Raw genomic sequence first — 111633 nt, forward strand, 5'->3', positions numbered from 1 at the left:
TTCTGCTGGTCCAGCGCGGCGATGCCGTAGCGGCTGACGCCACCCGGGCCCTGCGTGTCGTTGCCGTTGGCGTTGTTCTGCCAGCGGAAGTGCCCGCCGACGTAGACGACCCCGTCGGCGACCTCGAGCGAGGTGACCGAGTCGGTGCCGGTGACGTCGACCCAGGTCGCCTGGACGTTGCTGCCCCGGTCCGCGGTCTCCCAGCGGGCGGTGGAGTCGCAGTACGCGTCACCGCGGCCACCGTCGGCGATGATGACGAAGTAGCTGCCGTCGTCGTTGAAGTCGACGTCACGGGCGTAGAACGGGAACGAGCTGCTGTAGCAGGCGGCCACGTACCGGTCGGTGTTCCAGTCCGCGACGGTGGGCGTGCTCGCGGTGTCGATCATGACGACCTGGTTGCGGGCGTTGCCGTTGACCTCGGTGAAGTTGCCGACCGCCACGACCGTGTCACCGTCGGGCGCGACCGCGAGGCCCCAGACCAGCTCGGTGCTGTTGCTGTACGGCCGGGCTCCGCTGGCGTCGACCTGGAAGGTGCTGTCGATCGCGCCGGTGGTGGCGTTGAGCCGGGCCAGCAGCCCGTGCTCGGTGCCGTTGATCCAGTGGAAGGCACCGGCGATGTAGAGCTGGTTGTCGTGCACGATGGCGCGGCGCACCACCCCGCCGTCGGCGCGGCCGACCCAGCCGGTGATCGTGTCACCGGTGGCCGGGTCCAGCTCGACGAGGTTCTTGCGGGACACGCCGTTCACGGTGCCGAAGCTGCCGCCGACGATGAGCTTGCCGTCCGGGCTGACCGCGAGGGTCTGCACCGCGCCGTCGAGCACCGGGGTGAAGCCCGTGCGCAGCGCGCCGGTGCCGGCGTCGTAGGCCACCAGGTTGCTCGCCGGCGACCAGGTGCTCGCGCCGGCGGCCTTGATGCCGCTGAAGGATCCGCCGGCGTAGACCGTGTTGCCGATCTGCGCGAACGCACGGATGCTGCCGTTCTGGGCGTGCGGCGTGTAGTCCACCGGGTTGGCCGTGACGATGGTCGCGGGGTCGTTCGGGGGGACGTACACGGCGGAGGCCGGGATGGCGGTCAGAGCGACCGTCAGACTCAGCACCGCGGCGGAGGCCAGGATTCTGGCCACCGGCCGCGACCGGAGTCGACGCTTTAGGGACACGGGCCCTCCTAATGAGAATTTAAAGATTGACGCAGCCTCGTGCGGTGAGCGTCAGTTCGCTATCGACCGTCCGGACGGAGACGTTGCCTGCTCGGTTCCGGCGGGGGCACAGAGGATGGACGAAGTCTGTGCGATCACGACGGAGCCAGCCGGAACGGCGCCACCCCGGGGCTCGCCCGGACCTGCCAGGCCGCCGCCTCCGCCAGATCTTCGAGGCCGACCTCCGGCGCCTCCCGGGCCACGACCAGCTTCCTGCCTTCCAGTTCGCGGGCCATCGCGACCTGGTGGTCGTCGACGTGCTCACCGAAGGCCTTGCGCCGCGGCACGTACAGCGCGCGCTTGCCGGCCTGCATCGCCGCCAGCGCGGAGCCCACCCCGGCGTGCGCGATGACCACGTCCGCCTCGGCGAGGGCCTGGCGCATCTCGGTGATCGGCACCTGTTTCCGGGCGCCGGCGGGCATCTTATCGACCACGGTCGAGCCCACCTGCCACAGCACGTCCCATTCCGGCGGCAACAGGGTCACGAGATGGTTGAGCAGGCGCGGGAACGTGTAGCGCTCGTGGGTGCCCAGCGTCACCACGACCTTGCTCACCGGGCGCGGCTCGGCGACCGGCTCCGCCTCGAAGGCGTCGAAGATGGACCCGGCGTACTGCCAGGTGTCGTCCGCCCAGGCCGGATACTGCGTGTAGAGCCGGGTGCGCGGCACCCGGGCGGCGAGCCGGCCGGTCAGCGAGGGGCCCTCGGTGCGGGTGGCACTCTCGATGTAGGAGCACGGCACCCCGGCGCGGGTGGCGGGCAGGAAGAACGCCAGGGCCACGCTGGCGCCGGTGCTGATCACCCGCTCGTAGCGTTCACGGCGGAACATCCGCTCGGCGACGATCAGGTCCTTGACCGCGCCGACCAGGTCCCGGCTGGTGGCCGGAGGCACGAAGACGACATCCTCGCCGTCGAGCAGGGACCGGCTCTGCGGACTGTCGAAAGTCACCCAGCGCCGCTCCCCCACGTCGAGCCGGGGCCTCAGGTCGTGCAGTTCGGCGAGATGACCCCCGGTCGAAGCGACGAGCAGTGTCGTCACGACGCGTTCGCCGTGGCGACCGGCTCGGCAGCCGGGGCGGCCATAGCCTCCGTCGCGGCGGCGGGCGTCGGCGCCGGCGTCGGGCGTGGATACCGGCCGACCAGGATGCCGACAGCCAGGGCGTAGCCCAGGAACAGCGCCGGGCCGAAGACCAGGCCGCTGATGACGTCGGTGAGCCAGTGCTTCTGGGTGTAGATGCGCGAGTAGCCCTCGTACGTCGCCATGATCAGCACGACGGTGCCCAGCAGCACGTGCCAGCGCCGGCCCATCTTCCAGGTCAGCGCGACGAACAGCGCGATCGCCCCGAAGGTCATGACCACCCGGGCGATACCGCCCGACGGGTACGAGCCCAGCCCGGTCGGCGGGTGACCGCGGTTGACCATGCCGGCCAGGATGGCCTGCACGTACTGCTCCAGCGGGAAGCTGAGCAGGATCGCCACCAGCGGGATCCAGAACCGCTTGCGCCAGAACGGGGCGAAGAGCACCGCCGCCACGACCACCACGATCTTGAGCGGGTCACGGTCGCCGAGCGTGGTGTACCACCAGTTGAAGTCCTCGAAGCCGGGGCTGCGGCGGTCGGTCACCCAGAGCAGCACCGGCCAGTCGACGACGTTCTCCAGGCGGTGGGCCAGGATGCCGACCGGCCAGAAGACCGCGATGACGGCGGCGGCCCAGAACAGCACGAAGACCAGCGCGGTCATCGGCCGTCCGAGGGTCACGACCAGCCCGGCGACGGACTCGCGGGTCTTCGCCGCCAGCCGTCCACGGGCCAGCCGCCGGCCCGGCCCGTACGCCAGCAGCGGGCCCACCACCGCGGGCACGATGACCGCGAACGCGGCGATGAAATACAGCAGTACCACCGAAGTGTCCCCATCCTGCGGCGTCCCGGCCGCATGCTTGCACCACCTGTCGAACGACGCCCCACGCGCCGCTCAGTAGGCTCCCGAGCCCCGCATGACCGCCATCGCGGTCCGCATGAGGATCACCAGGTCGACGGTGAGCGACCAGTTCTCCACATACCGCAGGTCGAGCCGGATCGAGTCCTCCCAGGACAGGTCCGACCGCCCGCTCACCTGCCACAACCCCGTCATGCCGGGCTTGACCACCAGCCGCCGGCGCATGTCCTGCGGATACTGCTCGACCTCGCTGGGCAGCGGCGGGCGCGGCCCGACCAGCGACATCTCCCCCAGCAGGACATTGATCAGCTGGGGCAGCTCGTCGAGCGAGTAGCGGCGCAGGATCCGTCCGGACCGGGTGACCCGCGGGTCCGCGCGGATCTTGAACAGCACGCCGGTGTGCTCGTTCTGCTGCCGCATCGCCTCGAAGCGCGCCTCGGCGTCGGTGTGCATCGTGCGGAACTTGTACATCCGGAACGATTCGCCGCCGCGGCCCACCCGGACCTGGCGGAAGAACACCGGGCCACCGGTGTCCAGCCGGATGACCAGCGCGACCAGCAGGAACAGCGGCGCGAGCAGCACCAGCAGCAGCGCGGCCACCGACACGTCGAACATGGACTTGATCAGGCGCCGGCCGCCGGAGAGCCGCGGGTGCTCGATGTGCATCATCGGCAGCCCGTCGACCGGGCGCACGGTGATCCGGTCACCGGCGGTGTCCACCAGCGACGACGAGACGATCAGGTCGATGTCGTCGCGCTCCAGCTCCCAGGCCAGGCGGCGCAGCATCGGGCCGTCGAGCTCCGGGCAGGACAGCACCATCACCGTGTCGGCCCCGGCGGCGGCGGCCGAATTCGCTGCCGCGCCCAGGGCGCCGAACACCGGCACGTCGACCGTGTGCGCCGCGTCGGCGAGCTGGCTCGCCGGCAGGCAGGCGCCGATGACCTGGAACCCGTGGTGCGAGCGGCGGTGCAGCTGGCGGGTCATCTGTGCGACGGCCGTGGCGTGCCCGAGCGCCAGCACCCGGTGCATGCAGGCCCCGCGCCGGCGGGAACGGTGCAGCACCTTGCGCAACACGAAGCGGCCGGTCAGCGAGAGCACGGTGGTCAGCACGAGAGCGATCAGCAGATAGCCCCGGGCGATGTCCGCGTTGGCCACATAGGAGGCGAGCGCTATGCCCATGGTGAGGCGTACGCCGGCCCGCAGCACCCGCTGATATTCCTCGCCGCCGACGAAAAGCACCCGCCGTTCGTAGGCGTGCGTCAGCGCCAGCAGACCCACCCACACCGGCGGGATCAGCGCGGACAGCACCAGATACCAGTCCGCGTACGGCGCGCCCTGGAACCGCAGCACGAAGGCGGCCAGCGTGGCCACCAGGGTCGCGCCGAAGTCGATGACCAGCAGCAGCTTGACGTAGCGGGCCTCCCAGACCCATCGGTCGGCGTGGCCCCGCTCGTCGGAGACACCGAGATCCCGTTCGGTGACGCCCGCATACGATGAAGTTGTCGGAATCGGTCCGGTCGCGGCGTTGTCCGCCGTTGTTTCCGTCGTTGTCACGACGCCCCTGCCCGCCGTGAGACCCCACGCCCACTCGGCAATTTCGTGCACCCCACTTACGACGCCCCCCACCCCTTGGCCTCACAACAACAAAGCGCAAGGACGCTCAGGCGGTGAACGCTAGACGACGGCCAGGAAAATAGAGACCCCAGGGTCGCAATCTTTACGAACGCGGGACCAAGTTTTCGGATACCGGGGCGGGCGGCAACATCGTGCATTGCCGGTGAACTCGGCTCTACATCGGACAAAATAACAGGCGTACCGAGAGTGACGTCGGTGGACGACGACTGGCCGGTCCTGGTCCGCTTTTTCCACATTGGCGCCCGTGATTTGTCCGATAGAGCCGATCATGGCATCGCACCGTAACATGCCGGACGCGGAGCGCGTGCGCGGGGTAGTTGTCACCTTCGATGTCCGGCCGACTCCAATCGATCATCCGGGTTGGACAGAAGTAGCCGAATGTGAGACACGCCCGTCGATCGGCCCCCTTGACAATGGATGATCCACTGAGTCGGTCGGCAAAAAGATCATGCCGCGACCATTTCGGACGAGGTGCGGAACGGCGAGCGCGAAGCAGTTCAGCGCCGTACGAGCCGCAGCGCCAGAGCGGGGCAGCGGTCGACGGCCCGGCGGGCGGAATCCTCGAGTCGCCGCGGCACCACGGGCTCCGCCGCACCGTCGCGGGCCACCGGGTAGCCCCAGTCGTCCTCGCTCAGCAGCTCGGGCAGCAACTCGGCGCAGAGCCCGCGGCCGTCGCAGGCCGTCCGGTCCACGTGCAGCCTGGTGGTGCTCATCGCCGTACCCCCTGGTGTCCGGATGCGACGGCCAGGCAGTGGCCGGCCAGATGCGCGGTCACATCGGCCTCGAAGGCGCGCATCGCGCTGATGATCATGCGGGCCGTGCCGTCCGGGTGCCGGCAGGCGCCGCGGCCGGTGACCAGCGCGGCCAGCCGCCGCACCTCGGCCGGCAGGCCGGGCCGGGCCCGGTGGTGGGCGAGGTCGCCCAGCGTGGCGGCCAGCCGGGGCAGGCCGTTGACGCACGGGCCGCACTGGCCGGCCACCTCGCCGGCCAGGTATCCGGCGATCCGGGCGGTCTCGGCCAGGCCGCACACGTGCGCCGGGAGCGCGAGCACGATGCCCGCGCCCGGGGACGCGCCCAACGGGGTCAGCGCCGCCCGGCTCACCTCGATCCCGGGCCGGGCCGGGACCCAGCCGCCGTGGTAACCGCCGAGCAGCACAGCCTGCAGTGGAGCCGTCGCGCCGCCGGCCGCGTCGACGAGGTCACCGAGCGGGACGCCATACCCGGCCTCGATCACGCCGGGCGCGCGCACCGCGCCGCCGACCGTCGCCAGGAAGGTGCCCGGCTCGTCGGGCGTGCCCGCGGCGCGGAACCAGCCGGGACCGTGCCGGGCGATCAGCGCCAGGTGGGCCAGCGTCTCGACGTTCTGCACGAGCGTCGGCGCCCCGCCCACCCCGGAGTCGGTGATCCGCACCAGTTTGTCGGCGGGCACGGCAGGCCGTCCCGAGACGGCGGCGACCACCGCGGACTCCTCCCCCGCCACGAAGGACTGCGGCGCGACGGTCACGGTGACCGGGACCGGGTCCAGGCCGGCCCCGCGCCGCGCGGCCAGGGCCGCCCGGACCCCGTCGGCCGAGGCCGCCGCGACATAGAGACGGGCGGTACGCGCCCCGAGCGCACCGGCCACGAGCTGCAGTCCGTCCAGGACCAGATGCGGCTGGTACGCGAGCAGCGCCCGGTCCTTGCCACTGGCCGGCTCCCCCTCGGCGCCGTTCGCCACGACCACCGCCGTACCCCCGGCCCGGCGCACCGCCTCGACCTTGCGCCACGTGGGGAAGCCGGCCCCACCGCGACCGGTCAGCCCGGCGGCGCGCAGCACTTCGACGAGCTGCTCGGCGTTCAGCACCGGCGCGCGTCCGTGCCGGCCGAGATGCGTGTCGAGCCGGCCGTCGTTGTCACCGGCGAGCAGGCGCAGGCGCACTCCGCCGGGGGCGTCCACCGTGGTCATCGAACCTCCTGAGGGGTGCGGACCCGGCGCGGGGCGCGGGCGGGGAACCGGGCGAACGAGGGCGTGACCCGCCACGCGACAGCGGCGAGGACCAGCGCGGTGCTGAGCACCAGGACGGTCCGCAGCCACCAGCTCGCCGCGTCCGTGCCGGTCTGCCAGCCGTGCAGCAGGGAGATCGGCCAGCACAGGTACGCCAGCCAGTGCACGAGCCGCCAGCCCCGCACACCGAGCCGGTGCCGCAGCAGGCTGGTGGCGATCAGCGCGAGCACCAGGTCGAAGGCCAGCGTGCCCAGCCCCAGCCAGAACGGCCGGTACTCGCCGGCGAACGGCACCACCAGATCGAAGAAGCGCAGCTGCGCGTACGGGTCGAACCAGAGGCTGACCACGTGCCCGACGAGCAGCGCGACGGCCAGCAGCGCGGCGTTGCGGTGCAGCATGTTGACCGCGAAGCGGGGCAGCCCGAAGGCCGTCCGCCCGGAGCGCGCGCCGATGCCCAGCGCCACCACGATCGAGAGCAGGACGAGCGAGACGACCCCGCTGCCCCGCCCCAGGTACCACAGCGCCTCGGTCATGCCGGCCACCCGCCCAGCCGCAGCACGTCCAGCTCCGGGGTGACCAGCCGGGCGGGCCCACCGCGGAGCAGCTCCGGCGCCGCATGGCCGCGCACGACCGCAGCCGTGCTCAGTGTGTTGGCGCGCAGGCACGAGGACGCCGCGACAGAGACCGTCCGCCACACCCGGGGCGCGGGCCGGCCGGTACGCGGATCGAGGATGTGGTGCAGCAGCTCGCCGGGGCGTCCCCAGGTGCGGCCGGCCGTGCTGGAGGTGGCGAGGGCAGCGCCGGCCGGCAACCGGATCGTGCAGTGCGGGTCGCCGGGCCGGTCCTGCACCAGCACCGACCAGCCGCCGTCCGGGGCGGGCCCGGCGGTCGCGATGTCCCCGCCCAGCGCCACCAGCACGCCGACGCCGAGCCGGACGGCCACCAGCCGGGCGGCCCGGTCGGCGGCGGCGGCCTTGGCGGTCGCACCGAGGTCGAGCAGGACGCCGTCCGGCACGGTGAGCTCGCGGTCGTGCAGCTGCACCGATCGCCAGTCCGGGGTGGCGAAGACCCGGACGGCCGGGGCGACCGCGCGCCCCGTGACGGCGGCGAAGTCCCGGTCGTAGCCGAGACCGCACAGCGCGCCGCCGATCGTGGGATCGACGTCACCGTCGGTCTGCCGGGCGGCTTCGAGGGCAGCACCGACCAGGTCGGCGAGCAGCGGGCTGACCACCACCGGACGGCCACCGGCACGGCAGGCGACGGAGAGCTCGGAGTCCGGGCGGAACCGGCTGCACGCCGCGTCGACCGCGGCCAGTTCGGCCTCGACGACCGCGGTGGCCCGGGTGAGCAGGGCCGGCTCGGTGACGACGACCCGCGCCACAGTGCCCCAGACGGACCACTGGGCGGTGTCCGCCCCGATCGGCAGGGTCTCGATCAGCGGCATGTCACGACCCTCCGGAGGTGGCCTGGCCGGAGCCGTCGCTGCCGCCGGACAGCGACGGCGCCTCCGTACCGGTCGAGCCGCTGCCACTGTCGGTGGCGCTCTCGGTGGCGCTCTCGGGAGCCGTCGAGCTGTCGGTGGCCGGGGTGGTGTTCCCGGTGGAGTCGGCGGCCCGGGCGGCCAGGCCCACCCCGAGTGTCCCGGCCAGGCCGGCTGCGACCAGCACCCCGGTGAGCGCCGACGTGCGGCGTAGTGCCTTGTCCCGGTCCATCGGATCGTCCCCCTCATTTGTTGACGACTCAACCAATGTGCCGTGCCGACCTCGCCGTGGCCTGTGGCCCGGCTGGGCTCTTTCTGTGAACCGGTGACGTAACAAGGGGCCGGTAAGGTTCCCGGTGCCGGCCCGTTCTCGGAGGTGCGGTGGAGATCTTCGGACGGCAAGCCGAACAGCAGCGGCTCGCGCGCCTGCTCGACGCCCTGCCCGCGCAGGGCGGTGCCCTCGCGCTGCGCGGCGAGGCCGGCGTGGGCAAGTCGACCCTGCTGGGCTGGGCGGCCGGCGAGGCGACCCGGCGCGGCTGCCGGGTGCCGGCGGTGACGGGCGTGCAGGCCGAGTTCGACATCGCGTACGCCGGACTCGATCAGCTGGTCCGGCAGCTACCGCCGGACCCGTCGACCGGGCCGGCCCGCCGTACGGTGCTCGCGGCGGTCGACACCACCGGCCCGCCGTTGCGGCCCGCCCGGGTCGCGCTGGCCCTGCTGGAGCTGCTCACCGTCGCCGCCGCCCACGACCCCGTGCTGGTCACCGTCGACGACGCCCAATGGCTGGACGGGCCCAGCTGGACCGCGCTGTCCTTCGTCGCCCGCCGGCTCCAGACCGACGCGGTGCTGCTGCTGACGACCTTGCGCGACGGTGCCGAGGCCGACGCCCGCCTGGCCCGCGGCGGCATGGCCGAGCTCCGGCTCGACCTGCTCGGTGCGCAGCCGGCCGCCGCCCTGCTCGATCACCGCGCCCCGCACCTGCGTCCCGACCTGCGATCCCAGGTCCTCGCCGAGGCCGCGGGCAATCCGCTCGGCCTGGTCGAGCTGGCCGCCGTCGCCGTCCGCTCCGGCCCCGGCGCGTTGCTGCCCGCCTCGCTGCCGCTGACCACCCGGCTGGAGCACGCCTTCGCCCGGCTCGGGGCCGAGCTGCCCGCCGCCACCCGGGACCTGCTGCTCGTGGCCGCGCTCGACGACGGCGCCGCGGTGGACGAGATCGTGGCCGCCGCCGGCCGGCTCCAGCCGCCGGTCACCGCCGACGACCTGACGCCCGCCGTCACCGCGGATCTGATCACCATCGACGAGCCGCTCCTGGTCCGCTTCCGGCACCCGCTGATCCGTTCCGCGCTGCGCCAGCAGGCCGGCGTGGACCGGCGTCGCCGGGCGCACGCGGCGCTCGCCGAGGTGCTCGCCGGCCAGCCGGAACGCCGGATCTGGCACAGCGCCGAGGCGGCGACCGGCCCGGACGAGGGGCTCGCCCGCGAGCTCAGCACGGCCGCCGCGGCCGCCCGCCGGCGTGGCGCGGTCCGCACCGCGCTGGCCGCGCTGGAACGCGCGGCCCAGCTCAGCGAGCAGCCGCAGGAGCAGGCGAGCCGGTTGCTGGCGGCGGCCGAGGCGGCGCACGAGCTGGGCGACATCGACACGGTGCTGCGGCTGCTGCGCGGGCTGGAGAGCCGGACGCTGCTGGGCGCCGAGGAGGCCCGGTTCGCCTGGATGCGCGAGATCTTCCTGACCGCGGGCTGGTCCGGGGCCAGCCGGATGCCGGCGTTCGTGGAGATCATCGACCGGATGCGCAAGGACGGCGACACCACGGCCGCCCTGGACTCGATGGTCACGGTGAGCCTGCGCTGCTGGTGGTCCAACCCGGACCGGGCCACCCGGGACCTGATCGTCGGCGCGCTGGACCGGCTCGACGCGGCGCCGCTGGATCCCCGGCTGGTCTCGGTGCTGGCCCTGGTGGCGCCGATCGAGCAGGGCGCCCTGGCACTGCGGCGGATCGAGCAGCTCGGGACCCACCTGTCCGGCAATCCCGAGGAGCTGGAACTGCTCGCGATGGGCGCCTCGGCGGTCGGGGCGCTGCCGCTGTCGCTCGTCTTCGCCGCCGCGTCGGTGGCCGGGTTGCGCGCCCAGGGCCGGATGGGCACCCTCACCCAGGCCCTGAACGGCCAGGCCACGATGGCCGCCCAGCTCGGCGACGTACGGCTGGCCACCGCCGCGGCGACCGAGGCCCGGGCGCTGGCGCTGGAGACCGGCCAGCCCCGGTGGGCCCTGACCGCCGACCTGTCCCGCGCCCTGGCCGAGGCGTTGCGCGGCAACGGCGAGACCGCCCGCGCGCTGGCCGACGCCGGTGAGGAGGCGCTGCTGCCCATCGGCGCCCACCCGATGCTGGCGTTGGTGCAGCTCGTCCGGGGCGTCGAGGCACTGGCCGGGAGCAACTACGCCGCCGCGTACGAGCACCTGCGCCGCATCGCCGATCCCGCCGAGCTGCCGTACCACCCGGTGCTGCGCTTCTGGGCCCTCGCACACCTGGCCGAGGCCGCCGTCGGCAGCGGACGGACGGACGAGCTGCGCGCCCTGGTCGCCGAGCTCAGCCCGCTGCGGGACGTCACCTGCTCACCGGTGCTGCTGGTCGGGCTCGACTACTGCGCCGCGGTGCTGGCCGATGACGACGCCGCATTCGAGCGGGCCCTCGCCGGGCCACAGCTGGCCGGGTGGCCGTTCGAGCGGGGGCGGCTGCTGCACGCGTACGGGGCCTGGCTGCGCCGCCGGCGCCGGGTGGCCGAGTGCCGCCCGCACCTGCGCGCCGCGGTCGAGGCGTTCGAGGCGCTCGGCACCGGGCCGTGGGCCGAGCGGTCCCGGGCCGAGCTGCGCGCGGCGGGCGAACGGGTCCGGCCCCGCACCGACGCACGGGACGGGCTCACCCCGCAGGAGCTGCAGATCGCCGAGCTGGCCGCCGCCGGCCTGAGCAACCGGGAGATCGGTGAGCGGCTGTTCCTGTCGCACCGCACGATCAGCACCCATCTCTACCGCATCTTCCCGAAGCTGGGCATCACCTCCCGCACCGAGCTGAACCGCGCACTCCGGCCCGCTCTTACGTCAGGTGACGTATAGCTGCCCGCCGCCGGCCCGTCCTACGGTGAGGCCGAAGCGTGGCCCACCACGAAGGAGCAGCGCATGTCCGAGCATCCCGCGACCGTCATCCCGGCCCACACCCTCACCGACATCGCCGAGGTCAACGCGACCGGGCTGACCCCGGTCGTCTTCATCCACGGGCTGTGGCTGCTGCCGAGCAGCTGGGACCGGTGGGCCGACGTCTTCCGGGCGGCCGGCTACGCCCCGATCACACCCGGCTGGCCGGACGACCCGGAGACCGTCGCCGAGGCCAACGCGCACCCTGAGGTCTTCGCCAACAAGACGGTCGGCCAGGTCGCCGACCACTACGCCGAGGTCATCGGCAAGCTGGACAAGCAGCCGGCGGTGGTCGGCCACTCGTTCGGCGGGCTGCTCGCGCAGATCGTGGCGGGCCGGGGACTGTCGGCGGCGACCGTGGCGATCGACGCGGCCCCGTTCCGCGGGGTGCTGCCGCTGCCGATCTCGGCCCTGCGGTCGGCCGCGCCGGTGCTGACCAACCCGGCGAACAGGCACAAGGCCGTACCGCTGACCTACGACCAGTTCCGGTACGCGTTCGCCAACGCGGTCAGCGAGGAGGAGGCCCACGAGCTGTACGAGACGTACTGCGTGCCGGCGCCGGGTGCCCCGCTGTTCCAGGCGGCGACGGCCAACCTGAACCCGTGGACCGAGGTGAAGGTGGACACGGAGAACCCGTACCGCGGGCCCATGATGATCATCTCGGGCGAGAAGGACCACACCGTGCCGCGGTCGCTCTCGGACGCCGCCTACAAGCAGCAGCTGAAGAACCCGGGCATCACCGAGTTCGCCGAGATCCCCGGGCGCGGCCACGCGCTGACCATCGACAGCGGCTGGCTGGAGGTCGCCCAGACCTCCCTGGCCTTCGTGGAACGCCACACCGAACGCTGACCCGTCCCGCGGCGGCTCACAGCAGGCCGTGGCTCATCGCCCGGGTGACCGCGGCGGTCCGGTCGGCGACGTCCAGCTTCGCGAAGGCGCGCAGCAGGTGCGTCTTGACGGTGGCCTCGGTGATGAACAGCTCCCGGCCGATGTCGGCATTGGTCAGTCCCCGCGCCACCAGGCGCAGCACTTCGGTCTCCCGGGCGGAGAGCGCCGGCGGCGCGGGGCTGCGGACCTGCCGGATCAGGGTGGAGGCGACGCTGGGGGCGAGCACGGTCTCGCCGCGGGCGGCGGCCCGGACGCCCTCGGCCAGCTCCGCCGGCGAGGCGTCCTTGAGCAGATAACCCCCGGCGCCGGCCTCGATCGCCCGCAGGATGTCACGATCCGACTCGTACGTGGTCAGCACCATCACCCGCACACCGGGCACAGTGGCCACGATCTGCGCAGTCGCCTCGACACCGTCGCCACCGGGCATCCGCAGGTCCATGAGCACGATGTCCGGCCGGAGCTCGGCGGCGAGCGCCACGCCCTCGGGCCCGGACGAAGCCTCACCGACGACACTCAGGTCCGGCTCGGCCTCGAGCATGCCGCGAATGCCGTGCCGCACCACAGGATGATCGTCGACCAGAATCAACCGAATCACGCCGGCACTTCCACTTCTACGAGGGTTCCCGTGTCCGGGTCACTGTGGATGGTCAGGGTGCCGTTCACCTGCTCGGCGCGGGCGCGCATGCCGGGCAGTCCGAAGCCGGTCGTGGCCGCGGTGTCGAAGCCCCGGCCGTCGTCGCGCACCACGAGCCGGACGCTGTCCGCACCGAAGGCGAGCAGCACCGCCACCTCGTGGGCGTTCGCGTGGCGGCGGACGTTGGTCAGCGCTTCCTGTGCCGCGCGGAGCAGCACGACCTCCACGACGGTCGGCAACGCCCGGGTGTCGCCGGTGAGGCGGAAGGTCGCCGGGCTGCCGGTCTCCTCGGTGAAACGGGTCGCCTGACGGCGTACCGCATCGGGCAGTGAGCCGGTTGCCAGCGCGGCCGGCGCCAGCGCCGCGAGCAGGGCTCGCGACTCGGCCAGGTTCTCCCGGGCGGTCCGCACGGCCAGCGCGAGCCGCTCGTCGGCCAGCGCCGGATCGGCGGCCTGAAGCAGGGTGATGATGCTGGTGAAGCCCTGGGCGAGGGTGTCGTGGATCTCGCCGGCGAGCCGGGCCCGCTCGGCGGCGACGCCGGTCTCGTGCGACAGCCGGGCCACCTCGGCGCGGCTGCTCTCCAGCTCGGCGATGAGCGCGGCCCGTTCCTTGCTCTGCTCGACGACCCGGTGGATCCACACTCCGAGCCAGACCGCGGCGGCCGACGTCGTGGCGGAGATGGGGGCGACGTGGGTGAGGAAATACCAGTCGACCCCGTCGTTGGTGAGGGCGCCGACGAGCGGAAGCAGGTTGGCGCAGACGACCGCGACGACAGCCGGGCGGATTTCCAGCACCAGGAAGATCAGCGGGCAGAGCGCGAAGAGCAGGTAGCTGACGGTGGAGACCGCGACCGTGCCGACCGCGAAGACAACGAGCACGACCACGACGAACGGCAGGCCGGCCTGCCCGCGCCGCCCCCAGAGCCCGTAGAGCAGGGCGATCACCGCGATGGCCCCGACCGCGACGGCCCGGCGTCCGGTGCCGGTCTCGGACTGGCCGAGCACCGCCGCCGCCACCGCGAGGGCGACGACGGCGTAGAAGATCGCCCAGGCCCGGGAGTACCGCGCGATGGGCTCCCCCGGGCCGGCCGGCTGCACGATCATGCGTCGCGGGTGTTGGTCCAGCGGAAGGTGATCAGGCACAGCACTGATCCGATCACACACCAGGCGAGCAGCACCAAGGCGATCCGCCCGTGCTCCCAGGCGCCGCCGGCCTCGAACCCGACCGCGGAGTCCGGCAGGAAGACGGACCGGAAGCCCTGGGCCATCCACTTCACCGGGAAGATGGACGCCACCGTGATCATCCAGCCGGGCAGCTGGGTGATCGGATGGATGAACACCCCGGACAGGAACTGAAGCGCGACCACCGGCACGTTGAGCACGGCGCCGGCGGTCCGGGCCGAACGGACCAGGGCGCTCGCGGCGATCCCGAGCAGGCCGCAGGCGATGACGGAGAGCACGAAGAGCCAGCCGAAGGTGAACCAGCGCCCGGCATCAGTGGGCAGCGGCAGATCGAAGAACAGCACCCCGACACCGAGCAGCACGACCACCTCGGCGGCGGTCAGCACAGCAACCATGATCAGCTTGCCGAGGAAGTACGCGGTGGCGGTGACGGGCGTGCCCCGCAGCCGCTTGAGCGTGCCGTCCTCCCGATCGGTGGCGATCCCGACGCCCATGGTGATGAACGCGGTGGCGACGACCCCGTACGCGATCATGCTGGCGGAGAAGACCCGGGCGGCGCTGAGCCCGGGGTGGTCGTAGTCGTCGGCGAAGATCGTGCCGAAGAGCAGCAGGAGCAGGGCGGGGAAGGCAAAACTGAAGATGACGGCGGTGCGGTCGCGGAAGAACTGAAGAATCTCGACCCAGCCCCGGCTGACCCCCATCCGCGCGGTCGAGGGAAGGGTGGGGGCAGTGGTGATCATCGCTGCTCTCCGATCAGGGTCAGGTAGGTGTCCTCGAGGCTGGGGCGGGTGACGGTCAGGCTGGTCAGGTCGACGCCGGCCGCGGTGAGCCGGGTGATCAGCGCGGCGGGCTCGGTGGTCTGCTCGGACTCCCGGCCGTTCGGCCCGACCCATTCGACGGTGGCGCCGGCGCCGGCGCGGCCGCCGAGCGTGGCCGGGGTGCCCTCGGCCACCAGGGTGCCGGCGGCGATGACGGCCAGCCGGTCGGCGAGCGCCTCGGCCTCGTCGAGGTAGTGGGTGGTGAGCAGGATGGTGGTGCCCTCGGCGGCGAGCGCCCGGACCAGCTGCCAGAACTGCCGCCGCGCCTGCGGGTCGAAGCCGGTGGTGGGCTCGTCGAGGAACACGATCTCGGGCCGGCCGACGATGCCGAGCGCGACGTCGAGGCGGCGGCGCTGACCGCCGGACAGGGCCCGTACCTTGGTCTTGGCCTTGTCGGAGAGCCCGACCAGCTCGATGACCTCGGCGGCGGACCGCGGCCGGGGATAGAAGCCGGCGATGTGCCGGACGGTCTCGGCGACGGTGAGATCGGCGGCGTCGGTGGCCGACTGCAGCACGATGCCGATCCGGGCCCGCCAGGCCCGCCCGCCGGTGGCCGGATCCTGCCCGAGCACCCGCACGTCGCCGGAATCCCGCTGCCGGTGCCCCTCGAGAATCTCCACGGTGGTGGTCTTCCCGGCGCCGTTGGGGCCGAGCAGGGCGAACACCTCACCGTGCGGAACGGAAAGATCAATGCCCGCGACCGCCGGGCGGGAGCCGTAGGACTTGCGGAGGCTGGTGACCTCGATCGCTGTCATGCATAGGAGCTTGCCGAAGGAGAGGGTCCGCCCGGGACGACCGCCCGGCTGTCACCCGGTGTCCACCGATCGACGGACAGCGCACCTCACCCTGCCGGGATTGCCCCGTTACTCCCAGCGGAACTTGCGGGCGGCCGCGGTGAGCGCGACCGCGGCCCAGAGGGTGAGGCTGAGCCAGATGCTCGCCGGCACTGCGGTGCCGCTCGTGAGCGTGTCGCGCAGCGCTTCGGCGTGCGCCGCCAGCGGCAGCAGGAAGTGCCCGGCCGTGCCGAGGTCGGGCGCCGCGAACATGATCCCGCCCGCGGCCAGCATGAGCACATAGATCAGGGTGGCCGCGGCGGTGGTCGTCTCGGGCCGCAACACGCTCGCGATGAGCAGGGCCAGGCCACAGTAGGCAGCGGTGGCGAGCACGGTCACGCCGATGGCCGGCAGGACGTGGGAGAGCTCGGGCCGCCAGCCCACCACAACACCGACCAGAGCAAGGGCGAGCACCTGCAGCCCGACCAGGCAGAGGATCGCGGCGGTCTTGGAGAAGAGCAGGCCGGGGCGGGTCAGCGGGGAGGCCCCGAGGCGTTTCAGGACGCCGTAGCTGCGTTCGTAACCGGTGGTGATCGCCTGGCCGGTGAAGGCCGTCGACATCACCGTCAGGGCCAGCACGCCGGGGACGACAAAACCGAGGCGGTCGTCGCCGGGGACGTTGGTGGCGTTGGTGAGGCCGGCACCGAGCAGCACCAACAGGGGTACGCCCATGGCGAGCACCACAGCCTCACCACGGCGGGCGGTCAGCAGCAACTCCATGCGTACCTGCTGGCGGAGGATCGCCCGCATCGGCGCCCGGCCGGGAGCGGGAGTGAACGTGCCGGCTTCGGTGCTCATCGCCCAGCTCCAGGCTTCGTCGCGGTCGGGCGTCGTCGGTGGGACCCGATGGTCATCGGGTGGCTCCGGCGGTCAGGGCCAGGTAGACGTCTTCGAGGGTGCGGCGGCGGGTGTTGACCGCGGTCACCTGGGCGCCGGCCGTGGCGAACCAGCCGAGCACCGCGGCGATGGCTTCGGTGTCGAGGGCGCCGGCGATCGCGTACTCGCCCGGGTTGTCCTCGGTGACCTTGGCGTCCAGGCGGGCGGCGAGGTCGGCGACCGGGAGGGCGGGGTCCGCGCGTACCTGAAGGAGGTCGATGCCGGCCGCGGCCGTGAGCTCCGCCGGCGTGCCGGTGGCGGCGACCACGCCGTTGTCCATGATGACCACGTGGTCGGCCAGGCTCTCGGCCTCGTCGAGCAGGTGCGTGGTGAGCAGGACCGAGACACCGTCGGTGCGCAGGCTCTCGACGAGCTCCCAGGTGGTCTGGCGGGCGCCGACGTCCATGCCCGCGGTGGGCTCGTCGAGGAAGACCAGCTCGGGCCGGCCCACGAGCGCGACGGCCAGGGACAGCCGCTGCTGCTCACCGCCGGAGAGCCGGCGGAACGTGGTCTTGGCGAACTTCCGCAGCCCGAGCCGGTCGAGCAGCATGTCGGTGTCGAGCGGATGCGCGGCGAAGGAAGCGAAGAGCCGGAGGATGTCACCGGCGGTCGCCCAGGGGTAGACACCGCCCGACTGCAGCATGATGCCGAGCCGCGGCATCAGATCGTCGTGATCGGCGACCGGGTCGAGCCCCAGCACCCGGGCGGACCCAGCGTCGGGCGCGCGGAAGCCCTCACAAACCTGGAGCAAGCTGGTCTTACCGGCGCCGTTGTTGCCGAGCAGGGCCAGGATCGCGCCGCGCGGCACGGTCAGCGAAACGCCGTCGACGGCAACGACATCGCCGTACTTCACGACGACGTCCTGCACCTCGACGGCTGCCTCACGCATGCCGAAACTGTACTGGCTGGCCGGTCCGCGGCTCCCGCCTGTCCACAGCGGTGTGGTCCGGACCGCGCCGGGCCGGCCTCTTTCCGAGCAAGAACCGCAGGTCGCAGAGCGGCTGGTCAGCCGTGGAATGTGAGTGTTTCCGAACGGTTTGGCGCCGGGCGGACCATTCGCTAGGCTGGGGTTGGGAGCGCTCCCACCGCTCTCGGGCACTGCGGGGGCAGGCCGCCGGTCCGGTACCGGTTCCCCCCGGCAAGCCTGCGGCGTCACGCAGGCACCGGATCGGCGGCCTGACGCTCACTCGATGCGGTGGGAGCCTCCCGCTCTGCTGCCCTCCCGGCTTGAGCTGGTCGGTAGGGTGCTGCGCATGACTGGCTCGGCCACTGCGGTGGAGATCTACACCGACGGCGCTTGTATCCCCAATCCCGGACCCGGCGGCTGGGGTGCCGTGCTGCGCTGGGGCTCCAGCGAGAAGGACCTCTGCGGCGGCGAGGCCTCCTCCACGACCAACAACCGGATGGAGCTCATGGCCCCCATCCAGGCGTTGGAGAGCTTGACCCGGGCGCCGCTCGCCGTGCTGCTCTACACCGACAGCATCTATGTGCGGGACGGCATCACGAAGTGGATACCCCGCTGGAAGGCCAACGGCTGGCTCACCTCGGCCAAGCAGCCGGTCAAGAACGTCGACCTGTGGCAGCGCCTCGACGCAGCCGTGTCCCGGCACGACGTGCAGTGGCACTGGGTCAAGGGCCACGCCGGTCATCCCGAGAACGAGCGCGCCGACCGGCTCGCCGCGCGCGGCCTGCAGGAAGCCATCGCCGCCCGCTGAGCACTAGCTCACCTCGGGGCTCAACTGCTGGAGAACCCGCAGGAAGATCCGCTTGTCCGCCGACGTCAGCCCGCCGAGCAACTGCTCCTCGGCGGCCCGGATGCCGGCTCTCACGGACGCGTACAGCTGCCGCCCGGCCGGCGTCAGCCGCAGCAGCCGTACCCGTCGGTCCTCGGGGTCCGGCTCGCGCTCGATCAGATTGCGTTCCTGCAGCTCGTCGAGGGTCCCGATGATCCGGGTCTTGTCCGCGCCGATGGCGCGCGCGAGCGCCGCCTGGGTGCGCATCGGCTCGTCGGCCAGGGCGCTGAGCACGACGTAACCCCACATCGACACGTCGTGAGCGGCGAGCACCGGCCGCTCGGCCGCGATCAGCGCGCGGCCGAGCCGCACGACCATCGCGCCGAGATCGGGTCGGTCGCGGTCCGGGTCGGGCACGGCCGAAAACATACACCTTGACAAATCATGTACGCCCGCAGATCGTAAGCACATGCATACTATCGACCTCCTCGCCATCCATGCGCGAGCTGTCCGGGCGACCGTGCCGATCGTCGCGCAAGTCCGGCCGCCGGACTTGTCACTGCCGACACCCTGCGCCGAATGGGATCTCGGCCACCTGCTCGCCCACATGACCGCCCAGCACCGCGGTTTCGCCGCAGCAGCCGCAGGCCACGGCGACGATCTCGACATCTGGCAGCCGCGCCAGCCGGGCGACGACGTCACCCGGGAGTACGCGGGAGCAGCCGAGGCCGTCATCGCGGCATTCGCCCAGCCCGACGTTGCCGAACGCGGCTTCCTGCTGCCCGAGATCACGCCACGGCCGATTCCCGGCCGACTCGCGATCGGCTTCCACCTCGTCGACTACGTCGTGCACGGCTGGGACGTCGCGCGCACGCTCGGCCTCGCGTACGAGTTGCCGCCGGACGTACTCGCCGCGGCCCTGCCCATCGCGGAGGCCGTGCCCGCCGGTGAGGCCCGACTGGCGCCCGGAGCGGCCTTCGCGCCGCCGCTTCCGGACCCCGGTCAAGATCCGCTGGATCGCATCCTCGCCCTGCTCGGACGCGATCCGGGCAAGAATGTCGTACCGCGCCGCTAGCGTCCCGAACCATGAATCAGCGGTCGTCCGAGATGGTCACGCCCTTCGCGATCCGGGCCGGCGACGAGGCCCTCGCCGACCTGCGCGAGCGGCTTCGGCGGACGCGCTGGCCCGAGCCGGCCACCGCCGGCGGCTGGGCGCAAGGGACGCCATTGGCGGAGCTGCAGGCACTCTGCGGCTATTGGGCCGATGGTTACGACTGGCCGGCGGCCGAGGCGCGGCTCAACCGGATGCCCCAGTTCCGGACGACCGTCGACGGCCTCGGCATCCACTTCGTGCATGCGCGGTCGCCACATCCCGAGGCCGTGCCGCTGGTCCTCACACACGGCTGGCCGGGCTCGATCGCCGAGTTCACCAAGGTGATCGGCCCGCTCACCGATCCGGTCGCGCACGGCGGCGAGGCGACGGACGCCTTCCACGTGGTGTGTCCATCTTTGCCCGGGTACGGGTTCAGCGACCGTCCCGCCGAACAGGGCTGGACAGTGGAACGGACAGCCGCAGCCTGGGTGCAGCTCGTGGAGCGACTGGGCTATCCGCGTTTCGTGGCCGCGGGTCACGACTGGGGCACCAGCATCAGCACGAGCATCGCCCAGCAGCACCCCGACAGGGTCCTCGGCATCCACGTCATGCCCCCACTGGTGGCGCCCGACCCGACGACGTTCGAAACGCTCACCGAGGCGGAGGAGGCCGCCCTGCGCGACCTCGAAGCCTCGGGCGACAGCGGCGACGGCTACTCACTGGAGCAGTCGACGAGGCCGCAGACCATCGGCTACGGGCTGGTCGACTCGCCGGCCGCGCTGGCCGCGTGGATCATCGAGAAGTTCCAGGCCTGGACGGACTGCGACGGTGACCTGTCCACGGTGCTCACCCGCGACGAGCTGCTCGACAATCTGATGCTCTACTGGCTGCCCCGGACGGGTGCCTCGGCGGCGCGGCTCTACTGGGAGAGTTTCCGGGCAGTTCAGGCGCGGTTCCGCACCGGCACGACGGATGTGGTCGAGGTGCCGACGGCCTGTTCGGTGTTCCCGAAGGAGAATCCGCGACCGTCGCGCCGGTGGGCCGAGAAGCGTTTCCGGGACATCCGCTACTGGGGCGAGCCGGCTCGTGGGGGGCACTTCGCGGCCTTCGAGCAGCCGGCGCTGTTCGTCGCGGAGCTGCGGGCCGGGTGGCGGGCGATGCGGCTGTGAGGCTGAGCGCTTTGCGCAGGTCGAAGACGGCGTTCATCAGCACCCCGGAACGGCCCCGGCGGGCGGCTTCCCGGGCCTCACCGGAATCGCCGGCCCGCAGGCTGCGGCGTCCCGGGCCTCACCGAAATCCCCAGTGCGCAGGCTGCGGCGTCCCGGGCCTCACCGAAACCGCCGGTGCGCAGGCTGCGGCGTCCTGGGCCTCACCGGAATCGCCGGCGAGCAGGCGGCGGGCCATCGGGCGAACGGTCGCGGAGAGCAGCCGGAGGCTCGCTGGACACGCCGCCGCGGGCACAGGACGATGGGCGCGTGCCGCACATCAACCTGCCCGAACTGCCCGGCATGGTCGGGCTCCTGGTCCAATATCCGCACACCGCGGGCCCGCTCAACGGCCTGGCCGATGCGCTGCTGCGGGGCCCGTCACCCCTGACGCCCGGCGAGCGGGAGACGATCGCCGCGTACGTGTCGAGCCGCAACGAATGCACGTACTGCAGCGGGATCCACGGCGCGGTCGCCGCCCACCTGCTGCACCAGGAGGGCAAGACGACCGAGCACGCGCAGACCGATCAGAAGATGCGGGCACTGCTGTCGATCGCGGAGAAGGTACGGGTCGACGGCCGCAGCGTCAGCCCCGCGGACATCGACCACGCCCGCGAGCACGGTGCCGACGACAAGGCCATCCACGACACGGTGCTGATCGCGGCGGCCTTCTCGATGTACAACCGCTACGTCGACGGCCTGGCCACCCTCGCCCCGCGGGAGCCCGAGGTGTACGCCCAGCACGCCAAGAACCTCGCCGAGGGTGGCTACCTGCGTTAGGGGCGGGCGGCTCGCCACTCGGCGCGGGTCAGGGCGTATTCAACGTCACCGTGCTCGTCGCCGGGGATCCGCTCGGGCCAGTCCTGATGGAACGTGCGGATGTAGCGCAGGCCCGCCTTCTCCATGACCCGGCGCGAGCCGAGGTTCACGGCCAACGTCTCGGCGTAGACCCGTTCGACGCCGAGCTCGGTGAAGCCCTTGCGGATCAGCGCGAGGCTGCCTTCGGTCGCGTAGCCCTTGCCCCAGGACTCGCGGCGCAGGCGGTAGCCCAGCTCCACCCCGGCGTCGGCGTCACCACCGGCGGGCGGGCCGTCCGGGCGCGGGCGGAAGTGAAACCAGCCGACGAAACGCCCGGATGCCTTCTCGACGGCGGCCCAGAAGCCGAACTGCTCGCCCCGCTCGTAGTACGCCAGCCAGAAAGGAAGCACCACGTCCCGGACCTCTTCGAGCGGCGTCGCGCGGCCGCCCGTCAGGTAGCGCATCACGGCGGGATCGCTGTCCAGCTCGACGATGTGGTCGACATCGCCCGCGGTGAACTGGCGCAGCACCAGCCGCTCCGTCTCCAGGTAGACGCCCATGACCCCATCCGGACCTAACGGCTGGCCGGTGGATCGGCGTCGGGCAGGCCGGCGACGTAGGCCGCGGCCACCCGCTTCGGCACCACCATGCGCCAGGCGTCGATCACCAGCTCTTCCATCTGGCGGTGGTCGAGCTCCGCCAGCCAGGCCTGGACCCACCGGAAGCGCATGTCGGTCGCCTTCGGCAGGTGGAAGACCTTCGGCTGGGATGCCACCAGGGACTCGCGCTCCTCCTTCGGGAAGCCGAAGCCCATGACTGTCTCATCGCGGGAGAACGCCACGTAGACGATCTGTCCCACCCGGAACTTCACCCGGTCGTAGATCAGGTGCTCGGTAGTGCGGGGTAGCCTCAGGGCGACCTCGCGGACCTCCTGGACGGTGACCATGGCGCACCCTAACGCCGGGCTCTGACATTTCCCGGCGGGTCACGACTGGCGAGGGCGGGGCACCGACGGGGGCAGGCGGGTGGTGTCCTCGGAATCGTCGTCGTCGACGATCGCCTCGCGCACCTTCGCCCGGGCGACGCGGTCCGGGGTCAGGCGGTAGGTGGGGGCCCGGACGAGCTCGTCGGGGACGAGGTGGCGGCCACCGCCGGCGCTTTCGGTCTGGCCGGCGGAGGACGAGCGCCGCACGGTGGCCGACGGCGAGCCCTTGCCCGCGCTCGGCGATTCCGCCCCGGTGGGAGGCGAGCTCTCCTCCGCTCGCGGTGAACCCGTCCCTGCGGGGGATGCGCCCGCCGCCTCGCGGGGTGAACCAGGCGCTGCAGGCGAAGAGCCCGCCGCCGCGTGGGGTGAACCCGGTGTTGCGGCCGATGAGCCCGTCCCCGCGGACGATGAAGCCGGCCTTGCCGGAGACGAACCCATACCCGTGATCGACGAACCAGGTCCTACGAAAGGCGAACCAGAACCAGCAGAAGGCGAATCCAACCGTGTCCCCGACGATTCACGACCAGCGGAAGGTGAACTCGTACCCGCGACCGGCGCGCCAGGACCGGCGGAAGGCGACCTCTCCCCCAGTGCCGACGAGCCCGTCTCGACAATCGGCGGATTCTTGCCGGGGCTTGATGAGCTCTTTGTCGCAGGCGACTGGCCCTTCCCTGTGGCAAAGGGACTGTTCCCCTGGCGCGGGGAGCCGTTCCGGGTAGGACCGGAGCCGTGCGCCAGCGGCGAAACAGAAGTAGGCGCCGGGAACCCGAAAGCGGCGGCCGAATCGGTCGCCGAGGGGGAGGCAGGCCAGGGCAAGCCGGCGAGCGGACCCGACGAGGAAGCGGCCGACGACGCCGAGCGGGGCGCAGAACCAGCAGTCCCGGAAGACGAAGCGGCAGCGGAGCGGGATGAGCCGGCAGCAGCGCGGGCCGGCGCGGCCGGGGAACTGACAGCGGACGGACGAAGATCAGGAGGCGGCGGCGTCACAGACGACGAGGCGGGCAGCAGAATCACCGACTGATCAGGCCGGGACGCGACGGCCGGCGACACGACCGCCGTCCCGCGGACCGCCCGCCGGGGGCCGATCAACCGCGCCGCCAGGCTGAACACGCTGCGGGTCGCTGTGTCGTATCCGTCGCGATAGGCCTCGTCGCGGTCCAGGACTGTGCGGTACCACTGGTGCAGGCGGCCGGCGGCGTATCCCACGCAGGCCGTGAACGCGGCCAGCAGTGTGATCAGGAGTGCGTCGTTTCCGGGCGCGGTCATGAACCGATTCTTGCCAAGGTATAGACCACTAGCTATAGCCCGTTCGACGTACCCCGATCGGTCGACAATCGTCAGCGATGTGTCGCAGCCCACGTCGCGATCTGGGCCCGGCGGGACGCCGAAAGCTTGGTCAAGATGTGTTCGACGTGCGCCGACACGGTCTTGGGCGAGATCGACAGCGCCGCGGCGATCTCGCGGTTGGTCGCGCCCTCCCCGATCAGGCCCGCCACCTCCCGCTCCCGCGCGGTGAGCTCAGGCAGATTCGCGCCGGACGGCCCGGGCCCGGACAACGACGCACGTGGCGCGCCGCCGGCAGTCGCGAACGAACGGGGCCGCCCAGGGGCAGCCACGGGCAGCGGCAAAGCGGCACCAGCAGGAATTAGAACCACCGCCCCAGCCGCTGCGGCCTCCGCAGCCGCCTGGGCCGACAACCGCGCAGCATCCCCCGGCCGCCGCGACCGGTACGCACACCGCGCCTGATCAGCCACCGCCTGCGTACCCTCCCAGAAACGCCGCCGCCCCCGCCAGAACTCAGCCGCCCGCTCCAGCTCGACCCGCGCCTTCCCGGTCTGCCCCTCATGCAGATGCACCAGCCCAGCCCCATGATCAAGCGCCCCGAGCGTCCCCGGGATCTCCCGGTCCCGCAGCAGCTCCCCGGTCCGCCGCAGCCAGTCCCGCGCCCCGGTCAGGTCCTGTTTCGCCAGGTAGGCCCGCACCCCGGTCACCACGTACGGGAACACATAAGCCGCATCCCGCACCTTCGCCGAAGCCTCGTACCCGCGCTCGCACCACCCGATCGCCTCGGCCGGCTCGTCGCGCAGCAGAGCGATCGACGCCAGGCCCCACCACGCCGGTGAGATGCGCTGGAGCTCCCCCATCGCTTCCCCGAGCGCCGCCGCCTCGCGCATGCAGTCATCGGCCGTGTCGAACGATCCCCGGCCCAGGGCCACATAGCCCAGCACGTGCAGCGCCGTGATCCGGGTGGTGATGCCCTGTCCGTCGGCCAGCGCCCGGGCAGCCCCCGCCTCCGCCGCCGGCCACGCTCCCTCGGCCCAGTCCACATGGGCCAGGTGCGCCGCCATGTAGTGCCGGTCGTTGAAGCGTTCCACCGAGTCCGCGTATTCAATCCCCTCGCTCAGCCATAACCGGGCCAGGTCGTATTCGACCAGCACCGATGCCGACGAGCCGATCATCCGGTAGCCCCGGGCCGCCTCCGCTTCGAGGCCGCCGCGGCGGGCCCGGCCGATCGCGTTCGCCAGCATCTGCCAGCCTTCGTGCATGCGGCCGGCGAAGACCAGGATCGAGCCGAGCGTGCCGCCGAGGTGGCAGCGCAGCGGATGATCACAGTCCTCCACTTTGAACGCCTCGGCCAGCACCCCGACCTCGGTGGCCTCCTCGAGCCGCCGGTCCAGCATGTAGGCCGCGGACAGCGCCGCGTGCAGCCCGGCGCGGATCTCCTGGGCCGGCTCGTCGGTGCGGGACGCGATCAGGTCCAGGCCTTCGCGCAGCAGGCCGGTGCGTTGCTCCAGGCCCGCGCCGAGCAGATGACAGACCGCGACGAGCTGCGGTGCGACGGCGGCCGCGCTGAGCGCGTCCCCGGCCTCCAGACGCATCCGGTACGCCGTGAGCAGCGTCTCCGCGGCCTCACTGTTCTCGTCGACCGCCGCGAGTTCGCCGCCCAGCGCGGTCAGCAAGGCCGCCGACTCGTCCACCGGGAGGCCGGCCGGCGCTGTCCGCAAAGCTCGCCGGTACAGCTCGACGGCCTCGCGGTGCGCGGATATCCGTACTGCCGCGGCCGCCGCGGTCAGCGCGTGTCGGTGGGCCTCGGCCGGACGGTGTGCGCGTTCGTACTGGTCGCTCACGAAGGCGTCGGACAGCCCGGCCGCCAGCGCCGCCTCGGCTGCCCGGGCGTGCAGCTCGCGGCGCCGGAGCGGGGGCAGGTCCGCGTGCAGCGCGTCGCGGATCAGGGCGTGGCGGAAGTCGTACGTGAACCCGTCGGCGTGCGGCTGGATGAAGAAGCGCTCGGCCAGTTCGCGCAGACCGTCGTCGATCGGGTCCGGGCGTTCGCCGGTGATCGCGGTCAGCAGGTCCACGTCGAAGGAGCGGCCGATCACCGACGCCGTGCCGGCCAGTGACCGGGCGGCTGCGCTCAACGACGCCGCCCGGGCCAGCACCGCCTCGGCGAGCGTGTCCGGCAGGGCCGCCTCCGCGTCGACCGTGGCCAGGAACTCCTCGACGTGCAACGGGATGCCGTCGCTGCGGGCGAAGATCGCGCCGGTCACCGTCGCGGGCAGGACGCGGTCGGAGATCGCGGTGGCCAGCGCCGCGGTGTCCGCCGGGCTCAGCCGGGACAGGCGGGCCTCCTCGGCGTGCCGCTGGTTGAGCAGCCGGGTGCGCCACTCCCGCATCGGGACCCGCGGGTACAGCTCGTCGCTGCGGTACGTGCCGATGATCAGCAACGGCAGGCCGGGCAGCCGGTGGGCCAGCCTGGCCAGCGTCTGCAGGGTCACGTCGTCCGCCCAGTGCAGGTCCTCCAGCGTGATCAGCACCGGTTGCGGTCCCGCGCCGGCCTCGGCGAGCGCGTCGGCCAGGCCGGTGACCAGCAGACGACGCTGGCGGTGACTGTCGCCGTCGTGGGACTGGCGGAGGAGCTCTGCTGTGGGCGTACCGAAAGAAGAGAGTGCGTCCGTGATGAGCCCGGCGGCGACATCGGCGTCCGCCGGGAACGCGGCCGCGCCGACCACCGTGAAACCGCTCGCCACGGCCCGGCCGGCGATCTCGGTCAGCAGGCGGGTCTTGCCGATGCCGGCCTCGCCGGCCAGGAAGAGCAGCTCACCGCGGCCGCCGGCGGTCGCCGCGAGCCGGCGGTCCGCGAGCGCCAGCAGGTCGTCGCGGCCGACCAGCACGGGGCTCGGGGCACGCATGGCGTGACTCTAGGCCGAAGCCGGTGGCCTTCCTAGGTGTTATGACCGATGTCCGACGCGGGCCGTCCCCGCAGGCTGGTGCCGGTAACCGAGTGGAGGGGACGAGTTCGATGGCGAAGTTCATGGACGTGCACAGCGGGTTCCACGGGGTGACCCCGGAGCAACTGGACGCCGCGCACGAGGCCGACCTGAAGGTCGAAGGGGAGGAGGGGGTGCACTTCGAGCGGGCCTGGCTCGACGCTGAGCAGGGCAAAGCCTTCTGCCTGTCGACCGGGCCGAGCAAAGAGGCGGTCCAGCGCGTGCACGAGAAGGCCGGTCACCCGGTGACCGAGATCTACGAGCTGACCGCCGAGGCGTGAGCGGGTTCCGCCCGGGCCTTGGGGCGGCCCGGGCGGAACCGTCCGCTCAGGAGGAGGCCGGACGCGGGGCACCCGACGGCGGCGTGCCGCCCGGCGCTCCCCCGCCACCGGCGGGCGCGCCGCCGCCGCCGGTCTCCTCGCCGGACGGGTCGACCGCGATCGTGAGCTTGGCGACGTAACCGTCGGCGACGCTGCCGGTGACGGTGGCCAGTTCGGTGACCGCCGAGTCGTCACCGAACACGTTGTCGGTGTCAAGGCTGACCTGGCTCAGGTTGCTGACGCTCTTGCTGTAGCCGTCGGTGGCGTAGACGGCGTCCGCCACGTCCTGCGGGATGGCGATCTGCGAGGTCTTGACGATCGGGCCGTCCCCGCTGGTGGCGTCGGCCGGCGATGAATAGACCTCGAAGTGGATGTGCGGCCACCGGCCCGAGTAGCAGGCCGGGAAGATGCTGGTGAAAGTCGCGGTGCCGGAGGCATCGGTCTCCTGGATGCCCCGCAGATAGTTCTGGTCGGTCACCCCGGTGGAGTACAGCGAGTAGTTGCCGTCGCGGTCACAATGCCAGGCATAGACCGCGGCCCCGGTGAGGGCCTTGCCGTTGAGGTCGGTCACGACCAGCGAAAATTCCAGCGGTACGCCCTCAGCGGTCCCGCTCGAGTCCCCGAACGACGTGCGGATGTCCTTGCGCACGATGCCCGACTCGGTCCGCACGTCCGGCCCGTTCGACCCGTCCGCCGGGTACGGCCCGGCCGTCTCCGACTCGACCTCGGTGGCGGTGCCGGTGGCAGCGGCGGCGCTGGTGGCGGCGGCCGTCGTCCCCGTCTCGGCTGTGCTGCCGCAGGCCGCGGTCCCACCGACGAGGGCGAGGGCACCCACCCCGCCGAAGGCGGCCAGCAGCCGGCGCCGTGACATGGTCCGCAGGTCGAACTGCAGCCCCTTGTCGTGCACCCGGCGCACGTATGCGGCGTTGTCCTGATCCCCTTGTTCCTGCACGGTGGTGGCCTTTCCTCGCGGGTTGTCTCCCAGAAGACAACCAAGGTTCACTGTGCGTCATCTGTGTCCCGGCTGTGGCCCGGTCTTTAATGTCGGGGCATGGTGACTGTGGCGATCGTGAGTCCGGGATACATGGGCGCGGGCCTGGGCGGTGCGCTGCGGGCCGGCGGCGCGAGGGCGGTCGCGACCACGGCCGGGCGCTCGGAGCGGACCCGGCAGCTGGCCGCGGGCCTGGAACTGCTGCCCGGCATGGACGAGGTGATAGCCGCCGCGGACGTGGTGCTGTCGGTGACCCCGCCGGCGCAGGCCCTCGGGGTCGCGCACAACATCGCGGCGGCGGCCCGCCGTACCGGGGTGGCGCCGGTCGTGGCGGACCTGAACGCCGTCGCGCCGCAGACGATGGCCCGGATCGCGGAGGCCTGCGCCGGGCTGCCGGTCGTGGACGGCTCGATCTCGGGACCGCCGCCGTCCGCCCGGCCGGGCGCCCGGATCTACCTCAGCGGACCGGAGGCGGAGGTCGTGGCCGGGTTGCCGTGGGACGGTCAGGTCGAGCCGGTGGTGCTCAGCGGTGGGCTGGGCTCGGCCAGTGCACTGAAGATGTGCACGGCGGGCGTCTACAAGGGACTGACCGCCCTGGTCACGCAGGCGATGCGGACGGCTGGGCAGCACGGGGTGCTGGAGCAGGTGCTGGCGGACCTGGCGCGCAACGGCCTGGCCGACTCGGCGGGGGTGGTCAGCGCGGCCACGAAGGCGCACCGGTTCGTCGACGAGATGCGGGAGATCGCGGTCACGCAGCAGGCGGCGGGACTGACGCCGGCGCTGTTCGAGGCCCTGGCGGTGGTGTACGCGGACATCGCCGGGACCGAGCTGGCTGCCGGTACGCCGGAGTCGGCGGATCGTCAGCTCCCGCCGGAGGAGATCGTGCGGAGGCTGTCACGCTGAGCGTTGACATCCTCTCCGCCCTGAAGGACGGAGATTCCCGCCACGCCGCGCGTGGAACACGCGGCGTCCGGGTGGGTTACCGCTTCGCCGCGCGGTGCCGGGACAAGTCCCGGTCTTACCTGCGCTCCACGGTCGTTGAAGTCCGCCTGCCCGGCGGCCTTGATGTTGACGGCGGCGTTGACGTCCCGGTCGTGGTCGCTGCCGCACGGGCAGTCCCACGACCGGATCGACAGATCCATCTTGGCGTTGATCCGGCCGCAGTCCGAGCACATGCGGGTGGACGGGAAGAAGCGGTCCACCCGGGCGAAGGTGCGCCCGTACCGGGCCGCCTTGTACTCCAGCATGCCGGTGAAGCTGGCCCACGCGGCGTCGTGCATGGACTTGGCGAGCCGGGTCCGGCCGAGACCGGCCACGCACAGGTCCTCGACGTACACCGCTTGGTTGTCGCGGATCAACGTCGTGACAACTTGTGCTGCCAGTCCCGCCGGGTGTCGGCGACCCGGGCATGAGCCCGAGCGACCTTGACGACGGCCTTCTTGCGGTTGGCCGAGCCCTTGGTCTTGCGAGCAAGGGCCTGCTGCAACCGCTTGAGCCTGCGAGCCGCCCGGCGCAGAAACTTCGGTGCGGTCACCTTCTTGCCGTCGGACATGACCGCGAAGTGGGTCAGCCCCAGGTCGATCCCGACCTCGGAGTCCGTGGGCGGCAGGGTCTCGTTTTGGTCGATCGTCACGACGAACGACGCGAAGTACCGGCCGGCCGCATCCCGGATGATCGCCACGGACGACGGGTCCGAGGGCAGCTCGCGGGACCAGCGCACGTCCAGGTCGCCGATCTTCGGCAGCCGCAGCCGGCCGTTGTCCAACACCTTGAACCGGGAGTTCTTCGTGAACCGGATCGCCTGCCGGTTGTCCTTGCGGGACCGGTATCGGGGCGGGGCCACCTTGCGGCCCTTGCGCTTGCCGGTGATCGAGGCGAAGAAGTTGCGGTATGCGGTGTTCAGATCGGCTAGGGCCTGCTGCAACACGACCGACGACACCTCGCCCAGCCACGCCCGTTCCGGAGTCGTCTTGGCCTCGGTGATCAGCCGCCGGGACAGCTCGCCGTCCGAGACGTACTTCCCGCCCGCTTCCCGCGCGGACTGGCGCAGGCGCAGCCCGTCGTTGAACACCACCCGGGCACACCCGAACGACCGGGCCAACGATTCCTGCTGGCCGGGCGTCGGGTACACGCGGAAGTTGTAACGGAGCCGCATCAGGGAAAGCGTACACAAGCGTTACCATGCGTACGTGACCGACATGCCGAACGAGATCAGCGCCCGCAAGCTCCGCGAAAACCTCGCGGCCACCTTGAACGACGTGGCCGTACGGGGCCAGACCATCTGGGTGACCAATCACGGCCGCCGGATCGCCGCCATCGTTCCGGTACCGTTGGCCGAGCAGATCCAACAGCCCTCGGGTTAAGGCACTACTCAGGCCTTAGCGGCCCTCCCAGCGCGGGCCTTCACCCCCGGCCTGAGGACCGGAGCACTGGCCCGCAACCCGGTAGCGGCGCAGGGTGACCGGGCTCCCGTCGGGCGCGGTCCAGTCCGCCACGGCGCTGCCCGTGAACATCCACCCGGTGCGCTCGTAGTAGGCCGCCGCCGCGGCGTTGGCCACTTCCAGCACCAGCGGCCCGTCGTGAGCTGCGCGCGCGTGGGCGATCAACTCCCGGGCCAGGCCGGTGCCGCGCCGCTGAGGGCTGACGAAAAGCCTGCTCAGCTCTCCGTCGCCGGTCACGATCGCATGCCCGGTGATGGTCTCCCCTTCGACCGCGACCCAGGCTCCCCGAAGGCCCGGCGGCGTCAGCCAGGCCGGCGGATCGGCAGGCCAGTTCAGCGGATAGCCGTCCGCCTCGTGCACCACCCGCAGCGTGGCCATGCAGGCGGACAGGTCCCCGGCAGCTCTGGATCGGATCACCGCCCCAGCCTAATGGTAAAGAGCTGTTGCGCAACGACTCTTAACCATGCCATGGTGAGGTCATGGCTCAGATCAAGGACGCCGCCGTCCTCAAGGCGGTCGCGCATCCGGTACGACGCCGGCTCCTGGACGTGCTGCGCGTGGACGGGCCGTCCATGCCCAGCGTGCTGGCCCGTACCACCGGGCAGGCCGTGGCCAACGTGAGCCACCACCTGCGGGTGCTCGCCGAGGCCGGTCTCATCGAGGAGGCGCCGGAGCTCGCGCGCAACCGCAAGGAGCACTGGTGGCGCATGCCGGACCGCAGCATCAGCTGGAGCACGGCCGACTTCGCCGCCGACGCCGCGGACATCGCGGCGGCCGACGCGGCCATGGCGATCGGGCTGCAACGGCAGGTGGAGCTCATCTCGACCTGGCTGGGCAGCCCGGCCTCCCGGGAGGAGCCGTGGAGCGACGCGGCGTTCTCCACCGACGGTTTCCTGCGGCTGAGCCCGGCCGAGCTGGCCGAGATGGGCGCGGAGATCCAGGCGGTCATGGACCGCTACGCGGGACGCCCGGAGGCGCCGGACCGGGAGCCGGTCTTCGTGATCGGCCGGGGCTTCCCGGCCCGCCCGTGACCGCCCCGCCCCCGCCCGGCCCGGCAACGTCCATCCCGGACAAGGCCGCCGCAATCAAGGCCGACCCGGACAAGGCCGCCGCGACCGAGGCCGGCCCGGACAAGGCGAAGCGGCGCGGCGTCCTCCGTGACGCCGATTTCCGCAAGCTGTGGGCGGGCATGACCGTCAGCCGCCTGGGCAGCTCGGTCGCCGCCGTCACCACTCCCCTGATCGCCGTGCAGGTCCTGGACGCGAGCGCCTTCACCGTCAGTCTGCTGACCGCCGCCGCCTGGTTGCCCTGGCTGCTCATCGGCCTGCCCGCCGGCGCCTGGATCGACCGGGTCGCCCGCCGGCCGGTGATGCTCGTCAGCGACCTGGTCTCCGCCGTACTCGTGATCAGCGTGCCGGTCGCCGCCTGGGCCGGCGCTCTCACCATGGCCCATCTGCTCGCCGTCACCCTGCTGCTCGGCGCCGCCACGGTCTTCTTCAGCGTCGCCTGGGCGGCGTACCTGCCGGCGATGTTCGACAAGGAAGACCTGGTCGGGGCCAACTCCGCTTTGCAGAGCACCGAATCCGCCGCCCAGGTGGCCGGCCCGGCGGCGGGCGGGCTGCTCGTCGCCGCGGTCAGCGCGGTCGCCGGCCTGGTCGTGGACGCGTTCAGTTTTCTCATCTCGGCCTTCGCGCTGTGGCGCATCCGGCGCGCGGAGCGGCGGCCGGCGCCGATCGCGCGGGTGAGCATCCGCGCCGACATCGTCGTCGGCGCCCGCTGGCTGCTGCGGGACAAGTACCTGCTCAATCAGACCGTCTACGGCGCGGCTGCGAATCTGTGGCTCACCGGCATCAACGCGATCGCCGTCGTCTTCCTGGTACGTGAACTCGGGGTCAGCACCACCACCGTCGGGCTGCTGTTCGCGGCGGTGAGCCTCGGTGGGGTCGGTGCCGCTTCGCTGACCCCGCGGCTGGTCCGGCGGCTCGGTGGTGCCCGGGCGCTGGTCGCCTGCAAGACCTTCGGCGGGGTGGCTTCCGTGCTCATCCCGTTCACCCAGCCGGGCCTCGGTCTGCTCGTCTTCGTGGCCGGGATGCTCGGCGTCGCCGCCGGCGCCATCGCCGGCAACGTGATCGGGGCGAGCTTCCGGCAGGCGTACTGCCCGCCCGGCCTGTTCGGCCGGGTGCTGACCAGCATGCAGTTCGTCAACTTCGGCGCGATCCCGGTCGGGGCCGTGCTGGGCGGCACGCTGGCGGGACCGCTGGGCGTCCGCGGCGCGATCATGCTGATGGCCATCGGGTACGCCGCCAGCGGCCTGATCCTCGTGCTCGGCCCGTTGCGAGGCCGCCGCGACCTGCCGACCGCGGCGGCCCTCGCCCAGTAGTTGCTTCAGAGGGGCACGACGTCCGCGACCACGCAGGCGATGTTGTCCGGCGCGCCCGCGCGCATCGCTTCCTCGATCAGCAGCCGCACAGTCTCCTGCGGATCGTGCCCCGCCGTCAGCACCTCCGCGATCCGGCCGGCCGGCACCACCGCCCACAGGCCGTCCGAGCAGAGCAGATAGCGGTCGTCCTGGACGGCAGTGCGGACGGCGACGTCGGCCTCGGCGGCGGCACCCAGCGCCCGCACCAGCAGTGGCCGCTGCGGATGGGTGACAGCGTCCGCGGCGCTGAGCTCGCCGGCGTCGACCAGGCCCTGGACGTACGAGTGGTCGTCGGTGAAGCGGGACAGCTCACCACCGCGGACCAGGTAGGCGCGGGTGTCCCCGATGTGCGCGACGCCGATCCGGGTGCCCGACCAGAGCAGCGCGGTGAGGGTGGTGATGGGCCGCTCGTCACTGTCCGCACCGAGGGCCAGCACGGCGGCGTCAGCGTCGCGGACGGCGGCGGTCAGAGTGCCGAGCAGGTCCCCGGTGGCGGGCAGGGAGCGGAAGACGTCCACGGCTGCTGCCGCGGCCCGGTCGCCCGCCGGCCCCGAACCGTCGGCGACGGCGAGCAGGGTGCTGCCCGCGTACGCCAGGTCCTGATGGTTGTCGCGGACCTGGCCGATCTCGGAGCCGGCGGCGAAGCGCAGGCCGAGCGGGTGGGTGTCGGACATGGTGGTCCCCTTTCCGGTGAGGTGGTCGGTGAGGAAGCCGGCGAGCCGGCGCCGGGCCGCGAACTCCGCCTCGGCGTGCGCCATGTGCTCGCCGATCGCGGCGGCCAGTTCGGCGCCGGGCAGGTCGCAGACTTCCTTGATCCGCGCCAGCGGCATGTCGATGCGGCGCAGCCAGGCCACCAGCCGGGCCCGGTCGAGCTGGGCGGGCGCGTAGTAGCGGTAGCCGGAGTCCGCGTCGACGGCGGCCGGGCGCAGCAGGCCTACGTCGTCGTAGAGCCGCAGCGCCTTCGGGGACAGCCGCGCGGCCCGCGCGAACGCCCCGATGGTGAGGAACTCGTCTGCCATGTCCATCACCGTGGACCTTGCCCCACGGTCAAGGTCAAATGAGAGTGGGCCCCGCACCGGCCGGTGCGGGGCCCACTCTTTTCCAGCAGCTCAGATGGCCGCCGGCGCGGGGGCAGGCGCCGGAGCCAGGGGCTGCTGAAGTGGGCGCCGCCGCACGAACGGCGAGAAGCGTGGCGGCCGGCGGGCGGCGATGTCCTCGACCCAGCCCAGGGCGAGCACGATCACGGCCAGCGTGGTCAGTGCGATGGTGAAGTCGACGGCGCTCTCCAGGCCCTGGGTGGGGATGCGCCACAGCTTCAGCGGGTCGAAGAGGTAGACCGCGACGGTGATGGCCACGTTGTGCCACAGGTAGATCGTCACTGCCCGGTTGTTCACCATCGACACGAAGCCGTCCAGCGGCCGGGCCCGGGCGAGCCAGTCCATCTGCGGCGCCCAGCGCAGCAGGGCCAGCACAAAACCGATGGAGAAGACCGCGTACGCGACCGGCAGGCCGGTCAGGTCCATCCCGGTGTCCGCCGGATGCAGGTACGCCCAGCCGAGCCCACCGGCGACGCAGGCGGCGGCCAGTCCCAGCACCACGGCCGGCCGGAGTTTGGCCAGGTCGCCCTCTCGGTGGGCGAAGCCGAGGATCCAGCAGGACCCGAAGGCCAGCACGTTCTGCACCACCCAGCCGGCGGTCGTGCCGAAGGTGTCCGGGTAGGCAGTCAGCAGCATGAGCCCGAACAGCGGCAGCAGCACGGTCGGCAGGTTCCACCGGCGGTAGAGGCTCAGCAGCAGCGGCGACAGCAGGACCAGCCACAGGTAGGTGACCAGATACCAGAGCACTCCCGCGGCCGGGTAGCCGAACTCGCTCGCCGGCGGATCCGCGACGGGCAGGATCCAGAGCAGCAGGTGCGGCCAGGACGGCCGGTCCGGCCAGCCGCGCTGGATCATCACCGGTACGACGATGAGCGCCATCACCCACAGCGCGGGCAGCAACCGGCGCACCCGGCTGCGCACCGCCCGGGTCGCCGACCGGTCCAGGGACTTGACCATGAGCGAGCCACCGAGCGCGAACATGACGCCCATCGAGGGGAAGACGAGTTCGAGCGCGGCGAGCGGGAAGGCGTGGAACAGCACCACCCGGATGATCGCGACAGCACGCAGCGTGTCGAAGTATCGATCCCGGCCGGCGGTGATGGTGTCCGTCACAACGCCTCCAGCAGCCACTATCGGCTCCGGCCGTCGGGACCGGAGACTACAGACAGTAGTATTTCTGCCGGTCTTCGCAGCGGTCCGAACGGTTGGTCCGGGCCGCCGATCCGCTCGGTGGGGCCGGGCCGGTCGGCGTGTGCCGGGGCGGCCGCGCCGGGCGGTGTCGATGTCATAATTGCCGCCTGAGCCGTCTGCTCGCCCCGGCTTACCGTTCTCGCCGACAGTTCGGAGCACCATGCCCGCATCCCGGTCCGCCGACGGCGCCGTCGACGAATCGACCGCCCGCCGGCCGACGCTCACCCAGGTGGCCGCCCTCGCCGGCGTGAGCCTCAAGACGGCGTCGCGGGCGCTCAACAGCGAGCCGAACGTCGCCGAGGACACCGGCCGCCGGGTCCGCGACGCGGCCGACCAGCTCGGCTACCGGCTCAACGGCATCGCGCGCGAGCTGCGCCGGGGTGCCACCTCGGCGCTGGTGGCGCTGATCAGCGGCGACCTGACCAACCCGTTCTACTCGGCCGTGGCCAGCGGGATCGAGCGCGAGCTGCGCCAGCACGGGCTGCAGCTGGTGACGGCCAACAACGACGAGGACCCGACGCTGGAACGGGAGCTGATCGACACGTTCCTGGAGCGGCGGGTACGGGCGCTGCTGATCGTGCCGAGCGCGGACCGCCACGAGTATCTGGCCATCGAGGGCAGCCGCGGGGTGCCGTTCGTCTTTCTGGACCGGCCGCCGGACGGCATCGACGCCGACGTGGTGGTCATCGACAACGCCGGCGGTGCCCGGGCCGGCGCCGAGCACCTGCTCCGGGGCGGCCACCGGCGGATCGCTCTGGTGGCCGACCTGGCCCGTACGGTGCCGCAGCGCAAGCGCATCGAGGGCTTCCGGGCGGCGATGAACGCGGCCGGCAACGACGAGTGGGAGCGTTACCTGCGCACCGACGTGCACGACGTACGCCGGGCCGAGGAGACGGTGCGCGAGCTGCTGGCGCTGGACCCGGCGCCCACCGCGCTGTTCACCACGAACAACCGGCTGACCACCGGCGCGCTGCGGGCGCTCAAGGACCGGCCGGATCCGCCCGCGCTGATCGGCTTCGACGACTTCGACCTGGCCGAGGTCATCGGCACGACGGTGGTGGCGCACGACGCGGTGGCGATGGGCCGGGAGGCGGCCCGGCTGGCCCACGAACGGATCAGCGGCCACTCCGGCCCGGCCCGCTCGATCGTCATCTCGACCTCGGTCATCCCCCGCGGCAGCGGCGAACGCCCACCCCGCTGAGCGTGACGGTCACCCTGCTCACGTGTGGGGGATCGTCATCCTGCGCTGGTGATGCGGCGACCCCGGCGGCTCCCCTAGAGTGCTGCTTGTGACGTTGGAGATCGAGCGGACGCCGCTGTCGCGCGTCGACGTCGGGCTCCCGTCGGAGAGCGAGCTGCGCGCCGAGCGGCGGGCCGCCCGGGTGCGTTCCGAGGTCGCGCTCAAGGTCACCCTGGTCACCCTGATCTGGCTGGTCTCCGTGTCGCTGCTGGTCGGCTGGGGCGTCACCGGGCCCGAACGGCAGCCGGGCACCCTGCTGCTGGCCGCGCTGGCCGCTGTCGTGGGGCCGTTTGTCGGCGCTGTCATCGCCACCCGGCACGGCCAGTTCTTCCTCGGCGGCGTCTACGTGGTGCTGACCCTGGCCATGGTGCTTCCCGCGCTGAGCCTGGTCCGGGCAGGATGAGGCCATGGCGGACAAAGAGGAACGGGCCGGCGTACCCCTGACGAACCTGGACCAGGAGCTCTTCCCCGGCGCCGGGGCGACCAAGCGGGACCTGGTCGACTACCTGGACGCGGTCCGCGATCCGGTCCTGGCCGTCCTGCGCGACCGGCCGCTCTCGGTGATCCGGGTGCTGCGCGGGCAGGACAAGTTCATGCAGAAGAACCTGCCGAAATACACGCCGGAGTGGGTGCCGCGGACCGCCGTGTGGGCCGAGGCGTCGCACCGCGAGGTCCAGTACGCCCTCTGCAACGACCGCCGCACGCTGCTCTGGTTCGCCAACCAGCGCGCGGTCGAGTATCACCCCACCCTCATGACCGTGGCCGACCGCGACCACCCGACCCACCTGATCATGGATCTGGACCCGCCCGAGGGCGCCGGCTTCGACGTGGTGGTCCAGGCCGCCCACCTGGTCCGCCGGGCGCTGGCCGACGCGGGCATGGCCGGCGCGGTCAAGACCAGCGGCTCCAAGGGCGTGCACATCTTCGTGCCGCTCGACGGCAGCGCCGCGACCGTCGACGTGGCCGCCGCGACCCGAGCCGTCGCGGCACGCGCCGAGCGCCTCGATCCGGAGCTGGCGACGACAGCGTTCATCCGTGAGGACCGGCACGGCAAGGTCTTCCTCGACGCGACCCGTGCGGGCGGCGCGACTGTGGTGGCGGCGTACAGCCCGCGGGTACGGCCGGGGTTGCCGGTGTCGTTCCCGGTGGGCTGGGACGTGCTCGACGACGTGACGCCGGCGGACTTCACCGTACGGACGGCGCCGGAGCTGCTGAACGGCAGTGACCCGTGGGCGGCGCACATGCCCGCGCCGCAGCCGCTGGATCCGGGGCTGGTCGCCGAGGGACACACCATCCCCGTCGCCCGGGTGGCCGCCATGCACGAGGGCAAGCGCCGGGCCCGCGCGAAGCGGGGAGTCGAAGGCTAAGCGACGAGATCGCGCCAGAAGGCGACGGTGGGGCGGCCTGCTTCCAGAGGCTCGCCGCCGAACTCGTGGCGGATGTAGGTCGTCAGGTCAGCGCCGTAGCCGATGATGTCGGTCTGCATCACCGACAGCACCGGGTGCCCGGAGGTGCCGCGACCCGCCGGCAGATACCGGTGCGAGTAGACGGGCACGAGCCGCGGGACGGTCATCAGGAACCGGCGGGCAACCGTGACGGCGTCGGCGTTCCCGGCCGGTTGCGGACCCCAGCCCTCGTACCAGAAGCCGTTCTCGGCGACGTCGAAGAGCACGCCCTCGACCGGCATCGCCAGCTTCTCGCGGAGCTGGGCGCGGTCGCCGTCCCGCCAGTCCGGCCAGCCGCGCCCGTACGGCAGGCCGGCGGCCAGGAAGGCGCGGTGGTCGTCGGCGAACGAGAAGCCGAACTCCTGCTCCACGCCGGCCAGCTCGGACTCGGTGAGCCCGGGCCGGACCGGGAAACGGCCGTAGGCGGCGAGCACGGCGGCGGCGGTGCCTTCGTCGGTCACGCGGGTCAGCCTAGGGCGACATACGGCGATCGGTGTAGCCCCGTACTCCAAGGGAGTCGCGGCGAGAGACGGCGCCGGGACGACGCGGCCGGCCCCCCGCCGAGCCTAATTTTCCCCCATGACCGAGACCATGAGACAGCAACTGTGCCTGATCGCAGCGGGGGTGGGTGCGCTGGCCGCACTCGCCGCGCTGCACGTCGTGGCGGGACCGAGACTGGGGATCGCCGACCATGAGACGCTCATCTCGTTGACCCGGCGGCTCGCCCTGTGGATGACGGCGGCCTGCTTCAGCTACGTGGCGCTGCGGCCGCTGCGACCGACGACGGGGACGGGACGGTGATCGCCATGCCACGCTCGCTGCCCTGGGTGGCCGCCGCTCTGACGCTGGTCGGTGTCCCCGCCGGACTCGCCGTCACCGGCGGCAATCTGCAGGCCATCATGACCGCCACTGTGGCGGTGTGGCTCGCCCTGCTGATGCTGTTCGTCCGGCGCTGGCCCCTGACCGTCCTGATCGTCGCCGTCCTGACCGTCGTGGCCTGGCGTTCGTCGGACCTGATCGGCAGCGGCTGGGCCTGGCCGGCCACGGCGGCCTTCGCCGCGCTGGCCCTCGCCGGGCGGCTGCGCACGGCCGCGGTGGCCGGGGCGCTGACCCTGTCGTACGGGCTGGTCTGGGACGCCTTCGTCGAGCGGTACGACTCCGACCGGGTCCTCGGCCAGGTCGGCGGGGAGGCGCTGTGGCTGGCCGCGGTGCTCGCCGCCGCCCTCGCGTACCGCAGCACCCGCCGCTGGCAGGACGAGGTCGCCGCCCGGCTGGAGCAGTCCCTGCACGAGCAGGAGCTGGAGGCGCTGCGGCGGCGGGCCGAGGAACGCGTCGGTATCGCCCGCGACCTGCACGACGTGGTGTCACACACGCTCGCCGTGGTCGGTGTGCACCTCAACGTGGCGCTGGACGCCTTCGACGAGGAGCCGGAGGAGGCCCGCGACGCGTTGCGGCTGGCTCAGGACGTCCGGGGCCGGGCCATGAGCGACCTGAAGTCGCTCGTGGACGTGCTGCGCGAGGGCAACCGGATCGAGACCCCGGCCGCCGGGCTCGAGGGCCTGGCCGGGCTCACCGACCAGGTACGGGCGGCCGGGATCGAGGTGACCGTCACCGAGCTGGGCGAACGCGCCGAGGTGCCGGCGCCGGTCGCGACGGCGGTCTATCGCGTGGTGCAGGAGGCACTCACCAACACGGTCCGCCATGCCCGGGCCACCCGGGTCACGGTGACCCTGGACTACAGCCCGGCAAGTGTCACGGTGGAGGTCACCGACGACGGCGCCGGCGAGGCGACGAGCACGGAGGGACACGGGATCATGGGGATGCGCGAACGGGTCGCGGCGCTGGGCGGCGCCCTGACCGCGGGAGCCGGACCGGCCGGCGGCTTCACCGTCCGCGCGATGATCCCGATCGCGGCCTGACATGCCCGTCTCCGTGTTGCTCGCCGACGATCAGCACCTGGTCCGGGCCGGCTTCCGCAGCCTGCTCAAGCGCGACCGGGAGATCGTGATCGCCGGCGAGGCCGCCACCGGGGACGAGGCCGTGCGGACCGCTCGTGCGCTGCGGCCGGACGTGGTGCTGATGGACATCCGGATGCCCGGGCTGGACGGCATCGCCGCCACCCGGCGGATCATGGCGGATCCGGAGCTGCGGGACTGCCGGGTGATCATCCTGACCACGTTCGAGACCGACGAGTACGTCTTCGCCGCGCTGGAGGCGGGGGCGAGCGGTTTCCTCACCAAGGAGATCGACCCGGAGGGGCTGCGGCACGCCGTCCGGGTGGTGGCGGCCGGCGAGGCGCTGCTCTCCCCCAGCGTCACCCGGCGGGTCATCAAGCAGTTCGCGCACCGGCCGGCCCCGGCGCCGGCCGGTGGGGCGCGGCTGGCCACGCTGACGACCCGCGAGCGGGAGGTGGTCACCCTGGTCGCCTCCGGGCTGTCCAACGAGGACATCGCGCGGGAGCTGGTGATCAGCCCGCTGACCGCGAAGACCCACATCACCCGGGCGATCACCAAGCTCGGCGTCCGGGACCGGGTGCAGCTGGTGATCCTCGCGTACGAGGAAGGGCTGGTGGGCCGCTGATGCGCCGGATCGTCGTGTACGGGGTCACCGGGTCCGGCAAGTCGACGCTGGCGGCGCGGATCGGGCAGCGGCTGGGGGTGCCGTACCACTCGGTGGACGACCTGACCTGGGAGCCCGGCTGGGTCCAGGTGCCGGACGAGGTGCAGCGGGAGCGGATCGCGGCCATCTGCGCCACCGATTCCTGGGTGCTCGACTCGGCGTACGGCAAGTGGCGGGACGTGCCGCTGGCGCGGGCCGACCTGGTGGTGGGCCTGGACCTCCCGCGCTGGCGCTCGCTGGGCCGGCTGCTGCGGCGCACCGCGCGCCGGGTCGTGCTGCGGACCGAGATCTGCAACGGCAACCGGGAGCGGGTACGCAACCTGGTGCTGTCCACCGACAACATCGTGGTGTGGCACTTCCAGTCGTTCGCGCGCAAGCGGCGGCGGATGCGGGAGTGGCACGCCGACCCGGCGATGCCGCCGGTGGTCCTGTTGCGCTCGCCGGCCGAGGTGGAGAGCTGGCTGGCGGGCCTGCGCTGACATCGATGTCAATCGGGGGGCGCCGAACCCTTGCGGATCGAGAGACTTGCACGTGACGATGTGTCGCGAATGTTTCACGGCCCCGAGAAGGAGACGGCATGCACCGGCCACGATGGGGTGTCGCCCTGTTATCCGTCACATTGATCGCCGCGGCAGCGGCAGTCGCCACGGGCGGGGCGGCCGCTGCGGCCGCCGCCACCTCGTTCCGTTCGTCGTTCGAGACCGACGATCCGCAACCCACCTGGACCGACACGGTCGACGCGGTGGCCGGCAGCGGCGGCGTCGACGGCACCGTGGTCGTCGGCATGCCGGGCAGCCTGCGCGGGCACGTCACCGGCATCGCGGTCAACGCCGAGCCGAACAGCAATGAGGGCCGCAACAACCTCAACGACGGCGACTCGGCCACCAAGTGGCTGGTCGACACCCCGACGAGCTGGGCCCAGTACACGCTGGACGCCCCGGCCGAGGTCATCAAGTACGCGCTGACCTCCGCCAACGACGCTCCCGAACGCGACCCGCGGGACTGGACGCTGCAGGGCTCCACCGACGGCAGCACCTGGACCACGGTCGACACGCAGACCGGGCAGACCTTCACCGAACGCTTCCAGACCAAGACCTACACCGTCGCCGACCCGGGCACCTTCGGAATCTACCGGCTCAATATCACCGGGCACCCGTCCGGCGACCTCACCCAGCTCGCCGACCTCGAGCTGGCGGACGCCAACGTGACGCCGCCGCCGACCGGTCCGATGCAGAGCCGGGTCGGCCCGGGCCCGGCCAGTTCCCCCACCGCGAAGGCGGGCGTGGGCTTCACCGGGCTCAAGGCGTTCCAGATCGCCGGGCGGCACACCGCCGAGGGCCGCGGGCACTCCGCCAACAAGGTCTTCGACGTCGACGTGACGGTCACCGCCGACACCGAGCTGTCGTACCTGGTGCTGCCCGAGTTCAACCGCGAGGACCTGGCCAACCCGGCCACGTACACCGCGGTCGACCTGGCCTTCACCGACGGCACCTTCCTGTCCGACCTCAAGGCCGTCGACCAGAACGGGATCGTGGTGAGCGCCGCCGCGCAGGGCGCGTCGCAGACGCTCTACACCGCGCAGTGGAACAAGCGGACCGCGCGGATCGGCAAGGTCGCGGCGGGCAAGACCGTCGACCGCATCCTGGTCACATACGACAAGCCGTCCGGTCCCACGAGCTTCCGGGCCTGGTACGACGACATCGCGCTCGCCGAGGTCGCCCCGGCCAAGCCCAGGAAGCACCTCGCCGAGTACGCCGAGACGCGCCGCGGCACGATGTCCTCGGGCGACTTCTCCCGCGGCAACAACTTCCCGGCGACCGCGGTCCCGCACGGCTTCAACTTCTGGACCCCGGTCACCAACGCCGGCACCACCAGCTGGCTGTACGAGTACCACCGCCAGAACAACGCGGCGAACCGGCCGACCCTGCAGGCGTTCTCCGCCAGCCACGAGCCCAGCCCGTGGATGGGTGACCGACAGACGTTCCAGGTGATGCCGAGCGCCGCCACCGGCGTACCGGATGCCAACCGGGCCAACCGCGCGCTGGCCTTCGGTCACGAGAACGAGATCGCCAAGCCGTACCACTACGGCGTCACCTTCGACAACGGGCTCAAGACCGAGATCGCGCCGACCGACCACGCCGCGCTGATGCAGTTCACCTTCACCGGCGACAACGGCAACCTGATCCTGGACAACGTCGACAACCGGTCCGGGCTGACCATCGACGCGGCCGGCCAGGCGGTCTCGGGCTGGTCGGACGTGAACAGCGGCGGCCTCTCCGCGGGCTTCACCCGGATGTTCATGTACGCCACCGTCGACGCCCCGGTCACAGCGAGCGGCATGCTGCCCACCGGCAACCGGCCGTCCACCGGCTACCTCAAGTTCGACACCGCCGAGAACAAGACGGTGCGGATGCGCATCGCCACCTCGCTGATCAGCGTCGAGCAGGCCAAGCACAACCTGGACCTGGAGATCGCCGCCGACGCGACGCTCGCCTCGGTCCGGGACAAGGCCCGCGACCTGTGGGACGCCAAGATGCACACCGTCGAGGTCGAGGGCGCGTCCTCCGACCAGCTCGTCACGCTCTACTCGAACCTGTACCGGCTGTTCCTCTACCCCAACTCGGGCTTCGAGAACACCGGCAGCAACGACGAGCCCGTCTACCAGCACACCGTGCAGTCCGCGGTGACCAGCCCGGCCAGCTCGCCGACGCAGACCGGGGCGCCGATCAAGGACGGCAAGGTCTACGTCAACAACGGCTTCTGGGACACGTACCGCACGACGTGGCCGGCGTACTCGCTGCTCACGCCGAAGCAGGCCGGGGAGATGGTGGACGGGTTCGTCCAGCAGTTCCGCGACGGCGGCTGGATCTCGCGCTGGTCGGCGCCGGGCTACGCCAACCTGATGGTCGGCACCAGCTCGGACGTGGCTTTCGCGGACGCGTACCTCAAGGGGGTGCCCGGCATCGACGCCGAGACGGCGTACCGGGCCGCGGTGAAGAACGCGACGGTCACGCCGCCGAACGCCAACGTCGGCCGCAAGGGCCTGGCCGGCTCGATCTTCAAGGGCTACACGCCGAGCGACAGCACCGGCGAGGCGATGTCCTGGGCGATGGACGGCTACATCAACGACTACGGCATCGCCAACATGGCCGAGGCGCTGGCCAAGAAGGGCGGGCCCAAGGCGAAGGAGTACGCCGAGCAGGCCGAGTACTTCCGCAACCGCGCCCAGAACTACGTCAACATGTTCGACCCATCGGTGGACTACTTCCAGGGCAAGGACTCCGCGGGCAACTGGCGCAACTCGCCGGCCTCGTACGACCCGCGGGTCTGGGGCTACGACTACACCGAGACCGACGGCTGGAACATGGCGTTCCACGTGCCGCAGGACGGGCAGGGCCTGGCCAACCTGTACGGCGGTCGCGACGGCCTGGCCAAGAAGCTCGACAAGTTCTTCACCACACCCGAGACGGCCACCTTCTACGGCTCGTACGGCGGCCCGATCCACGAGATGTACGAGGCCCGCGACGTCCGGATGGGTCAGTGGGGCTTCAGCAACCAGCCGTCGCACCACATCCCCTACATGTACGACTACGCGGGTCAGCCGTACAAGGCGCAGAAGCTGGTCCGCGAGGCCATGTCCCGGCTGTACCTGGGCAGCGAGATCGGCCAGGGCTACCCGGGCGACGAGGACAACGGCGAGATGAGCGCCTGGCAGGTGTTCAGCGCGCTCGGCTTCTACCCGTTGCAGATGGGCAACCCCGCGTACGCGATCGGCTCGCCGCTGTTCACCAAGGCGACGGTCAACCTGGAGAACGGCAAGAAGATCGTCGTCAACGCCCCCGGCAACAGCCGCAGCAATGTCTACGTGCAGTCGCTGAAGGTCAACGGCAAGGCCTACAACTCCACTTCGCTGCCGCACGCGCTGCTGGCCGACGGCGCCCGGCTCGACTTCACCATGGGCTCGTCGCCGTCGAAGTGGGGCACCGGCAAGGACGCCGCCCCGGAGTCGCTCACCTCGGGCGACGCGGTGCCGAACCCGTTGCGCGACCTGACCGGCCCGGGCCGCGGCACGGCGTCGGACCCGGCCCTGGTCGACGACACCTCCACCACCCAGTCCACGCTCGCCGACGGCTGGCAGTACCAGTTCGCCTCCGCCGGCGAACAGGCCGCCTACTACACGCTCACCTCGGGCACCGTGGCCGAGCAGGACCCGGCCTCGTGGATGCTGAAGGGTTCCTACGACGGCACCACGTGGACCACGATCGACGAGCGCAAGGACCAGACGTTCGAGTGGCGCCGGCAGACCCGGCCCTTCAAGATCGCCAACCCGGGCCGGTACGCGTACTACCGGCTCGACGTCGCCGCGGGCACCACACTCGCCGAGGTGGAACTGCTCGGCGTCCCGGCCCCCGCCTGCACCACGACGATCGCGGACAAGGTCGTCGGCGCGGTGTCGGTCCGGTCGGGGGTCACCTGCGTCAAGGCCGGGGCCCAGATCACCGGCCTGGTCACGGTCTCCAGGGGAGCCTCGCTCTACGCCACCGGCGCGACTCTGCGCGCGGCGGTGACGGCCACCGGAGCGGGCACGGTCTCGCTGCTGAACACCACGGTCAGCGGACCGCTCACCGTCACCGGATCGGGCCCGGTCGGCCTGGAGAACTCAACCCTGAAGAGCGCGGTGACCCTGCTGAACAACAAGACGGCCACGGTCGTCGCGGGCAACACGGTCGGCGGGCCGCTCACCTGCTCCGGCAACAAGCCGGCGCCGGTGAACAACGGCCTGGCCAACAAGGTCAGCGGGGTACGGATCGGCCAGTGCGCCAAGCTCTGACCTGACCGCGCCCGCAGCCGCTCCCTCCCGCGTGGAGGGGGCGGCTGCTCTACATTCAGGGCATGTCCGATGATCTGTGGGCCGTCATCGCCGCGGCCGACCTGTGCACCCTCGCCACCATCAAGCGCGACGGCCGGCCCCAGCTGTCCGATGTGAACTACACCGCCGACGACAAGACCCGGGTGCTGCGCGTGTCGACCCGCGAGACGCTGGCCAAGGTGCACAACCTGCGGCGCGACCCGCGCGGCAGCCTGCGGGTGGCCGGACCTGGCGGAGGCGGCTACGTCGTCGCGGACGTGCACGCCACCTTCTCCGCACCGTCGGCTGAGGAGCACGACGCCACGGTCGAGGAGCTCGTCGAGGTCTACCGGTTGATCCGCCGCGAGGAGCACCCGGACTGGGACGACTACCGCCGGGCCATGGTCGCCGACGGCCGGATCGTGCTGAGCCTGCACGTCGAACGCCTCTACGGCTGGGTCATGTAGTCATGGCCCGGATCATGGACATCGTCTTCGACTGCGAGTACGCGCCCGCACTGGCCCGCTGGTGGGTGCAGGTGCTCGAGGGGTACAGCGTCGCGCCGTACGGGCCGGACGATCCGGATCCCGACGAGGACCCGACCGTGCTGGTGGTGCCCGGGCCGGAGGGTGGGCCGCGGTTGTGGTTCACCCAGGTGCCCGAGCACAAGACCGTGAAGAACCGCGTACACCTGGACCTGAACGCCGAGGACCCGGTCGCCGAACTGGCCCGGCTGATCGGCCTCGGCGCCCGGATCCAGTGGGAGACCGATGGGCTCACCGTGCTGGCAGATCCCGAGGGCAACGAGTTCTGCCTTGACAAGGATCAGGCCAGCGTCACCGCGTAGAGGTGCAGGCGGGCGTCGTTCGGCAGGGTGATCGAGCGGATCTGCTTGCCCGCCGGCACCGGCAGGCTCACCCCGAAGAGGCTGACCGGTGGCCCGTCCACGCCCTGACCCGCCTTGATCCGGTGCGGCATCGCCAACACCGCAGTCGTGCCCGCGGACGCCGTCCCACACCAGTCCGCCACGGTCACCGTGGCCGGCGCGGAAGTGCCGTCCGCGTACCCGATGGTCAGCGCGGCCGTCACCGGCCCGTTGTGCGTTGTCGCGACCAGGTGGGCCGCCGTGTGGTTGCCGGTCGGCAGGAGCAGGGACTGGCCGCGGGCCGGCACGAAGTTCTTGGCCGTCCCGGTCGGGTCCGGCGCCTGGTACGTGACGCCGCCCCAGGTCACCGGGCCGGCCTTCGGCAGCAGGTCGGCGTCGTAGCTCCAGCCGCCGCCGTCGAAGTTGCCTTCCGCCGGGTCGGCGACGGTGGCTGTGCCGTCGAGGGTGCGTTCGGCACTCAGGTCGATCAGGCAGGCGGTGTCCGCCGCACCGGCGCAGGTGAGCGGCTCCCGGACCGTGATGGTGACGGTCCGTTTCACCGTGGCGGTGCCGGGTGCGGAGACCGAGACCTCGATCGGGTACACCCCCGCGGGTGTCCCGGCCGGCGCCTGCACGGTGAGGGTGGCGGTGGTGCCGATCGGCAGGCGCCTGCTGAGCAGCACTTTGGGGTGCGGGGCGACCGTCGCCTTCCAGCCCGGCGGCGCCGTCGCCGTCACCCGGGGTGCGATCACGAGCGGGGCCTGGCCGACCACGTCGACCTGGAACGCCGCCTGCTGGGCGGTGGCTGAGCCGGCCGGCAGAGCCGCGCTGGCCGGGCGGACGCTGGCGTCGACATGGGTACGGCCGTCCGCCGGCGCCTTGTTCACCGACGGCGGCTGGGCCGCGACCGACGTGCCCCAGGACGACGGCTTCTTGCCGAGCGTGTGGGCGAGCGTGCCGCCGCGGGTCACCGCTGACCAGTCGAGCCAGGTCTTGCCGACCGATCGGCCGTTGAGCCGGACGCCTTGGATATAGCGGTTGGTGTCCGAGGCGCCGGGCGCGGTGATGGTCAGTGTCCTGCCGCCGGTGCGCACGGTCGCCTTGGGGAACTGCGGGCTGGACAGCGCCAGGAAGTTGGCGCCGCTCATGGTCGGGTAGAGGCCGAGGGACGAGAAGACGTACCAGGCGCTCATCGTGCCCAGGTCGTCGTTGCCGGTCATGCCGTCGGGGCCGGTGGTGAAGAGCGTCATCGCGGCCCGGACGACCGTCGCGGTCTTGGCCGGGTCACCCGTCCAGAGATACGTGTACGGCGCCAGCAGGTCCGGCTCGTTGTTCGGGTTGTACGTCGCCTTGGCGTAGTAGTCGTACGGCGCGGCGATCCAGTCCTCGCGCGCGGTGCCGGCCGGATCGGTGAGCAGCTTGTCGTAGACGAAGAAGTCGTCCAGCCGCTTCTCGGTCGCCGCCCGGCCGCCCATCAGCCGCACCAGCCCGGCCGGGTCCTGCGGCACCAGCCACTGGTACTGGTACGCCCCGCCCTCGTGGAACTGGTGTCCGGCGTCGACCGGGTCGTACGGCGTCAGCCACGTCCCGTCGACCGTCCGGGGCCGGAACTGCTTGATCGAGGAGTCCCACAGGTTGCGGTACCACTGCCCACGCCCGGCGAACAGCTTCGCGTCGGCGGTCTGGCCCAGCCCTTTGGCCATCAGGGCGAGCGCCGCGTCGGCGGCCGCGTACTCCAGGGTCGCCGAGGCCGGGTGGTCACAGTCGTTGTCGCCGCCCTTGTCGGCGCACTCCTTGCCCCGGCTCAGCCCGGACGGGATGTAGCCGCGGTCGGCGTAGAAGTCCTGACCCGTCCGCCCGTTGTACGGCGAGCCGGCCGGCGGCTGGGCGGTCGCGTTCTGCCGCAGGAGCGCGTACGCCTCCTGCTCGTGCCCGGCCAGCAGGCCCTTCGACCAGGCCTCGACCAGGAACGGGGTGACCGGGTCACCGGTCATGATGTTGGTCTCGCTGTTGGCCAGCGCCCAGCGCGGCAGCCAGCCACCGTCACGCCCGATCGCCACCACCGACAGCGCCACGTCCCGGGCGACCTGCGGCACGAGCAGCTCCAGCAGCTGGTTCTGCGGCCGGTAGGTGTCCCACAGCGAGAAGTTCTGGTACGGCGTGTACCCGTCGGCGGTGTGCACCTGGCGGTCGAAGCCCACGTACCGGCCGTCGACGTCGCCGGCCAGGTTCGGGTGCAGCAGGGAGTGGTAGAGCGCGGTGTAGAAGACGCTGCGCCGGTCGGCCGTCCCGCCGCCGATCGAGATCCGGTCGAGCTCCTGGGCCCAGCGGGCGCGCAGGGCGGCCCGGGTGGCGGCGAAGTCGTACGAGTCGGCGGTCTCGGCGGTCAGGTTCTGCCGGGCGCCCGCCAGCCCGGTGTAGGAGAGCCCGACCTTGACCACCACGTCGCGGTCCTGGCTCGCGTCGAAGGTGACCCAGGCGCCGTTGCTGCCGGAGCCGGCGGCGTCCCGGCCGCCGGGCGAGAGCGCCGAGCCGCGCCAGGTGCCGGTGGCGGCGAACGGGCGGTCGAAGCTGGCGGTGAAGTAGACGGTGTGGTCGTCCTGGCCGGCGCAGAAGTTGCCGGCGCGGACCCGCCCCTCGACGGTCCGGTCGCCGACGACGTGGATCTCGGAGTCGAAGACGTTCTGGTTGGCCTTGCCGGTGTTGAACAGGACGTTCGCCGCGCCGGTGGCCGGGAAGGTGTACTTCTGCCAGCCGGTGCGCGCGGTGGCGGTCAGCTCCGCGGTGGTCTGGTATTTCGTCAGCCCGACCCGGTAGTAGCCGGGCTCGGCGTCCTCGTCGTCGTGCGAGAACGGCGAACGGTACTGGTTCGGGTCCGCGGTGGTGACCGCACCGGTGGTGGGCAGCATGGGCAGCTCGCCGGCGACGCCGCAGCCGACACCGGACAGGTGGGTCTGGCTGAAGCCGTAGATGCTGTCCTGCTGGTAGTCGTAGCCGCCCTGGCCGCCGGTGTCCGGGCTGACCTGCACCATCCCGAACGGCGCGCTCGCGCCGGGGAAGGTGTTGCCGAAGTTCTGCGTGCCGACGAACGGGTGCACCAGCTCGACGGGGTCCTCGGCGGCGGCTCGGGCCTGGGCGGGGCTCGCGGTGCCGACGGAAACGACCAGCAGCAGGGCGGCCAGGAGCCGACGGGTCATCGGTAAACCTCCGGTCAACGACGTCATCGTCACGTGACAACGTTGTCACGCAGCAAAGACGCGTGTCAATGAGACGGAGTCATCGGGCACCCGAATTGCACCCGGCCATCCGGGCGAACCTCTCAGGTCCGCACCACCGTCACCCGATCACGGCAGTTACGACCCCCCTGCCCCGGGGGCCGAACGAACCGGAGATGAGTCTGATGGCAGCCAGCACAGCACCGCCGACGCCGCGTGGCGTCCACCGCTGGGCACGGCTCTGCGCCGCCGTCGCAGTCGTCGTCGCCACCTTCGGCGTTGTCCTCAGCACCGGGGTCGGCGGGCCGGACACCGCACAGATCATCTCCAACCTCGGACTTTGTGCCGCCGCCGCCTCGGCCGCCCTGGCCTGCCTGTTCCGCGCCGCGACACTGCGGGGCCGGGTGCGCGCCGGCTGGGCCCTGCTCGGCCTGGGCGTGCTGTCCTGGGGGGCCGGCCAGGGCTGCGCGGTCTGGCTGGAGACGTTCACCGGCTCGGTGCCGCTGCCGTCGCAGGCCGACATCGGCTACCTCGGCATGATCCTGCTGACCTCGGCCGGCCTGCTGGTGCTGCCGGTCGCCACCCAGACCCTGGCCAACCGGGCCCGCAGCGTGCTCGACGGCCTGATGGTCGCCGTCTCGCTGGTGCTGATCGCCTGGTTCGTGGTCATCGAGCCGCTGATCAAGGCCGGCGGCGACAGCGTCCTCGCGCTCTACCTCAGCCTCGCCTACCCGCTCGGCGACATCGTCATGGTGACGATCGTGGTCTACATGCTGGCGCTGCAGCGCCGCCGCGGCCGCGACTTCGCCCACCTCGCGCTGGTCGCGGCCGGCATCGTCGCCTTCGCGGCCTCCGACATCGGGTACGCCTACCTCAACCTCACCGGGGCGTACGCGTCCGGCAGCGGCACCGACATCGGCTGGTTCGCGGGCTTCTCGCTGATCCTGCTCGCCGCGGCCAAGCCGCTCGGGACGGCCGACCCGGCCGAGCCGGCGCCGGTGGACGGCGAGGGCGGCCAGCCGTTCGGGGTGCTGCTGCCGTACGTGGCCGTGCTCGCCGCGCTGGCCACCAGCGTCGTCTGGTTCGCCCGCACCGGGCAGGCCACCCCGTTCGTCACGTACACCCGCTCGGCGCTGATCCTGCTGATCGTCGGCCGGCAGCTGCTCACGCTGCTGGAGAACCGCGGCCTGACCCGCAACCTGGAGACCCGCGTCGCCGACCGCACCGCCGAGCTGTACGCCAGCGAGCAGCGCTTCCACGCGCTCGTGCAGCACAGCTCCGACGTCGTGACCGTGGTCGGTACCGACGCCGTGGTGCTGTACCAGAGCGAGTCCGTGCAGCGGGTCTTCGGCTACACCCCGGCCATGCTCACCGGCCGCAACCTCACCGAACGGTTCAGCCCCGAGTCGGCCGCCCGGCTGCTGGACGCGCTGCGTTCGGTGAGCGCGCGGCCGTACGCGACGACCGTGCTGGAACTGACCCTGCCGCACCTCGACCAGCGCCTGCGCCAGGCCGAGATCACCGTGACCAACCTGCTCGGCGACCCCAACGTCGGCGGCCTGGTGCTCAACACCCGCGACATCAGCGAGCGCAAGGAACTGCAGGAGCAGCTCGTGCACGAGGCGTACCACGACGCGCTGACCCAGCTGGCCAACCGCGCCCTGTTCCGTGAGCGGGTGGCCGAGGCGCTGGAGCAGCGCGGCGAGGACGACGACGTGACCGTGCTCTTCCTCGACCTGGACGGCTTCAAGGAGGTCAACGACAGCCTGGGGCACCTGGCCGGCGACCAGCTGCTGGTCCGGGTGGCCGACCGGCTGACCGCCTCGGTGCGCGACGGCGACGTGGTGGCCCGCTTCGGCGGTGACGAGTTCGCGGTGCTGATCCGCTCGGCGCTCGGCCAGGGTGAGGCCGAGATCGTGGCCCAGCGCATCGTCGACGAGCTGCACGAGCCGTTCCGCGTCGGAGATCGTGACCTGCACGTGCGGGGCAGCATCGGGCTGGCCGCGTACGCCGCCCTCGGCGAGGGTGCGGCCGGGGCCGGGCACGCCGACGACGCCGAGCAGCTGATGCGCAACGCCGACCTGGCCATGTACAAGGCCAAGGGCACGGGTGGCAGCGGCTTCGCCAGCTACGACCCGCGGATGCTGGCCGGCCTGGTCGAGCGCCTCGAGCTGGAGGCCGACCTGCGCCTGGCGCTGGAGCGCGGCGAGCTCCGGCTGCACTACCAGCCGACCATCGACATGGCCGACAGCCGGGTCATCGGCTTCGAGGCGCTGGTGCGCTGGCAGCACCCGACCCGCGGGATGATCAACCCGCTCGACTTCATCCCGATCGCCGAGGCCACCGGGCTGATCGTGCCGCTCGGCCGCTGGGTGCTGGACGAGGCCTGCCGCCAGGCGATGGAGTGGTCCGCACGCGACGGCCGCCGCCCGGTCAAGATGGCCGTCAACGTGTCGGTGCGCCAGTTCGACCGCAGCGACCTGGCCGCCGTCGTCCGCGAGGTGCTGACCGAGACCGGCATGCCGGCCGACCAGCTCTGCCTCGAGATGACCGAGAGCGTGCTGATGACCGACACCGAGGACAACCTGGCCCAGCTGGTCCGGCTCAAGGCGCTCGGCGTGACGCTGGCGATCGACGACTTCGGCACCGGCTACTCCTCGCTGGCCTACCTGCGCCGGTTCCCGGTGGACACGCTCAAGATCGACCGCTCGTTCGTGGAGCGGCTCGGCGAGCAGGCCGACGACGCCGCGCTGGCCGGCACGATCGTCCAGCTCGGCCAGAGCCTGGGCATGTCCACGGTCGCCGAAGGCATCGAGGAGTACGGCCAGCTCGCCGCGCTGCGGGAGATGGGCTGCACGTTCGCCCAGGGCTTCTACTTCTCCCGCCCGGTGCCCGCCGGTGAGGCCGGCCGCCTGCTGCTCGAAGGGGCCGGCGCCCAGCCGGCCCCGGCCTGATCCCCGTACCCCACCCCCCACCACAGTTCAGGAGTCCGCATGACCGCCGCCCTCACCGGCACCCGCGCTCAGCTCCCGGCCCAGTGGCCCGCCGCGCTGTCCCCGCACTGCCTCGAGGTCATCGACATGCCCACCCCGTACCTGGTCACCGATCTCGACACGGTCGTGGACCGGCTGTCGGCGTTCACCGCGGCACTGCCGGGCGTGCTGCCGTGTTACGCCATGAAGTGCAACCCCTCGCCGGAGATCCTCGCGACCCTGCGGGACCACGGCGCGAGCTTCGAGGTCGCCTCGCTGGGCGAGCTGCGGATGCTGGAGCGCCTCGGCGTCGACCCGGCCGGCGTGCTCTTCAGCAACCCGGTCAAGGCGCCGGGGCACATCGCGGCCGCGCACGCCGCCGGGCTGTGGCGCTTCAGCTTCGACTCGGCCAACGAGCTGCGCAAGATCGCCGAGCACGCCCCGGGCAGCGCCGTCTACCTGCGGTTGCTGGTGGACGACACCGCCAGCTCGTTCCCGTTGTCGCGCAAGTTCGGCGCCGAGCTGCCCGAGGCCCGCGACCTGCTGGTGCTCGCCCGGCGGCTGGGGCTGCGCCCGTACGGGATCACCTTCCACGTCGGCTCGCAGTGCGGCAACGCGGCCGCCTGGCGGCACGCCCTCGGCGCGACCGGGGCGATCATGGCCGACCTGCTCGACGACGGCATCCGGCTCGACATGATCGACCTCGGTGGCGGCTTCCCCGCCCGCTACCAGGCCGACGTGCCCTCGATCGGCGAGATCGGTGCCATGGTGCTGCCCGCACTGGCTGAGCTGCTGCCGTACCGGCCGGAACTGCTCGTCGCCGAGCCCGGCCGGCACCTGGTCGCCGAGGCCGCGGTCATGGCCGTCGGGGTGATCGGCCGGGAGGTCCGCGGCGGCCGCGACTGGCTGTTCGTCGACGTCGGCGCCTACAACGGCATGATGGAGACGATCCAGGTGCCGACCGGCTGGGACTACCCGATCTGGTCGTCCGTGCCCGGTCACGGCGAGGTCGCCACGCTGCCCTTCACCATCACCGGTCCCAGCTGCGACAGCTCCGACACGATGTTCCACGGCGTCGAGCTGCCGGCCGGCATCGACGTGGGCGACGTCGTCTACATCGGCTCGGCGGGTGCCTACACGCTCAGCTACGCCTCGGCTTTCAACGGTTTCGCGCCACCCACGCCGCTGTTCGTCGGCGGCGGCGCCGGCGAGCCGGACCTGCGGGAGCTGACGGATGAGCTGGTCCGGTCCGGAACCTCCGGTGGTCACTGACCGCAAGCGGCGTGAGCCCAGGAGCGGCGGGCACCGCCGCGTCGGACCGGTCGGCCTGCGCCGCGCCGGCCGGGTACGCGAGCTCGTGGTGTCCGGCGTCATCGACTCGTTCGGCATGGCGCTGGGCTGGACGGTCCTGGTGCTGCTGGCCGTCTCCCGGGGCGGTCTCGCCGAGGCCGCCCTCTACAACGCCGCGATGCTCATCGGCGTGGTGCTGTCCGCGCCGGTCACCGGCTGGCTCTCGCGGCGCTACGCCGGCCGGACGCTGCTGCGCGGGGCCGCCGGCACGGAGATCCTGCTGCGGGTCGGCGCGCTGGCCGGGCTCATCGTGGGCCTGCCGTCCTGGCTGATCGCGGTCGCCGTGACGGCGATGCACGTGGCGGCCTGGGTGGGCTTCGCCGCGATGCGGGCCGAGGTCGCGGCGGTGGACGCCCGGCCGCGGTCGATGACGCGCTACGCGCTGGCCATCGCGGCCGTCGAAGCCGCCGGCACGGGGCTGGGCGCGCTGCTGCCGGCCGGCCCGGACGGCTACCCGACCGGCTGGCCGCTGGTGCTGATCTTCATCGCGTACGCGGGCTCGCTGATCCCCACGATCATCAGCTCGCGCCGGGCCCGGATGATGCCGCACGGCGCGGCCCGCCGGATCATGCCGGCCCGGATCCTGCGGTACGCCGTCAGCACCCTGACCGGCGGCACGGGGATCACCGGGCACCGGCGCGGCCCGGCCCGCCGCCCCCGTCGCCGGCTCGCGGTCTCGCCCCGGCTGCTCGTCGCGGGCGGCGGCATCATGCTGCTGGCGTCCGGACCGACGCTGCTCGCCATCCCGCTCACCACCGAGCTGCACGGCCGGCACTGGGTGGCCGGCGCCGCCATCGCGTTCAGCCTCGGCTGCCTGCTGGCGACCGTGGCGGTCGAGGCGATCGGCACCATGAAGCTGCCGGCGGTCCTGCGCTGGACGCTGTGGGGTGTCGCCATGCTGGTCGGCTGGCTCGGCGCGCCGATGCACGCGGTCAGTGTGCTGATCGCCCAGTTCCTCGCCGGGGTGAGCCAGACGGCGTTCGAGGGCGACATGGACGCGCTGGTCGCGGACGAGGCGCCGGCCGACGGCATCACGACGGCGCTGGCCTACAGCGCGTCGGTCCGGGCTCTCGGCGGCTCGGTGGCGGTCAAGCTGCTGCCGATGATGGTCACCGCGCAGGCGATCGACAAGGCGGTCAGCGCGGCGGTGCTCGCGCTCGGCGTCGCCGCGCTGCTGATCTGGGCCGTGACCGCGCTGCCGCGGCTGCACCGGCCGCCGGTGCCGATACCGGAGTGAGGCCGGTATCCGCGGGCCGGAAACGGGTAGTGAAGGGGACATGACCAGCCACCCGACCGCGTTCGCGCCCCGGACCCCCGTCGAGCCCGGCCCCGCGCTCGACATGTCCGGTCCCCGCGAGCACGCCCGCGCGGTGGTGCTGCTGCTGCCCGGCGGCCGGGCCACCAGCGTGGCGCCGGCCCGCCGGGGTCTGGCCCATCTGCGGATGGTGCCGTTCGCCCGGGCGATCAGCTGGAGCACCCGCGGTCACGAGGTCGCGGTCTGGACGTTGCGGTACCGGGTGCGCGGCTGGAACGGCGACGCGCAGGATCCGGTGCGCGATGCCCGCTGGGCGCTGGAGGAGGCGCGCCGGTCGCATCCCGGTGCACCGGTCGTGCTGGTGGGCCATTCGATGGGCGGGCGGGTCGCGCTGCGGCTGGCCGGCGAGCCCGGGGTGGTCGGCGTGTGCGCGCTGGCGCCGTGGATCGAGGCCGGCGAGCCGGCGCCCCGGCCCGGCGCGACGATAGTGATCGCGCACGGTGACGCGGACCGGGTGACGGACCCGCGGTCGTCCGCCGCGTACGCGGCCCGGATCGGCGCCTCGTTCGTGCCGGTTCCCGGTGAGACGCACACCCTGCTGCGACGGCCGGTGTTCTGGACCCGGCTCGTCACCGCCTTTGTGACGACGGCTCTCCAGCCGGCGGCGCACGCCCGCTGACCTTCCGCCCGGTTCCGGAACCTGGCGTTGCCGGCGGGGCCACTGATCGCCCCGCGTGCCCGTTCACCTGCATCGATCCGCTTTGCGCTCTGAGAACGTGCACGAGAAAGCGCTTCCCGAGGCTCTAGCAGGCATTGACACCCGTTAACCGGCGGTTCAGAGTGACGTACCAAAGAGCGCTTTCTCATCCCCGAAGCAGTTCTGAAACCGCTCCGACACATCCTGCTGGTTTCCCCACCTCTTGATTCCCGCAAGGAGGACCGTCCATGAGTCCTGAAGTTTTCCGAAGTGGCGGGCGCCGCCTGGCGCCCGTACGGGTCGCCGCGCTCACCTTCGCCCTGCTCGGCCTGCTGGCGGCCTATCTGGTCGCCACGGTCCGCAACGCCGACGCGGCCGAGGTCGTGGTCTCCCAAGGCAAGCCGACCACCGCCTCCTCCGTCGAATGGGAGGGCACGCCCGCCTCCGCCGCCACCGACGGCAACACCGGCACCCGCTGGTCCAGCGCCTTCGCGGCGGCCCAGTGGCTGCAGGTCGACCTCGGCGCCACGACAGCGGTCAGCAGCGTGAAGCTCAACTGGGAGGCCGCGTACGCGACCGCCTTCACGGTCCAGTTCTCCACCAACGGCACGACCTTCACCAACGCCACGGGCACCCTGCGCGGCAACGCCGGCGAGCAGACGATCACGGTCGCCGGCAACACCCGCTACGTGCGGCTCAACCTGACCGAGCGGGCCCTGTCCATCTACGGCTACTCGCTGTGGGAGTTCCAGGTCTTCGCGGGTGGCAGCACGCCGACCACTCCGCCGACCGGCCCGACCACGCCGCCGCCCGCGGGCAGCGCGACGCTGCTGTCCTACAACAAGCCGGGTGCGGCGTCGAGCGAGCAGAACGACGTCAACTGCAACCCGTGCACCGTCGGCAAGGCCTTCGACCTGGACCCGGCGACCCGCTGGGCGACCAGCTCCACCACCGGCTGGGTCGACCCCGGCTGGATCTACGTCGACCTCGGGGCCACGGCCCAGATCAGCCGGGTCGAGCTGCAGTGGGACCCGGCGTACGCGACCTCGTACAAGATCCAGGTGTCGCCGAACGCGAGCAGCTGGACCGACATCTACTCGACCACCACCGGCAAGGGCTTCAAGGAGGTCCTGAACGTCAGCGGCACCGGCCGTTACGTGCGGATGTACGGCACCGCCCGGGCGACCCCGTACGGCTACTCGCTCTACGACTTCAATGTCTACGGCACCGGTGGCGCCCCCAACACGCCGCCGGCCCAGCCCGCCGACCCGGCCTTCCCGGCGAGCCGGCTGGTCTTCAACGACGAGTTCAACGACCCGTCCGGCACCAAGCCGAGCACGGCCAAGTGGACCTACGACCCGGGCGTGCCGCAGAACGGCGAGGCCCAGTACTACACCGAGAACAGCAACAACGCGCAGATGAACGGCCAGGGCCAGCTGGTGATCGAGGCCCGCAAGGAAGCCTCCAACGGCCGCGAGTACACCTCGGCCCGGATGAACACCACCGGCAAGTTCACCACCCAGTACGGCCGGGTCGAGGCCCGGATCAAGGTGCCGAAGGGCAACGGCCTGTGGCCCGCGTTCTGGATGATGGGCGCCGACTTCCTCACCGGCCGCCCGTGGCCGTACAACGGCGAGATCGACATCATGGAGGTCCTCGGGCGCAACACCAGCGAGGCGTACTCCACGCTGCACGCCCCGCAGTACAACGGCGCCGGCGGCTACGGCCAGAAGTACGCCACCGTGGACCTGTCGCAGGACTTCCACGTCTGGGCGGCGGAGTGGGACAGCAAGGGCATCAAGTTCCTGCTCGACGGCAACCAGGTGTTCTACGCCAGCAAGGCGACCGTTGAGGCGACCCGCGGGCCGTGGATCTTCGACCACCCGTTCTACCTCATCCTCAACCTGGCCGTCGGCGGCGACTTCCCCGGTCCCGTCGACGCCTCCACGCCGTTCCCGGCCCGGATGCTCGTCGACTACGTCCGCGTCTACAAGTGAGCTGACCCCCGCGCCGGGGCGGGTTTCCCCGCCCGCCCCGGCCCAGGAAGGATCCCCATGCGCAAACGACGTCTGTTCACCGCGGCCGCGGTCGCGACCGTCCTCACCGGCTTCGTGGCCGTCACCCAGGGCTCGGCCAGCGCCGCCGACGGGCTGCTGTCGGCGAACCGGCCGGCCACGGCCTCCTCCCTCGAGTCCGCGGCCTTCCCGGCCGCCAACGCCGTCGACGGCAACCCGGGCACCCGCTGGTCCAGCGCGTTCAGCGACCCCCAGTGGCTGCAGGTCGACCTCGGCGCCACCGCCTCCCTGTCCTCGGTGGTGCTGGACTGGGAGGCCGCGTACTCGCGCACCTTCAACCTGCAGACCTCCGCCAACGGAAGTTCGTGGACCACGATCAAGGCCGATGTCGCCGGCACCGGCGGCCGGCAGACCGTCGCCGTCACCGGCTCCGGACGCTACGTCCGGCTGCAGTCCACCGCCCGCGCCACCCAGTGGGGTGTCTCGCTGGCCGAGTTCGAGGTGTACGGCAGCGGCGGCGGCACCGCTCCCCCGCCGACGATCCCGCCCGGCGCCGTCCGGGTGGCCGAGTTCCTCGCGGACTGCCCGTTCAGCCACCGGCTGCCCGACGACCCGATCGTGTTCCCGAACATGCCGGGCGCCTCGCACATGCACAGCTTCTTCGGCAGCACGGTGACCAACGCGAACTCGACCGTCAACGACCTGTTCAACGCGAACAGCAACTGCAACCCGTCGATCGACAAGTCGTCGTACTGGATCCCGACCTTCTACAACGGCAACACCCCGGTCGAGCCGACCACCGGCATCTTCTACTACCTGGGTGAGGGCGTCCGGGACGACCTGATCGCCCAGACCCAGCCGCTGCCGTTCGGCCTGCGGATCGTGGCCGGCAACGCCAAGGCGACCGGCCCGGCCGACGCGTCGAACTCGCGCTGGTCGTGCCTGCACGCCGGGCAGGTGGGCTCGTCCCACAACTTCGTGGAGTGTCCGGCCGGCACGATGCTGGAGTCGTACCTCGACTTCCCGCAATGCTGGAACGGCCGCGACCTGGACTCGCCGGATCACAAGAGCCACATGGCGTACCCGGTCAACGCCGCCTGCCCGGCGAGCCACCCGGTCGTCGTGCCGAAACTGCGGCAGGTCATGCGCTACCCGGTGAGCGGCAGTCCGGCGAACTTCCGGCTGGCCTCCGGCAACGGGTACAGCATGCACGGCGACTTCTTCAACGCCTGGCCGGTCGACGAGATGGCCCGCCGGGTGAACGACTGCATCCGGATCATCGTCAAGTGCGGCACGAACGGACGGCCGTGAGATGACGTCCGCAGCCGCCGGGGCTCGTCGCCGCCCCGGCGGCTCCGGGCGTGAAAGCGCTCTCAAGCGAAAAACGCCTGGTGCTATAACAGACGCCATGACTACCCGGCCCTCCCGCGCAGGGCAGCACCCGACGATGGACCAGGTCGCCGAGGCGGCCGGGGTGTCGCGGGCCACCGTCTCCCGGGTGATCAACGGCGCCCCCAGCGTCGACGCCAAGATCCGCGAGATCGTCCAGCGCGCCATCGCCGACACCGGCTACGTGCCCAACGTGGCGGCCCGCTCGCTGGTCACCCGCAAGTCGAACTCCGTGGCCCTGGTGATCTCCGAGCCCGACCGGCCGCACAACTCCTCGTTCCTCAACCGGATCTTCACGGATCCGTACTTCGGCCGGATCACCGCCGGCGCCACCGGCGCGCTGCGCCCGCACGACGTGCACCTGGTGATCATCCCGACCGACTCGACGGACCACCACCACGTCATCCGCTACCTGCGCCAGGGCCACGTCGACGGGGTGCTGCTGATCAGCAGCCACGAGCAGGACCCGCTGCCCCGGCAGGTGCACGAGCTCGGCATCCCGGCGGTCGTCTCGGCCCGGCCCGCGTCGCCGCTGGCCGCCAGCTTCGTCGACGTCGACCAGCGGCTCGGCGCCCGGCTCGCCGCCGAGCACCTGCTCAGCCGGGGTTGCCGCCGGCTGGCCACGATCAGCGGGCCGCTGGACATCCCGGCCGGCTCCGACCGGCTCGACGGCTTCCGGTCCTTCCTGGCCAACCGCGGCCTGGGCGACGTGCCGTCGATCGAGGGTGACTTCACCCGGCACGGCGGCGAGGAATGCGCCCGCCGGCTGCTGGCCGAGCACCCCGACATCGACGGCCTGTTCGTGGCCAGCGACCTGATGAGCGAGGGCGCGCTGCGCGCGGTGCAGGATCTCGGCCGCCGGGTCCCCGACGACATCGCCGTGGTCGGCTTCGACGACAGCAGCGCCGCTCTGGACTGCCGGCCGCTGCTGACCACCATCCGCCAGCCGGTCGAGGAGATGGCCGCTGAGATGGCGGAGGTGCTGATGGCCCACATCGCCTCCCCCGGCCGGCTGCCCCGCTCGGTGACCTTCCAGCCGACGCTGGTGATCCGCGAGTCCGCGTGAAACCCGGTCGACGACATCGGCCATCATGACCGCGTGGGCGACCTTGCGATCAATCTCCTGGCGAGCGTCATCGCCGGTACGGCCGTCTGGCTCGCCGGCTTCCTGCTGCGCCGCCGCAAGCTGAGCCGCGAACGCGCCTTCTTCGGCCTCACCGAGGGCGCCAGTTGTCTGCTGGTGGTGTCCCGGCACGCCTCGTCGCCGCGCGAGTTCAGCGTGCACCGCCGCGACGTCGCCGCGCTGGTGGAGCTGGCGACCATCGCCCGCGAGTGCGGCGCGCACGCCGACCGGGTCGGGGAGAACCAGCCGACCGGTGAGATCGGCCGGCTCACCGAGTTCTGTGTCGGCGGCCCGGGCGGCGCCAGCCCGCGCAGCGCCACCCACGTGCGCACGATTCTGCGCGGCGTGACGTACGCCATCTTCGACGACGAGAAGCCCCGGCTGTCGTTCACCGTCGGCGGCACCGAGTACGTCCTCACCCCGGAGACCAGCTACGTCCTGCTCGCCCGGTTCTGGGGACCGGCCGGTGGACACCCGGTGTTCTTCATCGGCGGCCTGAGCGCGGGCAGCAACCTCGCCGGCGCCCGCTACCTGGCCACCAACCACCCCGAGCTGGCCCGCCGGTACGGCGCCGACCGCCCTTTCGCGCTGGTGCTGCGCATCGTCGAGCCGGCCGCCTACGGCACCGACTTCACCGAGCTGGCGGCCGACGTGACCGACGTCGCCTTCCAGCCGGTCCCGCAGCCGGCGGAGTAGAACAGAGTCATGGACATTCTCGTCGCCGGCGGCCACGGCAAGGTCGCCCTCCGCCTGCTGGGCCTGCTCGCCGCTCAGGGGCACACCGCCCGTGGCCTCATCCGCTCCCCTGACCAGGCCGCCGACCTCACCGCGCTCGGCGCTGTCCCGGTCATCGGCGACCTGGAGAACGACGAGACGCTGAACGCGTACGTGCAGGGTGCCGACGCCGTGGTCTTCGCGGCCGGGGCGGGGCCGGGCAGCGGGGCCGCACGCAAGCGGACGGTCGATCTGGGCGGCGCGGTCAAGCTCGCCGACGCGGCCCGCGCCACCGGGGTACGCCGCTACGTCATGGTCTCCTCGATCGGCGCCGACCGGCCGGACTCCGCGGGCGAGTCGATGCGGGCGTACCTGCAGGCCAAGGCCGAGGCCGACGACTACGTACGGGCGAGCGGGCTGGACTTCACGATCGTGCGGCCGGGGTCGCTCACCGACGACCCCGGCACCGGCCTGGTCCGGGTCTCGGCCGAGCTGGGCAACCGGGGGCCGGTGCCGCGGGACGACGTGGCGGCGGTGTTGGCCGCAGTGCTGACCACACCCGCCACCATCGGCACCACGTTTGAGCTGTTCGCCGGCGACACCCCGATCCCGGAAGCGCTCGCCGCGCTGTAGTCACGCCGTCAGCAGGTCCTGCCGCTCGCGCATCAGTCCGCTCCAGTGGGCACGGGCCGCCTCGGTGCGCCGGACGACGTCCTGGCGTACCTCCGCGACCAGCCCGGCCGACCCGTCGGTGTTGCGGATCGCCTGATTGATCTGGTCCCGCATGAGCAGGTCCGAGAAGAAGACCTGCGCGACGCCGGTCGGCGGGACCACCGGCCGCGGGGCGTGGCCCAGCGGCCGGGCCAGGCCGACGTCGGCCAGCTCGGTGTGCAGCACCACGAGGCAGCGGTCGGCGTGGGCCGCCGACCGGGCGACCCCGTCGAGCCAGTCCGGCGTACGCAGCGCCACCGCGCCGCCGAGCAGGTTGTTGCTCGTCTGGCGGCCCGAGAGCCGGTCGAGCTGCCGGCGCAGCTCGACCAGCGCACCCAGCGCGGCGTCCGCGGCCCGGCCGGCCTCATGCAGCTCACGCAGCTCCGCCTCCACCCGGCCGCGCTCGCCGGCCAGGGCCAGCAACCGGGTGACCTGCGGGCCACCGGTCCGGCGCAGGTGGCTCTCCCTGTCGTCGACCGCCCGCGCGAAGCGGGCCGGCAGGTCGGCGAACTCGGCCAGCCGCGCGTCGACGGCCGCCCGCTCGGCGCGGAGGGCGGCGAGCCGGCTCTCGCCCTCGGCGACCCGGTAGCGCGCCGCTTCGGCCTCGGCCTGCTCGCGGGACAGCTCCTCGGCATGCGCGCCGCGCAGGGACACCAGCACCCGGGACAGCGAGACGCCCTCGAGGCGCTCGACGTTGCGGACCTCCCCGGCCCACTGCGCGCGCAGCTCGGTCAGGGCGGCCGCCTGCTCGGTGAGACGCTGGTCCAGCTCGGCACGCCGGGCGCGGAGCAGCTCAGCCTCGCGGACCAGTCCGGCGAGCGCGGTCAGGCGGGTTTCGATGTCGTCGGTCACGCCCTTGATTCGAGCAGGCCGGGGCAAGCAAACGCGCGGGCGGACAGCCTGGGCGCCGATCCGCCGGTAGCCTGCGAAGGATGGGGACAACGGGGGACACACTGGCGGCCGGCAACGAGGCGATGGTCGAGGCCGCGTTCCGGACCGGGGACTACGAGGCGGCCGAGCGGACCTTCGAGGAGCTGCTGACCCAGGCCCGGGCCGACGGCGACCGGGCCCTCGAGGCCGCGGTGCTGGACCGGCAGGCGATGCTCATGCACTTCCGGGCCCTGGAGGACGAGGACCTCGGCAAGGCCGACAGCGAGGGTGAGGAAGCCCTCTTCCAGCAGGCCCTGGAGATCCGGCGGGACCTCGGCGACCCGGCCGGCACGGCTGAGTCGCTGTTCGGCGTCGGACTGGTCCACCAGGTGCTGCGCCAGGACTGGGAGGCCGCCATGCCGTACTACTGGGAGGCTCTCGACCTGGCCGACCGGTACGGCGACCTGCTGCTGCGCTCCGAGGTGCACCGCCACGTCGGCTTCTACTACGCGGCGTCCGATCTCCAGTCGGACAAGGCGCTGGAGCACCTGCGCATCTCGCACGAGCTGCGCGCCGAGCTCGGCGACCCGCGCTGGATCCCGGGCGGCACGATGGCACTGGGCATCGCCGAGCTGGCCGACGGCCTGCGCGAGCAGGGGCTGGCGCACGTCCGGGAAGCGGTCGCCCAGGGCCGGGAGGCCGGCCTGAGCCCGCACCGCATCGCCTGGATGCAGGACTTCCTCGACAAGGCGGAGGCCGAACGGTGACAACCCTGTCCGAGGCGTGGAGCCTGGCCGCGAACGAGAGCGGCCTGGCCATCGTCTCCACCCTGCGCGCCGATCAGACGATCCAGTCCTCGCTGGTGAACGCCGGCGTCGTGGCGCATCCCGGGACCGGCGAGCAGGTGCTGGCGTTCGTCACGTACGGCCGGGTCAAGCTGGCCAACCTGCGGGCCCGGCCCCAGATCACGACGGCGTTCCGCAGCGGCTGGCAGTGGGCCACGGTCGAGGGCCACGCCGAGCTGGCCGGCCCGGACGATCCCCGGCCGTGGCTGGACGCCGATCGCCTGCGCCTGCTGCTGCGCGAGATCTTCACGGCGGCGGGCGGCTCCCACGACGACTGGGCCGAGTACGACCGGGTCATGGCCGAGCAGCGGCGCACCGCGGTGCTGATCAGCCCGACCCGGGTCTACAGCAACTGACCGCTGGCAGTCGGGTCACCGGGCCGGTAGGTGCTTGGCCAGCTGCTGGGCCAGCAGGCGGTAGCCCAGCCGGTCGTAGAGCCGGCGGGCCCCGGTGTTGGCACCGTGCACGTTGAGACCCATCGTGGCGACGCCCCGCCGCGCCAGCTCGGCCTCGACCGCGGCGATGGCCGCGCGGCCGTGACCCCGGCGGCGGTAGGGCTCGTCGATCTCGATGTTGTGCAGCCAGCCCAGGGCGACCCGCGGCGGCGCCGGCAGACCGGCCCAGACCCACCCGACCGGTACGCCCCGCGCCACCACTGTGCGCAGGAGCATCCCCGGGGTCCGCGCCCCGTCGGGGAGCAGCTCGGCCAGCTTGCGGGCGGCCCGGTCCTCGGCCTCGCCGTGCCACAGGCCCCGCTCGTGCACCAGATCCTGGGCGTAGTCGGCGAACAACGCCTCGATCCGGCTCCGGTAGTCGGCCATCGGCACCAGCTCGATCCCCTCGGCCACCGGCACCTCGGCCAGCGAGCGCGAGCGCTGCTCCGCGGTCACCTCGAAGCCGAGCCGCTCGTAGAGGCGACGGGCTGTGTTGTTGTCACCGAAGACGTTCAGGCCGATCGCCGGCACGCGGCGGGCGACGAGCTCCGCCTCCGCGGCGGTGATGATCGCGCCGGCGTACCCCCGGGACCGGAACGGCGGATCGACCTCGATGTCGTTGATCCAGGCGAGGTCCGGCACGGTCGTGCCGGGCAGCGACAGCCAGATCCAGCCGACCTCGGTGCCGTCCAGCAGAGCCTTGCGCAGCAGCTGGCCTCGGGTCGCCGGACCGCGCGGCAGCCTCTCGGCGACGTCCCGCTCGGCCTCGGCCCGCGCCTGCGCGGGAGTCAGCGCCCGCGCCGTGGTGATCGCCTGCGCGTAGCTCGCGACCAGCAGCGCGCGGCGGCGCACGAAGTCGTCCGGGTTCATCTCCACGAGAGTCAGCGGCATGCGGTGACCCTTTCCGACCGGGGGAGAAGCCTGTGTCGACATTGTGCCCCGCGGCCACCGTCCGGCCCGGTAGCCCGCCCGATCGGCGGGCAGTACGGTGAACCGCATGTTGATCAGCTGCGGATGCCCGGTCTCCGGCGTGTGGGCGGATCCCCTGTCCCTGACCGGGTTTGCGATGCGCGCCGAGGAGCTGGGCTACCACGGCCTGTGGTCGTTCCAGCGGCTGCTGGCCGGTGATGAGCAGAATCTGCAGCCGGTCTACCGCAGCGTGCTCGATCCGCTGCTGGCGCTGACCTACGCGGCCGCCCGCACCACCGACATCCGGCTCGGGGTGGCCGTCATCAACCTGCCCTACCTCTCCCCCACCTACCTCGCCAAGCAGGCGAGCACCCTGGACGTGCTCTCCGGCGGCCGATTCGACCTGGGTCTGGGCACCGGCTGGTCCGAGGTGGAGTTCGTGGCGACGGGCTCGGACCCGAACCCCCGCGGCCGCCGCACGGAGGAGTATCTGCGCGTGCTGCGGGCCCTGTTCACCGGTGAGCACGTCGCCTTCGACGGAGAGTTCTACACCGTGCCGCCGAGCGTCATGGCTCCCGCGCCGGTGCAGCCCGGGGGTCCGCCGATCCTGCTGGGCGGCACGGCGGATGTCGCGTTGCGGCGCGCCGGGCGGATCGCCGCGGGCTGGGTCAGCAGCAGCCGGGCCAGCCTCGAGGACATCGCGCGGGGTGCGCAGATCGTGCGGCGCGCCGCCGAGGAGTCGGGCCGCGACCCGGACGCGCTCCGGATCGTGGTGCGCGGCGTGGTCAAGGCCGGGCTGCGCGAGAACGGCGTGCCGCTGTCGGGCACCTGGGACCAGATCCGGGGCGGCGCCCAGCTCTACGCCGAGGCCGGCGTCACCGAGCTGTTCTACGACCTCAACTGGGATCCGTTCATCGGTTCACCGGACGGCGACCCGCGGGCCGCCGGGGAACGGGCCGAGGAGATCCTGTCCGCGCTCGCCCCTAACGGCTGAAGTTCTCCCGCCTCCGTGCCATCTGCCCGTACCGGCTCTTCCGGTGCCCCGGCGCGACCCGGCAACCTGGGCGCATGAACCATCGCCGCCCGTTCGCCGCCCTCGCCGCCTGTCTCGCCCTGACGGGCTGCGGAGTGGTGGACCAAGTCTCGACGGCTTCCCCGCCGGCCGCCCCTTCGCCGACCGTCCCTGCACCGACCGCCGCCAGTGGACTGGGTGACTCGGTCAAGGACGCCGGTGACATCCCCGACCCGTGCACGCTGCTCAGCAAGAAGCAGGTCACCGAGCTGACCGGGCGGGAGATCACCCAGATCGACGAGGACGGGCTGCCGGCCGGCGACAGCAACCGCTTCTGCCAGTGGCAGCAGGCCGGCGGGCAGCTGGCCGTCTTCCTGGGCCGGACCACCGAGCAGGACTTCACCGTCAAGATCGCCGACGCGACGCCGGTGAACGACATCGGTGAGCGGGCCTTCCAGCTGGCCGGGCACCTCTACGTGCTCTACGGCACGGTCTCGATCGACGTCTACAGCCGCGGCGACAGCGACGACGAGAACCTGGCCGAGGCGACGGCGGTCGCCCAGGTGCTCATTCCGAAGATCTGAGCGACGGGTACGGCGCACCGCGGACTCCCGGTGCGCCGTACCCGCACGGTCCTACTCGAACGGCGTGAGCGTGATGCCGATCGCGGTCGGGTCGCCGCTGTGCACCAGCGACTCCTGGTTCGCCACGTCGTCGAAGGCGAACGCGTACGCCTTGCCGTCGACCATCTGCTCGTGGATCACCTTGTTGTACAGGTTGGTCGGCTCGTTGCGGTAGAACCTCGACGGGTCCGTGCTCGGCTCGACGGCCTGGGTGCCCAGGGTGGTCCGCTGCAGCGCCGCGCAGAGGCTGCGCGCGATCGGGCCGACGACGAGGTCGTTCGGGGCGCCGAGGTTGCCGTCGCAGCCCCAGACGTGCGCCGTGGTGGGCTTGGTGAACGTCGCGACCTGCGCGCCGGTGGCGTCGGTGAAAGCCATGACGTCGCCGCTGGTCCGGCCCTTGAAGATCTTGTCGGGCTGGTCGGCGAAGGGCTTCACGGTGAGGTCGGTGTTCTCGTACGCGGCCCAGGCCCGGTCGATGTAGGACGCCAGGTAGTCGGGGTCGAAGTCACCGCCGTCGGCGCCCTTGCCGGGAGCCAGCACGCGCAGCACAGTGCCGTCGGCGCGGGTCCGGACGAGACCGCTGAACGACGCGTCGGCCTTCATGGCGTCGATGACGGCGTTGCGCCCGCCGGGCTTGAGCTGACCCGTGACCGCGGTTGTGCCGTCGGAGCCGGTGGCGCTGACCGCGTGAGGCACGGCGAACATGTCGACCTGCGAGCTGTTGAGCCAGATGCCGGAGTCGTTGTAGGTGAACTCGCTCCAGTCGAACAGGATGTCGCTGTTGGGATCGCCGGCCGCCCAGGGTGCGGGCTGCACGAGACCGCCGTCCTGGCTGATCCTGAAGTCGAGCTTGTCGCCGAACGACATGTACATCCGGCCGGAGAGGCCCTTCGGCACCGGGATCGTCTTGCTGGCCCCGTCGGCCGGGCCGTTGATCGACACGTCGGGCGCCGGAGCGGGCGGGTTGGCCCCGCCGGTCCACGGGGTGAAGGTGCCGCCCTCGGTGACGTAGCCGAGCTTGCCGCCGCTGACGCCCAGCACGTACAGGTGGGTGGCTTCGCCGCGGCCGGAGTTGTTGGTGACGGTGAGCGGGAGCAGGTCGGGGCCGGTGGCGGCCTGGGCGGTGGGGATCACCGCGACGGCGGCGGGGATGGCGACCGCCGCGACGACGAGCCCGAGCAGAGATCTGCGGTTGAGACGCATGAGCACCTAACTGTCGGCCCCCGGATGACACCGGCCCGGCGAGAGGACATCCGCGCGGGAGGGATCCGGCGTCGGCCGGGCCGCTTCGGGGGCGGACAGGGAAGGGGGGTGCGTCCCGGCCATCACGCTCCGCTGTCGCTGAGAGCGCTCTCACCGAGCTTGGTACGGCCTCCCGGAGATGTCAACCGATGACGCCGGCCGATGTCCCCGCCGATAGCACAGCCTTCGCCGACCGGCACTTCGGCCCGTTACCGCAGCTCAACGTCCATGGTCGACACTTTTCGAAAAAGCCGGCCGCTGCGTTATCCTGCTGAGCCGATGACTACTCCAGCCTCCCCGCCGCCCGGCGTCTATCACTCCCGGTCGCGGGTCACCCGTAACCGGCTCGCGCTCGCCGCGGCCGGACTGGCCCTCGTCCTGCTCGGTTACCTGATCGGGCGCCTCCAGGGCGGATCGGACACCCAGGCCGCCGCCGCGGTCGCCGCCCCTCCGTCAGTGGCGTCGTCCCCCTCGGAGCCGGCCACTCCTTCGGCGGAGCCCTCACCCTCGCCGAGCACCCCGGCGCCCGGCGGCGTCGATGCCTATGCGGTGATCCAGGCCGAGACGGCCGCCGGCCAGCAGGGCACCCAGTTCCAGGAGACCGAGGACGAGGGCGGCGGGCAGAACATCGGCTGGATCAGCAACGGCGACTGGCTGCGCTTCGACGACGTGGAGTTCGGCAGCGAGCCGGCCACCAAGGTCGCCGTCCGGCTCGCCTCCGACGTGGACGGCGGCGGCGGCCGGATCGAGCTCCGCCTGGACAGCCCCGGCAACGCCCCGGTCGGCGCGGTGCCGGTCGAGGACACCGGCGGCTGGCAGGAGTGGCAGTCGCGCAGCGCGGACATCGAGCCCACCACCGGGCGGCACACCGTCTTCCTCACCTTCGCCCGCGACGACGCCGCCGAGTTCGTCAACCTGAACTACTTCGCGTTCGCCCACTGACGCACCGGGGCTGCGCACCTCGATCGGCGCACGGCCCCGGAAAAGCACCTGAACGTCAGGCGGCGGCCACCTCGAACTTGCGTGGCTTGGCCTTCTCGGTCACCGGGATGCTCAGGGTCAGCACGCCGTTGTCGTAGCGGGCGTCGAGCCGGTCGGTGTCCAGCGAGTCGGACAGGAAGACCTGCCGGCTGACCGGACCCATCGGGCGCTCGGTCACGACGTACTGCACGCCGTCGCGCTCGGCCCGCTTGCGCTGGGCGCGCACGGTGAGCACCTTGCGGTCCACGGTGATGTCGATGCCGGCCGGGTCGACGCCGGGCAGATCGATGTCGATGAAGAAGGAGTCACCCTCGCGGTAGGCGTCCAGGCGGGCGCCGGCGCTACGGGTGGCGGAGTCGAAGACGCGGGTGGTCAGGCGGTCGAAATCGGTACGCAGCACCATGGGAGGTTCCTCCGGTTGAAGGTTGAGCGTGTTGCACTCAACCTTGATAACCGGGGTGCCCCCCTGGTACTTCCTGAACAGCCCGTGAGCTGCGACACTAGGCCAGCCGGAAGTCCGCGAAGTCGAAGCCAGGCGACACCACGCAGCTCACCAGCACGGGCTCAGCACCGGCCGGGTACGCGCTCTGCCACACCCCGGCCGGCACCAGCGCCTGCGGATTCTCGGCGGTGAGCACGGCCGTCTCGCCACCCTCGACCGGATCGGGGCCGGCGCCGCCGTAGCGCAGCTCCAGCGAGCCCGAGTGCAGGAACCACAGCTCGTCGGACGCCACCACATGCCACGCGGAGAACTCGCCCGGCTGGAGCAGGAAATAGATGCCGGTGGCGGCGGCGCGCGGGCCCGCGTACCCGTCGGGCCGGATGGTGACCGCGGACCGGAAGGTCTCGCGGTACCAGCCACCCTCGGGGTGGGGTCGCAGATCGAGCTTCTCGGCCAGCGGCGGTCGCGTCGTCATGTCCCCCATCCTCGCGCGTCGCCGAATTCGAACACGTGTGCGAAGATGACGCGGTGTCCGACCAGGCGACCATCCTGCACGCCGACCTCGACTCGTTCTACGCATCGGTCGAGCAGCGGGACGACCCCGCCCTGCGGGGCCGCCCGGTCCTGGTCGGCGGCGGCGTCGTGCTGGCGGCGAGCTACGAGGCCAAGGCGTACGGCGTCCGCACCCCGATGGGCATCGCCCAGGCCCGCGCGCTGTGCCCGCACGCCCTCGTGGTCCCGCCGCGGATGTCGGCGTACTCGGCGGCCAGCAAGGCCGTCTTCGAGGTCTTCCGCGACACCACCCCGATCGTCGAGGGCATCTCCATCGACGAGGCCTTCCTCGAGGTCGGCGGGCTGCACCGGATCAGCGGCACCCCGGCCGGCATCGCGGCCCGGCTGCGCGCCGAGGTCCGCGAGCGGGTCGGCCTGCCGATCACCGTGGGCGTGGCCCGGACGAAGTTCCTGGCCAAGGTGGCCAGCGCCGTCGGCAAACCGGACGGCCTGCTGGTGGTGCCGCCGGGCGAGGAGCTCGCGTTCCTGCACCCGCTGCCGATCGAACGCCTCTGGGGCGTCGGCCCGGTCACCGCGGGCAAGCTGCGCGAGCACCGCATCCTGACCGTCGGGCACGTGGCCCGCATCGGCGAGGCCGCCCTGGTCACCATGATCGGCGCACACGCCGGCCGGCACCTGCACGCGCTCGCCCACAACCGCGACCCCCGCCGGGTCCGCACCGGCCACCGGCGCGGCTCGATCGGCTCGCAGTGCGCGCTGGGCCGCCGGCCGCGCCCGTTCGAGGAGATCGACGCGACCCTGGCCGCCCTGGTCGACCGGGTCACCCGGCGGATGCGCTCGGCCCGCCGGGCCGGCCGCACGATCACCCTGCGGCTGCGCTTCGGCGACTTCACCCGGGCCACCCGCTCCCGCAGCCTGCTCAAGGCGACCATGCAGACCAGCGCCATCCTGACCACGGCGCGCCAGCTGCTGGCCGAGGCCCGGCCACTGATCGACGAGCGCGGCCTGACCCTGGTCGGCGTCGCGGTCGGCAACCTGGACAGCGACGGCGCGGTGCAGCTGGAGCTGCCGTTCGACGAGCCGGTGGCCGACAGCCTGGACACCGCGCTGGACGCGGTCCGGGACAGGTTCGGCTCGTCCTCGGTGACCCGGGCGGCGGCGCTGGGCCGCGACCTCAACCCGTCGGTGCCGATCCTGCCCGACTGAGCACCCGGCCGCCCCGGGCTCAACCCGCGAGGTCGGCCGCCTGCGCGGGCCGGGCGGCCCGCCGGCTGCGCACCCGGCGACCCAGCGCCACCAGGCCGAGCCCGGCGGCGTAAATGACGGCGTTGACCAGCCCGTACGACCAGGGAACGGTGTCCGCGTCGGCGGGGAAGGCGGAGGTGTCGCCGCCCGTCCAGGCCCGGAGCAGAACAAGGCTCTGAAAGGTGAACACGAAGGAGTGCACGGCGATGTAGGTGAGGTAGGCCGCCGTTCGGGACCGCAGGGCCAAGCCGAGCGGAAACGCGAGCAGCACGGTGACGATCAGTTCCATGACGTTTCCTCCGAGGGTGCGCCGGTGACCGCTTCACCCTGACCCGGCAGGACCGGCGACACATCCGAGCCAGCGCCAGACCCGACTCAGTGCCGGCAGCTACGTGCTGACACTGATGACGTCGCCTACCTCAGCCCGCTCAGAGACCCAGCTGCGCGCGGCCCGTCGGGCTGAGCTCGTCGGCCGCCGGCCGGCCCGCCCAGTCGACCTCGTAGTCCTCGGCGGCGAAGTCGGTCGGGCTGACGCCCCGCAGGAACGCCTGGCCGCACTCGGCCGCGTAGGCGGCGTTCTTCTCGCAGTACGGGCTGGCCGGGATGTACATGACGTTGCCCCAGCCCTGCTGGTCCCGCACCGCGCCGACGGAGTGGATCATGTCGCCGTGCCACCAGACGGTGTCCCCCGGCTCGACCGCGGGGATCGGGGTGAGCGCGGGCATCAGCGCCGGGTGCCAGCGCTCGCTGATCGGCAACGCCTGGCCGTTGGCCGCCCCGCACAGGTCGTCGTCGGCCACATCGTCCTGCAGGGCCCGCAGCAGCAGGTAGGCCATCGCCGACGGGATCGGCACGACGTGCAGCACGCCCTCGGTCGGCGCCATGTCGGACAGCGCGGTCCAGCCCTGGAACGTCCGGAACGCCGAGCACATCACCGTGGAGTCGAACTCGTGGACCTCGGTGCGGTAGGCGCCGTCCCACGGGTCGTACGCCTCGGGGTTGCCGGCGAAGACGTGCCGGAAGACGTTCTGGTACGCCGGGAGCAGCCACCGCTCGATCGAGCCGGAGTCGGTGTGCGCGGACAGCCCGGCGGAGTCGGTGCCGGGCTCGCGGCGCCGGACCCGGTCCGGGTACGCCGTGTCGCGGGTCGGGTCGAACCACACCCGGCCCTCGGACTCGTGCTTCCAGAAGGAGTTGAGGAAGCCGCGCACGGCGACCATGTTGTCGTCCTGACGGGCCTCCATCTGCGGACGTGACCAGTAGATGGGGAAGATCGACGGCTTGCTCGCGGACAGCCCGCCGAAGATGCCGTCGTCGAGGTAGCGGTACTTGCCGGCGAAGTCGTTGCGGTCCAGGTACGACACCAGCTCGGCGTCCCAGCGCTCGGCGCGGTCACGGCCGAAGGTGCCCTTGACCACGGCACAGCCGCGGCGGCGTACCGCCTCGACGAGGTCGGCCGGCACCGTGCCGGCGGCGATGTCGGCGAACTGCACCACCGGCCAGACCTGCTCGCCGCGCTCGCGCTGCGCGACCACCTCGGCGACCTCGGCCCGCACCGCGGCCTCGGCCCGCGCGAAGGCGCCGGTGACGTCGCCGATCCGCTTGCGCAGCTCGGCCTTGGTCTCACGGATGGCGCGGGGGATGTCGTCCGGGGCGGTGTGCATCGCTGCCTCCATTTGATTAGGTGACCTAACTAGAACTTTGTCCTAATGTAGGAGATCCCGCCGGAAGATCACAAGAGGTGACGGTGAACGACGTCAGCCGGGCACTGCCGCAGACGGTGCTCCGTGCTGCCACCGACCGGCGTCTGCTCGACGAGACGATCCGCCAGGGCCGCACCACCCGCGCTGAGCTGGCCGACATGACCGGCTACTCCCGGCCCACCGTCTCCGAGGCCGTCCGCCGCCTGGTCGAGGGCGGCCTCCTGGACGCCACGGGCCTGAAGGAGACCGGCCGCCGGGGCCGGATCGGCACGTTCTACGAGCTCGGCGCGCGGGCCGGCTGGGTGCTCGCGGTCGAGCTGGACCAGTCCGGCGTCCGGGCCCGCGCCGCCGACCTGGCCGGCCGCACCCTGGACGAACACCGCCGCCCGGCCGGCGCCCCCGGCGACGTGGACGCGCTGGTGGCCAACCTGCGCGCGGCCGTCGGCGCCTTCCCCGCCCAGCCCGGGCCGCTGCGAGCCGTCGGCATCTCCATCGCGAACCCGGTGCACCCGGTAACCCACGAGGTCGTCCCGCTGGCCGGCACGCCGTTCCCGGAAGGCCTGCTCAGCCCGGCCGAACTGATCGGCGACCTGGTGTCGGCCCCGATCCTGGTCGACAACGACGTCAATCTGGCCGCGCTGGCCGAACACCGCGCCGGCCGGGCGGCGGGCGAGGCCAGCTTCGCGTACGTGTACGTGGGCGCGGGCCTGGGCGTCGGGCTTTACATCGGCGACCAGCTGATCCGCGGTGCGCACGGGCTGGCCGGCGAGATCGGGTATCTACCGGGCGCCGGGGCCCCGACGATCGCCGCTGATCTGGCGGCGGGTGGGCTCGGACGCTCGGACGCCCCGTCCAACGATGTGGCGGCGGCGCTGGAGCTGCTCGATCGCGGTGATGAGCCGGCGTTGCGGGTGCTCGCGGCGGCGGTGGCCCGGGCGATCATCTCGGTGGCGGCGGTGGTGGATCCGGCGTTGGTGCTGCTGGGAGGGCCGGTCGGGACGCATCCGGCGCTGCTGCCGCGGGTGCGGGCGGAGATCTCGTTCCCGGGGCCGACGCGGGTCGAGCACGGGACTCTGGGTACGGAGGCGGCGCTGCACGGGGCTTTGCAGTTGGCGCTGGAGCACGCACGGGCGGCAGCGGTAGCCGTCTGACCCGAAGTTCCAACTCGGGCGTCGTTGTTCCGGCGCCCGGCCTCCCGGCTTACCGGCGTCCGGCTTCCCGGTGCCCGACCCGCCCGGCGGCTTCGGCGTGGGCCTGGGGTTCGGTGCGTCGGTGGCGTGCGGCAGACTGCTGGGCGTGCGGAAGATCTACGTCATCGGGATCGGCGCGGGCGACCCGGACCACCTGACCCTGCAGGCAGCCAAGGCGATCGGCCGGACCGACGTGTTCTTCCTGCTCGACAAGGGCGACACCAAGGAGAGCCTGATCGAGCTCCGGCGCCGGCTGCTGAAGGCGTACGCCCGCCCCAGCCGGCGCATCGCCGAGGGCCGCGACCCGGACCGCGACCGCACCCCCGCCGACTACGAGGGCACGATCGCGGACTGGCGGCACCGGCGGTCCGAGGTGACCGAGGCGCTGATCCGCGAGCATCTGCTCGACGAGGAGACCGGGGCGTTCCTGGTCTGGGGTGATCCGTCGCTCTACGACTCGACGATCAGCATCCTCGACGAGATCCTGGCCCGCGGTGAGACCGCGTTCTCCTACGAGGTGATCCCGGGCATCAGCAGCGTCTCGACGCTCGCGGCCAAGCACCGGGTCGGCCTGAACCGGGTCGGCCGGCCGTTCCAGGTCACCACGGGCCGGCGGCTGGCCGAGCAGTGGCCGGCGGACGTCGACGACGTGATCGTGATGCTGGACGCGCACCAGACGTTCGGATCGGTCGACGCCGCGAACGTGGACATCTACTGGGGTGCGTACCTCGGCACCGAGGACGAGCTGCTGGTCTCCGGTCCGCTGGCCGAGGTCAGCGACGAGATCCGCCGGGTCCGCGCCGAGGCCCGGGAGCGGCACGGCTGGATCATGGACACGTACCTGTTGCGCCGCCGCGACGCCGATCAGGCGGACACCCGGTCGTAGATCAGGCAGAGCGCCCCGGATTCTGACGTCGTCGTGTCGGCGAGCGTCCACGTGGAGGCGGGGAGGCCGTCCTCCAGCAGTCTGGCGCCGCCGCCGACCACGGCCGGGCACAGCGTGATGCACAGCCGGTCCAGCAGTTCGGCGTTGAGCAGGGCGCGGATGATGCTGCTGCTGGCCAGCACGATGATGTCCCCGCCGGCCCCGGCCCGCAGCTTGCGGACCTCCTCGGGCAGGTCGCCGGCGACGACGCGGGAATTCTCCCAGGGCGCCTCGGTCAGGGTCGTGCTGAACACGACCTTCTCGGTCCGGTTGAGCCAGGCCGAGAAGGTCCGGTCGCGCTCATCGGCCTCGGGGTTGCCGGCGACGGCCGGCCAGTAGCTGCCGAAGCCCTGGTAGTTCTTGCGGCCCAGCAGCACGGTGGTGGCCGGCTCGGTCACCCGGATCATGTGGTCGCGGCCGGCGTCGGTGACCGCGTGCGGCACGATCCAGCCCATGTCGTAGTCGCCACCAACACCAGTGGTGCGGCCGTCGAGGGACAGGGAGATGTTTCCGACGACGCGGCGGTTGCTCGTTTCGCTCTTCATGCCCATGGGTCGGAGTCACCGGCGCCGGCTCGACATGCGACCGCGAACTATTCCGCGTCGCCTTCCAGATCGCCCTCGGTCTCCAGGTAGACCTGCTGCAGCGCGGCCAGGGTGGCCGGCTCCGGGGACTCCCAAAGCTTGCGGTCCGCCGCTTCCAGCAGTCGTTCGGTGATGCTGTGCAGCGCCCACGGGTTCGACTGGGTCATGAACTTCTGGTTGTCCGGGTCCAGCACGTAGCTGGCCGCCAGCTGCTCGTACATCCAGTCGGCGACCACGCCCGCGGTCGCGTCGTAGCCGAACAGGTAGTCGACCGTCGCGGCCAGCTCGAACGCGCCCTTGTAGCCGTGCCGGCGCATCGCCGCGATCCAGCGCGGGTTCACCACGCGGGCCCGGAAGATCCGGGCGGTCTCCTCGGTGAGGCTGCGGGTCTTGGTGGCGTCCGGGTTGGTCGAGTCGCCGATGTACGCCGCCGGCGCCCGCCCGGTCAGCGCCCGCACGGTGGCGATCATGCCGCCGTGGTACTGGAAGTAGTCGTCGGAGTCGGCGATGTCGTGCTCGCGGGTGTCGATGTTCTTGGCCGCGACCTCGATCCGCTTGTACGCGGTCTCCATGTCCCCGCGCGCCTCGACCCCGTCCAGCCCGCGCCCGTAGGCGAAGCCGCCCCAGACCGCGTACACCTCGGCCAGGTCGGCGTCCCCACGCCAGTTGCGGCTGTCGATCAGCGGCAGGATCCCCGCCCCGTACGCGCCCGGCCGCGAACCGAAGATCCGGGTGGTCGCCTGCCGCCACGACTTCTTCGCGTCGACGTCGGCCAGCGCGTGCGCCCGGACGAAGTTCTGCTCGGGTGTCTCGTCCAGCCCGGCCACCAGCCCGACCGCGTCGTCCAGCATGGCCACCACGTGCGGGAACGCGTCCCGGAAGAAGCCGGAGATGCGTACGGTCACGTCGATCCGGGGCCGGCCCAGCTCGGCCAGGTCGATCGGCTCGATGCCGGTGACCCGGCGGGAGGCGGGGTCCCAGATCGGGCGTACCCCCATCAGGGCGAGGATCTCGGCGATGTCGTCGCCGGCGGTCCGCATGGCGCTCGTGCCCCAGGCGGACAGGCCGACCGACTTCGGCCAGTCGCCGTAGTCGGCGCGGTAGCGGGTCAGCAGTGACTCGGCCATCGCCTGCCCGGTCTCCCAGGCCAGCATGCTCGGGATGGCCTTGGGGTCGACCGAGTAGAAGTTGCGGCCGGTCGGCAGCACGTTGATCAGGCCGCGCAACGGCGACCCGCTCGGTCCGGCCGGCACGTAGCCGCCGTCGAGGGCGTGCAGGACATTCGTCAGCTCGTCGGTGGTGCGCGCGAGCCGGGGCACGACCTCGGTCGCGGCGAAGCGCAGGACCTTGGCCACCGTCTCGTCATCGGTGACCCGGTCGGCCACGGCGGGATCCCAGCCGGCCTCCTCCATGGCGGCGACCAGCGCGTGCGCCCGCGCCTCCACGGCATCGGTCTCGGCGGTGGACGCGTCCTCGGCCAGACCGAGCGCCTCCCGCAGACCGGGCAGCGCGGCCACCTGACCGGCCCACATCTGCCGGGCGCGCAGCATGGCGAGCACCAGATTGACCCGGGCCTCGCCGCTCGGCGCGGCCCCAAGGATGTGCAGGCCGTCGCGGATCTGCACGTCCTTGATCTCGCAGAGCCAGCCGTCGACGTGCAGGATGAACTCGTCGAACTCCTCGTCGTCGGGCCGGTTGGCCAGGCCCAGGTCGTGGTCCATCTTGGCCGCCTGGATCAGGGTCCAGATCTGCGCCCGGATGGCGGGCAGCTTCGCCGGGTCGAGCGCGGCGATGTTGGCGTGCTCGTCGAGCAGCTGCTCGAGGCGGGCGATGTCGCCGTACGACTCGGCCCGGGCCATCGGCGGGATCAGGTGGTCGACCAGCGTCGCGTGGGCGCGCCGCTTGGCCTGGGTGCCCTCGCCCGGGTCGTTGACCAGGAACGGGTAGATCAGCGGCAGGTCGCCGAGCGCCGCGTCGGTGCCGTCCGAGGCGGACATGCCGACGTTCTTGCCGGGCAGCCATTCGAGGTTGCCGTGCTTGCCGACGTGCACGACCGCGTGCGCGCCGAAGTCGTCGGCCAGCCACCGGTAGGCCGCCAGGTAGTGGTGGCTCGGCGGCAGGTCGGGGTCGTGGTAGATGGCGACCGGGTTGGCGCCGAAGCCACGCGGCGGCTGCACCATCACGACCACGTTCTCGTCGCGCAGGGCGGCCAGCACGATCGCGTCGTCGTCCACGTACAGCTCGCCGGGCGCCTCGCCCCAGTGCCGTTCCATGGATTCGCGCAGGTCGGCCGGGAGCGTCGCGAACCACTGCCGGTAGGCGGAGCCGGTGATCCGTACGGGATTGCCGGCGAGCTGGTCGTCGGTCAGCCAGTCCGGATCCTGGCCGCCGGCCGCGATCAACGCGTGGATCAGCTTGTCGCCGTCGCCCTCGGCGACGCCCGGGAAGTCACCGATCCGGTAGCCGCGCTCCTGCATGGCCTGCAGCAGCCGGACCGTGGAGGCGGGCGTGTCGAGCCCGACCGCGTTGCCGATCCGGGAGTGCTTCGTCGGATACGCCGAGAGCATCACCACGATCCGGCGCTCGGCCGGCGGGATGTGCCGCAGCCGGGCGTGCGCGACCGCGATGCCGGCCACCCGGGCGGCCCGCTCGGGGTCGGGAACGTAGATCGAGAGGCCGTCCGGGTCGATCTCCTTGAACGAGAACGGCACGGTGATGATCCGGCCGTCGAACTCGGGAATCGCCACCTGGGTCGCCGCGTCCAGCGGGGAGAGCCCGTCGTCGCTGGCCTCCCACGCGGCCCGGCTGCTGGTCAGGCACAGGCCCTGCAGGATCGGCACGTCGAGATCGGCGAGCACCCCGACATCCCAGGCCTCGTCGTCACCGCCCGCGGAGACGGTGGCCGGCTTGGTGCCGCCGGCCGCCAGCACGGTCACCACCAGGGCGTCGGCCTTGCGCAGCTCGGCGAGCAGCTCGGGCGAAGCGGTGCGCAGCGAGGACGTGAAGATCGGCAGCGGCCGGGCACCCTTGGCCTCGATCGCCTGGCACAGAGCCTCGACGAACGCCGTGTTTCCGGCCATGTGATGAGCGCGGTAGTAGAGCACCGCGACGGTGGGGCCGGTATGCGCGGTCGCCTCCCGCGGCAGCAGACCCCAGTCGGGCGCGGGCACCGGAGCGGCGAAGCCGTGCCCGGTCAGCAGGATCGTGTCGGAGAGAAAGTCGTGCAGGGCGGCCAGATTGTCGGCGCCGCCGTAGGCGAGATAGCCGTGCGCCTCCGCGGCCACACCCGCGGGCACGGTGGAGAGCTTCATCAGGTCGGCGTCCGGCGCCTGCTCGCCGCCGAGCACCACCACCGGGACCGGCCCGGCGAGCAGCGCGTCGAGCCCTTCCTCCCAGGCGCGGCGACCGCCGAGGATCCGCACGACGACCAGCTCGACCCCGTCGAGCAGCGCCGGCAGATCGGCCACCTGCGTGCGCGCGGGATTGCCGAGGCGATAGGCGGCCCCGCTGGCGCGGGCGCTCAGCAGGTCGGTGTCAGACGTCGACAGCAGCAGAAACACGGCTCTCCCCTCGGGGTCCGCGCCCCGGATCGGTGGAATTCACGGCGACCGGAGTTCCTGGCTCGAAGGTCTATCAGGACCCTCTGACAGTGGCGGGACCGCGCCGGACTCGCACCGGCTTCCTCCGCGGCGTCGCCGCACGTGGCCTCCCACTCTCCAGAAGCGCACGAGCAACGTCAAGGCGAGGCGCCGGGTGTGACGATGCCGACCGCCGCCGGGAAAGTGTCGGCCCGGATCCGTAGTATCCGGGCCGTGCCCATCCCATCCGTGCGCGCCGACGCCGATGCCTGCCCGGGCGCGCTGCGGCTGCACGCCGCGGCCGACGGGCCGCTGGCGCGCGTCCGGCTGCCCGGCGGCCGGATGACCGGCGCGCAGCTCACGGCGGTGCACGAGCTGGCGGCCAGCTGGGGCGACGGGCACGTGGAGCTGACCAGCCGGGCGAATCTCCAGCTCAGAGCGCTGGGAGAGGCCCCGGTGGACGAGCTGGCGGCCCGGCTGCGGGCCGCGGGCCTGCTGCCCTCCGAAACCCACGAACTCGTACGGAACATAGCCGCCTCGCCGCTCGCCGGAGGACTGCCGGTGGGGGCCCTGGACCGGGCTCTGTGTGCCGATCCGTCCCTGGCCGAGCTGCCCGGACGGTTCCTGTTCGCCCTGGACGGCGGGGAGGGGGGCGTGGCCTTCGGGGCGGACGTGGCGGCCCTCCCGGTCGACGACGAGGTGGCGATCATCTTCGCGGGGGTGGACGCGGGCCTGCGCGTGCCGCCGGCCGAGGTGATCCCGGCGCTGCTGGCAGCGGCTCACGCCTTCCTCGAAGAACGCGCCGCCCAGACCTCCACAACCGCGACCACCCCCCACGCGCCTCCCGCAAACGCAGAGCCCACCGCGACCCGGCGCGACGCCTCCGCCGATCCCACGCGGAGCGTCCCGGTTCCCTCCTCCGCAGGCCCCGGAGCCGCCGCGGGAGTGCCCGGTGCGCGGCCCGCACCGGGTGTCGTCGACCACAGCACTTCCGTCGGAGCCCGGTCCGACGGCATCCCTGGTCCTCGGGCCGGCGGCAGCGCCGGCGGACGGCAGCGAGTGGCCTGGCGGGTTCGGGAGCTGGCGGATGGACCGGCACACGTCGCGGCGCGGACCGCCGCGGCGCTGGGCAGGACGCTCGGTGAGCCCGCGGAGCTGCCTCGGCCGGTCCTCCGGGAGCCGATCGGCGTCGTCGAGCAGGCCGACGGGACAGTCGCCGTCGGGGCCCTCGTGCCGCTCGGGCGGCTCAGCGACGTACAACTGAAAGTGCTGGAGGCGGCGGAAAGCTTGATCTTCACGCCGTGGCGTGGGGTGGTTCTGCCTGGTCTGGCGCCGCAGGCGGCCGGGTCGTGGCTGGCGGCCCTGGCCGGGGCTGGTCTCGAGGTCGAGGCCGGGTCGCGGTGGGCCGGGGTGACCGCCTGCGCGGGCCGGCCGGGCTGCGCGAAGTCGCTGGCCGACGTGCGGGCCGATGCGGATGCCGCGACCGTCGCGGGTCAGGGACTGCCGGTGCACTGGGTCGGCTGCGCACGCGGGTGCGGAAGCCCCGCCGGGCCGCATGTGCGGGTCGAGGCGACCGGGGCGGGTTACGAGGTGCGGTCGCCGTATGCGTGCGGCGTCACCTCGGTCGGTGAGGTCGGCGCGCTGGTCGGCGCCGCGAGGAAGGGCTGAGATGGAGTACGTGCGCGACGGCGCGGAGATCTACCGGCGATCGTTCGCCACGATCCGCGCGGAGGCGGACCTGTCCGGGCTGCCGGCCGACGTGGCGCGGGTCGCCGTACGGATGATCCACGCCTGCGGGATGGTGGACCTGGCCGGCGACATCGGCTTCAGCGCCGGGGTGGTGACCGCGGCCCGCAAAGCGCTGCTCGGCGGCGCGCCGATCCTGTGTGACGCCGAGATGGTGGCATCCGGGGTGACCCGCACGCGCCTGCCCGCCGGCAACGAGGTCATCTGCACGCTGCGCGACCCCGCCGTGCCCGGGCTGGCGGCGCAGCTCGGCAACACCCGCAGTGCGGCCGCGCTGGACCTGTGGGGCGACCGGCTCGGCGGTGCCGTGGTGGCGATCGGCAACGCCCCGACCGCGCTGTTCCGGCTGCTGGAGATGGTCGAGGCCGGTGCACCGCGGCCGGCGGCGGTGCTGGGCATCCCGGTCGGGTTCATCGGGGCGGCCGAGTCGAAGGAGGCGCTGGCCGCATCCGATCTGGAGTATCTGGTCGTGCGCGGGCGACGCGGCGGCAGCGCGATCACGGCGGCGGCGGTCAACGCCCTCGCCTCGGAGGAGGAGTAGCCATGGCGGGCCGACTGTTCGGGGTCGGGCTGGGCCCCGGCGACCCGGAGCTGGTCACCGTCAAGGCGGCCCGGCTGATCAGCGCGGCCGGGGTGATCGCGTACCACGCGGCCCGGCACGGCCGCAGCAACGCCCGCGCGATCGCGGAGCCTTACCTGCGCGACGGCCAGATCGAGGAACCGCTGATCTACCCGGTGACCACCGAGACGACCGACCACCCGGGCGGCTACCAGGGCGCGATCGACGAGTTCTACGCCCAGAGTGCCGAGCGGCTGGCCGCCCACCTGGACGCAGGCCGCGACGTGGTGGTGCTGGCCGAGGGCGACCCGTTCTTCTACGGCTCCTACATGCACATGCACAAGCGGCTCGCCGACCGCTACGAGACGCAGGTCGTGCCCGGCGTGACCTCGGTGAGCGCCGCCTCGGCGGTGCTCGGCCGCCCGCTGATGGAACGCGACGAGATCCTCACCGTGCTGCCCGGCACCCTGCCCCCGGCGGAGCTGGCGGCGCGGCTGGCCGCCACGGACTCGGCCGCGATCATGAAGCTGGGCCGCACATTCACGGGCGTCCGCGAAGCGCTGGCTCAAGCCGGCCGCCTCGACGACGCCTGGTACGTGGAACGCGCGACAACCGACCGGGAACGCCACGCCCGGCTGGCCGACGTCGACCCCGACACAGTGCCGTATTTCTCCCTGGCTCTGCTGCCGAGCCCGGCCGCCGCGACGTTCGTGGCCGAGCCGGTCACGCAGGAGCAGCAGGGGCAGGTGACGGTCGTCGGGCTCGGTCCGGCCGGCCGCGACTGGCTCACCCCGGAGGCGCAGGAGGCCCTGGCCGCGGCGGACGACGTGGTCGGCTACGGCCCGTACGTGGACCGCGTGCCGCCGAACGCCCGCCAGCGCCGCCACCCGTCGGACAACCGGGTGGAGGCGGAACGCGCGGCGTTCGCGCTCGACCTGGCCAAACGCGGCCGCAAGGTGGCGGTGGTGTCGTCCGGGGACCCGGGCGTCTTCGCGATGGCCGCGGCGGTGCTGGAGGTCAGCGAGGATCCGCAGTGGAAGGACGTCCCGGTCCGGGTGGTGCCGGGGCTGACGGCAGCGCAGGCGGTGGCGAGCCGGGCCGGCGCGCCGCTCGGGCACGACTTCTGCATCATGTCGCTGTCGGACCGGCTGAAGCCCTGGGACGTGATCGCGGCCCGGCTGTCGGCGGCGGCGAGCGCCGACCTGGTGCTCGCGATCTACAACCCGGCATCCAAGAGCCGCAAGGAACAGTTGGTCAGGGCCCGGGAGCTGCTGCTGCAGCACCGCCTCCCGGCGACTCCGGTGGTGGTCGGCCGGGATGTGGGCGGCCCGGAGGAGGAAATCCGCGTGACAACGCTGGGCGACCTGGACCCGGCGACGATCGACATGCGCTGCCTGCTGATCATCGGCTCGAGCCAGACCCGGGTGACGACCCGCGGGGACGGCTCTACCCAGGTGTACACGCCGCGGCACTACCCGGCCTGAGCCACTCCAGCGCGGCCTCGACGGTGGGCGCCACGTTCGCGTGGGGTGGTAGTGGTGGCCGATCGACCAGCACGACCGGAAGGCCGAGCTCGCGGGCGGCGTCGAGCTTGGCGGTGCTGCCGCCGCTGTCCTTGGTGACGAGTACGTCGATGCGGTGCTCGGTGAGGAGAGCCCGTTCGCCGGTTCGGGTGAACGGGCCTCGGTCCAGCAGCACTTGGAGGCGGCTCGGTAGGGGCCCAGTGGGCGGCTCGACGGATCGGGACAGGAACCAGCAGGCGTCCACTTCCGCGAAGGCCGCGATGCTTTGGCGGCCGGTGGTGAGGAAGACGCGTTCGCCCAGGTCGGGAAGCAGTTTTGCGGCGGTCGCGAGGTCGGGTACGCGGTGCCAGTGGTCACCTGGCTGTTCGGTCCAGCCTGGGCGGCGCAGAATCAGCAGCGGCACGTTGGCCTGCGCGGACGCGGCTGTCGCGTGGGCGGTCATCGTTGCGGCGAATGGGTGGGTGGCGTCGACGACGGCAGCTATGCGTTCGTGGCGTAGGTAAGCGGTGAGGCCGTCTACGCCGCCGAAGCCGCCGATGCGGACCTTGCCGGCGGGCAGGATCGGTGAGGTGGTCCGGCCGGCGAGGGAGCTGACCACCTCGAGGTCTGGGATGGGCGCGCAGGCGGACGCCAGCTCGCGTCCCTCAGTGGTGCCGCCGAGGATGAGCACCCGCGCAGGCGACGTCTGTCCGCTCATGGGAGCCACGGCTCCGCCCTAGCCAAGGACCGCTTGCGGCAGACACGGTTTGCCTCGCAAGAAGGCCGCTCACCGGAACCATCGGCCCACTGTCGATTGCGGCCTCCGCACGCAGGCGTGACTCTCGCTATGGGCGGCATCGGTCTGCGGAGTAGAGGTGACTGTCCGGGAAGGTCGAGGCGGTCAAGGCCGCACCGACCACGATCACGGCGGTGCGTTTGATCCCGGCGGCCGCCACCTTCGCGGCGATGTCCGCCAGCGTGCCGCGCACGATCAGCTCGTCCTCCCGGCTCGCCCGTGCCACCACGGCGACCGGGCACTCCGCGCCGTAGCTCGGCACCAGCTCACCGACCACCGCGTCGATGCGCTGGACGGCCAGGTGCAGCACCATCGTCGAGCGGCTCGCGCCCAGCGTCGCCAGGTCCTCCCCCGGCGGCATGGCGGTGGCTCGCTCGGCGGTGCGGGTCAGGATGACCGTCTGTGCGACACCCGGCACGGTGAACTCCCGGCCCAGCGACGCAGCAGCCGCCGCGAACGCCGGAACGCCGGGCGTCACGTCGTACTCGACGCCGGCCTCGTCCAGCCGGCGCATCTGCTCGGCGATCGCGCTGAACACCGAGGGGTCGCCCGAGTGCAGCCGGGCCACATCGTGCCCGGCCTTGGTGGCGGTGATCAGCTCACCGATGATGTCGTCCAGCGTCAGGCGGGCGGTGTCGACGAGCCGGGCGCCGGGCGGGCAGTAGGCGAGCAGTTCGGCGGGCACGAGGCTGCCGGCGTACAGGCAGACCGGCGAAGCCTCGATCAACCGCTGGCCCCGTACCGTGATGAGGTCGGCGGCGCCGGGCCCGGCGCCGATGAAATGCACCGTCACGGCTTCGTCACCGACCAGATGGTCACCGGCATCATCGCTCTCCATCCCGTGAACCCGCCGACCGGCGCCGCCCGCTGCACGGCAAGCCGGGTCAGTTCACCGCCCAGCTTCGCGTACCAGGCCGCCAGCACGGCCTCCGATTCCAGAGTCACCGCATTGGCGACCAACCGCCCGCCCGAGGGCAGGGCGTCCAGAGCCGCTTCGACGACCCCGTCCCGCGTCACCCCGCCACCGATGAAAACCACGTCGGGCGCCGGCAACCCGGCCAGAGCGCCGGGCGCCCGGCCCTCGACAACCCGAAGCTTCGGTACGCCCAGAGCAGCAGCATTGCGCACAATCCGCCCGGCCCGCTCAGCGGAAGACTCGACAGCGACGGCGCGGCAGTCGCGATGAGTTCGCATCCACTCGATCGCGATGCTGCCGGAGCCGGCGCCGACGTCCCAGAGGAGCTCGCCGGGCTGGGGGCCGAGCACGGCGAGCGTCACGGCTCGGACTTCGCGCTTGGTGAGCTGGCCGTCGCTCTCATAGACAGCGTCGGGCAAGCCGGGCACGAGTGGCCGAGGACCCGTCCGGTCCGGGACCGGGATGGTGGTCTGCGTGCCTTGCGCGCGTGTGGCCGCTTGCCGGTCGCTGTGTGCCACCGGTGCCGCCTGGTCAGCCGCCGGGCGCGCACCGGTCCCAGCTGAGCAGGTCACCGCGATCAAGTTCAGTGGGTCGATGTCGGTCAGGTCCACAGACGCCGCCGGGCCGGAAATCTTGCTCTCGTTCGGGGCGCCGAGCTGGGACAGGACCGTGATGGTGCTGTCGCCGTACCCCCGGGATGTGAGCAGGGCCGCCACCGCGGCCGGGGTCTTCGCGCCCGCGCTGAGAATCACGATCTTGCGGCGCGGGTGGATGAGCGGATGCAGCTCCTCGACCGGGGCGGTGACCAGGCTGAGGACGTCGACCTCCGGGAGGGGCCAGCCCAGGCGGGCCGCCGCGAGCGAGACCGAGGACGGGTGCGGGATGACTCGTACGGCCTCCGCCCCGAGCAGCCGGACCAACGTCGCGCCGATCCCGTGGAACATCGGGTCGCCGCTGGCCAGCACCGCGATGCGCCGATCGCGGTGCGCTTCGAGCAGGCCCGGCAGCGCGGGGAGCAGCGGGGACGGCCACGACACCCGGTCACCCTCGACCGCCGATGGCAGGAGAGCCAGCTGCCGGGTGCTGCCGAAGATCACCTGTGCGGCGGTCAGGGCTGCGGTGGCCGTACCCGACAGTCCCGGCCAGCCGTCGGCGCCGATGCCGACCACGGTGAGGCCGGCAGGTTCGTCAGTCACGTCGTGACGGTAGTCGTCGGTCACCGAGCCTCCTTCCGCCGTACCCCTGGTCGATGCCTGTCGATTGCTTCTGGCGCGCATCGTCCGCCCCACCACAACGCTCTGTCACCAAATGATCTATTTCGCATGTCTGTCACATTTGACAGCGCATCGACACGCCTCACCGCACCGAGGACGCTGATCGATCGCGCGGCGAGCGCGCCTCGCATCGGTCCGGCGCTGCTGATCTACCTGCGCCTGCGTCACGATCATGCCCCTGACCGGCGGACCTCGGCCTGAGTCGCCACCGCCCGCCCATGGAGCAAGATCATCCCTGGTCACGGACTTTTTCCGTTCAGGTTTGAGCCTTCACCCGCTGAACCGCGTAGTAACCGTCGACGGCCTGCCGAGACCGGACCGTCACGTCGGGCGCTGGGGGGTGGCCGATGCCGAAGGACGACTGCTGAGCGGGTGAGGTCGATGGCGCGAGCGTACGGCGATACTGCCGGCCGATCAGGGCCGACCGTGTTCCAATCCTTCGAGGACCAGCGCGAACCCGAGTACGAGCCGGCGACGTCGTTCGCGTCCACGCTGGCGCCGGAGCGTGGTTTCTGGGAGCAGCCGGACCTGAACGAGGCCGTGCCGCGCGGCGACATCATCGTCGAGGCGCCGGACGAGTCGGGCTGGCAGGGCACCGGCCCCGCGATCGTCACCGACGACCGCCCGCCCGCCGAGGCGACATCCGGTAACCGTCTGCTCACGGTGCTGTTGTTCTTCTCAGGCCTGGCCACGAGCGTCTCCCTCTGGCTCTTCGACACCCAGGCCGGGGCGATCAACGACACCGCCACGCTGATGTTGGCCGTCGGCCGGATCACCGGACTGATCGCCGGCTACCTGCTCTTCATCCAGCTGCTGATGATGAGCCGGGTGTCCTGGCTCGAGGAGTGGGTCGGCGCCCGCGACCTGCTGCGCTGGCATCGCTGGCTGGGCACGACGCTCGTCGTCACGGTGCTCGCGCACATCGTCTTCATCGTCTACGGCTACGCGTTGACCGCCGAGTCCGGCGTCGTCGACCAGGGCTGGACGATCATCACCACCCTGCCGGAGATGATCAGCGCGACGGTCGCCACGGGTCTGCTGGTGCTGATCAGCGTGATCTCGATCCGGGCCGCGCGGACCAAGCTGCCGTACGAGCTCTGGCACTTCATCCACCTCAGCGCTTACCTCGTGCTGCTGCTCGGCTACGGCCACCAGGTCGCCACCGGCGCGGATCTGTCCGGCCGCTTCGCGTCGGTCTTCTGGCCCGCGCTCGCCGCCCTGGTCATCGCCGCGCTGTTCTGGGGCCGGCTGGTCGAGCCGCTGTGGCTCAACGTGCGGCACCGCTTCGAGGTGGCCGAGGTCGTCGCCGAGGGCGCGAACACGTTCTCGATCTACATCGACGGCCGCAACCTGGACAGCCTGACCGCCCAGGCGGGGCAGTTCATGCGCTGGCGCTTCCTGACCGCCAACGGCTGGTGGCAGACGCACCCGTTCTCGCTCTCCGCCGCGCCGAACTCGCAGTGGCTGCGCCTGACCGTCACCGCGGTCGGCGGGCACACCGCGAAGCTCGCGGAGATGCAGCCGGGCACGTCGATCTGGGCGGAAGGCCCGTTCGGGACCTTCACCGCGCAGCGCCGGACGCGCCGCCGGGCTCTGCTCATCGCCGGCGGCAGCGGCATCGCACCGATCCGGGCCCTGCTCGAGGACATGCCGCCGGACACGATCGTGATCTACCGGGCCAGCCGCCCCGACGAGCTGGTCTTCCGCGAGGAGCTGGAGGAACTGGCCGAGCGCCGCGACGCCTGGGTGCGCTACATCGTCGGCTCGCGCAACGACCCCGGCCCGCGCCGGCTCTTCACGGCGAACGGCCTGCTCGGGCTGGTGCCCGACGTCAACCGCCGCGATGTCTACCTGTGCGGGCCGCCCGGGCTGGTGGACGCCGCGGTGCAGACCCTGCGCGAGCTGGAAGTGCCAGACAGCCAGCTGCACCTCGACCCCTTCGAATTCTGATTCCGGGAGTTTGCTCATGCGACGCAGTACCGCAGCAGCCGTGGGGACGTTGACCGGCGCCGCCCTGATCGTCGGGGTCCGGCTCAGCGTCTCCGCGCCGGTGGTTCCCTCGGCCGCGCCGCCCGCCGTCGACCTGGCCAACTCGGGCCAGGACGCCGACCCGGAACCGGCGGGCTCGGCATCGAAGAAGCCGTCGTCGAAGAAGCCGGCCGCGAAGCCCACCGAGGAAGCAGATGCCTCGGGCGAAGCAGGCGGCAGCGGCCTCAAGAACGGCATCTTCAAGGGCTCGGCGGCGAAGAACCCGTACGGCACCATCCAGGTCTCGATCAAGATCTCCGGCGGCAAGATCACCGCAGCGGACGCGACGTATCCGGTCACCGGCGACAGCGCGACGATCAACCCGCCGGCGATCGCCTCGCTGAAGCAGAGCACCCTCAAGGCCCAGAGCGCCGACGTCGACGCGGTCTCCGGCGCGACCTTCACCTCCGAGTCGTACGTGAAGTCGCTGCAGGCGGCCATCGACGAAGCGACGGCGTAGAGTCCCGCGCCATGCACCACGCCGAGCACGTCATGGGGACGGTCGTCAGCATCGACCTGGCCGACGATCTGCCGCAGGACAAGCTGCGCGCGATGGTCGACGATGTGTGCGGCTGGCTGCACGAGGTGGACCGGCGGTTCAGCACCTACCGCGAGGACAGCGAGGTCAGCAAGCTGCGCCGGCGGGAGATCGACCCGGCGGACTGCTCGACGGACATGCGGCACGTGCTGGAGGCTTGCGCCGACCTGTGGCGCGAGACAGACGGCTACTTCGACGCCTACGCGGCGGGCCCGCTCGACCCGAGCGGCTACGTCAAGGGCTGGTCGGTGGAGATCGCCTCCGCCCGGCTGGTGGAGGCCGGCTCGGTGAACCACTGTGTGAACGCCGGTGGCGACATCCGAGCCCGAGGACGATGCGCCACGGGAGCGCCGTGGCGGGTCGGCATCCGGCACCCGTGGGAGGCCGACAAGCTCAGCTGGGTCCTGGCGGTGAGCGACCAGGCGGTGGCCACCTCCGGCACCTACGAACGCGGTGACCACGTCTTCAACCCCCGCACCGGCGGGCCGGCCCGGGGCCTGCGGTCGGTGACCGTGGTCGGACCGGACCTGGCGCTGGCGGATGCCTACGCCACCGCGGCGCTGGCGATGGGCGAGGCGGGAATCGCCTGGCTTTCGAAGCTGGCGGCGAACGGCTACGACTCCGCGCTGGTGACGGACGACGGCCGGGCATTCAGCTCCGCCGGCCTTCCCGCCGCTGTCTGACCTCATCATTCTGATCAGAAGTCGGCGAACAGGTACGGCATCTGCTTCGGGAACAGCGCGGCCAACGGCTCGACCGCCGATGCGTCGACCTGCCCGAAGCCCCTGGTCACGACTTCGATCGGGTCGAGCACCCCGTACGCGAGCGCTGAGATGCCCGCACAGGTGACTGTCGCCTGCGGCTCGTTCTTGCTCGGCTCCACGGTGACCTGCCCGCTCTCCCCGGTCAACTGGTAGCGGCCCGCGATGAAGTCGTCGTCGACCACCTCGATCGTGATGGCCTGCTCGGCGGTCGTAGCGGTGCCCGTGAGCGCCTCCATCGACAACAAGCGGGCCATCGGTCCGTTCTGGCTGGGATGCTCGACCCGGCCCTGAGTGAGCACCGGGAAGTCGGTCCCCCACAGATCCGGCACCTCATCCGTGCCCACCTTGAGGATCACGCGCGCCACCTGGTCCACGTGCCGGGCGAAATACTGCAGGAGAAGCGCCCGGCCCAGCGAACCGGTGGTCAGCAGGTCGTCGGTCAGCAGTTCACCGCCGAACCGGTCGATGCGGTAGGTCACCGCGCCCACGACCTCGCCCTCGACCCGGGCGATCGCAACCCAGCGCGGGTTGTCCCGGAACTCAGCGGTGCGCACCTCGTCGAACACCGAGAAGCCGTGCCGTTCGCCCAGCAGACGCAGCGTGAGGGCGGTGTATTCGTCGAACGCCTCCCGCATGGGCAGACGCTCCACCTCGCCCGGCAAATCGGCCTTGAGGAGGTGTGAGAGGCCCTCAGGGGCGAAAGTGACCGTGCGCACCCGGGGCAGACCGACGAAGCCGTAGCGGCCGTAGAAGGACGGACGGAAGGGGTAGAGAGCGCTGACTGTGCAACCTTGGTCGCGCATCTGCTGGAGCAGGCGGCCCAGAAGCGCCCGGACGAAGCCTCGGCGGCGGGCGGACGGATGGGTCGCGACGGAGGCGACACCGGCCATGTCGTGCACGGTGCCGCGCACATTTTGGCGCATCGGGAAGGCACCGACGCCGGCGAGCGCCCGGCCGTCCTCCTCGGCGACAAGGCTCACGGCGGTCCGGTAGTACTGCATACGGCGGGCGTAGGTCTCCCGGTCGCCGTCGGCCCAGGGTGAGGGCATGAAGGCATACGTCTGCAGGGGAAACATGGTGTCGGTGCGCTCGTCGGCGGTGACCTGTCGGATCTGCATGAGCCCATCCAAGCGGGTACGGGGTGGCTGCGCTCGCCGGTTTCCTTACCTGTGGATTACGCCGGGGCGACGCGCCGGGGGACCCCGGTTTGGCAAGGCGGCGGGGGACCGGCTAATGTTTCATCCGTCGCCGGGGAACGCGCCGGAGAGACAAGCGGACGTAGCGCAGCTGGTAGCGCATCACCTTGCCAAGGTGAGGGTCGCGGGTTCGAATCCCGTCGTCCGCTCGGAGAGGCCGCCACAGGTTACGTGCGGGGCCAGCTCGGTGGAGTGGCCGAGAGGCGAGGCAACGGCCTGCAAAGCCGTGTACACGGGTTCAAATCCCGTCTCCACCTCGGCATCTGAACGAGGGCGATTGGCGCAGCGGGAGCGCGCTTCCTTGACACGGAAGAGGTCACTGGTTCGATCCCAGTATCGCCCACCAGGCAAAACAGCAGGTCAGAACGGGTTTCGTCCCAGCGGGACGGGACCCGATTTCTATGCCCGGACCCGGCGGGAAGAAGCTGCGAGGATTATCTTGTCAGCTGGGAGAGGTTCACCCCCTACTCCGCCAGTAGCTGATCAAGAACCGCGACCGGCGATCGCAGGTTGATCGCACGCCGGCCTCTTAACGCTGCCGTCCACAGTTCCGTAAGGTCGTCGACAAGACGCTGTGTCATCCCCGAGGCGAGGTGTGCGCATCGAGCCTGCACCGAGCCGTCCTCATGGCCCATCTGCTCGTCCATCAGCGTCGCCGGGGGACCGAGCTCAACCATCATCGTCTTATACGTGCGTCGCAGGCCGTGCGACGTCAGCCCAGGCGCGACCGACAGCCAGCAGGCGTCCGCGCATCCGACCGCGTTGCGTCCCCGGACGGGCACCCCGGGCCAGGGATCGGCCAGCACCGGCACCGGGCGTGCAGAAAGTGGAGCCTTTGCCCGGGCAGCGTCGCGGCGGGCTGGAACATTCAAATGGCGAAGCCGTTGCGCCGCTGATGAGGTGCCAGCATCGCCGCGGGCGCACCCTGGACGTAGCCGAGTTCGTCGATCGCGGCAAGCGCTCGCGCCCGTGTCGCCGGGCGACCACCGCCCGGTCGTTGAGCACGGCCGCGAGGCGGCTAGTCGGCCTCCCGGACGAGCCCGCCCCGGAGCCGTCGGCGCCAGCGATCATTGGTGAATTGACAGTACCGGCCAGACTTCGTTTCGAAGTCAGTGCGACTCCTCGTCAAGAGTCTTGACCCGCGCCATAGATCTTGGCCATCGCCTGACTGTGCCGCCTGAATTGCTCTTCACCCATCTCACGTACCAAGAATTCTCGATACAAATACTCAATGTAGGTGCTTTCCAGCAGGTCGGGGGCTTTCGCTGTCAGGACGTCCAAGGAGTTCCGCATGTATGATAGGACGGAACAAAGCAGATCAACGTAGGAACAGTAAGCGATGCCCTCAGCATAATTGGCGCGAATCTCGACCCGATTCTCCGTCAGCGTGAAGCGAACCCGGTCGCTTGTACCCTGAAAGCTCAGTTCGGTCCGTCGTTCCAGCGCGAGCAAGTCCAAATTGCTTCGCAATGACAGGCCGAAGTCGAGCACCGGCTCACGGCGGCGACTAAGCACCAGATCACCCACACGGAACTGCACCCGGGCCAGAAAGGACCCTTCACGAATTTGCCACTCCGGTGATTGCTTAATTCGTGCCACGGTCTCAGCATCATGGAGATGCACCAGGGGTTCCTCGTCGGACTTCAGCGCCGCAAATAGCTCAATCATTGCCCTACCACTCCGCGCCAGGGATGTCGTCGCCTTTAGGATACGCCGTGCGGACGGAGCCATCCGGGTTCAGGACGACCTCCGTGTCGTACACGGGGTACTTACCGTTCTCGTCGCCAGTACGACCGACCGGGTCGTCGAAGCTGCCTCGGTGAATAGTTCCGTCTCGACCGTTGGTGTTCCGCACACCATCGGGATCCTGCTCCAGGGTCTCGCGAATCCGCTTGTCGCGGTCATCCTTAGACCCGCCCCACACCGTTTTTTTCGGATCCCGAACCGTACTCTGCTCGGAATGCCCTTCATCGATGTGACGGCTGCCTATGCCGAAAAACAGACGCCGGTCACCGCCGATCTGGACGGCAGCGTGGGGGACGACGGTACGGTCGGCGAGGGAGACACCATCGGCGCCGACGTCGAGCGCCTCCTGGGCGGAAACGGCGCGGACACCCTCACCGGCAACGACGCCGACAACCGGATCTACGGCAGCTTCGGCCCGGACACCATCCACGGCGGGACCGGCAACGACGAGCTCCACGGCGGCACCGGCAACGACATCATCCTGGGGCAGAACGGAAGCGATCAGCTGTTCGGCGACGACGGCGACGACTACCTGATCGGTGAGCCGGGCGCCGGGCCGCCTGTCGCGGGCGAGACGCCGGGAAGCGACAGCGAGACAGACACTGTGGATGGCGGCCGCAACGTGACTGCGGCCCCCGGCGACAGCTGCTTCGTGCGCGCGGCGGCCACCTCAGCCCGCTGCGAAACAACACTGACCGCGACGCCGTAGGCGCCTGAGTTCCACGCGAAGCCGCGGCATCGACGCCGCGGCTTCGGACGTGTCAGCCAAGTGACGCGGATGCTCGGTGTCGGGGTCATTCAAGCCACCGGTCAAACCAGGCGCGGGTACGCCGCAGCACGTCAAGCTGGTGACCACGTTCCCGGATCGCGTGCTTCTCCCCGGGATAGACCACGTACTCGTGCTCTACCCCATACCCACGCAACGCCCGATGGAAGAGCTCCGCCTGCGATACCGGAACGTTCGTGTCGTTCTCGCCGTGCAGAATCAGCACCGGCGTGCGCACCTCCCCGGCGTATGAGATCGGGCTCTGGCGGCCATTACTTCCGCTGAGGGCGGACTCGAACCGCCCCTCCTCCCCCGTCGCGGCCAGCATTCCCCAATCACTGATGCCGGCCCCCATCACCGCGGCCTTGAACCGGTCCGTCTGCCCGACCGCCCAGGCCGCCATGAATCCGCCGTGGCTCCAGCCGCCGATGCCCAGCCGCTCGGGGTCGGCCACCCCGGCGGCGATGAGCCGGTCGATTCCGGCGCAGATATCGGTCCACTCCTCCAGCCCGACCGCCCCGGCGACCCGTACCGCGAAGTCGTGGCCGTGCCCCATGCCGCCGCGCGGATTCGGCAGGAACACCGCGTATCCCGCGGCGGCCAGCCATTGGCCGGACGGATCCCACCCGAGTTGGAGCCGGTCGGCGTGCCGGTCGTACGGGCCGCCGTGCACCAGCGTGACCAGGGGGAAGGGCCCGGATCGGCCGGGCGGCAGGATCAGCAGACCGTCGAGGTCCAGCCCGTCGGATGCCTTGTACGACAAGCGTTCCTGGACACCCCACCGGACGCCGTCCAGCTCAGGGCGCAGGTTGGTCAGCCGGGTCAGTGGCCCACCGGTCGGGCCGGCGTGGACGTCGGCCGGCTCGTAGGACGTGCTGACCACCGCCGCGACTGTGTCACCGTTCCGGTTCGTGGTCAGCGACGTTGCGTGGCCCTTGACCCGGGATACCTCGACGAGGCGGTGCCCGGCCGGACCGAACCGATGGATCGCCGTGTCGAGCCCGTCGGCGACCAACACCAGCGGCGGACCGGTGTCCACCTGGACCAGGCCGATCGGGCAGACGGTGGTGCCGGCGGTCACGCTGCGGTGTTCGCCCACCGGTACGGCGACCTCGAGAACCGCTTGCCCGCCCACCAGGAGCGGCGGGGTCTTCGCGAGGTACGCCAGGTGCCAGCCGTCCTCGGCGGACCACCAGACCAGTGACGACGCGGCCGCCGCAGCCGGACCGAGATCCTGCGCCGTGCCGCTGACCGGATCGAGCAGGTGCAGACCGGGTTCGAGCAGACCCGGGTCCACCTCAGGCGTCGACCAGGTGAGCACGGCCAGCATGCCGTCGTCGGGCCGCTGGACCACTTCGACGACATGACGATCGCCGAACGCATCAGGTGTCCGTATCTGCCCGCTGCGAACGTCGAGCAGCCGTAACCGGTCCGGGCTGACCTGGGCGTCGTCCTCGGCTGAGGCTGCGATCACGACGACCAGGTCCGGATCGGTCAGCGGGAGGTGGGCCGTCACCCCGCCCGGCCACGACGTGATCGTCTCCACCACTCCGTCGAACAGCCTGACCCGGCACACCTGCGCCGTGCCGCGTTCAGCCCGGTCGGAAAGGAAGTAGATCAGCAGCGAATTCGCGGCCCACCGCGGCGCCGCGTCGTTGCTCTCCCCCGATGTCAATCGTCGTGGCGGCTCGCTGCCGTCGGCCGCCGCCACCCAGAGCTCGCCGGTCGGGTGGTCACCGGACCGCCCGACCGGCGCGACCACGTAGGCGACCCAGCTGCCGTCCGGCGACAGCGTCAACGCGCGCGGAACGCGGCCGTTGACCACCATTTCGGCGGTGAGCCGGGTGTGAGCCACCGGGGCAGACTAGCGCTCGCAGTTGGTGCTGGTGTCCGGGCTGTAGGCGTGGCACTCGTCGCCTGTCGCGGCGTTGGTGCCGCCGTCCAGGGTGTCCGCCGCCGCCTTCTCCTCCCAGCCGAAGAGCTGGTCGTCGCCCGCGTCGCCGTACAGCTGGTCCCGGCCCTCGCCGCCCTCCACCAGGTCGTCGCCGCCTCCGCCGTGCAGCACGTCGTCGCCGGCGTAGCCCTGCAGCTGGCCCGGCCCGCTGTTTCCGGTCAGCCGGTCCTTGCCGCGGCCACCGATGATGGTCTCGATGTCGGCACCGACGGTGTCGTGCTCACCGGCCTGGCCGTCGTCACCGCTGGCCCCGTCAGCATCCACCGTGACGCCCGCGGTCCGGTCGAAGTAGGAGACCGCGTCGATGCCGGATCCGCCGAAAAGAACGTCCGCGACGAAGGGCCCGGATTCGTCGCCGTCGAGCCCGTCGTTGCCGGCGCCGCCGTCGAGGTGGTCCCGGCCCTTGCCGCCGGAGAGGCCGTCCGTGCCGGCGCCGCCGTACAGTTTGTCGTCGCCGTCGAGGCCCTCGAGGGAGTCGTCGCCCTTGCCGCCGTACAGGATGTCGCGGCCGGCCCAGCCGGCCAGGCTGTCGTTGCCGTCACCGCCGGACAGCATGTCGTTGCCGGTGTCGGCGTCGAGCTTGTCGTTGCCGGCCAGGCCGTAGAGCTTGTCGGCACCGGACATGCCGAACAGCGTGTCGTTGCGCGAGCCGCCGACCAGCCGGTCGTTGCCGGAGCCGCCCTCGGCCTTCATCGGCAGGCCGGCGTTGTTCACGACCGAGTCGTTGCTGTCGTAGAGCCGGACGGTGACCCGCTCGGGGCCCTTCTTGACGGTGCAGCGGACCTTGGTCTTGTCGCCCTTGACCGCCTTGCAACCCTTACCCGCTTTGACTTTGACCCGGTCGTCGACGGTCACGACCTTGCCCTTGCGGGTGATCACCACCCGGTTGGCGACCTTGGTGCCGGCGCGGAAGCGCACCGTCGTACCGGAGACCGAGGCGGCGCCGTCGGTGCCGGCCGCGACCGCCGGCACGGCGAACGCACCGAACGAGACGGTGGCGAGCAGGGCCGCGCCGGCACGGGCGACCCAGTTGGCGTTGATCACGTGAACTCTCCCCGGCAGCCGGCGGCGTCGATACCGCGCGGGCCGTGATCATAGACGGCGGTGTGTCAGTTCGAGGAGACGTTCCAGAGGTGGCGCGCATTGTCGGCGTCGATCGCGTACGGGGCGACCCCGCGCCGGATGCCCGGCACGAAGGGCTCCGCTTCCTGGCAGTCCTCGAAGTACTTGCCGGTGACGCCCTCGACGAGTGGCGATGCGGCAAGAAGCACTGAGGTCGCGGCGCCCTGGGCGATGGTCTTCTCGGACACTCCCGTTCTGCCGGACGGATCGAATGCTTGCGGCGGTGTTTCGAGGTGACGCCCGAGGTTCGTCTGCCAGATCCGGCCCGGGTTGAGGGCGTTCACGGCGATGCCGTCGCCGGCCCAGCGCTTGGCGGCCTCCACGGCGAACAGGATGTTCGCGGTCTTGGACTGGGCGTACGCGAGCCACGGGTCGTACGGCTCCTTGGTGAAGTCGAGGTCGTCGAAGCGGACCGGCCCGTTGACGTGTCCGACGGAACTGACCACGACGACGCGGGCATTGCCGGCGGCCTTGAGCGCGTCGTGGAGCCCGAGCGTGAGGGCGAAGTGGCCGAGGTGGTTGGTGGCGAACTGCAGTTCGCGGCCCTCGGCGGTGCGCTGCTCGGGGGTGGCCATGATGCCGGCGTTGTCCACGAGGATGTGCAGCGGTCCCGACCAATTGTGCACGAAGTTGGTGATGGAGGCGGGGTCGGCGAGATCGAGCCGGGTGCGGACCGCGATGGTGACGTCGGCGCCGGCTGCCGCGAGGGCCCGGGCCGTCTCCCGTCCCAGACCGCCGGCGCCGCCGGTGACGATCGCGCGCCGGCCGGTCAGGTCGACGCCGGCGAGGACCTCGTCCGCCGTCGAACTGGCGCCGAACGGCGTGGTGATGCGTGCTGTCATGACGCTGCCTCTCCGCGACCCGGCTGGAGCGCCGGGCGGTGACTAGAATGCAGGCGGAGTCGGGTCCGCTTATGCATTGAGCGTAAGCGGAGTCGGGTCCGTTTGCCAAGGAGGAATGTATGCGCGCGGATGCCCGGGCCAACCATGACCGGCTGCTGGAGGTGGCGGCGCGCAGCTTCGCCCGCGACGGCGCAGACGCGTCACTGAAGGCCATCGCCGCCGAGGCCGGCGTGGGCATCGGGACGTTGTATCGCCGCTTCCCTACCCGGGAAGATCTGATCGAGGCGACCTACCGCAGCGAGACGACGCGACTGTGCGAGTCGGCGTCGCGCCTGCTCGACGACCGCGTCCCGCTGGTCGCGATGCGGGAATGGATGGAGCATTTCGTTGACTACATGCTCACCAAGCAGGGCATGGCCGACGCACTGCCGGCCATCCTGGCCACCCGCGAGGGTCTGCGGCTGCACAGCCGCGAAGCACTGGGCGACGCCGTGGAGACGCTGCTGAACGCCGGCTTAGCTGCCGGCGAGTTCCGGGCCGACATCGCGCCTGCCGATGTCCTGATGGCCCTGGGCGGGATCACGCTCATCGGGGGCCACGAGCGTCAGCGTGAGCTGGCCTCGCGGCTGATCTCGCTGCTGCTGGACGGCCTGGTCGCCCACCGATAGGCGCGCGGAGCGGCGGCCACGTCCGATTTGCTCGTGGCAGCGTTGATCACCGGTGAGCGATCTGAGAACCGACGAGTCCCTGACGACCGGCACGCAGGCGCGGCGGCCGGTGACCGCCGCCGTCGGTGGTGCGTTCATCCTGGTGTGCGCCGTGGCCATCGCCGGTGCGGTAGCTGCGACAGACCACGTGCTGACGCCCGACGGTCCGGCCCGCCGGCTGGATTATCCGGCGGCAACCTGGCCGTTGCTGCTCGCGCTCGCAGTCGCCGGCGTGACGGTCATGGCCCACCACCGGTGGGCTCGCGCCGCGGCTCTGCTCGCTGCCATCGTGGCCGCGCAGCTGGTCGGCATCGGGTTGATCGCCATCCGGGCCTGGTTCACCATCAAGGGCTTCGGCGGATCGGGCAGCCTCACCGAGACCCACATCACCTACGCGGCTGCCGCGGCCCTGGTCGCGGCCGCCGCCACCGCATCGGCCGCCGCACTGGTGTGGCGCGAGCCTGTCGACGGCTGGCGCAGCCTCGTCCCGGCCCGGCCCATGCTTGTTGCCGCCGGCGTGGCGGTGCTCGGCCTGCTGCCGCAGCTGTGGAACGCGGCAGACGAAACCGGCGACATCACCGGGCTTGCCCAGATCGCCACCCTGACGTACTCGCTGCCGTGGGGCGTGGGCCTCGTCGTCGCGGGCTGGATCCGTGGCCGTTCCGCGGTCGCCGTAACGGTGTCCACGCTGCTGTTCGCCATGTTCATGGTGGCCACGAACATGCTCGGCTACTACTCGACCTACCCGCTGGGCGACTGAAACTCGGTGTCTAAATCTTGCGAAGCCCGATACACACGGTAGATGCGCGAAGAGACCCTGCCCGGCGGTAACACCACTGGTGCCGTACTCATCGACGGGTTTGTCCACAAGCGGGCCTCGCCGTGGACCGCGACCGTGCATGCTGTGTTGCGGCATCTGGAAGATGCCGGTTTTGCCGGCGCTCCGCGCGCGCTCGGCCTCGACGATCAGGGCCGGGAGGTGCTCACCTATCTGCCGGGAGAGACGATCGGTGACCGGGAGCCCTGGCCCGCCTGGACGTCGGCCGACTCGATGCTGGCCCAGGTCGGCCGGTGGCTGCGCGGTCTGCATGACCTGACCGCAGGCTTCACGGCGCCGGCGGACGAGTGCTGGTTCATCGGTGGCGCGATGGGTCCCGGTCTCGTGGTCGGGCACCAGGACGCGGCTCCCTACAACGCGGTGGTCGACGGCGACCGGCTGGTCGGTTTCTGCGACTGGGACATCGCCGGCCCGTCCTCGCGGGAGTGGGACCTGGCGTTCTCCGCGCTGTCCTGGGTGCCGCTCGCGTCGCCGCGCGACGGCGCCGGCTTGAGCGGCCCGGACCTTCGGGAGCGGTCGCGGCGGCTCCATCTTCTGCTTGACGCGTACGGGTATGACGGCGATCGGCTCGCGTTCGGTGCTGTGGTGCCGGAGCGGGCCCGGCGGCAGGCCGGGGTGATCCGCAGCATGGCCGGCGCCGGGGATCCGGCGTCGATCGCGCTGCTGCCCATCGCGGAGCTTCTCGAACGCTCCGCCACCGACGTCGAGGCCCTGCCCGACACCTTCTGGCGGCCCTCGGCGGGCTCGGCGTGATGCCGAGCCCGCCGGGTCACAGCCCTATCGCCGCAGGGTGAGCAGGCCCGGGCGCCACGGCAGGTTGTTGTAGTCGCCGCCGGCGCTGGGGTCCTTGCCCTGGTAGAGCAGCTGGAGGTTGCAGGGGTCGACGGTCTTGGTCTGGTCCGGGTTGTTGCGGACCAGGTCACCGTGGCTGATGTCGTTGGTCCAGGTGGCACCGCTGTTGGCCTTGCCCGCGAACGGGTTGCTCTCGCTGGCCGCCTGCGGGGTCCACGTGCCGTTCAGGCTGGTGGCGGTGAACGAGCGGAAGTAGCGTCCCTGGCTGCCGATCGCCTCGACGATCATCAGGTACTGGTTCTGACCCTGGACCTTGTAGACCTCGACGCCCTCGAACAGGTTGTTCGTCGAGTCGCTCATGATCGTCGTGTACGAGGAGCCGAAGCTGCCCGGGAAGTTCCCGATCGGCATGCTGGCCCGGTAGATCTTGCCGTTGTCGCCGGCGAAGAACAGGTACATGTTCGTGCCGTCACCGATGACCGTCTGGTCGATCACCCCGTACGGCGCGTCGGCGATCGTCCCGGTGAACAGCGTCTGCGCCGAGGACCAGCCGTTGGCGTTGGTCGGGTCGGTGGACGTCTTGTAGCTGAAGGACGTCGGACCCCACTGGTACGCCAGCACCCAGATGTTCCTCGGCGCGAAGTAGAACAGCGTCGGCGCCACCGTGCCCTGGCTCATCCCGTTCTGGCTGGCCGAGGCCATGTCGGACCAGTTCGTGAAGAGACCGAAGTTCATCGAGCCGTACGAGCCGTTGTTCACGTTGGACGCGTAGACCAGGTGCTTGCCGTTGTAGACGACGTTGGTGAAGTCCTTCAGCGAGACCCAGCCGTTCTTGGGGTTGGCCAGCGAGCCCGTCGACGACCAGCGATAGGTCGACGGCAGCGTGCAGGTGCCGCCCGGCGTCGAGGGTGAGACCGACGGGGACGGGGACGGAGATCCCGGTGGCGTGGTGGACGGAGACGTCGGTCCGGTCCCGCCGGTGCAGGTCACGCCGTTCAGCGCGAAGCTGGCCGGGACCGGGTTGCTGCCGGTCGACGCCCCGTTGAAGCCGAACGAGACCGTGCCGTTGGTGGCGACGGACCCGTTGTAGCTGACGTTCTTGGCGGTGACCGCGGCGCCGCTCTGGGTCAGCGTCGTGTTCCAGGCCTGGGTGACGGTCTGCCCGGCGCTGTAGGACCAGGTGAGCGTCCAGCTGGAGAGCGCGTCACCGAGATTGGTGATCGCGACGCTGGCGCCGAAGCCGCCCTGCCACTGCGACGACACGGCGTAGTTCACCGAGCAGCCCGCCGCTGCGGCACCCGCCGGCAACGCCACGGCAACCGCGGCCGACGCCAGCAGGGCGACACCGGCCGACGCCAAGCCGACACTGATCGATCTGGATCTGGTCACTGGTTCACTCCTGAGGGATGGGTCAACACGACGGTGGAGATGCTGCGGGCGGGAACGCTGACGGTGACCTGTCCCCCGTTCAGGCTGGTCGGCTGGCCGGCCGCGTTGGCGTTCTGCGAGGTGAGGTAGTACTCGGCCTTGGTGACGTTCTGCGGGGCCTGGAGCACGACATTCGTGACCGCGGAGGCCGAGCGGTTGAGGATCACCAGCGTGGTCTTGCCACCGCCCTGATAAGCGGTCACTTCCAGCGGCGAGGCCTTGGCGCTCTTCGTCAGGCCGACCCGCTGATAACCGGGGCGCACGTATTTGGCGAACTGCGAGAACGCGTAGCCGCGCTTCAGCGGAGCTCCGGCGGTGGTGCCGTAGGCCGCTTCGCCGTCACCGATGAAGGAGTAGTAACGCTTGCCGTACCACCAGATGTAGGCGTTCCAGTTGGACTCCATCGACTTGTGCACGGTGCGCATGATGTCGTCGAGGGTCTCGTTCCAGACCGCCTGATTGCTGGGATTGCCCCAGATGTTCGAGCCGTTGCCGTCGGCCTCGTGGAAGTTCCACTCGGTCATCCACACCGGCTTGTTGTACTGCTCGGCCAGGGCGTACGGCTTCAACCGTCCCGCGTCCTCGGTGCCGTACAAGTGGCCGCCGACATAGCCGATGTTGTTCCGGGCGCTCGCGTCGTTCAGGGTGGGATCGGTGTAGCCGTAGTTCAGGTTCACCGCCTCGGCCACCATGAGCTTGGTGTTCTGCACCTTGGCGCCCTGGTCGCGGACGAAGGTGCGCAGCTCGGTGCCGCTCCAGTCCATCGAGTCGTAGTCCGGGTGCCAGTCCGGCTCGTTCTGCACCGAGGTGACGTCGATGGCCACGCCCTGGTTCTTCATGTACTGGACGTAGCTGTTCAGGTGGTTCGCATAGTCGTCGTAGTAGTCGGTCTTCAGCTTGCCGCCGTTGACCCGGCTGTTGTTCGTCTTCCACGCGGCGGGGGCCGTCCACGGCGAGGCGAGGATCTTCACATCCGAGCCGTACGATTTCGCGGTTTTCAAGGCGTTGACCTGCGCGGGCCATTCGCTGGAGACCGGCGAGATGCCGGTCCGGACGATCGACAGGCCGAGCTGGTTGGCGCCCGACCCGACCAGCGTCTGGGTCTCGGCGGTGGACCACGCGCCGCCCCAGATCGATACGGCAGCCCCGAACCCGTCGATCGTCTGGTATCTGGCGGCACTGTTCACGGTGATGTCCGGCGTGCCGGCCGGTGCGGTGGTGGTCGGCGTCGTGGGCGGGGTGGTGGGTGCCGTGGGCGGGGTGGTGGGTGCCGTGGTCGGCACTGTGCCGCCGCCGCAGACGAAGCCGTTGACCGCGAAATCCGTGGGAGCGGGGTTGCTGCCGGTCGACGCGCCGTTGAAGCCGAACGAGACCGTGCCGTTGGTGGCGACGGACCCGTTGTAGCTGACGTTCTTGGCGGTGACTGCGGCGCCGCTCTGGGTCAGAGTCGTGTTCCAGGCCTGGGTGACGGTCTGCCCGGCGCTGTAGGACCAGGTGAGCGTCCAGCTGGAGAGCGCGTCACCGAGATTGGTGATGGTGACGTTGGCGCCGAAGCCGCCCTGCCACTGCGACGAGACCACGTAGCTGACCGAGCAACCGGCGGCTGCGGCCCCGGCCGGCAGCGCCACGGCGACGGCGGCGGACGCCAGGAGGGCGGCACCGGCCGAGACCAGCACGGTGTTGGCCGGCCTGAATTTCCTCATCCACAACTCCTTGACCAGGCCCCTGCCCGAACACAAACACAGGCATACTTGGGAGCGCTCCCAGCCTGATATGGATATCGATAAGTGTCAAGGCGTGTGCGGGGATGATCGATGCGACTCCCAGCGAGCCGGCGTCATAACACTTTCCGCGCGGCGCGGCTGATCGATGCTCTCATCGGGCTGGCCTGGAATAGTGATACTCGCGCAGGCGGGCGTCGACTTCCTCGCTCTTCGCCTGATGGTGTCAATCGTGCCGGGCCGTCCTGGGCCATGGCGGAAACGCGTCAATACTGCGCGCGACGGAATGGCGAGCAGGTGGGCGCGAACCGAATGGCCCCTTCTCGATTGAGCGGCGTGATCAAGCGGGTCGGGCCGGGCAGGTGGCGCGGTGTCATCGCGCCGAACCCAGAGGTGACGGCCGGCCGGAGAAGCATCCGCGGCGCGAGATCGTCAACGCGATCCTGTATCTGGTCCGCTCGGATTGCCCGTGGCGGGTATCTGCCGCCGTGGCAGATGGTGTACCGGTACTTCGTGCGCTGGGAAGACGCCGGCGTGACCGAGAAACTGTTGTCCGCGCTGCGGGTCAAGGCCCGGATCGCGCAGGGCCGCGAGCCCGAGCCGCCGGCCGGGGTGCTGGACTCGCAGAGCGTCAAGGGCGCCGACACCGTTGGACGAGACTCGCGCGGCTACCGGCTGAGCCATGTTGTGCATGCTCAGCGGTGTGCCGACGGCACTGGCGGGGCGGCGGCCCGGGCGGCAGGACCGCCCGAGCCGGTCATCGACGGGGTCCGCCGGCGCCTATCGACAGCCTGGATCGTTGCGAATGTCGAGGGCATACGCGTAGGTGACGAAAATGGTTTGCAGCGGCCCGAGGCAGGTTGTCGACTCGGATCCCGGCGGAGTGCGGGAATAGTACTTGGCGCCGTCGTCGCCACGCGAATTGAAGATGGCGTAAGCGTTGGTGCTGGCCGAGCCGAGCCGTTGGTACCCGTAGTCCCGGTAGCTTGCCGTCGGCCTCGCGGCCAGCCAGTCGGCTCTGGTCTTGTAGAAGCAGACCCGGGGGTATGCGCAGCCGTAGACGGCCGCGCTGGCCGGCGTGGCTCCGGCGACAAGTGCTGTCGTGGTCACCAGAGCAACCGTTGCCCCGGCGGCCAGTGCTTTCTTCATGATTTGCATTGATGCCTTCCTCTCTGCTCCACCACATCGATGCAAATCATTTTTGCGCCATGCAACCCGGGCTTTCCGGTGATGACCTGTTCCGGCCAATATTGCGTCAAGCCGGACCCTGGCCGGTCACCCAGCCATCCGCCGAGCCCGCCGCACGTTCACCTGAACCCGATCAGCACCTCTCAGCCACATTCTCAGAGGTCGGCATGCCGAGCAGGGAGTAGGGCGCACCCGCGCCGAAGAGCAGCTCGTGGGTTCGGTTGCCTTCGAGAGCCGCCTCGGCACTGCGCGAGAACATGGCCTGCTCGTATTCGCTGAGCGCGGCTTCGATGTCGTCCGGGCGGGCGGCGATGGCCTTGGCCAGTTCCGAGCCGTCGTACATGGCCAGGTTGGCGCCTTCGCCGTTCGGGGCGGTCAGGTGGGCGGCGTCGCCGAGCAGAGTCACCCCTGGCACCCGATCCCACCGGTGCTCGGTCGGCAACGTGTAGAGCGGCCGCAGGACCGGCGGGGTGTCGCTGTCGGTGATCAGCGCGGTGAGCTCCGGGGCCCAACCGTCGAACTCCTGCGCGATCCGGGCAGCGGCCGCGGCGGCGTCGGTGAAGTCGATGGCGGCGAACCACGACTGCGGCTCAGTGACGAACACGTAGTTGTGCAGGGTGCCGCCCCTCTCGCGGTGCGCCAGCAGGCCCTGGCCCGGCGCGAGGGCGTACATCGCTCCCTGGCCGACCGCCTTCACCGTGGCGGGGTGCCGGGTTTCGCTGTCGAAGATGTGGGTCTCGACGGCCGACATGCCGGTGTATTCGGGCGTGGCGCCGGACAGCAGGGGCCGGACGCATGACCAGGCACCGTCCGCGCCGACGAGCAGGCTCGTCACAACTGTGGAGCCGTCAGCGAAAGTCACCTCGTGCCGTCCCTCGCCGAGGGCAGCGACACGGCTGACCCGGTGGCCCCACTTGACGCTGCTGGCCGGGAGGGAGGCGAGCAGCATCCGGCGCAGGTCACCGCGGAGGATTTCGGGGCGTCCGCCCGTACCGTCGTCGCTCTGCTCGGCCAGGACGGTCCCGTCCCGGTCGAGGAACCGGCTGGCCTGGCGGCCCTCGAGGACCAGGCTGCGGAACTGGTCGATCAGGCCGGCCTCGCGCAGCGCCGGCTGGCCGTTGTAGTCGTGGATGTCGAGCAGGCCGCCCTGGGCGCGCGCGGTGGGTGCGGCCTCCCCCTCGTAGACGGTGGCGGGGATGCCGTGCACGTGCAGGACACGGGCCAGCATGAGGCCGCCGAGGCCGGCGCCGATGATCGTCACGGGAGTGGACACGGGGGGCTCCTGAGGTTTGGGGACGCAGACCGCTACCGTCTGCATGAGGCTACTCGGTTTGCTTACCTAGTAAGCTTACCGGGTAAAGCTAACACCGCTGAGGAGTCGTGTCCATGCCCAATCGGGGAGACCGTGGTGGGTCGAGGACCCGTGCCCACATCGCTGACGTCGCCACCGCGCTGTTCCTCGACCGGGGCTTCGACGACGTCACGATCGTCGAGGTCGCCGCCGCGGCGGGCGTGTCCAAGGTGACCGTCTTCAAGCACTTCGACCGCAAGGAGGACCTGCTGCTCGACCGGCTTCCCGACGTGGTCGAGATCGCGCGGGCGGCGGTGCGCGAACGGGCGGACGAGGTCAGCGCGGTCGAGGCGATCCGGCAGACGCTGCTCGCCCTGGCCGAGGAACGGCACGGGCTGTCCGCCCTGGACGAGGGCATCGAACCGTTCCTGCGGATCGTCGTGGAGGCGCCGACGCTGATCGCCCGGCTGCGGGTGTTCGAGCACGAGATCGAGGCGGCGCTGACCGAGGAGCTGGCCGCCGACGAGCGCTTCTCCGGCGACAGTGCGCTGCTCGCTGCGCTGGTCGTCGCGGCGTACCGGATCGTCGCGGTCGAGACCGTCCGGCGCCGGCTCGCCGGCGACGACCCCGCCGACGTCGCGGCGGCCCACCGGCAGCGGTTGAACCAGGCCTTCGATGCGATCGAGTACGGCATCTCGGCGCATGCACCCTGGTGACTTCATCTCCCGACCCGGACGTAGCCGTGGCCGCGCGTGATCAGCGCGAGCGGCAGAAACGCGCGACCACGGTGGCGAGTTCGGCCAGCGCGCTCAGCGGCATCAGATGGTTGGCGTTGTCGACGGTCGCGATCGCTGCTTCCGGGAGCAGCCCGGCGAGATGGGCGATCAGTCGGTGCACCGGCGGTGGGCTGTCGGCGCCCTGGATGAGCAGGACCGGCCGGGTCACCGCCGGATCGAACGTCCACGCGCCGACCGCCGGAAGCTCGCTCGCGAAGAAGGCCCCGCTGTGGTCCGCCGCTTCGTCGACGAGGCCGGCCCCGAGCACGTCGTTCATCAGCGCCCGATAGTCCGGCCCGCACACCAGCGCCATGAAAGCGTCGAAGGCGGTCGCATTGTCGCCCTGGGCGGTCGCGGCCATCGCCGCGCCCATCACCGGGCCGAAGGCGGCGTGCAGGGCGTCCACATCGGCCGGATCGGCCAGGGCGTCGACGAGCGGAGGTTCACAAAGAGCGACCGTACGGACGGCAGCCGGATCGTCCACGGCCAGCTGGAGGGCGATGGTCGAGCCCGACGAGTGGGCGACGACGTGGGCGGGCGCGGCATCCAGCTGCCGGAGCAGGGTGGCGGCGTGGCGGGCGTGGTCAGCCACCGTCAGACCGGCCGGCAGCGGGCCGCCGGTGTAGCCCGCGCGGACCATCCGGATCACCCGGTGGTGCGTCAGCTCGGGCGTCGCGGCCAGCGGCGTGAGCCAGTCGGCGAGCCCGCCGCCGTGGATCAGCAGCAGCGGTTCGCCGTCGCCGCCGGAGTCGGTGTAGGCCACCTCGGCGCCGTCGATGAGCGCCGGGGTGAGGTCGGCGTGGATGTTGATCATGGTCGTTCCTCCAGGTCAGTCGGCGTAGAGCCGGATCTCGATGCCGTCCGGGTCGTGCAGGCCGACCAGGACCGAGCCACCTTTGTGGCCGGTGACGATGCCGCCGTGCGGCTGGCCCAGGTCGTCCAGCCGGTGCCGCCAGGCCTCGACATCCGCGCGTTCCGGCACCTCGAGCGCGACCGGGTCGAAGCCGGCCAACGCCTTCGCCCGTACGGGATCGAGCCGCAGCGCCAGGCGCAACCGGCCGCTCGCGTCGGCCAGGGCCAGACCTTGCACGCTGCCGTCCTCGACAAATTCGATCTCGACCCGCAGGCCGAGCACCGACGTGTACCACTCGCGGCTGCGGGTCAGGTCGGACACGGGGAGCTTGACGTGGTGGAAGCCGGACAGGTCGGGCATCTCATCCCCACTCGTTAGAGTCAGCTCTAGTAAGTCACTAGAGTAGGCTCTAGCGTGTGACGAGATCTGTCAAGCCCCGCGTCAGCCGGGCCGAGCAAGCGCAGGCGACACGCCGGCGCATCATCGCGGCCGCCGCGGCGCAGTTCGTGGCGCACGGCTACGGCGCGACGCTGCTCGATCAGGTGGCCGAGCAGGCGGGTGTCGCGGTCCAGACCGTGTACTTCCACTTCGGCAACAAGCGCACGCTGCTCAAGGAGGCGCTGGACGTCGCCGCGGTGGGCGACGATGATCCCGTACCGCTGATGGACCGGCCGTGGGTGCTCCAGATCCGGCAGGAGACCGATCCCGTACGGATCATCGAGTTGTGGCTGGCCACCGGTCGGACCATCCTCGACCGGATCGTCCCGCTCATGCGGGTTCTGCGCGGAGCGACCGGCACGGACCCCGAGGTGGCCGCCCAGTGGGACACCAACCAGGCGCAGACGCGGGCGGCGCACGGCTTTCTCGTGGAGCTGCTCGCCGAGCGGAGCGCCCTCCGGCCCGGGCTGGACGTCGAGCAGGCTCGCGACGTCGCCTTCGTCCTCAGCAACGTCGAGACGTATCTGCAGTTCACCGACGTCTGCGAGTGGACTCCCGACCAGTGGCAGGAGCGAACGGCCGCAGTGCTCACGGCCGCACTGCTCGCGCCCTAGACTGGTGCGGTGTCCGACCCGGCCGATCGTCCCGCGTGCGTCGAGGACGTCCACGAGCTGGCCCTCGCGATGCCGCACGTCACCGTCCACGACCCGGAGGCGGACAACCCGGTCTATCAGGTGGGCGGCAAGTCGTTCATCTTCTTCCGCAACCCGCGCCCCGACGCGGTCGACCCGGAGACCGGCGAACGCTATCCCGACGTGATCGTCTTCTGGGTGGAGTCGGACGCGGACAAGCAGGCGCTGGTCCAGGACGAGACGACGCCCTTCTTCACGACTCCGCACTTCAACGGCCACCCGTCGGTGCTGATCCGGGCGAGCCGGCTCGGCGGGATCAGCCGTACGGAGCTGGCCGAAGTCATTCAGGACGCCTGGCTGTCGCGGGCCTCTCAGCGTCGCCGGGAGACGTGGCTCCGCAGCCGCTCCGGGCAGTGACCGGAGCGGCTGCGTACGCCGGTCAGTCCTCCCGGCCGCAGGGGAACCGGGCCACGCCGGCGGCCATCCGGATCCCGCCCAGCAGGTGGTCGAGCAGCAGCGGCTCGTTGTAGTACTCGGCCTTGTGCCCCAGCGCGGTGTAGAAGGCGCGACCGCCGTCGTACGGCTGGCACCAGGAGATCGGGTGGTGCCGGCCCATCCCCGGCGAGCCGCCCGGCACGCTGTAGCCGCGCGGGTCGTAGGTCCGTTCGTCCACTTCGGCGAGGACGCGGACGGTGTCCCGCGGGTTGGTGCGGAAGTTGTACCACTCCTCCTCGCGTTCCCAGCGGCGCGGCAGCGGGCGGGTGGCGGCGGTGTCATGGCCGAGGACCTTGACCGTGGCCACCTGGAACTGCGGGTTGACCGCGCCCGGGTGGTCGCGGAAGTAGGCGCCGACCAGGCCGCCGTACCAGGCCCAGTCGTACTCGGTGTCGGAGGCGGCGTGGATGCCCGCGAAGCCCCCACCAGCGCGGATGTAACGCTCGAAGGCGCCCTGCTGTGCCTCGTCGAGGACGTCGCCGGTGGTGCTCAGGAACACCACGACGTCGTACCGGGCGAGGTTCCGGTCGGTGAACGCCGCGGCGTCCTCGGTCGCGTCCACTTTGAAGTGGTTCCGGGCGCCGAGCCGCTGGATCGCGGCGACCCCGGCCGGGATCGAGTCGTGCCGGAACGCCGCGGTTTTGGAGAAGACGAGCGCTTTGAACCTCTGATGCCCGGAGGACGCCGCGGCCGGCGACCCGGCCGCCCCTGCGAGTCCCACTGCCAGCATGACCGCCATCACGAACCTGACCACGACTTTCATGACCCCTCCTCAGCGTTTTTGCGCGCGTACCGGGCTCCTATCGAAGGGTATGACTCGGACCGCACCCGGGGAAGGCGTTGCAGTCAGGCCGCGGTGGTCTTCGCCCGGCGGTCCGGGTCGAAGACGCGGTCCATCAGCAGGGCGCTCCGGCGCCGGCTCGCGAGCCGGCTCATGATCACACCGAGCTGATTGGACCGTCCGTCGATCACGCTCGGGCCCGGGTCGCGGCGCTCGAGATGGGCCAGTGCGGTGGCGACGACATCGCCCGGCGTTCGCGTCCGGCCCGAGGTCAGCACGCCTGCGCCCGGGCCCATCCCGGTGGTGAAGTCCGTATCGGTGGCGCCGGGCGAGACGGCGAACGCGGTGAGGCCCGTGCCGCGCAGTTCCGTCCAGAGGGACTCGGTGAAGCTCAACACGAAGGCCTTGCCGGCGCTGTAGACGGCCATTCGCGGTGACGGGAAGTAGGCGGAGACGCCGGCGAGATTGATGATGAACCCGTTGGCGGCGCTCAGCAGCTGCGGCATGAACGCGGCAGTGAGCTGGACCGGTGCGGCCACGTCGACGGCGATCTCAGCGGCGAGGCGGCCAGGGTCGGCATCGGCGAACCGGGAGAAGGTGCCGAAGGCCGCGTTGTTGATCAGGCTGGTGACGGCGACACCCCGGTCGGCGACAGCCTGGCGAAGCTCGCTGCCGGCGGCCGGGTGCGCGAGATCAAACGGAACGGCTTCGACCCGTACGCCGTGAGCACGGTGCAGCTCGTCCGCCATTGCTGCCAGCCGCTCGGCCCGGCGCGCGACGAGTACGAGGCTCGAGCCGCGCGCCGCCAGAGCCGTGGCGAAAGCGGCCCCGATCCCGGAGCTGGCCCCGGTGAGGAGAACGGTCTGTGCGCGGTAGTCAACGGTCATGAACCCAACCTCCCGCGCGCCGGGCAGCGTCGTCCAAGACCCGTTCCGCACCTCGTCATGCCGAAACGACATAACGAGTACGCTGCTGACATGGCCGACGGCGTACCGGACCTGGACCTGCGGCTGGTCCGCTACTTCACGGCGCTGGCCGAGCACGGCACCTTCGCCCGCGCCGCGGAGGCACTGCACGTCGCCCAGCCGTCACTGAGCCGCCAGCTCCAGCGGCTCGAGGACGCTCTCGGCGTACGGCTGCTGGAGCGCACCACCCAGGGCAGCAGGCTCACCGCCGCGGGCGAGGCGTTCCTCCCCCGGGCCCAGACCCTGCTGCAGCACGCCGACCAGGCCGTACGCGCCGCGCGTGACGCCGCCCCACCACGCACGATCACCATCGGCTACGTCGAAGACCTCAGCATCACCGCCGCAGTCCGCGACCTGCGCCGCCGCCATCCGGACGCGCATGTACGCACCCGCCACCTGGACTGGCACGAGACCCGCGCGCTGCCCGACGGCCGGGTCGACGCGCTGGTGGTCCGCACGCCCCTCCCGATCGCGACCGACGACCTCGACCTCACCGTGCTCTACGAGGAGTCACGCGTGCTGGTCCTGCCGGCATCCCATCGCCTGGCCGGAAAGGAGGTCGTCGCCCTGGCCGACTTCGCCGACGAGCCGATGGTGGCCTGTGCCGGGGCGCCCGCGGCCTGGACTGGGTTCTGGCGGCTCGAGCCGCGCCCGGACCAGGGCGGCGCACCGCTGGCGGCAATGCCCGCCGACACCATCGAGGACAAACTCGAAGCTGTCGCGGAGGGGCAGGCGGTCGCCCTGATAGCCGCGAACGACCCCCGGGTGACCGCCCGGGACGACCTCGTCACCGTCGCGGTTGACGGAATCGAGCCGTGCCACGTCGTCGTCGCCACCCGCCGGGCGGACCCCAATCCCCTTGTCGGCCAGTTCCGCCGATCCGCGCAGATCCACCTCATCCCTCGCTGATCACTCGTTTGGGTCATCGCCTTACCGTTCTGCCGTCGATGCAAGCAACGGAAGGCTGTTCATGACGTGGTATTCGGCTCTCGAGCCGTTCGACGGCGGCGTAACTGCCGGCCTCTACTCGCAGCTCGCGGGTGTCCTCACCGGAATCGCTTTCGCGGCTCTCCTGCTCTACCTGACCCGCGCGAGCAAGGAGTTCCGAGATACCGGGGATCAGGCGGTTGCCGCTCTTCTACACCCTGGCGATCATCTTTCTTCAGCGCCCGGCCCTGGCCGACATCGGCCGCATCAGCGTGTATGTCGTGGCTGCCGGCGGCCCCGTCTGGGTGCTGAGCTACGCCACGATGGCCACGATGACCGCCGTCGCCATTCGCTGCGAACCAGAATGCGGTGACCGCCCGCCGCTTGCGGTTCCTGTCGTCGTCGGCCTGATCCTGATCGCGGTTCTTCTGGTCGCGTCGTACGCCGCGATCCGGGTGCCCCGATTGCGGCCGGCGAGGTTGCGCGCCGAGGTCGGCACCATGCTGCCCGCCGTCGTCGTTCTGCTCACCACTTTCGGAGCCGGCGGCGCCTCCCTGGCATTTCCCCTGCTCGGAGATCGCTATCGGCCGTCGGACGGGCTGCTGACACTCCTGCTGAGTGTCAATTTCATCGTCCTCTTGCTGTTCTCCCGGAGCGCGTCGAACGTGCTGCGCGAGCTGCAGGCAAACGACCCACGACCGTCGTCGATCACCAGATCGGGATGTCGAGGCCGCGTTCGGATTCCGGGCGGGGGCCGGTGATGCGGCGCTCCGATTCGTCAATCGCGTGGTCGTTGATGGAGGCCTCCCGCCGGCTCATCAGGCCGTTCGGGGCGAACTCCCACAACTCGTTGCCGTAGCTGCGCCACCACTGGCCCGCGGTGTCGTGCCATTCGTACTGGAAGCGGACCGCGATGCGGTTCTCGTGGAAGGCCCACAGGGCTTTGCGGAGCGCGTAGTCCTGCTCGCGTTCCCATTTGGCGGTCAGGAATTCGATGATCGCCGGGCGGCCGGTGAAGTGCACGTCGCGGTTGCGCCACTGCGAGTCGGGCGTGTAGGCCGCGGCGACCCTGGCCGGGTCGCGGGTGTTCCAGGCGTCCTCCGCGGCCTGGACCTTCTGCCGGGCGGTCGCCAGGTCGTACGGCGGGAACGGCGGTCGGGCCTCGGTCATCGGGATCGGTCCTCTCGGTCGGTCAGCGCGGGGTTGTGCGGGTACGGGCGGTGGGCGGACTCGCGCAGCGACGGCCGGCGCGCGGCGACGAGCTGGTCGAGCTCGAAGCGGACGATGCGGCCGCTGTGCCCGTCGTCGCCGG

107 protein-coding genes, 3 tRNA genes, 1 pseudogene and 1 riboswitch (2 of these 112 cut by a window edge) are annotated in these 111633 nt (G+C 71.5%); of the genes and pseudogenes, 56 read left to right on the forward strand and 55 right to left on the reverse strand.

The window, feature by feature from the left end:
- From ACQP2Y_RS36915 to ACQP2Y_RS36955, 9 genes are all read right to left on the reverse strand, one after another.
- Positions 1 to 1124, reverse strand: partial view of a delta-60 repeat domain-containing protein gene (locus ACQP2Y_RS36915; protein WP_433720813.1) — the 5' portion only. The gene continues 823 nt to the left of window position 1, outside the view; 1124 of the gene's 1947 nt are visible here — the first part of the coding sequence; its start codon is at positions 1122 to 1124; its stop codon lies beyond the left edge, outside the window.
- 167 nt (positions 1125 to 1291) lie between these two features.
- On the reverse strand, positions 1292 to 2233 hold the full coding sequence (locus ACQP2Y_RS36920; protein ID WP_433720815.1) for a glycosyltransferase: 942 nt from the start codon (positions 2231 to 2233) through the stop codon (positions 1292 to 1294).
- Entirely contained in the window at positions 2230 to 3093 is an 864-nt protein-coding gene (locus ACQP2Y_RS36925) for a phosphatase PAP2 family protein (protein ID WP_433720817.1), read from the reverse strand. The genes ACQP2Y_RS36920 and ACQP2Y_RS36925 overlap by 4 nt, the downstream gene beginning before the upstream one ends.
- Before the next feature lie 72 nt (positions 3094 to 3165).
- Positions 3166 to 4683 (reverse strand): sugar transferase, encoded by a 1518-nt coding sequence (locus ACQP2Y_RS36930; protein ID WP_433720819.1) that lies wholly within the window; start codon positions 4681 to 4683, stop codon positions 3166 to 3168.
- A gap of 578 nt (positions 4684 to 5261) precedes the next feature.
- Positions 5262 to 5477 (reverse strand): ferredoxin, encoded by a 216-nt coding sequence (locus tag ACQP2Y_RS36935; protein WP_433720821.1) that lies wholly within the window; start codon positions 5475 to 5477, stop codon positions 5262 to 5264.
- Complete coding sequence (locus ACQP2Y_RS36940) at positions 5474 to 6709, reverse strand: NADH-ubiquinone oxidoreductase-F iron-sulfur binding region domain-containing protein (protein WP_433720823.1); 1236 nt, start codon at positions 6707 to 6709, stop codon at positions 5474 to 5476. Before ACQP2Y_RS36940 ends, ACQP2Y_RS36935 begins: the two co-directional genes overlap by 4 nt.
- A complete protein-coding gene (locus tag ACQP2Y_RS36945) occupies positions 6706 to 7281 on the reverse strand; it encodes a ferric reductase-like transmembrane domain-containing protein (RefSeq protein ID WP_433720825.1) in 576 nt (191 codons plus the stop codon). Before ACQP2Y_RS36945 ends, ACQP2Y_RS36940 begins: the two co-directional genes overlap by 4 nt.
- Positions 7278 to 8192 (reverse strand): FAD:protein FMN transferase, encoded by a 915-nt coding sequence (locus tag ACQP2Y_RS36950; RefSeq protein WP_433720827.1) that lies wholly within the window; start codon positions 8190 to 8192, stop codon positions 7278 to 7280. The genes ACQP2Y_RS36945 and ACQP2Y_RS36950 overlap by 4 nt, the downstream gene beginning before the upstream one ends.
- Before the next feature lies 1 nt (position 8193).
- Positions 8194 to 8460 carry a hypothetical protein gene (locus ACQP2Y_RS36955; RefSeq protein ID WP_433720829.1) on the reverse strand — a complete coding sequence of 89 codons (267 nt, stop codon included), beginning with the start codon at positions 8458 to 8460 and terminating at the stop codon, positions 8194 to 8196.
- Positions 8461 to 8609: 149 nt separating this feature from the next.
- On the opposite strand from ACQP2Y_RS36955, the gene ACQP2Y_RS36960 reads away from it, so the two are divergent.
- Positions 8610 to 11336, forward strand: a complete 2727-nt coding sequence (locus ACQP2Y_RS36960; RefSeq protein WP_433720831.1) for an AAA family ATPase — start codon at positions 8610 to 8612, stop codon at positions 11334 to 11336.
- A gap of 63 nt (positions 11337 to 11399) precedes the next feature.
- The gene (locus ACQP2Y_RS36965; protein WP_433720833.1) at positions 11400 to 12263 is read left to right on the forward strand and encodes an alpha/beta hydrolase; all 864 of its coding nucleotides are present in this window, start codon (positions 11400 to 11402) and stop codon (positions 12261 to 12263) included.
- 16 nt (positions 12264 to 12279) lie between these two features.
- Here the strand turns inward: ACQP2Y_RS36965 and ACQP2Y_RS36970 are convergent, their stop codons facing one another.
- The 6 genes from ACQP2Y_RS36970 to ACQP2Y_RS36995 form a co-directional block, all read right to left on the reverse strand.
- A complete protein-coding gene (locus tag ACQP2Y_RS36970; protein ID WP_360552887.1) occupies positions 12280 to 12897 on the reverse strand; it encodes a response regulator transcription factor in 618 nt (205 codons plus the stop codon).
- Entirely contained in the window at positions 12894 to 14039 is a 1146-nt protein-coding gene (locus tag ACQP2Y_RS36975) for a sensor histidine kinase (RefSeq protein ID WP_433720836.1), read from the reverse strand. Before ACQP2Y_RS36975 ends, ACQP2Y_RS36970 begins: the two co-directional genes overlap by 4 nt.
- Entirely contained in the window at positions 14036 to 14857 is an 822-nt protein-coding gene (locus ACQP2Y_RS36980; RefSeq protein ID WP_433720838.1) for an ABC transporter permease, read from the reverse strand. The genes ACQP2Y_RS36975 and ACQP2Y_RS36980 overlap by 4 nt, the downstream gene beginning before the upstream one ends.
- The gene (locus tag ACQP2Y_RS36985; protein ID WP_433720839.1) at positions 14854 to 15690 is read right to left on the reverse strand and encodes an ABC transporter ATP-binding protein; all 837 of its coding nucleotides are present in this window, start codon (positions 15688 to 15690) and stop codon (positions 14854 to 14856) included. Before ACQP2Y_RS36985 ends, ACQP2Y_RS36980 begins: the two co-directional genes overlap by 4 nt.
- Positions 15691 to 15798: 108 nt before the next feature.
- A complete protein-coding gene (locus ACQP2Y_RS36990; RefSeq protein ID WP_433720841.1) occupies positions 15799 to 16566 on the reverse strand; it encodes an ABC transporter permease in 768 nt (255 codons plus the stop codon).
- Positions 16567 to 16618: 52 nt separating this feature from the next.
- On the reverse strand, positions 16619 to 17533 hold the full coding sequence (locus ACQP2Y_RS36995; RefSeq protein ID WP_433720842.1) for an ABC transporter ATP-binding protein: 915 nt from the start codon (positions 17531 to 17533) through the stop codon (positions 16619 to 16621).
- A gap of 364 nt (positions 17534 to 17897) precedes the next feature.
- Here ACQP2Y_RS36995 and rnhA point away from each other — a divergent pair, with 364 nt between their 5' ends.
- Entirely contained in the window at positions 17898 to 18359 is a 462-nt protein-coding gene (gene rnhA, locus ACQP2Y_RS37000; protein WP_433720844.1) for a ribonuclease HI, read from the forward strand.
- Between the two features lie 3 nt (positions 18360 to 18362).
- Here the strand turns inward: rnhA and ACQP2Y_RS37005 are convergent, their stop codons facing one another.
- Positions 18363 to 18794: a MarR family winged helix-turn-helix transcriptional regulator gene (locus ACQP2Y_RS37005; protein WP_433720846.1), complete on the reverse strand. Its 432-nt coding sequence runs from the start codon at positions 18792 to 18794 to the stop codon at positions 18363 to 18365.
- A gap of 103 nt (positions 18795 to 18897) precedes the next feature.
- On the opposite strand from ACQP2Y_RS37005, the gene ACQP2Y_RS37010 reads away from it, so the two are divergent.
- From ACQP2Y_RS37010 to ACQP2Y_RS37020, 3 genes are all read left to right on the forward strand, one after another.
- Positions 18898 to 19452 (forward strand): TIGR03086 family metal-binding protein, encoded by a 555-nt coding sequence (locus tag ACQP2Y_RS37010; protein ID WP_433720847.1) that lies wholly within the window; start codon positions 18898 to 18900, stop codon positions 19450 to 19452.
- 11 nt (positions 19453 to 19463) lie between these two features.
- Positions 19464 to 20639 carry an epoxide hydrolase family protein gene (locus tag ACQP2Y_RS37015; RefSeq protein WP_433720849.1) on the forward strand — a complete coding sequence of 392 codons (1176 nt, stop codon included), beginning with the start codon at positions 19464 to 19466 and terminating at the stop codon, positions 20637 to 20639.
- 306 nt (positions 20640 to 20945) lie between these two features.
- Positions 20946 to 21455 carry a carboxymuconolactone decarboxylase family protein gene (locus ACQP2Y_RS37020; protein ID WP_433720851.1) on the forward strand — a complete coding sequence of 170 codons (510 nt, stop codon included), beginning with the start codon at positions 20946 to 20948 and terminating at the stop codon, positions 21453 to 21455.
- Here the strand turns inward: ACQP2Y_RS37020 and ACQP2Y_RS37025 are convergent.
- From ACQP2Y_RS37025 to ACQP2Y_RS37040, 4 genes are all read right to left on the reverse strand, one after another.
- The gene (locus tag ACQP2Y_RS37025; RefSeq protein ID WP_433720853.1) at positions 21452 to 22033 is read right to left on the reverse strand and encodes a GNAT family N-acetyltransferase; all 582 of its coding nucleotides are present in this window, start codon (positions 22031 to 22033) and stop codon (positions 21452 to 21454) included. The two genes, ACQP2Y_RS37020 and ACQP2Y_RS37025, sit on opposite strands and share 4 nt — an antisense overlap.
- Before the next feature lie 14 nt (positions 22034 to 22047).
- Positions 22048 to 22419: an MmcQ/YjbR family DNA-binding protein gene (locus ACQP2Y_RS37030; RefSeq protein WP_360819506.1), complete on the reverse strand. Its 372-nt coding sequence runs from the start codon at positions 22417 to 22419 to the stop codon at positions 22048 to 22050.
- 39 nt (positions 22420 to 22458) lie between these two features.
- Positions 22459 to 22665 carry a hypothetical protein gene (locus ACQP2Y_RS37035; RefSeq protein ID WP_433720854.1) on the reverse strand — a complete coding sequence of 69 codons (207 nt, stop codon included), beginning with the start codon at positions 22663 to 22665 and terminating at the stop codon, positions 22459 to 22461.
- A gap of 1130 nt (positions 22666 to 23795) precedes the next feature.
- Complete coding sequence (locus tag ACQP2Y_RS37040) at positions 23796 to 26648, reverse strand: helix-turn-helix transcriptional regulator (RefSeq protein ID WP_433720855.1); 2853 nt, start codon at positions 26646 to 26648, stop codon at positions 23796 to 23798.
- 110 nt (positions 26649 to 26758) lie between these two features.
- On the opposite strand from ACQP2Y_RS37040, the gene ACQP2Y_RS37045 reads away from it, so the two are divergent.
- Positions 26759 to 27007 (forward strand): SCO4226 family nickel-binding protein, encoded by a 249-nt coding sequence (locus ACQP2Y_RS37045; protein WP_433720857.1) that lies wholly within the window; start codon positions 26759 to 26761, stop codon positions 27005 to 27007.
- A 46-nt stretch (positions 27008 to 27053) separates the two neighbouring features.
- Here the strand turns inward: ACQP2Y_RS37045 and ACQP2Y_RS37050 are convergent, their stop codons facing one another.
- The gene (locus tag ACQP2Y_RS37050) at positions 27054 to 27998 is read right to left on the reverse strand and encodes an intradiol ring-cleavage dioxygenase (RefSeq protein ID WP_433720858.1); all 945 of its coding nucleotides are present in this window, start codon (positions 27996 to 27998) and stop codon (positions 27054 to 27056) included.
- 99 nt (positions 27999 to 28097) lie between these two features.
- On the opposite strand from ACQP2Y_RS37050, the gene ACQP2Y_RS37055 reads away from it, so the two are divergent.
- Entirely contained in the window at positions 28098 to 28940 is an 843-nt protein-coding gene (locus ACQP2Y_RS37055) for a DUF1932 domain-containing protein (RefSeq protein ID WP_433720859.1), read from the forward strand.
- Here the strand turns inward: ACQP2Y_RS37055 and ACQP2Y_RS37060 are convergent.
- Positions 28898 to 30192: pseudogene (locus ACQP2Y_RS37060) on the reverse strand (RNA-guided endonuclease InsQ/TnpB family protein). The gene ACQP2Y_RS37055 and the pseudogene ACQP2Y_RS37060 overlap by 43 nt on opposite strands.
- A gap of 43 nt (positions 30193 to 30235) precedes the next feature.
- Here ACQP2Y_RS37060 and ACQP2Y_RS37065 point away from each other — a divergent pair.
- Positions 30236 to 30400, forward strand: coding sequence for a type II toxin-antitoxin system prevent-host-death family antitoxin (locus ACQP2Y_RS37065; protein WP_433732203.1), 165 nt, complete (start codon positions 30236 to 30238; stop codon positions 30398 to 30400).
- 15 nt (positions 30401 to 30415) lie between these two features.
- Here the strand turns inward: ACQP2Y_RS37065 and ACQP2Y_RS37070 are convergent, their stop codons facing one another.
- Positions 30416 to 30895, reverse strand: a complete 480-nt coding sequence (locus ACQP2Y_RS37070) for a GNAT family N-acetyltransferase (RefSeq protein WP_433720860.1) — start codon at positions 30893 to 30895, stop codon at positions 30416 to 30418.
- 62 nt (positions 30896 to 30957) lie between these two features.
- Between ACQP2Y_RS37070 and ACQP2Y_RS37075 the strand changes: the two genes are divergently transcribed.
- Together ACQP2Y_RS37075 and ACQP2Y_RS37080 are read left to right on the forward strand one after the other, a co-directional pair.
- The gene (locus tag ACQP2Y_RS37075; protein ID WP_433720861.1) at positions 30958 to 31509 is read left to right on the forward strand and encodes a winged helix-turn-helix domain-containing protein; all 552 of its coding nucleotides are present in this window, start codon (positions 30958 to 30960) and stop codon (positions 31507 to 31509) included.
- Positions 31506 to 32858, forward strand: a complete 1353-nt coding sequence (locus ACQP2Y_RS37080; RefSeq protein ID WP_433720863.1) for an MFS transporter — start codon at positions 31506 to 31508, stop codon at positions 32856 to 32858. Before ACQP2Y_RS37075 ends, ACQP2Y_RS37080 begins: the two co-directional genes overlap by 4 nt.
- 5 nt (positions 32859 to 32863) lie before the next feature.
- Here the strand turns inward: ACQP2Y_RS37080 and ACQP2Y_RS37085 are convergent, their stop codons facing one another.
- Both ACQP2Y_RS37085 and ACQP2Y_RS37090 read right to left on the reverse strand, forming a co-directional pair.
- Positions 32864 to 33916, reverse strand: coding sequence for a MerR family transcriptional regulator (locus tag ACQP2Y_RS37085; RefSeq protein WP_433720865.1), 1053 nt, complete (start codon positions 33914 to 33916; stop codon positions 32864 to 32866).
- A 90-nt stretch (positions 33917 to 34006) separates the two neighbouring features.
- Positions 34007 to 35107, reverse strand: a complete 1101-nt coding sequence (locus ACQP2Y_RS37090) for an acyltransferase family protein (RefSeq protein WP_433720866.1) — start codon at positions 35105 to 35107, stop codon at positions 34007 to 34009.
- Positions 35108 to 35345: 238 nt separating this feature from the next.
- On the opposite strand from ACQP2Y_RS37090, the gene ACQP2Y_RS37095 reads away from it, so the two are divergent.
- From ACQP2Y_RS37095 to ligD, 3 genes are all read left to right on the forward strand, one after another.
- Complete coding sequence (locus tag ACQP2Y_RS37095; RefSeq protein ID WP_360817441.1) at positions 35346 to 36386, forward strand: LacI family DNA-binding transcriptional regulator; 1041 nt, start codon at positions 35346 to 35348, stop codon at positions 36384 to 36386.
- Positions 36387 to 36474: 88 nt separating this feature from the next.
- Positions 36475 to 36828: a hypothetical protein gene (locus ACQP2Y_RS37100; RefSeq protein WP_433720867.1), complete on the forward strand. Its 354-nt coding sequence runs from the start codon at positions 36475 to 36477 to the stop codon at positions 36826 to 36828.
- 4 nt (positions 36829 to 36832) lie between these two features.
- Positions 36833 to 37792, forward strand: a complete 960-nt coding sequence (gene ligD, locus ACQP2Y_RS37105; RefSeq protein WP_433720869.1) for a non-homologous end-joining DNA ligase — start codon at positions 36833 to 36835, stop codon at positions 37790 to 37792.
- Here ligD and ACQP2Y_RS37110 read toward each other — a convergent pair.
- Positions 37789 to 38331, reverse strand: a complete 543-nt coding sequence (locus tag ACQP2Y_RS37110) for a hypothetical protein (protein ID WP_433720871.1) — start codon at positions 38329 to 38331, stop codon at positions 37789 to 37791. The genes ligD and ACQP2Y_RS37110 overlap by 4 nt on opposite strands.
- A gap of 118 nt (positions 38332 to 38449) precedes the next feature.
- Between ACQP2Y_RS37110 and ACQP2Y_RS37115 the strand changes: the two genes are divergently transcribed.
- The 7 genes from ACQP2Y_RS37115 to ACQP2Y_RS37145 all read left to right on the forward strand — a co-directional run bounded on the left by ACQP2Y_RS37115 (position 38450) and on the right by ACQP2Y_RS37145 (position 46185).
- Entirely contained in the window at positions 38450 to 38671 is a 222-nt protein-coding gene (locus tag ACQP2Y_RS37115; RefSeq protein WP_433720872.1) for a hypothetical protein, read from the forward strand.
- Positions 38672 to 38676: 5 nt separating this feature from the next.
- Complete coding sequence (locus ACQP2Y_RS37120; RefSeq protein WP_433720873.1) at positions 38677 to 39789, forward strand: sensor histidine kinase; 1113 nt, start codon at positions 38677 to 38679, stop codon at positions 39787 to 39789.
- Between the two features lies 1 nt (position 39790).
- Positions 39791 to 40450, forward strand: a complete 660-nt coding sequence (locus ACQP2Y_RS37125; RefSeq protein WP_433720874.1) for a response regulator — start codon at positions 39791 to 39793, stop codon at positions 40448 to 40450.
- On the forward strand, positions 40450 to 40968 hold the full coding sequence (locus tag ACQP2Y_RS37130) for an adenylate kinase (protein WP_433720876.1): 519 nt from the start codon (positions 40450 to 40452) through the stop codon (positions 40966 to 40968). Before ACQP2Y_RS37125 ends, ACQP2Y_RS37130 begins: the two co-directional genes overlap by 1 nt.
- Positions 40969 to 41111: 143 nt before the next feature.
- Entirely contained in the window at positions 41112 to 45320 is a 4209-nt protein-coding gene (locus tag ACQP2Y_RS37135; protein WP_433732205.1) for a GH92 family glycosyl hydrolase, read from the forward strand.
- Between the two features lie 62 nt (positions 45321 to 45382).
- Positions 45383 to 45805: a PPOX class F420-dependent oxidoreductase gene (locus ACQP2Y_RS37140; RefSeq protein WP_433720877.1), complete on the forward strand. Its 423-nt coding sequence runs from the start codon at positions 45383 to 45385 to the stop codon at positions 45803 to 45805.
- 2 nt (positions 45806 to 45807) lie between these two features.
- The gene (locus tag ACQP2Y_RS37145; protein ID WP_433720879.1) at positions 45808 to 46185 is read left to right on the forward strand and encodes a VOC family protein; all 378 of its coding nucleotides are present in this window, start codon (positions 45808 to 45810) and stop codon (positions 46183 to 46185) included.
- Here the strand turns inward: ACQP2Y_RS37145 and ACQP2Y_RS37150 are convergent.
- The gene (locus ACQP2Y_RS37150) at positions 46164 to 49400 is read right to left on the reverse strand and encodes a GH92 family glycosyl hydrolase (protein WP_433720880.1); all 3237 of its coding nucleotides are present in this window, start codon (positions 49398 to 49400) and stop codon (positions 46164 to 46166) included. The genes ACQP2Y_RS37145 and ACQP2Y_RS37150 overlap by 22 nt on opposite strands.
- Before the next feature lie 203 nt (positions 49401 to 49603).
- Between ACQP2Y_RS37150 and ACQP2Y_RS37155 the strand changes: the two genes are divergently transcribed.
- The 9 genes from ACQP2Y_RS37155 to ACQP2Y_RS37195 all read left to right on the forward strand — a co-directional run bounded on the left by ACQP2Y_RS37155 (position 49604) and on the right by ACQP2Y_RS37195 (position 61566).
- The gene (locus ACQP2Y_RS37155; RefSeq protein ID WP_433720882.1) at positions 49604 to 52372 is read left to right on the forward strand and encodes a putative bifunctional diguanylate cyclase/phosphodiesterase; all 2769 of its coding nucleotides are present in this window, start codon (positions 49604 to 49606) and stop codon (positions 52370 to 52372) included.
- Between the two features lie 39 nt (positions 52373 to 52411).
- Complete coding sequence (locus tag ACQP2Y_RS37160; RefSeq protein ID WP_433720884.1) at positions 52412 to 53662, forward strand: type III PLP-dependent enzyme; 1251 nt, start codon at positions 52412 to 52414, stop codon at positions 53660 to 53662.
- On the forward strand, positions 53652 to 54977 hold the full coding sequence (locus ACQP2Y_RS37165) for a hypothetical protein (protein ID WP_433720885.1): 1326 nt from the start codon (positions 53652 to 53654) through the stop codon (positions 54975 to 54977). Before ACQP2Y_RS37160 ends, ACQP2Y_RS37165 begins: the two co-directional genes overlap by 11 nt.
- A 40-nt stretch (positions 54978 to 55017) precedes the next feature.
- A complete protein-coding gene (locus tag ACQP2Y_RS37170; protein ID WP_433720886.1) occupies positions 55018 to 55674 on the forward strand; it encodes an alpha/beta hydrolase in 657 nt (218 codons plus the stop codon).
- 266 nt (positions 55675 to 55940) lie between these two features.
- Positions 55941 to 57689, forward strand: a complete 1749-nt coding sequence (locus ACQP2Y_RS37175) for a discoidin domain-containing protein (RefSeq protein WP_433720888.1) — start codon at positions 55941 to 55943, stop codon at positions 57687 to 57689.
- 57 nt (positions 57690 to 57746) lie between these two features.
- Entirely contained in the window at positions 57747 to 59018 is a 1272-nt protein-coding gene (locus ACQP2Y_RS37180) for a DUF1996 domain-containing protein (protein ID WP_433720889.1), read from the forward strand.
- Between the two features lie 97 nt (positions 59019 to 59115).
- Complete coding sequence (locus ACQP2Y_RS37185; protein WP_360825994.1) at positions 59116 to 60162, forward strand: LacI family DNA-binding transcriptional regulator; 1047 nt, start codon at positions 59116 to 59118, stop codon at positions 60160 to 60162.
- Positions 60163 to 60195: 33 nt separating this feature from the next.
- The gene (locus ACQP2Y_RS37190; RefSeq protein WP_433720890.1) at positions 60196 to 60915 is read left to right on the forward strand and encodes a hypothetical protein; all 720 of its coding nucleotides are present in this window, start codon (positions 60196 to 60198) and stop codon (positions 60913 to 60915) included.
- 9 nt (positions 60916 to 60924) lie between these two features.
- Positions 60925 to 61566, forward strand: coding sequence for an SDR family oxidoreductase (locus tag ACQP2Y_RS37195; RefSeq protein ID WP_433720891.1), 642 nt, complete (start codon positions 60925 to 60927; stop codon positions 61564 to 61566).
- Here the strand turns inward: ACQP2Y_RS37195 and ACQP2Y_RS37200 are convergent, their stop codons facing one another.
- Positions 61567 to 62496, reverse strand: coding sequence for a hypothetical protein (locus ACQP2Y_RS37200; RefSeq protein WP_433720892.1), 930 nt, complete (start codon positions 62494 to 62496; stop codon positions 61567 to 61569).
- A gap of 80 nt (positions 62497 to 62576) precedes the next feature.
- Between ACQP2Y_RS37200 and ACQP2Y_RS37205 the strand changes: the two genes are divergently transcribed.
- Both ACQP2Y_RS37205 and ACQP2Y_RS37210 read left to right on the forward strand, forming a co-directional pair.
- Positions 62577 to 63281 carry a tetratricopeptide repeat protein gene (locus ACQP2Y_RS37205; protein WP_433720893.1) on the forward strand — a complete coding sequence of 235 codons (705 nt, stop codon included), beginning with the start codon at positions 62577 to 62579 and terminating at the stop codon, positions 63279 to 63281.
- On the forward strand, positions 63278 to 63715 hold the full coding sequence (locus ACQP2Y_RS37210) for a TIGR03618 family F420-dependent PPOX class oxidoreductase (RefSeq protein WP_433720894.1): 438 nt from the start codon (positions 63278 to 63280) through the stop codon (positions 63713 to 63715). The genes ACQP2Y_RS37205 and ACQP2Y_RS37210 overlap by 4 nt, the downstream gene beginning before the upstream one ends.
- 15 nt (positions 63716 to 63730) lie before the next feature.
- Here the strand turns inward: ACQP2Y_RS37210 and ACQP2Y_RS37215 are convergent, their stop codons facing one another.
- The gene (locus tag ACQP2Y_RS37215; RefSeq protein WP_433720896.1) at positions 63731 to 64684 is read right to left on the reverse strand and encodes a GNAT family N-acetyltransferase; all 954 of its coding nucleotides are present in this window, start codon (positions 64682 to 64684) and stop codon (positions 63731 to 63733) included.
- Between the two features lie 106 nt (positions 64685 to 64790).
- Here ACQP2Y_RS37215 and ACQP2Y_RS37220 point away from each other — a divergent pair, with 106 nt between their 5' ends.
- Positions 64791 to 65696 (forward strand): LLM class flavin-dependent oxidoreductase, encoded by a 906-nt coding sequence (locus tag ACQP2Y_RS37220; protein WP_433720898.1) that lies wholly within the window; start codon positions 64791 to 64793, stop codon positions 65694 to 65696.
- A 74-nt stretch (positions 65697 to 65770) separates the two neighbouring features.
- Entirely contained in the window at positions 65771 to 66298 is a 528-nt protein-coding gene (locus ACQP2Y_RS37225; protein WP_433720900.1) for a DUF3558 family protein, read from the forward strand.
- A gap of 51 nt (positions 66299 to 66349) precedes the next feature.
- On the opposite strand, the gene ACQP2Y_RS37230 is transcribed toward ACQP2Y_RS37225, so the two are convergent.
- Positions 66350 to 67540 carry a beta-1,3-glucanase family protein gene (locus tag ACQP2Y_RS37230; protein WP_433720902.1) on the reverse strand — a complete coding sequence of 397 codons (1191 nt, stop codon included), beginning with the start codon at positions 67538 to 67540 and terminating at the stop codon, positions 66350 to 66352.
- Positions 67541 to 67858: 318 nt separating this feature from the next.
- On the opposite strand from ACQP2Y_RS37230, the gene ACQP2Y_RS37235 reads away from it, so the two are divergent.
- Positions 67859 to 68521: a carbohydrate-binding protein gene (locus ACQP2Y_RS37235; RefSeq protein WP_433720904.1), complete on the forward strand. Its 663-nt coding sequence runs from the start codon at positions 67859 to 67861 to the stop codon at positions 68519 to 68521.
- Positions 68522 to 68576: 55 nt separating this feature from the next.
- Here the strand turns inward: ACQP2Y_RS37235 and ACQP2Y_RS37240 are convergent, their stop codons facing one another.
- Entirely contained in the window at positions 68577 to 68963 is a 387-nt protein-coding gene (locus ACQP2Y_RS37240; RefSeq protein ID WP_433720906.1) for an Hsp20/alpha crystallin family protein, read from the reverse strand.
- 97 nt (positions 68964 to 69060) lie between these two features.
- On the reverse strand, positions 69061 to 69486 hold the full coding sequence (locus ACQP2Y_RS37245) for a cupin domain-containing protein (RefSeq protein ID WP_433720908.1): 426 nt from the start codon (positions 69484 to 69486) through the stop codon (positions 69061 to 69063).
- Positions 69487 to 69530: 44 nt separating this feature from the next.
- Between ACQP2Y_RS37245 and dinB the strand changes: the two genes are divergently transcribed.
- The gene (dinB, locus tag ACQP2Y_RS37250) at positions 69531 to 70721 is read left to right on the forward strand and encodes a DNA polymerase IV (protein ID WP_433720910.1); all 1191 of its coding nucleotides are present in this window, start codon (positions 69531 to 69533) and stop codon (positions 70719 to 70721) included.
- Between the two features lie 19 nt (positions 70722 to 70740).
- On the opposite strand, the gene ACQP2Y_RS37255 is transcribed toward dinB, so the two are convergent.
- Positions 70741 to 71049, reverse strand: a complete 309-nt coding sequence (locus tag ACQP2Y_RS37255) for a hypothetical protein (RefSeq protein WP_433720911.1) — start codon at positions 71047 to 71049, stop codon at positions 70741 to 70743.
- Positions 71050 to 71188: 139 nt separating this feature from the next.
- Positions 71189 to 72424: a YbiU family protein gene (locus ACQP2Y_RS37260; RefSeq protein ID WP_433720913.1), complete on the reverse strand. Its 1236-nt coding sequence runs from the start codon at positions 72422 to 72424 to the stop codon at positions 71189 to 71191.
- 83 nt (positions 72425 to 72507) lie between these two features.
- Here ACQP2Y_RS37260 and ACQP2Y_RS37265 point away from each other — a divergent pair, with 83 nt between their 5' ends.
- Positions 72508 to 73614, forward strand: coding sequence for an ROK family transcriptional regulator (locus tag ACQP2Y_RS37265; protein WP_433720915.1), 1107 nt, complete (start codon positions 72508 to 72510; stop codon positions 73612 to 73614).
- 145 nt (positions 73615 to 73759) lie between these two features.
- Positions 73760 to 74539 carry a precorrin-6A synthase (deacetylating) gene (cobF, locus tag ACQP2Y_RS37270; RefSeq protein ID WP_433720917.1) on the forward strand — a complete coding sequence of 260 codons (780 nt, stop codon included), beginning with the start codon at positions 73760 to 73762 and terminating at the stop codon, positions 74537 to 74539.
- On the opposite strand, the gene ACQP2Y_RS37275 is transcribed toward cobF, so the two are convergent.
- Positions 74518 to 75129, reverse strand: a complete 612-nt coding sequence (locus ACQP2Y_RS37275) for a dihydrofolate reductase family protein (protein WP_433720918.1) — start codon at positions 75127 to 75129, stop codon at positions 74518 to 74520. The two genes, cobF and ACQP2Y_RS37275, sit on opposite strands and share 22 nt — an antisense overlap.
- A 41-nt stretch (positions 75130 to 75170) precedes the next feature.
- Complete coding sequence (gene cobN / locus ACQP2Y_RS37280) at positions 75171 to 78722, reverse strand: cobaltochelatase subunit CobN (RefSeq protein ID WP_433720919.1); 3552 nt, start codon at positions 78720 to 78722, stop codon at positions 75171 to 75173.
- A 51-nt stretch (positions 78723 to 78773) separates the two neighbouring features.
- Positions 78774 to 78847, reverse strand: a riboswitch (cobalamin riboswitch).
- A gap of 127 nt (positions 78848 to 78974) precedes the next feature.
- Here cobN and ACQP2Y_RS37285 point away from each other — a divergent pair.
- The 3 genes from ACQP2Y_RS37285 to ACQP2Y_RS37295 are packed head-to-tail and all read left to right on the forward strand — an operon-like array spanning position 78975 to position 82529.
- Entirely contained in the window at positions 78975 to 80408 is a 1434-nt protein-coding gene (locus tag ACQP2Y_RS37285) for a precorrin-3B synthase (RefSeq protein ID WP_433720920.1), read from the forward strand.
- Between the two features lies 1 nt (position 80409).
- A complete protein-coding gene (locus tag ACQP2Y_RS37290; protein ID WP_433720921.1) occupies positions 80410 to 81027 on the forward strand; it encodes a precorrin-8X methylmutase in 618 nt (205 codons plus the stop codon).
- A 2-nt stretch (positions 81028 to 81029) separates the two neighbouring features.
- Positions 81030 to 82529, forward strand: a complete 1500-nt coding sequence (locus tag ACQP2Y_RS37295) for a precorrin-2 C(20)-methyltransferase (protein WP_433720922.1) — start codon at positions 81030 to 81032, stop codon at positions 82527 to 82529.
- On the opposite strand, the gene ACQP2Y_RS37300 is transcribed toward ACQP2Y_RS37295, so the two are convergent.
- The 3 genes from ACQP2Y_RS37300 to cbiE form a co-directional block, all read right to left on the reverse strand.
- Complete coding sequence (locus ACQP2Y_RS37300; protein WP_433720924.1) at positions 82492 to 83265, reverse strand: cobalt-precorrin-6A reductase; 774 nt, start codon at positions 83263 to 83265, stop codon at positions 82492 to 82494. The two genes, ACQP2Y_RS37295 and ACQP2Y_RS37300, sit on opposite strands and share 38 nt — an antisense overlap.
- Positions 83266 to 83392: 127 nt before the next feature.
- Complete coding sequence (cobM, locus tag ACQP2Y_RS37305; protein ID WP_433720926.1) at positions 83393 to 84181, reverse strand: precorrin-4 C(11)-methyltransferase; 789 nt, start codon at positions 84179 to 84181, stop codon at positions 83393 to 83395.
- A complete protein-coding gene (gene cbiE / locus ACQP2Y_RS37310) occupies positions 84133 to 85455 on the reverse strand; it encodes a precorrin-6y C5,15-methyltransferase (decarboxylating) subunit CbiE (RefSeq protein ID WP_433720928.1) in 1323 nt (440 codons plus the stop codon). Before cbiE ends, cobM begins: the two co-directional genes overlap by 49 nt.
- 504 nt (positions 85456 to 85959) lie before the next feature.
- Here cbiE and ACQP2Y_RS37315 point away from each other — a divergent pair.
- The 3 genes from ACQP2Y_RS37315 to ACQP2Y_RS37325 are packed head-to-tail and all read left to right on the forward strand — an operon-like array spanning position 85960 to position 88782.
- Positions 85960 to 87483 (forward strand): ferredoxin reductase family protein, encoded by a 1524-nt coding sequence (locus tag ACQP2Y_RS37315; protein ID WP_433720930.1) that lies wholly within the window; start codon positions 85960 to 85962, stop codon positions 87481 to 87483.
- A gap of 16 nt (positions 87484 to 87499) precedes the next feature.
- A complete protein-coding gene (locus ACQP2Y_RS37320; RefSeq protein WP_433720932.1) occupies positions 87500 to 88021 on the forward strand; it encodes an FMN-binding protein in 522 nt (173 codons plus the stop codon).
- An 11-nt stretch (positions 88022 to 88032) separates the two neighbouring features.
- Complete coding sequence (locus ACQP2Y_RS37325) at positions 88033 to 88782, forward strand: FAD:protein FMN transferase (RefSeq protein ID WP_433720934.1); 750 nt, start codon at positions 88033 to 88035, stop codon at positions 88780 to 88782.
- Positions 88783 to 88796: 14 nt separating this feature from the next.
- Here ACQP2Y_RS37325 and ACQP2Y_RS37330 read toward each other — a convergent pair whose 3' ends face one another.
- The gene (locus tag ACQP2Y_RS37330) at positions 88797 to 89981 is read right to left on the reverse strand and encodes a GNAT family N-acetyltransferase (RefSeq protein ID WP_433720935.1); all 1185 of its coding nucleotides are present in this window, start codon (positions 89979 to 89981) and stop codon (positions 88797 to 88799) included.
- A 154-nt stretch (positions 89982 to 90135) separates the two neighbouring features.
- On the opposite strand from ACQP2Y_RS37330, the gene ACQP2Y_RS37335 reads away from it, so the two are divergent.
- From ACQP2Y_RS37335 to ACQP2Y_RS37345, 3 genes are all read left to right on the forward strand, one after another.
- A tRNA-Gly gene (locus tag ACQP2Y_RS37335) sits at positions 90136 to 90208 on the forward strand.
- Between the two features lie 37 nt (positions 90209 to 90245).
- Positions 90246 to 90316, forward strand: a tRNA-Cys gene (locus ACQP2Y_RS37340).
- Positions 90317 to 90330: 14 nt separating this feature from the next.
- Positions 90331 to 90405 (forward strand) — tRNA-Val (locus ACQP2Y_RS37345).
- Between the two features lie 118 nt (positions 90406 to 90523).
- Here the strand turns inward: ACQP2Y_RS37345 and ACQP2Y_RS37350 are convergent.
- Both ACQP2Y_RS37350 and ACQP2Y_RS37355 read right to left on the reverse strand, forming a co-directional pair.
- Positions 90524 to 90871, reverse strand: a complete 348-nt coding sequence (locus tag ACQP2Y_RS37350) for a hypothetical protein (protein WP_433720936.1) — start codon at positions 90869 to 90871, stop codon at positions 90524 to 90526.
- 313 nt (positions 90872 to 91184) lie between these two features.
- Positions 91185 to 91727, reverse strand: coding sequence for a hypothetical protein (locus tag ACQP2Y_RS37355; protein WP_433720938.1), 543 nt, complete (start codon positions 91725 to 91727; stop codon positions 91185 to 91187).
- A gap of 292 nt (positions 91728 to 92019) precedes the next feature.
- Here ACQP2Y_RS37355 and ACQP2Y_RS37360 point away from each other — a divergent pair, with 292 nt between their 5' ends.
- Entirely contained in the window at positions 92020 to 92514 is a 495-nt protein-coding gene (locus tag ACQP2Y_RS37360) for a calcium-binding protein (RefSeq protein ID WP_433720939.1), read from the forward strand.
- Between the two features lie 85 nt (positions 92515 to 92599).
- Here ACQP2Y_RS37360 and ACQP2Y_RS37365 read toward each other — a convergent pair whose 3' ends face one another.
- From ACQP2Y_RS37365 to ACQP2Y_RS37375, 3 genes are all read right to left on the reverse strand, one after another.
- Entirely contained in the window at positions 92600 to 94399 is a 1800-nt protein-coding gene (locus ACQP2Y_RS37365; protein WP_433732207.1) for a S9 family peptidase, read from the reverse strand.
- 36 nt (positions 94400 to 94435) lie between these two features.
- Positions 94436 to 95569 carry a calcium-binding protein gene (locus tag ACQP2Y_RS37370; protein WP_433720941.1) on the reverse strand — a complete coding sequence of 378 codons (1134 nt, stop codon included), beginning with the start codon at positions 95567 to 95569 and terminating at the stop codon, positions 94436 to 94438.
- Between the two features lie 65 nt (positions 95570 to 95634).
- Complete coding sequence (locus ACQP2Y_RS37375) at positions 95635 to 96489, reverse strand: SDR family NAD(P)-dependent oxidoreductase (RefSeq protein ID WP_433720942.1); 855 nt, start codon at positions 96487 to 96489, stop codon at positions 95635 to 95637.
- A gap of 119 nt (positions 96490 to 96608) precedes the next feature.
- Here ACQP2Y_RS37375 and ACQP2Y_RS37380 point away from each other — a divergent pair, with 119 nt between their 5' ends.
- Genes ACQP2Y_RS37380 through ACQP2Y_RS37390 form a run of 3 tightly spaced genes read left to right on the forward strand, consistent with a single transcriptional unit; the run spans position 96609 to position 98787 of the window.
- Positions 96609 to 97157, forward strand: coding sequence for a TetR/AcrR family transcriptional regulator (locus tag ACQP2Y_RS37380; protein ID WP_433720943.1), 549 nt, complete (start codon positions 96609 to 96611; stop codon positions 97155 to 97157).
- A gap of 52 nt (positions 97158 to 97209) precedes the next feature.
- Complete coding sequence (locus tag ACQP2Y_RS37385; protein ID WP_433720945.1) at positions 97210 to 97956, forward strand: hypothetical protein; 747 nt, start codon at positions 97210 to 97212, stop codon at positions 97954 to 97956.
- A gap of 42 nt (positions 97957 to 97998) precedes the next feature.
- Entirely contained in the window at positions 97999 to 98787 is a 789-nt protein-coding gene (locus ACQP2Y_RS37390) for a phosphotransferase (protein WP_433720947.1), read from the forward strand.
- A gap of 24 nt (positions 98788 to 98811) precedes the next feature.
- On the opposite strand, the gene ACQP2Y_RS37395 is transcribed toward ACQP2Y_RS37390, so the two are convergent.
- From ACQP2Y_RS37395 to ACQP2Y_RS37410, 4 genes are all read right to left on the reverse strand, one after another.
- On the reverse strand, positions 98812 to 100215 hold the full coding sequence (locus tag ACQP2Y_RS37395) for a non-reducing end alpha-L-arabinofuranosidase family hydrolase (RefSeq protein ID WP_433720949.1): 1404 nt from the start codon (positions 100213 to 100215) through the stop codon (positions 98812 to 98814).
- Positions 100212 to 101957, reverse strand: coding sequence for a cellulose binding domain-containing protein (locus ACQP2Y_RS37400; protein ID WP_433720951.1), 1746 nt, complete (start codon positions 101955 to 101957; stop codon positions 100212 to 100214). The genes ACQP2Y_RS37395 and ACQP2Y_RS37400 overlap by 4 nt, the downstream gene beginning before the upstream one ends.
- Before the next feature lie 798 nt (positions 101958 to 102755).
- Positions 102756 to 103133 carry a hypothetical protein gene (locus ACQP2Y_RS37405; protein WP_433720952.1) on the reverse strand — a complete coding sequence of 126 codons (378 nt, stop codon included), beginning with the start codon at positions 103131 to 103133 and terminating at the stop codon, positions 102756 to 102758.
- Between the two features lie 163 nt (positions 103134 to 103296).
- A complete protein-coding gene (locus ACQP2Y_RS37410; RefSeq protein WP_433720953.1) occupies positions 103297 to 104436 on the reverse strand; it encodes an FAD-dependent oxidoreductase in 1140 nt (379 codons plus the stop codon).
- A gap of 113 nt (positions 104437 to 104549) precedes the next feature.
- Here ACQP2Y_RS37410 and ACQP2Y_RS37415 point away from each other — a divergent pair, with 113 nt between their 5' ends.
- Positions 104550 to 105170: a TetR/AcrR family transcriptional regulator gene (locus ACQP2Y_RS37415; protein WP_433720954.1), complete on the forward strand. Its 621-nt coding sequence runs from the start codon at positions 104550 to 104552 to the stop codon at positions 105168 to 105170.
- Between the two features lie 40 nt (positions 105171 to 105210).
- On the opposite strand, the gene ACQP2Y_RS37420 is transcribed toward ACQP2Y_RS37415, so the two are convergent.
- Together ACQP2Y_RS37420 and ACQP2Y_RS37425 are read right to left on the reverse strand one after the other, a co-directional pair.
- Positions 105211 to 106044 carry an alpha/beta fold hydrolase gene (locus ACQP2Y_RS37420; protein ID WP_433720956.1) on the reverse strand — a complete coding sequence of 278 codons (834 nt, stop codon included), beginning with the start codon at positions 106042 to 106044 and terminating at the stop codon, positions 105211 to 105213.
- Between the two features lie 15 nt (positions 106045 to 106059).
- Complete coding sequence (locus tag ACQP2Y_RS37425) at positions 106060 to 106443, reverse strand: VOC family protein (protein ID WP_433720957.1); 384 nt, start codon at positions 106441 to 106443, stop codon at positions 106060 to 106062.
- A 56-nt stretch (positions 106444 to 106499) separates the two neighbouring features.
- Here ACQP2Y_RS37425 and ACQP2Y_RS37430 point away from each other — a divergent pair, with 56 nt between their 5' ends.
- Together ACQP2Y_RS37430 and ACQP2Y_RS37435 are read left to right on the forward strand one after the other, a co-directional pair.
- Positions 106500 to 107135 (forward strand): TetR/AcrR family transcriptional regulator, encoded by a 636-nt coding sequence (locus ACQP2Y_RS37430; RefSeq protein WP_433720959.1) that lies wholly within the window; start codon positions 106500 to 106502, stop codon positions 107133 to 107135.
- 9 nt (positions 107136 to 107144) lie between these two features.
- Positions 107145 to 107570 carry an MmcQ/YjbR family DNA-binding protein gene (locus ACQP2Y_RS37435; RefSeq protein ID WP_433720961.1) on the forward strand — a complete coding sequence of 142 codons (426 nt, stop codon included), beginning with the start codon at positions 107145 to 107147 and terminating at the stop codon, positions 107568 to 107570.
- Positions 107571 to 107592: 22 nt separating this feature from the next.
- On the opposite strand, the gene ACQP2Y_RS37440 is transcribed toward ACQP2Y_RS37435, so the two are convergent.
- On the reverse strand, positions 107593 to 108411 hold the full coding sequence (locus tag ACQP2Y_RS37440) for a ThuA domain-containing protein (protein ID WP_433720963.1): 819 nt from the start codon (positions 108409 to 108411) through the stop codon (positions 107593 to 107595).
- A gap of 83 nt (positions 108412 to 108494) precedes the next feature.
- Positions 108495 to 109316: an SDR family NAD(P)-dependent oxidoreductase gene (locus tag ACQP2Y_RS37445; RefSeq protein ID WP_433720964.1), complete on the reverse strand. Its 822-nt coding sequence runs from the start codon at positions 109314 to 109316 to the stop codon at positions 108495 to 108497.
- A 90-nt stretch (positions 109317 to 109406) separates the two neighbouring features.
- On the opposite strand from ACQP2Y_RS37445, the gene ACQP2Y_RS37450 reads away from it, so the two are divergent.
- On the forward strand, positions 109407 to 110303 hold the full coding sequence (locus ACQP2Y_RS37450) for a LysR family transcriptional regulator (protein ID WP_433720966.1): 897 nt from the start codon (positions 109407 to 109409) through the stop codon (positions 110301 to 110303).
- Positions 110304 to 110521: 218 nt separating this feature from the next.
- Positions 110522 to 111082, forward strand: a complete 561-nt coding sequence (locus ACQP2Y_RS37455; protein ID WP_433720968.1) for a hypothetical protein — start codon at positions 110522 to 110524, stop codon at positions 111080 to 111082.
- On the opposite strand, the gene ACQP2Y_RS37460 is transcribed toward ACQP2Y_RS37455, so the two are convergent.
- Entirely contained in the window at positions 111030 to 111491 is a 462-nt protein-coding gene (locus ACQP2Y_RS37460) for a nuclear transport factor 2 family protein (RefSeq protein WP_433720969.1), read from the reverse strand. The two genes, ACQP2Y_RS37455 and ACQP2Y_RS37460, sit on opposite strands and share 53 nt — an antisense overlap.
- Positions 111488 to 111633, reverse strand: partial view of a pyridoxamine 5'-phosphate oxidase family protein gene (locus ACQP2Y_RS37465; RefSeq protein WP_433720971.1) — the final stretch only. It continues 781 nt past the right edge of the window; only the last 146 of its 927 coding nucleotides appear in the window; the start codon falls outside the window, past its right edge; it ends in the stop codon at positions 111488 to 111490. The genes ACQP2Y_RS37460 and ACQP2Y_RS37465 overlap by 4 nt, the downstream gene beginning before the upstream one ends.

The organism is Actinoplanes sp. CA-051413, assembly GCF_050955795.1.
Taxonomy (GTDB): Bacteria; Actinomycetota; Actinomycetes; order Mycobacteriales; family Micromonosporaceae; genus Actinoplanes.

What these genes read in the sequence shown, in the direction of transcription:
- ACQP2Y_RS36935 (WP_433720821.1), bottom strand. Translation starts at nt 5,477, where the DNA reads ATGAGCACCACCAGGCTGCACGTGGACCGGACGGCCTGCGACGGCCGC.
- ACQP2Y_RS36940 (WP_433720823.1), bottom strand. Translation starts at nt 6,709, where the DNA reads ATGACCACGGTGGACGCCCCCGGCGGAGTGCGCCTGCGCCTGCTCGCC.
- ACQP2Y_RS36945 (WP_433720825.1), bottom strand. Translation starts at nt 7,281, where the DNA reads ATGACCGAGGCGCTGTGGTACCTGGGGCGGGGCAGCGGGGTCGTCTCG.
- ACQP2Y_RS36950 (WP_433720827.1), bottom strand. Translation starts at nt 8,192, where the DNA reads ATGCCGCTGATCGAGACCCTGCCGATCGGGGCGGACACCGCCCAGTGG.
- ACQP2Y_RS36955 (WP_433720829.1), bottom strand. Translation starts at nt 8,460, where the DNA reads ATGGACCGGGACAAGGCACTACGCCGCACGTCGGCGCTCACCGGGGTG.
- ACQP2Y_RS36965 (WP_433720833.1), top strand. Translation starts at nt 11,400, where the DNA reads ATGTCCGAGCATCCCGCGACCGTCATCCCGGCCCACACCCTCACCGAC.
- ACQP2Y_RS36975 (WP_433720836.1), bottom strand. Translation starts at nt 14,039, where the DNA reads ATGATCGTGCAGCCGGCCGGCCCGGGGGAGCCCATCGCGCGGTACTCC.
- ACQP2Y_RS36980 (WP_433720838.1), bottom strand. Translation starts at nt 14,857, where the DNA reads ATGATCACCACTGCCCCCACCCTTCCCTCGACCGCGCGGATGGGGGTC.
- ACQP2Y_RS36985 (WP_433720839.1), bottom strand. Translation starts at nt 15,690, where the DNA reads ATGACAGCGATCGAGGTCACCAGCCTCCGCAAGTCCTACGGCTCCCGC.
- ACQP2Y_RS36990 (WP_433720841.1), bottom strand. Translation starts at nt 16,566, where the DNA reads ATGAGCACCGAAGCCGGCACGTTCACTCCCGCTCCCGGCCGGGCGCCG.
- ACQP2Y_RS36995 (WP_433720842.1), bottom strand. Translation starts at nt 17,533, where the DNA reads ATGCGTGAGGCAGCCGTCGAGGTGCAGGACGTCGTCGTGAAGTACGGC.
- rnhA (WP_433720844.1), top strand. Translation starts at nt 17,898, where the DNA reads ATGACTGGCTCGGCCACTGCGGTGGAGATCTACACCGACGGCGCTTGT.
- ACQP2Y_RS37015 (WP_433720849.1), top strand. Translation starts at nt 19,464, where the DNA reads ATGAATCAGCGGTCGTCCGAGATGGTCACGCCCTTCGCGATCCGGGCC.
- ACQP2Y_RS37025 (WP_433720853.1), bottom strand. Translation starts at nt 22,033, where the DNA reads ATGGGCGTCTACCTGGAGACGGAGCGGCTGGTGCTGCGCCAGTTCACC.
- ACQP2Y_RS37030 (WP_360819506.1), bottom strand. Translation starts at nt 22,419, where the DNA reads ATGGTCACCGTCCAGGAGGTCCGCGAGGTCGCCCTGAGGCTACCCCGC.
- ACQP2Y_RS37040 (WP_433720855.1), bottom strand. Translation starts at nt 26,648, where the DNA reads ATGCGTGCCCCGAGCCCCGTGCTGGTCGGCCGCGACGACCTGCTGGCG.
- ACQP2Y_RS37045 (WP_433720857.1), top strand. Translation starts at nt 26,759, where the DNA reads ATGGCGAAGTTCATGGACGTGCACAGCGGGTTCCACGGGGTGACCCCG.
- ACQP2Y_RS37055 (WP_433720859.1), top strand. Translation starts at nt 28,098, where the DNA reads ATGGTGACTGTGGCGATCGTGAGTCCGGGATACATGGGCGCGGGCCTG.
- ACQP2Y_RS37065 (WP_433732203.1), top strand. Translation starts at nt 30,236, where the DNA reads ATGCCGAACGAGATCAGCGCCCGCAAGCTCCGCGAAAACCTCGCGGCC.
- ACQP2Y_RS37075 (WP_433720861.1), top strand. Translation starts at nt 30,958, where the DNA reads ATGGCTCAGATCAAGGACGCCGCCGTCCTCAAGGCGGTCGCGCATCCG.
- ACQP2Y_RS37085 (WP_433720865.1), bottom strand. Translation starts at nt 33,916, where the DNA reads ATGGCAGACGAGTTCCTCACCATCGGGGCGTTCGCGCGGGCCGCGCGG.
- ACQP2Y_RS37095 (WP_360817441.1), top strand. Translation starts at nt 35,346, where the DNA reads ATGCCCGCATCCCGGTCCGCCGACGGCGCCGTCGACGAATCGACCGCC.
- ligD (WP_433720869.1), top strand. Translation starts at nt 36,833, where the DNA reads ATGGCGGACAAAGAGGAACGGGCCGGCGTACCCCTGACGAACCTGGAC.
- ACQP2Y_RS37115 (WP_433720872.1), top strand. Translation starts at nt 38,450, where the DNA reads ATGACCGAGACCATGAGACAGCAACTGTGCCTGATCGCAGCGGGGGTG.
- ACQP2Y_RS37120 (WP_433720873.1), top strand. Translation starts at nt 38,677, where the DNA reads ATGCCACGCTCGCTGCCCTGGGTGGCCGCCGCTCTGACGCTGGTCGGT.
- ACQP2Y_RS37125 (WP_433720874.1), top strand. Translation starts at nt 39,791, where the DNA reads ATGCCCGTCTCCGTGTTGCTCGCCGACGATCAGCACCTGGTCCGGGCC.
- ACQP2Y_RS37130 (WP_433720876.1), top strand. Translation starts at nt 40,450, where the DNA reads ATGCGCCGGATCGTCGTGTACGGGGTCACCGGGTCCGGCAAGTCGACG.
- ACQP2Y_RS37140 (WP_433720877.1), top strand. Translation starts at nt 45,383, where the DNA reads ATGTCCGATGATCTGTGGGCCGTCATCGCCGCGGCCGACCTGTGCACC.
- ACQP2Y_RS37145 (WP_433720879.1), top strand. Translation starts at nt 45,808, where the DNA reads ATGGCCCGGATCATGGACATCGTCTTCGACTGCGAGTACGCGCCCGCA.
- ACQP2Y_RS37150 (WP_433720880.1), bottom strand. Translation starts at nt 49,400, where the DNA reads ATGACCCGTCGGCTCCTGGCCGCCCTGCTGCTGGTCGTTTCCGTCGGC.
- ACQP2Y_RS37155 (WP_433720882.1), top strand. Translation starts at nt 49,604, where the DNA reads ATGGCAGCCAGCACAGCACCGCCGACGCCGCGTGGCGTCCACCGCTGG.
- ACQP2Y_RS37160 (WP_433720884.1), top strand. Translation starts at nt 52,412, where the DNA reads ATGACCGCCGCCCTCACCGGCACCCGCGCTCAGCTCCCGGCCCAGTGG.
- ACQP2Y_RS37170 (WP_433720886.1), top strand. Translation starts at nt 55,018, where the DNA reads ATGACCAGCCACCCGACCGCGTTCGCGCCCCGGACCCCCGTCGAGCCC.
- ACQP2Y_RS37175 (WP_433720888.1), top strand. Translation starts at nt 55,941, where the DNA reads ATGAGTCCTGAAGTTTTCCGAAGTGGCGGGCGCCGCCTGGCGCCCGTA.
- ACQP2Y_RS37180 (WP_433720889.1), top strand. Translation starts at nt 57,747, where the DNA reads ATGCGCAAACGACGTCTGTTCACCGCGGCCGCGGTCGCGACCGTCCTC.
- ACQP2Y_RS37185 (WP_360825994.1), top strand. Translation starts at nt 59,116, where the DNA reads ATGACTACCCGGCCCTCCCGCGCAGGGCAGCACCCGACGATGGACCAG.
- ACQP2Y_RS37195 (WP_433720891.1), top strand. Translation starts at nt 60,925, where the DNA reads ATGGACATTCTCGTCGCCGGCGGCCACGGCAAGGTCGCCCTCCGCCTG.
- ACQP2Y_RS37205 (WP_433720893.1), top strand. Translation starts at nt 62,577, where the DNA reads ATGGGGACAACGGGGGACACACTGGCGGCCGGCAACGAGGCGATGGTC.
- ACQP2Y_RS37215 (WP_433720896.1), bottom strand. Translation starts at nt 64,684, where the DNA reads ATGCCGCTGACTCTCGTGGAGATGAACCCGGACGACTTCGTGCGCCGC.
- ACQP2Y_RS37220 (WP_433720898.1), top strand. Translation starts at nt 64,791, where the DNA reads ATGTTGATCAGCTGCGGATGCCCGGTCTCCGGCGTGTGGGCGGATCCC.
- ACQP2Y_RS37225 (WP_433720900.1), top strand. Translation starts at nt 65,771, where the DNA reads ATGAACCATCGCCGCCCGTTCGCCGCCCTCGCCGCCTGTCTCGCCCTG.
- ACQP2Y_RS37230 (WP_433720902.1), bottom strand. Translation starts at nt 67,540, where the DNA reads ATGCGTCTCAACCGCAGATCTCTGCTCGGGCTCGTCGTCGCGGCGGTC.
- ACQP2Y_RS37235 (WP_433720904.1), top strand. Translation starts at nt 67,859, where the DNA reads ATGACTACTCCAGCCTCCCCGCCGCCCGGCGTCTATCACTCCCGGTCG.
- ACQP2Y_RS37240 (WP_433720906.1), bottom strand. Translation starts at nt 68,963, where the DNA reads ATGGTGCTGCGTACCGATTTCGACCGCCTGACCACCCGCGTCTTCGAC.
- ACQP2Y_RS37245 (WP_433720908.1), bottom strand. Translation starts at nt 69,486, where the DNA reads ATGGGGGACATGACGACGCGACCGCCGCTGGCCGAGAAGCTCGATCTG.
- ACQP2Y_RS37255 (WP_433720911.1), bottom strand. Translation starts at nt 71,049, where the DNA reads ATGGAACTGATCGTCACCGTGCTGCTCGCGTTTCCGCTCGGCTTGGCC.
- ACQP2Y_RS37260 (WP_433720913.1), bottom strand. Translation starts at nt 72,424, where the DNA reads ATGCACACCGCCCCGGACGACATCCCCCGCGCCATCCGTGAGACCAAG.
- ACQP2Y_RS37275 (WP_433720918.1), bottom strand. Translation starts at nt 75,129, where the DNA reads ATGGGCATGAAGAGCGAAACGAGCAACCGCCGCGTCGTCGGAAACATC.
- ACQP2Y_RS37290 (WP_433720921.1), top strand. Translation starts at nt 80,410, where the DNA reads ATGGAGTACGTGCGCGACGGCGCGGAGATCTACCGGCGATCGTTCGCC.
- ACQP2Y_RS37295 (WP_433720922.1), top strand. Translation starts at nt 81,030, where the DNA reads ATGGCGGGCCGACTGTTCGGGGTCGGGCTGGGCCCCGGCGACCCGGAG.
- ACQP2Y_RS37300 (WP_433720924.1), bottom strand. Translation starts at nt 83,265, where the DNA reads ATGAGCGGACAGACGTCGCCTGCGCGGGTGCTCATCCTCGGCGGCACC.
- cobM (WP_433720926.1), bottom strand. Translation starts at nt 84,181, where the DNA reads ATGGAGAGCGATGATGCCGGTGACCATCTGGTCGGTGACGAAGCCGTG.
- ACQP2Y_RS37320 (WP_433720932.1), top strand. Translation starts at nt 87,500, where the DNA reads ATGCGACGCAGTACCGCAGCAGCCGTGGGGACGTTGACCGGCGCCGCC.
- ACQP2Y_RS37325 (WP_433720934.1), top strand. Translation starts at nt 88,033, where the DNA reads ATGCACCACGCCGAGCACGTCATGGGGACGGTCGTCAGCATCGACCTG.
- ACQP2Y_RS37330 (WP_433720935.1), bottom strand. Translation starts at nt 89,981, where the DNA reads ATGCAGATCCGACAGGTCACCGCCGACGAGCGCACCGACACCATGTTT.
- ACQP2Y_RS37355 (WP_433720938.1), bottom strand. Translation starts at nt 91,727, where the DNA reads ATGATTGAGCTATTTGCGGCGCTGAAGTCCGACGAGGAACCCCTGGTG.
- ACQP2Y_RS37360 (WP_433720939.1), top strand. Translation starts at nt 92,020, where the DNA reads ATGCCCTTCATCGATGTGACGGCTGCCTATGCCGAAAAACAGACGCCG.
- ACQP2Y_RS37365 (WP_433732207.1), bottom strand. Translation starts at nt 94,399, where the DNA reads ATGGTGGTCAACGGCCGCGTTCCGCGCGCGTTGACGCTGTCGCCGGAC.
- ACQP2Y_RS37375 (WP_433720942.1), bottom strand. Translation starts at nt 96,489, where the DNA reads ATGACAGCACGCATCACCACGCCGTTCGGCGCCAGTTCGACGGCGGAC.
- ACQP2Y_RS37380 (WP_433720943.1), top strand. Translation starts at nt 96,609, where the DNA reads ATGCGCGCGGATGCCCGGGCCAACCATGACCGGCTGCTGGAGGTGGCG.
- ACQP2Y_RS37390 (WP_433720947.1), top strand. Translation starts at nt 97,999, where the DNA reads ATGCGCGAAGAGACCCTGCCCGGCGGTAACACCACTGGTGCCGTACTC.
- ACQP2Y_RS37400 (WP_433720951.1), bottom strand. Translation starts at nt 101,957, where the DNA reads ATGAGGAAATTCAGGCCGGCCAACACCGTGCTGGTCTCGGCCGGTGCC.
- ACQP2Y_RS37405 (WP_433720952.1), bottom strand. Translation starts at nt 103,133, where the DNA reads ATGCAAATCATGAAGAAAGCACTGGCCGCCGGGGCAACGGTTGCTCTG.
- ACQP2Y_RS37415 (WP_433720954.1), top strand. Translation starts at nt 104,550, where the DNA reads ATGCCCAATCGGGGAGACCGTGGTGGGTCGAGGACCCGTGCCCACATC.
- ACQP2Y_RS37420 (WP_433720956.1), bottom strand. Translation starts at nt 106,044, where the DNA reads ATGATCAACATCCACGCCGACCTCACCCCGGCGCTCATCGACGGCGCC.
- ACQP2Y_RS37425 (WP_433720957.1), bottom strand. Translation starts at nt 106,443, where the DNA reads ATGCCCGACCTGTCCGGCTTCCACCACGTCAAGCTCCCCGTGTCCGAC.
- ACQP2Y_RS37440 (WP_433720963.1), bottom strand. Translation starts at nt 108,411, where the DNA reads ATGAAAGTCGTGGTCAGGTTCGTGATGGCGGTCATGCTGGCAGTGGGA.
- ACQP2Y_RS37445 (WP_433720964.1), bottom strand. Translation starts at nt 109,316, where the DNA reads ATGACCGTTGACTACCGCGCACAGACCGTTCTCCTCACCGGGGCCAGC.
- ACQP2Y_RS37450 (WP_433720966.1), top strand. Translation starts at nt 109,407, where the DNA reads ATGGCCGACGGCGTACCGGACCTGGACCTGCGGCTGGTCCGCTACTTC.
- ACQP2Y_RS37460 (WP_433720969.1), bottom strand. Translation starts at nt 111,491, where the DNA reads ATGACCGAGGCCCGACCGCCGTTCCCGCCGTACGACCTGGCGACCGCC.